Here is a 115,343-nt window from a genome sequence, read left to right on the forward strand (position 1 = left end):
TGGATGAAGAAGCTCGTCAAGCGAAGTTAGCCGCTGATGCTAAAGCCAAAGCAGACGCAGAGGCGCTTCAAGCGAAATTGGCAGCTGAAGCAAAAGCCAAAGCCGATATGGAAGCTGAACAAGCAAGACTTCTGGCAGAAGCAAAAGCCAAAGCAGACGCAGAAGCTACAGAGAAGTTGAAAGCTGAAGAAGAAACAAGACGCTTGAGAGAAGAAGAGGAACGCCAAGCAAGATTAGCTGCAGAGAGAGCCAAAGCTGATGCGGAGGCAGCAGCATTAGCAGCTAAAGCGAAGGATGATACTGGAAAAGCTATTGAAAACTTGACACAATCTGTTGAAGGAACAAGTAACATTCAAACAGATTTATTAAATCAGTTTAAGGCAACTGTTGCGAATAAGCAAAAAGACTTGAACGATTTAAAAGAAGAGAATGATTTAAGTGAAAAAGGTATTTATAGAGAGCCAAAGCCATTCAAAAGTGTAGCGGCAGAAAATAGCCAGATTGAGGCATTGAAAGTTCAGATTGCTGATGCAAATAACAGCATGAAGAATGAGATTGCAAAACTGACAAATCTTTATAACGAGAGGCTTAAAAAGTTCCCTAAAGATGATCCTTTGAATAAAGCATATCTTGAAAAAATAAACGAATTGAAGGCGGCTCAGTTGAAAATGGAAAGAGAAGGTGCTGCTTTAATTGCCGATTTAGAGCGTATTAAAACAGAGACTGAAATTGAGCGTAAACGTCGAATTAAACGTGCAGCTTATGAGAATGATGAAGGAAGATATGCTCAGGACGTTGCCTCTCTTAAACGTATAAAAGAGACAACTAAACTAAGCAGTACACCGTTAAAAGCAAGTGATTTTGATTTTGGTGAAGAGCAGTCAAATATGCAAATTATCAAGAATATTAAAAACTCTGATAATGGCTATTATTTAATTGTTGCAGTTCACAATAGTGTTGAGAAACGAGATGAGTTCTTAACAAAAGCAGTTGCTGCAGGACGTTCAGATATTAATTTCTTTTATAATGTAGCTACAAGTAAGTACTATATCTATTATGAGAAATACGACGGTTTACAAGAGGCAACAAAAGCACTAGATGCAAAAGGTAGTAAACCATACAATGGTAAAATGGCCATTGTAAAAGTGGAGAATTAGTAAAAGCACTAGTCTCTCTTAAAAAAGGGAAGAGAGACTTTAAAATAAATGTTATCAAATACAAATTTTTTTATTCACTAACGCCCCTTAGAGGATAAAATGTAAGTAAACAAAAAGAAGATTATGAGAAAGCCTACTAACGTAAGATTGATTTTATTGACTTTGTTTTTATTGCAAAGTTGTCTAATGCTTGCACAAAATCATGTACCTTTTACTCCAAGGTTTGATACGAGTATTAGAGGAGATATGATGCTTATTGGTAATAGTATTGTTAATAGAGATAACGGTAAAGCCAAAGAGTATGCAAACGATGCTTTTACGGGAACTACAGATAATAATTCAGAGAACATGCAATATATTGATATTGATAATGATCCTGATACCTTTAGTTCAAGTTCTGCAACTTTAAAGGTGCCGGATGCGAGTAGAGCTTGTTATAATATTGTGTATGCTGGATTGTATTGGTCCGGTGTTTATACACAAGCTTCTTTAGATAACAAATCAGTAATTCGTAGTGAATTAGGTAATATAAAGTTTAAGCTTGCTAACGAAACAACTTATAATAATATTACTGGAACGGTAATTTATGATTATTACACTGGTAATCCTAAGACAACAAATGGTGACCAAATACCATATGCTTATTACTATAACGTAACAGACTTATTAAAAGCTTCAAAAAATCCTGAAGGAGAATATACTGTAGCAAATATTAATTCTGCTCGCGGTAGACTAAGCAATGGAGGATATGCCGCAGGATGGTCCTTGTTTGTTATTTATGAAGATCCAAACTCAAGTGCAAAATATATTACGGCTTATGATGGGTTTAGTTGGATTAAAGCTAACGGTACTCCTTTGACTTATTCAGTTTCAGGCTTTAAAACCATTCCAACAGGTAATGTAAAAGTAAAATTAGCTTTTGCAGCTTTAGAAGGTGATGCAAATACGCCGAATGATACTTATTCTGTTAATGGTACACAGGTTTACACAACCGAGCGTAAAAAAGACAATTTCTTTTGTAGTGTTATTAATGATCTTAATGGGATTAATCTCCAAAGAAATCCAGCCAGTACAAATACACTTGGGTTTGATGCAGGTATTATCAATTTGAATAATGCCGATAATAAAATTATTGCAAATAACAGTACAAGTGCTAATTTAAGGCTAACCACCAGTGGAGATGGTTATGGTGTTTATTTTAATGCTTTTAACGTAGAAGTTATAGCTCCTCAAATTGCACTGACCAAAATTGTAAAAGATACAGACGGAAAGGATATCGGAGGAAAGAATGTGACTCTTGGTCAGGAATTGCGTTATGAAATTAGTATTCAAAACAAAGGTAATGACGATGCAACTTCTTTAATTATTACCGACCAGTTGCCAATAAACGTTATTTTTAATCAGAAAAATGACTTGCTTCCTTTACCAGATGGAATAATAGTTAAAACACCTTATGACCCAGTTACTAGAAAAATTGTTTTTGAGGTAACAGATCCTAAATTAATAACAAAGAATAATCCTACCGTAAGTACTATTGCTTTCAAGGTGCAGGTAGTTCCTGATTGTCATTCACTAAGTGAGGCTTGTTCTAACAGTATCGATAACCAGGCTTTTGCTACTTACAAAGGAAAAGAAAATACCAATTTTTCTATCGATGAGAGAGATCCTCAAGGAAGTGTTAATTCGACAGAAGGATGTGCTGTAACACCAAAAGCTACAAACTTTTTAGTAGGTGTAGACGGTTGCCAATATACAGAGAATGTCACTTTATGTACAGATAGTGTTGATCTTATTCCAGCGAAGGGATACGATAAATATACATGGTATAGTGATCCTCAAATGACAATTAAAATAGGCGAAGGAAATCCATTTAATGTGACCAAAGAAGGAACATATTATGTGTATAACTTGGCACAAGCACCATGTAGATCTATCTCTCAATCTTTTGTGGTAACTCGTTTCAAAAGTACAAGTACAAATCCTGTGATACCTTTTGCAAGTGAAGTCTTAACTTGTGCCGATACTGGTCAACCATTTCCAAACATTTATTTGTGCGGTGGTAATGATAAAAAAGAAATAAAAACTAGTATCACGGATGCTTCCAGCATAGTGTGGGAACGTTTTATTGAAGGTAGCTGTACTGTATCAACAGGGAAAAATTGTCCGAACGAAGCATTGGCAAGTACTGGAAATCCGAGTGAACTTTGTAAATGGGAAGAAGTAGGAAGAGGTGCTGATTATATAGCAAATGCAAAAGGAAGATACAGATTAACCGTTACTTATAAAGGCGGAGTTTGTTTCAATCGTTTTTATTTTGATGTTTATCAAAACCCATTAACTCCAAAAGAAAAACATACTGATATTATTTGTTCTACAAATGGTAGTATTACTGTTGAAGATGTTCCAGCTGGATATGAGTATGCAATAAGCAAAGATCCTAATGGACCTATCGGAGCATATCAGTCAAGTAATATATTTCCAATAAGTACTGAAGGTTCTTATACTATACATGTTAGACAAACTAATGTTACTACTTTTCCATGTGATTTTACAATTGAAAAGATTCTTATAAGAAAACTAGATGTTGATGTTCAGAAAGTAATAACACAACCTCTTTGTGCGGGTGATAAAGGTAGTTTAGAAGTTGCAGCAAATAATGCCAACCCAAATTATACTTTTGTTATCAAACAAGGCAGTACAACAGTTCAAAGTGTAGGACCTGCTTCTAAAAATAGTGCAAAATTTGATTTACTTCCAGGCGACTATGTACTTACCGTAACGACAGATGATGGTTGTACTAATGTAAGTGATGTAAAAATAACTGCACCAGATGAACTTACTGCGACTTATGATGTAAAATCACTAACAGCATGTTCAGATGGAGAAATTACAATAAATGCTAAAGGCGGTACTGCACCTTATTCTTACTCTATAAACGGGCAACCGTACGTTTCTGAGAATAAAATCACGGTTAAAGACCCAGGAGGTAACTACAGCATTATAGTTACTGACAGTAATGATTGTAGCTATACAATTCCGACATTTTCAGTAAATCCTATTGCTAAACCAACAGTTACTATAAATTCGAAAAATTTAAGCTGTTATAATGCTAAAGAAGGAGAAATTTCGATAACAGTTACTCCTGCAAATTCTGGTTATACTGTTTCTTATAGTATTGCTGGAGTTGCTGGCGGTGCATATACATCTTTGCCAACAACAGGTTTACCAGCTGGAAATTATAAAGTTACTGTAAAGTATACAATTAACGGAGTAGATTGTACTGACCCAGAAAAAAATATTACGATCACAGGACCATCAGCTACGCTAAGTGCTTCTGCAGGTGTTGCTGAATTATCAGGTTGTGGCCCGACAGGGAATACTAAACAGGGTATGGTGAGAATTACCAATCCTCAAGGTGGTGTGCCTTTTCCTGCACCAGATTTGTACCGATATAGTTTTGACGGTGGAATTACTTACATTAAAGAGAATTTTGCTTACATAAACCCAAGCACATCTCCTATCACATTATATATTAAAGATGCGGCTGGATGTATTTTCCCAATGTCAGGTATTATTTTAGAAGAAAAACCTGCTGATCCAATATTTAGTGAGCCTGTTTTAACTTATAATTGTAAAGGACAAGGTACAGCTACAGTAACGGTAAATGCCGATGCAAATCCAAACTATAGCTATTCTTACTATTTAGGTAAACCAGATCCGGCAAACCCTTCTAATTACATTTATACTTTAAATACAAATTCTCCGGCTAATATCTTTAAAGATATTCCGGTTGGAGATTATAAAATTAAAGTAGAGTACAATTTAGTATCTGCTCCAACTTTTAGTAATTTATTAAAAGAAGATTTTGGAAGCGGACCACCAACAACAGCACCCGGAATTGCAGCTGCTTATTGTTTTAATGACCAGAGAACAACGAAACCTTTTACTTGTTTGGATCCTTACGGAGTTCCTAGTCAATCTGTTGAAGATAATCAATATTCTGTAGCGAGTTTCTTCTGGAGAGGAGACGACCCAAATAGTAATAATTCTGGAGCTTGGTTCCACTATAAAGATCATACTACAAACCCAAATAATTTAGATAACACAGGAGATCCTGAGGGTAGATATTTATTAGTAAATGTTGGGAATGCTGCTGGAAAATATGGTATTTTATATAGTAAACCAATTGTAGATGTTATACCTAATCAGGATGTAATTGTAGATTTTTACGTAGGTAATTTGTTAATGCCAACCTACAACAGTGCTGCGCCAATTATTAGAATTGAATTAATTGATTCTAAAGGTAATGTAGTAGCGAGAGATGATACAGGTGAAATTGCGCCTGGTTTTAATCATCCTGATAGAAAAAAATGGGTTCCGATTAGCATTAAATTAAATCCTGGACCAAATACCAATTTAACTTTTGTGGTACGTTCAGGAAGTGAAGTATTTAATGGAAACGATTTAGTGATCGATGATATTTGGGTGCGTCAGTTGCCAAAATCATGTTTGCAGGATAAGATTTTAAATCTACAAGTTAAAAGCGGACAAGAATTTTCTGCAGAGGTAGTAGGTGTGAACGGAGTTAAATGTAAAGGAGATAAAAACGGTACTTTCAGTATTGTAGCTAAAAACTTCGATACTGTAAATGGTTTCTATTATACTTTAAATGGAAATGCCACTAATCCAACTTGGGTAAAATCTACGACTTCTCCAGTTACCTTTAATGATAAGGGTGAAGGAACATATAATATTAAAGTACGTTTTGCAAATAATGCATCTTCTTGTAGTTTCGATATTCCAACTACAATTACGTCGCCAGCAGCATTTGTAGTAAATGCAAGTGCATCGGCTGCTACGTGTAAAGGGGCAACTGTAACAGCAACTGTTGCAGGAGGAACTCCAGATTATGTGGTTACACTTAAAGATAAAAATTCGTCATATATAAAAACATTCCCAACTACGACTTGGAAAATAGATGATGTTCCTGCTGGAACTTACATCGTTTCGGGTACCGATGCAAATGGATGTAACGTTGCGATGAATAAAGACTTGGTTATTAGTGCACCAAGTAAACCAACGGCATCAATAGTTTCTAATGTAGGATTGTGTTTTGATGGTAGCAATGCTACTATTAGAGTTAGTGTATCTGGCGGTCTTAAGCCTTATACTTATCAAGTAAGTACTGATGGAGGTGTAACATACAGTAATCCAAGTGCAACTTTTAACGGGCCAACTTTTGATTATATCGCTAAAGGAACAGGTACATACCAATTTTTAATTTTAGATGATAATAAATGTGATGCGATTACAGCTAGCCAAACTATTAATAAAGCAATCACAGCAAAAGCTGATGTTACCGTTCCATTATCTTGTAAAACGGGCACAGCTGCAAATGCTATTATAGATGTTACTATAGATGGCGGAACAGCACCTTATACTTATACTGTTACAAATAAAGGAACAGGTGTGGTACTAGTAAATAATGGTACTACTGCTGGTCCAACATTTTCTTATTCTGCTACAACAGCTGCGACTTATGTATTTGCTATTAAAGACAAAAACGGTTGTCCTATTACTGTAGAAAAAGAAGTGCTTGCTAAAGTTGCAGTTACTGCTAGTCACTCTGTAAATCCAGTTACTTGTTTTGGCAAAGGAGATGGTTATGTTGATATTACGCCACAAAATGGTGTTGCACCATTTAAGATCCAATTTAATGGTACAGGAGCTTTTACAACAGTAACGACATCACCTGTTCGTTACGGTTCATTAGCAGGTTCTGTTGGTGCTGGTACTAAATATACTTATATTGTTGAAGATGCCTTAGGATGTCAACAGCAATATACATTCTATGTAATTCAACCAGCTGCTGTTACACTTACAGCTTCTATTACAACGCCTTACAATTGTACCACTAATGCGGCTACTATTACAGCAAGCGCAGGTAACGGAAACGGTGGCTTTACTTATGTATTAAAAAATACAACTACTGGCGCTACTATAGAAACTAATACTACTGGTATATTTAATAATTTAACTATTGCAGGAACTTATGAAGTAACAGCAACAGACAGTAAATCATGTCCAATAACAAAAGTTGCTGGAACTATTAATGCGTTGAATCCTCCAAAAGGAATGACACTTACACCAACGGCGGTTAAATGTCCAAGCAACACAACAGATGTAACGATTACAAATGTTGTTAATGCTTCTGGAGTTGTTTTACCTACGGCTGGTTTAGAATATAGAATAAAACTTCCTGTACCTCCAGGCACTTCTACTTACCAAACTAGTAATACTTTTACTGGATTGGCAGCAGGTAAAACATATACTTTTGAAGTTAGAGATGCTAATTTCTGTGTGTATGAACAAATACTTGATGTACCTTCATTACCGGTATTCACAGTATCTTCTACATCTAAGAATGATATTAGTTGTTCTACTTCAACTGATGGTTCTGCTATCTTTACAGTTACAGGATTAGGAAACAATGTTGCCTATAGTTATAAAGTAGATGCTTTAGCACCAGTTAATGGAATATCTCCTGCAGCGGGAAGTTCATTTGAAATTCCTGTATCAAATTTAAGTGCAGGGCTTCATACAATTGTAGTAACAAACACGGATACAACTTGTAAACAATCTCAAACAGTTACGATTGCGGCTCCATCTGCTGCATTGGTGTTAAATCCATCAACATTAGAACACGTAACTTGTGATAATAAAGGAAAAGCGACAATTAATGTAGTCGGAGGTTGGGGAACTTATGAATATACAGTTACACCTACTTCTCCAGCAGGGTCAGCAATTACGAAAACAATGAATGTATTTTCTAATTTAAATGCTGGTGCTTATTCTGTTTCTGTAAAAGATTTAAAAGGTTGTATTGTAACGGGAACTTTTACAATTAATGATAAAGTTAATCCAACTGCAAGCATTGATCTTACAAACTCAGATTTCTGTGTAACAGGTAATGGAGCAAAAATTGTAGTATCACCTAATAGTGCTCCTAATTATATGTACAAATTAGATAACGGTACAGCTCAAAACAATGGAACTTTTACAGGAGTAACTCCTGGAATTAGCCATACTATTAGAGTTATAGATACCTCTACAGGATGTTATACTGATTTAACTGTGCCAACAATTAATGCACCAATATCAGCGAAATTAAATCCTTTAGTAAAAGATTTAACTTGTGATGCTACAAACCCAAATGCAATTATTGAAGTTTCTATAAAAGATGGTTATCCAGATTATAGCTACAGAGTAAATACAAATGGAGGTGGATTTACCGGCCCTAATATTCCAGTAGGAGCTGGTGCGACTACATTTACGTACCAAACAACTACAGGTGCTGCGGCTGCAACTTATGAATTTGAAATTTTTGACAGTAAAGGATGTAGAACTACAGTAACGCAAAATATCGCGGCTAGAGTATCTCCAACAGCTACTGCTACACCAACAAATCCTACTTGTTATAATGGAAACAATGGTTCTATTACGGTAAATGCTAGTTTAGGTTTACCTCCATATACTTATGAAGTTTCGACAGTTTCTTCTACAGGACCATTTACTGCTATGACTAGCAAGACATATGCTAATGCTACGGCTGGAGATTACTGGTTTAGAGTTACTGATGCTAAAAAGTGTCAGTTTGTAACGGCAAAAACGACTGTTTCAAATCCGCCACAATTAACTGCTAAAGCCGAAGTTAGCGTACCATTAACTTGTGGACCAGCAAATGCTACACAAGCTGCTACTATTACAGTTACGGTAATATTGCCAGGAACACCATATAGTGGAACTGATAAATACAGATATAGTTTCAATGGTGTTTTACCAGCAGGAACATCAAATACCTACACGACTAGCACTTCTGGTCCAGTTACAGTTGATGTATTTGATGCAAATAATTGCCCTTATAGAATTCCGGTTTCACCAGTGGTTAATACGTTGAATCCGCCATCAAATATGGCTTTTTCGCAAGCTAATCTTATCTCTTGTAAGGCTACAGAACTAGATACAGATTTAACAGTATCTTATACAGGAGGTGTAGGACCATTCAAAGTTGAAATTACATCAACTGATGCAGTTCCTGCTCCAGCAGTTGCTGTTGCAACTGGTGTAACTGCTCAGTCTTATGTATTTAAAGATTTAGCTCCAGGTAACTACTCTTTTAAAGTTACAGATGCTAATAAATGTACAACGACTGGCGATTACAAAATTGAAAAAGTTGAATTACCGATTGCCAACGGTTCAGTGATTTCAAATGTAATTTGTAAAGGGGCGTCAGATGGTAAGCTTAGTTTTACAGTTTCTGGTAATGTAGGTGCAACGTATACTTACGAACTAAGAAACAGTTTAAATGCACTTGTACCAATTGCTCAATCTACAAAAACAGGAAATGTTATTGATTATGTTGGGCTATCTGCAGATACTTATACATTTAAAGTTACAAACTCAACAACTACTTGTTCTGCAACAAAAGTTCTTGAAGTTAAGGAGCCTGCACAGCCATTGGTTCTTTTAGCACCATCAATTACACCTATTACTTGTTCTCCAAATAATGGTAAAATAGTTATTAATACAACAGGAGGATGGGGTAACAATAGATATACGTTAACTCAGCCTGATGGAACTGTAGTTGGACCTCAAGCAAATTCAACTTTTGCCAATATTACTCAGTCAGGTACTTATGGTATTTCTGTTACAGATTTGAATGGAAACGGATGTACTGTTACAGATACATTTACTGTTAGTGCAAAAGTATTGCCAAGTGCGAGTATCGATTTAACAGCCTCAGATTTATGTTATGATTCAGTTGGTAAAGCGACAATTGTAGTTACACCTACAGTTGTGTCTCCAACCTACAGATACAATATTAATGATGGTACATATCAAGTTAGTGGTACATTCCCTAATTTGGAGCCAGGAAACTATATTGTTAAAGTAAAAGATATGGCAACGGGTTGTATTTTACCATTGTCAGCAGTATATATTGAATCTGAATTGAAATTCAATGCTACTTTAAGTAAATCAGCAAACTGTCTTACTCAGAATACCGAGATAAATGGTATTGTTTCAGGAGGAAAACTTAATTATTCTTATACTGTAACTAAAAATGGAGTATTAGATCCAACAGTTATACCAGTAACAGGTACAACGTTTACTTATATAGATCCTGTAGATCCTCCACAAGTTGGAAATACAACTTATGTATTTACTCTAACGGATTCATCAGATGCTAAATGTAGCCTGACCTCTACCGTTATTGTAGGGCCAAGAACAGATCCTGATTTTACATTAACTCCTAATTCAACTATTTTATGTAACGGAGATGCAACGGGTTCTATCACGGTAACAATTGACAAGACTAAAGGAGCAGCTCCTTATACGATCTCTGTTTACAATACGACTACTTCAACTTCTTATGGTACAAAAACTACTGGTCTTCCAGCTGGTGATTATACAGTAAGAGTGACTGACGATAAAGGTTGTTATATTGAGAAAACGACAACTATTAATCAGCCAAAGAAAATTGATTTCGATACAGATGTTAAGCCTATGACTTGTGATTCTAGCGGTAGTGGAATTTCTTACGGATCTATTACAGTTAAGAATTTTACAGGAGGTTCAAGTGATACAGCTCCATTAGGACCATTTACGTATACTTTGACAAATAATGTTGGAGATCCAACACAAGTTGCGCCGCATGCAATCTCAGATGTTAGAGGAGATTATACTTTTAATATTTTAAATTTTGGTATTTATCAATTAACGGTTTCTGATAAAAATGGTTGTTCTATTACCAAAACAATCTCAATGGCATCAAAACCAGAAGATTTAAAAATTGAGGTTAAAGCAGGAACAGAATCATGTACAACAGCAAGTCTTATTGTGACTGTAAATACAGCGATTGTTGGTGGGCCATATCATTTTGCCCTATATCCGATAAATTCAGCGTCTACGCCGCCATATAAATACGCGGATAATATGGGATCTTACCAAGATGCAGATTCAACTAATCCGGCAGATCCGAGATTTACACAGTCTACTTTCAATGGTTTACTTCCAGGCGTTACCTATTCATTTATCGTTTATGATGAAACGACAGAGTGTTATTTCTTTAAACAAGCGGAAGCTCCGACATTGACGTCATCTACTTTAAAAACTAATGTAACACCTGCTAATGTAACTTGTCAAGGGGCTAAAGATGGAAATGTGTCATTCACGTTTACTGGCACACAACCAACAACAACAGCAGTTAAATACGATGTTTACAATTCGCAAAGTAATACACTAGTGATTCCTTCAGTTGGTGGCATTGTGACATTACCAAGTAATTCGGCAACCAATGTAGGACCACTGGTTCCAGGGACATATTATATCTTATTTACAGAATTGGATAATACTTCAACTGTAGTTTGTATGAATACGTCTAAAACTTTTACAATCAGTGAATCAGTTGTTCCTTTAACATTAACGGTTAGTTCTCCTAAAAATGATAATTGTGGAAATGACCAAGGTATAGTTGAAGCTTTTGGAAAAGGAGGAACGGTTACAAGAGTAGTTGTTGATCCATCAGATCCTACAAAAACTATAACGGTACCAGCTCCTTATTTATATCAAATTTTCGCTGATACAGGTGTTGCTGGTGTAATCGATGGTTCAGATAAACCTGTGACCGATGCTGCGCTTTCTGCTTCTTTTGATCCAGCTCTTCATACAAGTAGTACTTTTAATAAAGAATGGGGTCACTATTTAGTTTATGTAAAAGACGCAAACGGTTGTATCCAGGTAGAGTTTGTTGAAGTGAAATTAGATCCAACTCCTGTAATTACAGCTGTGGTAAACAGTGCTTGTGCTGCCGAAGATTCTTTTGTAATCGATGTTAATATGACAACATTTGGTATTGCTCCATATACTTACAGTTTAGATGGTCTTGATTTTATGCCAATGCCTTCAACATCATTTTCTATACCTAATCTTCATTCAGGAAATCATACTGTAGAAGTTAGAGATTTTAATGGTTGCGGTAATAAAGTAACATTAAACCCTATTGTTGTACCTTTAAATATAACAGCTAAATTTACTACGGAGCCTACATGTAGGGATACTGACGGTACAATTACTGCTGTTGTAACTGGTGGATTTACACCAACTAATTTTGAATACACTTTAAAAAATAATACAGTAGTAGCTCCAGATGTAGTACAAAATAACAATCCAGTATTTGTAGGTCAAGCAGCGGGTAATTATACCGTGACGGTAAGAGATTTAAACACAAGCTGTACTAAATCAGTTGTTGTTGATTTACTTGTTCCAACTCTTGTAGATTTAGTTCCAGGTGATATCACGACAACTCCAGTAGATTGTAATGGTACACAAGGAACAAATGATAACGGAACTCTTACAGTTAATTTAAGAGCGGTTAATGACAACCCGGATTATAAATTTATCTTGACGCCTGTTTTACCTGCAGGGCCTGCTATTACACAGGTTAATAATAATTATTTTACAGGTTTAACGGCAGGAGATTATACGGTTAAAGTTATTTCTTCTAGAGGTTGCGAATTTGAGGTACCTGCTAATGTACCTGCTCCAAGTGCGGTTTATGCAACTGCTACTGCAACACCATTTAGTTGTGTAGTTGACCCTACTAAAACTACAGTTGTTGTCGCTGCGGCGGGTGGTACAGGAACTGGAACATTTACTTTCAGTAAAGATGGTACTAATTATTTTACAAGTAATAGCATACCTTCAGACGATAAATACACATTTGAATTGTCTGAAAACGGAAGTGTCCAAAATCCTAGCTATTGGGTAAAAGATGCTAATGGATGTGTTTACAAAACAAATGGTTTAGTTACGCCATTAGACCCACTACCAAAATTAATTTCAGCTACAGCTAAAAGATCTCCTTTAGCAGGATCTCAAATTGATTGTCAAAACGGTAGAGAAGTAATTCAAATCGATGTAGTTGGAGGATCAACTCCAGCTGATTTCAAATACGAAGTTTCGATTGATGGAACCGGTTATGTAGTTCTGACAAATTCATTTGGAACACCATTTACTTACAACGCTACAACAGCGGGTAGTAAATACCAGTTTAGAATTACTGATAATGTAACAAGTTGTCAGATTTTATCTAACATTTATGAGGTTCCCGTATTCGATCTTATTAGCGTAACAGCTACTACGGTTTCTGATGTAAAATGTATATCAGATAATAACGGAACTATCCAAATTAATATCGCTGGTTACTCAGGTGCATATGATTATCAAATTTTTGATGGTGCAACTGCGGTAGTTGGAGCAAGTGGTTCTCATGATACTGCTACTTCAAATCCATTTGTTATTCCTTTCGGATTACCTGCAGGAAATAATTACACCGTGCATATTCAAGAGACAGGCCATCCAAAATGTCCTTCGATTTCAAATGCAGTAATTATCAAAGAACCAGCGGCTGCATTAGCTTTAAATCCATTAGTTGTTACACCATTAGGTTGTACTACTTTGGGAGCTGTGGTAGTAAGTGCTAAAGATGGTTGGGGTGATTACACCTATTCGTTAACTCAGCCAGATTTAACAGTTGTAACAAATAAAGATGGTAAGTTTGATAATCTTAACCAAGTAGGGCCTGCAGGATCTTATAAAGTTTCTGTAAAAGACGCTAATGGTTGTGAGGTAACCGATTCATTTAATTTAAGTACACCGGTTCCTCCTACAGCTACTATTGACCCTGCAACAGATTATTGTTATACAGCTGCTGACAAAGCAACTATTGTTGTAATTGCTTCATCTACATCGCCTTTCGCATTGCCAACAGATACTTATGATTATAGTATTGATGGTGGTCAGACATGGCAAATTAATAACAATACATTTGTTAATTTAACTCCTGGAGATTATACATTTACAGTTAGAGATAAATTTGGATGTACGGGTACTACTGCAATTACTACAATTGAATCGCAGCTTTATGCTTCGACAGAAATTAAAAAAGAAATTTTCTGTGTGGCTCCTGTTGCAGGAACAATTAGAGTAAAAGCATCTGGTGGATATGCACCTTACAGCTACACTGTAGCCATAAATGGTGGTGCACCTTCTGCTCCAATTACATTTGTAAACGGAACATATTCTGATTATACAGTTGTTTCGCCTATTACAAGTACATACGATTTTGTAGTGTATGATGCTCATAGCTGTCCTATGCCAGCGGGATCTGTGATTATGAAAGCGCCTACTGCAGTTACGTTTACTGCAACACCAACGTCTCCTTACTGTTCAGGAACTCAAGGAAATGTTGATAATGGCTCTATCTTATTCACTTTACCGACAAGTAATGATAACCCACCATACACATACACTGTTCAACGTACGGCACCTACTCTTGGTTTAGTATTAACACAAGTAAACAATCCGTTGTTTACAGGATTAAGTGCTGGTACTTATGCAGTAAATGTTATATCTGACAGAATGTGTGATAATCCAACAAGCGTTGTGATTAATCCTCCAGTTGCAGTTGAAGCTGAAGCTAAGGCTACACCATTCACTTGTACAGGAACAAATATTAATGAAACAATTGTTACCGTTACAGGTAAATATGGCGCAGGGCCAAATTATACTTATAGTAATAACGGAACAAATTGGGGAACAGACAATACATTTGTCGTAATTGATAATGAATCTGCACAAACTCTAACATATTATGTTAAAGATGCAAACGGCTGTATTGATGACGTTCAGATTACAATAGATCCATTCCCTAAATTGCAAAAAGCTACTGTTACACAAGGAACAAAAGCAGCTTGTAACAATGCAGGTGAAGTTATTGATGTTGTAATCAATGGTGGAGCAAGTCCAGCTAACTTCCAATACGAAGTATATCAGGATGGCGTTTTATTAAGTGGTGGTCCATATGCTGTGACTGGAAATACATTTAGTTATACAGCTCCAACTGTTGGTCATTTCTATCAGTTTAAAATAACTGACTTGACAACATCATGTTTTATTACTACTGATCCTTATGAAGTACCGGTATTCAATACTGCTAAAGTTATTGCAAATGCTTCTTCGTCAGTTTCTTGTAATGGTTTAAGCGATGGTAAAATAACATTTAACATTGTTGATTATAGCGGTCCATATACATATCAGGTTTACAACAATGGAGTAGCGGTTACAGGTGCTTCTGGATCTGGAGCTACTGCAACGGCAAATCCGTTTACAATTCCTTTCGGACTTTCAGTGGGCGCTAAGTACACAGTTGTAATTACTGAAACTGGATATCCGTATTGTGATATTACATCTGCTGATGTAAACATCACTGAACCGCCAGTATTAGATTTAACAACTATGGCTGTTACAGTTAAAAACCAAAATTGTTGGACAGCCGGAGCAGTTATTACTGCTGATGCTTCTACAATTGTAGGTGGAACTCCTGGATCAGGATTTACATTTGCTTTCGTACCAGCAGGAACAGTTCCAACAGCTGGTCAATATTCATCTGCAAACACTATAACAATTGCAACTACTAAAGTAGCACCATTGTTTGATTCGTATGATGTTTATGTTAAAGACGGTAACGGTTGTCCTAAGTTTAAAACAGTAAATATTTCATTAGATCCAAAACCTGCAATTACAAATGTTACAGTTGCAAGCCAATGTTATAGTGCTTCAGGTTATAGAATCGATGTTACTGCAAATGGTGTTGGTACTCTAGAATATAGTTTGGATGGAGTACAATTCCAAGGAGATAATTTCTTTACAGTTACTGCTGCAGGAAATTATACTGTAACTGTAAGAGATGCTAATAAGTGTACAACAACAGCTTCGGCTCCAGTAATAATTTATGAGCCTCTTGCAGTACGTTCAGAGGTGACAAAAATATCAACTTGTAGAGCTGCCGATGGTACAATAACTTTATTCGCTTCTGGCGGTAAAGTACCAAATCCAAGTTATGTTTACACAAAAGATAACTGGGTAAATACAAGTACAAGTTCTGTATTTACAGGATTAGCTCCTGGAACTTACACCTTTAGAGTAAGAGATGTTAATACAAATTGTGAGATAGAGATTAAAGAAACAATAGATATTCCAACAGATGTTACAGGAATCGTTGCAACAGCAACTCCTACATCTTGTAATGGATATGCAGATGGAAGTATCTCGGTAACAATCGGAGCATCAAACAATAATCCTAAATACATGTACAGTCTTTCTGGACCTGTAATTAGACCAGCTCAAGAAAGCCCGATTTTCAATGACTTACCATTTGGTAGTTACGTTGTAACGGTAATTTCTGGAAGAGGATGTTCTGCAACTGCACCAGCTACAGTTGGTCAACCAGCGTTAATAGTTGTGGATCAGCCAGCGGTTACACAATATATTTGTTCTTCAGGAACAAATAATGCAGGAAACGCTACAATTGTTGTAGCTCCAGGTTCTGTAAGAGGTGGTTCAAATGATTATATCAGATATGAATTCATCAGAAATGGAGTTCAGGTGCAAAATGATGATAGAAACACTTATACTGAATCAGATTATTTAGGAGGTGATTATATCGTAAATGTATTTGATTCTAATGGATGTAAGGGTACATATGCTACGGTTACAATCGATCCTTATATCGGTATAGCTGATCTGAAAATTGATGTTACACCGATTGATTGTAAAAATGACGAAGCGATTCAGGTAACTGCAATTGCTACAACAGGAACATTGCCAACTTTAACTTATACTATTGTTGGAATAGATGGTAATACATACCCACTTACATCAAGTGTAAACGGATCATGGACTAATTTGAAAGTAGGTAATTATAAAATTGTAGTTACTAACCCAATAACAGGATGTAGTATCGAAAGATTCCATATTGTTAATGAGCCAAATACATTCAAATTTGTAGCTTCTGAAATTAAGAACCTTACTTGCTATAGTGATGAAGATGGAGCAATTACATTAACATTAGTTGATAATATTCCAACTCCAAAAGATGATGCAGGTAGATTTAGTTATGTGATTACACATGAATCAGGATCAGTTATAAATGGAGCAACTACAACAACAGAATTAAAACTTTCGAATCTGAAAAGAGGTAAGTATACTGTTGTTGCAACATTGCTAGGTTCTCCTTTCTGTGACGTTCAAACTGAATTTAGCATTGATGGTCCAGCTACAGAATTAGAAATTCTAGCGTCTAAAAAAGACATTACTTGTATTTCAACTAGTGATGATGGAGAAATCCGTATAAGCGCTCAAGGCGGATGGTCAGGTGATTATTTATATAAATTAGATGGTCCGGTTACGGTAGATTTTTCTGCTCAAAACATATTCACAGGATTAAAAGCAGGATTGTATACGGTTTCTGTTAAAGATGCTGGTGGTTGTGTTGATACTGATCAAGTTAGATTGACAGTTCCTACGCCAATAGTGGTTACAGCTTCATCAGACAAAACATTATTATTATGTAATGGAGATTTAAGCGCTACTATTACAGTAACTGCTGTTACAGGTGGCCAAGGAAGTAATTATTTATATACTTTAAATACTACTTCAGTTACTCCTGTAAGATCTTCAGGACCTCAGAATACACCTTCATTTGCTGGTTTAGGTGCAGGAACTTATACGATTACTGTAACTGACGGATTTAATTGCGTTGGGGAGTCAGCTCCTATAACAATTACTGAGCCTTCTGAAGTTAAACCAAGTTTGGCTGAAACTAGAAAAATGACTTGTCTTACACAGACTCAACTTACTTTAAGCGCTATGGGCGGTACACCTCCTTACACTTATAGTAGTGATGATGTAACGTATTCAACAGTTCCATTTACAAGTTCTGTTTCGTTTGATGTTACTCCAGGCGTATACAAGTACTATGTGAAGGATGCTAACGGATGTGTTGATTTTGTTTCTAATGAAATTACAATTAACCCTCTTGAACCGTTGTTAGCTAATTTAGATATAGAACACGCAGTAGTATTATGTCGTGACGAACCAACTGGAGTAATTGTAGCAAATGCTTCAGGCGGATTAGGAAACTACGAATACACATTGTTAGACGGTGCTGGTAACATACTGAAAGGACCACAGTCAGAAGGTAGATTTGATAAGCTTTTAGCTGGTGATTATCAAGTAGTGGTGAAAAGTGGTGATTGTCAAACTTTACCTGAGAATGTTACTATTAATCAGCCACAAGAAGCTTTCTCAGCTGAATTTATCCCAACTGCAGTAAAATGTTTTGGTGGTAATGATGGACAAATTGTAGTAAATGGTAAAGGCGGAACAGGAAGCTATAAATATTCTATTTCACCAAGAAATGATCAATTCTTTGACAGTAACATTTTTGAGAAATTAAAAGCTGGTTTCTATACAGTTATAGCAACAGACGAACATGGATGTTATGATAGTGAAGTAGTTGAGGTTAAACAGCCTTTGGCACCACTTTCAGTTGTTGAAACTCCTGGAATGACGAAGCCAGAAGAATGTGCTGGAGAACTTAATGGTGCATTTACAATTGACATTGCAGGCGGTACACCTCCTTATATGGTTAGTTTAAATGATATTAATGGTACGTATATACCGGTTAACGGAACACAACATACATTTGCAAATCTTGCAGGAGGTACTTATACAGTGTTTGTGAAAGATGGCGGAAACTGTCCTCAAGAAGTAGAAGTAGACGTACCATTGCCAGTAACGCTTAATCCTACTATTGCAGTAAATTATGATTGTGTGAACAATGCTCAATCAAACATGGTTGTGGTAACAATAGATCCGTCAAACACAGATCCAACACTAATAAAGTATGCTCTAGATAATGGAACTTTCCAACCTGGTAATATTTTTACAGACGTTGCTGCCGGGCCTCATTACGTTACAGTAAAACATGAAAACGGATGTGAGGTAACAACAGATTTATTTGAAGTAGATGCAGTTGCAGAGTTAAATGCAGTAGATTTAACAAACCAAAGCAAAGACATCAACACAATTGTTGTACAAGCTTCTGGAGGTGTTGCTCCTTATGAGTACAGCTTCAATGGTGAACCATTCTCATCATCTAATAGCTATAGAATCTACAAAACAGGAGATTATGTAGTTATCGTAAGAGATAAAAATGGTTGTGAGAAAACAATAACAGTTCATGGTACATTCTATGACTTCTGTATGCCAAACTACTTTACACCAAATGGTGACGGACAAAATGATACCATTGGTCCAGATTGTGGTGCGTTAGCATACAAAGAGTTAACATTCGATATTTATGACAGATATGGTAGAGTAGTAGCGAAATACCGTGTTAATGGAAAATGGGACGGAAGATATCATGGAGACGAATTACCAACAGGAGATTACTGGTATGTTCTTAAACTGAATGATCCAAAAGATCCAAGAGAATTTGTTGGACATTTCACATTATACAGATAACAAAATTATAGCCCCAATGATGTTATCTAAAAAAATTATTACAATGAAAAAGTTTATTTTATCCTTAGTACTCATGGCTGTAACAACAAGTTACAGCCAAGAGTTAAACCTACCAGTATTTACCCAGTATTTAGCTGATAACCCATTTATTATTTCTCCTGCTTATGCTGGTATTGGAGATAATCTACGTATAAGAGCCAATGGTTTAACACAGTGGGTCGGAATTAAAGATGCCCCAGACAACCAATCATTGTACGCTGATTTTCGTGTTCTGGATCGTTCGGGAGTTGGTATTTCATTGTATAATGATAGTAACGGTAATACAAGACAAACGGGGGCAAAAGTCTCTTTTGCGCACCACTTGATTTTAGATTATCGTTCTGAACAGTACTTGTCTTTTGGTTTATCGTACAACTTTAATAGTTTTCGTCTAGAAACAGGTAATTTTGTTGGAGACGTAAATGGTCCTGTAGGAGCCATAGATCCTTCGATAACGGATAATCGCCACACATCAAACAATAACTTTGATATTAGTGCCCTGTATCGTAATAGAGGTTTCTATTTCAGTTTTAATGCTAATAACGTTTTAAAGAAAAACTTGACGAAGGAAAGAACAGACGAGCCAGATTTGCTTTCTAACTTTCAGGTATACTCAGGATTCACTTTTAGAGATGGAGAAAACAGACGAATCGAATATGAACCGTCAGTTTTTTTACAGTACTATGCGAGTGACCAACGTTCTACAACCGATTTTAACTTCAAATACAGACGTTACAATCGCTACGAAGATTACTATTGGATCGGAGTTTCATACCGTTTCTTAAATGACCAGTTCCCAAAACCTTTGGCAATGGGACCAATGGCAGGTTTTATGAAATCTAAATTCTATTTTGCATACTCTTACCAGTTGATGTTTAATGGTCTTGGATCTTATAATTCAGGAACACACTCCATCACAATCGGATTTGACTTCTTGCAATCAATCAGTAACTGTCCTTGTACACAAAGTCCGGTTCACGATTAAACAAATATTTTTTATCATCTTTAAGAATTATTTTGTTTGTTTTCATAATTTACAACGTTTTCGTTTTTATTGTTCGATTATTTTTGCTTTTTTGAAATTTAGACTACTGTAAAAGTTCTATATTTGTTATTCTTTCAAAAAATTAAAAAAATTAGCAGATGAAAACTTTAAACGATTTCGATTTTAAAAATAAAAAAGCAATTATCCGTGTTGACTTCAACGTGCCGTTGGATGAGAATTTTAATGTAACTGATACAACACGTATTGAAGCAGCAAAACCAACAATTGATGCTATTTTAGCTCAAGGGGGAAGTGTGATTTTAATGTCGCACTTAGGAAGACCAAAAGGAGCAGAAGAGAAATACTCTCTAAAACATATTCTAAAAACAGCTTCTGAAATTTTAGGAGTTCAAGTAAAATTTGCTGAAAACTGTGTGGGTGAGCCAGCTCAAAAAGCAGCAAAAGATTTAAAACCAGGCGAAGTTCTTTTATTAGAAAATTTACGTTTTCATGCTGAAGAAGAAGCTGGAGATGTATCTTTCGCTAAAGAATTAGCTTCTCTTGGAGATATCTATGTAAACGATGCATTTGGTACAGCTCACAGAGCACACGCATCTACTACAATTATTGCACAATTTTTTCCAAACGATAAATGTTTCGGAACATTATTGGCAAAAGAAATTGACAGTTTAAATAAAGTTCTTAAAAACAGTGAAAAACCTGTAACTGCTGTTCTTGGAGGTTCTAAAGTTTCTTCTAAAATCACCGTAATCGAAAATATCTTAGATAAAGTAGATCACATGATTATTGGAGGAGGAATGACTTTTACTTTCATTAAAGCTCAAGGAGGAAAAATCGGTGAGTCTATCTGCGAAGATGACAAATTAGATTTGGCTCTTGAAATTTTAAGATTAGCTAAAGAAAAAGGCGTTCAGGTTCATATTCCTGTTGATGTTATTGCAGCAGACGATTTCTCAAACAATGCAAATACTCAGGTTGTAGATGTAACTGCAATTCCTGACGGATGGCAAGGTTTAGATGCAGGTCCAAAATCTTTAGAGAACTTCAAGAAAGTTATTTTAGAGTCAAAAACAATTCTTTGGAATGGTCCATTGGGAGTTTTTGAAATGGAAACTTTCTCTAAAGGTACAATTGCATTAGGAGATTATATCGCAGAAGCTACAGCAAATGGAGCATTTTCATTAGTTGGTGGTGGAGATTCTGTTGCAGCAGTAAAACAGTTCGGATTTGAAGACAAAATGAGCTATGTTTCTACTGGTGGTGGAGCAATGCTAGAAATGTTAGAAGGAAGAATTTTACCTGGAATCGCTGCGATTTTAGACTAAAAAATCACAATTAACATTTTTTTAAACAGTTTTCTTCAATAAAGGGCTTAGATTTGCAAAAATACAACTCTTGTAATTGTTTGAATTACAGAATTTTAAAATAATGTTATATGATTGTAAAAAAATTATCATTAGTGGTTTCGGCTTTCTTTTCGTTAGCTGTCTGTGCGCAAGAAACTGCAAAGGCAGATATAGAACTGAAACCAGAGGTTAAGCTTTCATATTTAGATTCTATTAAAAGTACATTCAAAAAAAACGATCTTGCTGCAAAAGTAGATAGTCTATGGATGAACGAATTAGTAAGTCTGGATATTTATGATGATCTAACCAAAGACATTCAAACCATTAACAAAGATGTTACTGTTGATGAAGAACTTCCAACCGAATTGCTAAAACAGCGTTTGGCAGCGATGAATCAGAAATCACCTTTTGAGATACAATACAATCAAGGTTTAGAAAATATAATAAAGTCATTTCTCAAGAACCGTAAAAAATCGTTTTCTCGATTAATGGCTTTATCAGAATATTATTTCCCAATCTTCGAGGATGCTTTTGCCAAACAAAACGTTCCTCTGGAAATAAAATATTTAGCCGTTGTAGAATCTGCTTTAAATCCTAAAGCAGTTTCTAAAATGGGCGCTACGGGACTTTGGCAGTTTATGTACGGAACCGGAAAACAATATGCTCTTAAAATCGATTCTTATATCGACGAAAGAAGCGACCCTCTTAAAGCTACAGCCGCAGCGTCTGAATACATGACCAAAATGTTTAATATTTTTGGCGACTGGGAACTGGTTTTAGCATCTTACAACTCGGGTCCAGGAAATGTTACCAAAGCTATTCGTCGCTCTGGCGGAAAAACAAAATACTGGGACATTCGCAATTATCTTCCAAAAGAAACTCAAGGTTACGTTCCTGCTTTCTTAGCAACAATGTACCTTTTTGAATACCACAAAGAACACGGAATTAACCCAGAAAGAGCTGTAGTTAAAAACTTTGAAACAGATACTGTTGCTGTCAAAAATCAAATGTCTTTCAAACAGATTGCCGATTTATTAGACATGCCACAATCTCAGATTCAACTTTTAAATCCGTCGTATAAAATGGGAGTTGTACCTTTTTACCAAGGAGAACAGCATTTTATTAGACTTCCAAAAGATAAAGTAGCAACATTTGTTTCCAATGAAGAGCAGATTTATGCTTATGTAAAACATGATACAGAGTTTAGAACCACTTCATCTCGATTGGCAGTTAAATATGCGCCAAAAGCAAAACCAGCAACTGTAAAACCAGCGCCGGTTGATAATGGAGATTTTGAATTTTATAAAGTTAGAAAAGGAGATAATTTAGGTGCAATCGCGGCAAAATATGATGTAAGTATTTCAGATATTAAAAAATGGAATAACTTAAAAACAAATGCTGTAGCAATTGGAAGAAGCCTGAAAATTAAAGCAGAAGAAGAGGCTCCTGTTAAAACTCTTCCTGCTGCTGTAGACAAAGAACAAGCAATTGCATCTGCAGAAAATAAAGAGAAAACAGCCGTAGATATGGACTATGTTGTAGTGGCTGGTGATAATTTAGGCAGCATTGCAAAGAAATTCGGTACGACTATTGCGGAGTTAAAAGAACTTAATAATTTAACTTCAAATAACATTGGTTTAGGAAAAACATTGATTATTTCTAAAGCAGCAATAGTTATAGAAGAGCCGACTTCAACAGCAATTGCATCAAACTCGGTTGATACATTCAAGAAAAAAGCACCTTCTAAAAACGTTAGCGAAGATTATTACGTTAAAAAAGGAGATTCTTTATACAGCATTTCTAAAAAATATCCTGGAGTAACAATTTCAGATATTAAAAAATGGAATGGTATTAAAGATGAAGATATTAAACCGGGAATGAAACTTAAAATAAACGGATAATAGAAAAATCTTATTAAATTTGGGTTTTATTTCATAAATTAAAAAAATGAATAAAACCCATTTTTTATTGCTACTAATTCCATTTTTCCTGACTTCTTGTTTCAAAAGTGAAAAGCAAAGCGAAACGGTTTCTGGAAAAACGAATACCATTTCGGTCATAATTGACGATCAATTGTGGTATGGAGAAGTAGGCGATAGCATTAGAAATAAATTTGCCTCTCCCGTTCTTGGACTTACCCAAGAAGAGCCGCTTTTTACCATAAATCAATATCCAGCCAGATTGCTTGAAGGTTTTGTTACGGACAGCCGAAGCATAATCGTGGTCAAAAAAGCCCCTACAGATAAATTCGAAATCATTCGAAGCAAAACATTACCGCACAATACTTTTCGCATTTACGGAAAATCTGTAGATGATATTATTTGTAGTATTGAATTGAACGCACCGCAAATAATTAAAATTATTCATGACGCTGAAATTGAGAAAATTCAGGACGACAACAGTACCTCACTGTTAAATAAAGCAATCATAAAAAACAAATTTCACATCAACATCCAGATTCCGACAGGATATGAATACATGTTGCATAAAAAGAAATTCATCTGGCTCAAAAAAGAAATTATAAGCGGTAATACCAGTTTATTAATTTACCAGATTCCGCTTTATAATTTCAAGAAGAAAAAAGATGTTGTCAATGCAATTGTCAAAATGCGGGATTCGATTGGGAAATATATACAAGGTCGTGAACCTAACACCCAAATGATTACCAGTGAAGCATACGCACCCTATTTTTCAAAAGTAACTTTAGACAATAAAAATGCATTCGAAACAAAAGGAACGTGGGAATTGAAAAATGATTTCATGACCGGGCCTTTTATCAACTATGCTATTATTGATGAAACCTTTAACCGTGTTTTGGTTATCGAAGGATTCTCATATTCACCCTCACATCAAGAACGAGATTTAATGCTAGAACTCGAAGCAATCATAAAAACCGTGAGAATCGACAAACGATAAGAGGTTTTTGTTTCAAGTTGGAGGTTTCAGGTTCTATGTTTCAAGTTTAAAGTTTCAAAATCTCACGATTATAGGTCTACATTTCTTAGAGAACTTCACCTTCTCAATATGACTTAGTGTCCTTTGCGTAAAACCTTTGCGAACTTTGCGGTTAAAAATCCAAAGTATATCAACTTGAAACATGAAACAAAATAAAACAAGCAAAATTTTTCGTACTTTTATTCATAACAAACATAAAAACAAATAGTTATGAAAAAATTAACCGCAACCTTAGCAATTATAACCCTGTGTTTTATTTCTTGTAAAAAAGAAGTGAAGGAAGAATCGACAACTCCAGCAGCGACAGATTCTGTTAAAACCGAAGAACCTGTTGCCGAAGCACCATTAGATTCTGCGGCGCAGATGAAAGCATGGCAGGAATATGCAACGCCAGGAAATCCGCATAAAATACTGGCTGATGAAGTTGGAACATGGAATTGCGATATGACATTCTGGTCTGATGCCAATGCAAAACCCGAAAAAGAAACTTCTGTAGCAGAGATCAAAATGGTCTTAGGCGGTCGCTTTCAAGAAGCAACGTATAAAGGAACGATGATGGGACAACCATTTGAAGGCAAAGGAACAGTAGGTTATAATAATGCTAGCAAAGAATATATCTCCACATTTATTGATAATATGGGAACTGGAATGATGACTAGCACAGGAAAGTATAACGAAAGTACTAAGAGCATAGAATATTTTGGAGAAATGGCTGATCCTGTAACCACTAAAAACATCAAGTATAGAGAAGTGTACACCATTGTAGATGCTAAAACCCGAAAAATGGAAATGTACGATACAAAAAACGGAACCGAATATAAAAGCATGGAAATTATTATGACCAAAAAGTAACTTCTTAGGTACAAAGTAACATAGGCACAAAGGCACAAAGTTTTATTTCTATGAGATACTACTTTGTGTCTTTTTGATTTTTATAAGAAACTTTAGCGAAGCTAAAAAAATACTATAACTTAGCGTCTTCGTGCCTTCGTGGCAAAAAAAAGCGGAAATGGAATTAAAATGGAAAATAAAGCCTTTTGAGGCATTAACTGTTCATGAGTTATATGATTTACTCAAACTAAGAAGTGAAATCTTTGTAGTAGAGCAAAATTGCGTTTATTTGGATCTTGATGGTAAGGACAAAAAGGCGTTGCACTTATTAGGAGAGTTCGAAGGCAAAATTGTAGCTTATTCGCGCTTATTTGATGCTGGAATTAGTTTTGATAATGCTTCAATCGGAAGAGTTACTGTAGATGCCAATTACAGAGATAGAAAATGGGGACATGAATTAATGCGTGAAGCAATAGCTGGAATTAAATCCAATTTTGGAAAAGATAAAATTACAATTGGCGCGCAATTGTATTTAAAGAAATTCTACGAAAGCCACGGTTTTGTGCAAACCAGCGAAATGTATTTAGAAGATGATATTCCGCACATAGAAATGGTGAGAGAATAATTAAAAAGGAAGTAAATCTGAAAGGATTTTTAGTGCGTTCCAATAGGTGAAATCTTAGAATCTTAGCAGCTTAGTATCTTAGAAAAACTAAATTTTCGTAATCACAAATTCTACCCGGCGATCATAATTATCACCTCTGCCTAAAGGATATCGATTGCCGCATCCAATATAGGTCATGCGGCTTTTGGATATTTTTTTTGAGATTAAATAATGGAAAACAGTTTTGGCGCGATTCCAGGAAAGTCTTCTTTCTTTGGTATCTTTATCAATTCCGTCGCTGTAAATTTCTGGAGTGCAGCAGACGTGCCCTCTGATTTCAAAATTCAGGCTTCTGTGATTTTGAAGAATGATTGCAATTTTATCCAATTCTTTTTTAGAATTGCTGGTTAGTTTCGCACTTCCAATTTCGAATAAAATGGACTCTAAATATACTTTATCGCCCACTTTTAAATTGTCTTTGAAAGAAGTATAAACGCCTTTGCCGAAACTATTTTTCTTAACAACAATTAAGTCAACCCGCCGATTTCGCAAACGTGTCTCGTATAGATTCTCTACCGTATCTGGTTTTACGACAACACGCCCTTTTCCCTCAAGAATGACAATTTTACTCTGATTGAATCCTTTATTAATCAAAAGATTCTGAATCGTATTGGCTCGATTATTTGACAATCTAAAGTTATACTCATCATTTCCGCGATCATCACAATAGCCATAAATCTGTATAGACTCAACTTTTGATGTGTCTATATTTTTTATAAAGTTTGAAACAACAGTAATTTGTTTATCTGTCAGATCATACCTGTCAAATTCAAAATAAATAGTTTCAACAGGTTTTTGTTGTGCCGTTACTGTATAAAATGAAAAAAGAGTCAGGGCTAGAGTTATCTTCATTCACTACATTTTTAAAATCGTCTTATATTCTGTTGGGTTATTTAATACACTAACTGCTCTTTTAATTTCTGAATTGTTTTTTAAATAATACTGATACAAACCTTCTTGATATTGATATCTTTTAATCAATTCTTCCAAAATCATGTTTTTGATTTCTTTTTGGTTTTTGTCCAGTAAGGTAGTTTCGCTTTTTTCTAAAGCATTCAACAATTGCTGATATTCGGCAGTAATGGTCTCATCTATTTTTTCTTTTTTAGCTGCAGCTAAAGTATTTTTCAAAGCCACTTCAGTATCTGTGTCAAAAGTGATTTTATTCGTTTTCAGATATTGTTTGAAAGCGGTGTAATCTGCATCTGTCAAAGTTGGAATCTTATCCCCCAAATTTGGATTTTTGTAATAATATGTTGTAGCATAATCAAATACACCATCGTTCTTAATTAAAGCTGTTGCAATGGCACTGGTTTTTGCTTCTTCCAATTCGATATCAGGCAAAACTCCTCCGCCATCATAAACCGTTCTTCCTTTTCTGGTTTTAAAAGCATTATAATTTTTGGCATCTGTTTTTTGAGCCACGCCATTTTTATCTTTATGCGAATAGTCCAAAGCTTGAATACATCTTCCAGAAGGCGTATAATATCTTGAAATGGTTACTTTCAGCTGAGTTCCGTAAGTTAAATCAACCGAACGCTGTACTAAACCTTTTCCGAAACTTCTGCTTCCTAAAATTACAGCACGATCTAAATCCTGCAAAGCTCCCGAAACAATTTCAGATGCTGAAGCACTTCTTCCGTTTACTAAAATTGCTAACGGAATTTCAGTATCAACCGGTTCTTTTTGCGTTTTATAAGTATTGTTATGTTTCTCAATTCGTGATTTAGTGGTTACAATTACTTCATTCTTTGGAACAAACAAATTGCAGATATCAATCGCTTCATTCAATAAACCACCTGGATTGCCTCTTAAATCCAAAACAATCTGTTTAGCTCCATCAGCTTTTAATTTTTCAAGAGCGTCTTTTACTTCTGCAGAAGCTTTTCTGCTAAAATGCGCTAAAACAATATATCCTGTTTTGTCATCAATTTTTCCATAAAAAGGAACCGATTTAATATCAACTTCATCCAAAACCAAAACCGTAGTATTTGGTTTTCCTTGACGAAGGTATTTGATATTGATTTTAGTGTTTTTTGTTCCCTTCAATAATTGCGAAGCATCATCCTTGAAATCGGCAATCAAAACATCACCAATTTGGATAATTTCGTCACCAGCTTTTAATCCCGCTTTATCTGCAGGATAATTTTTATAAGGTTCGCGTACAATGAGACGATCGTTTTTTCTAGAAATCAAAGCGCCAATTCCAGTATATTCTCCAGTATTATTGATTTTAAAGTTTACAACATCTTGCTCGTTAAAATAAACTGTGTATGGGTCTAAACTTCCCAACATGCTTTTAATGGCTTTGTCCATCAAATCTCCTGGATTGGTTTCGTCGACATAATTGGTATTTACAGCTTTAAACAAAGTCGTAAAAATCTCGATCTGTTTGGCAATTTCAAAAAAGTCTTCTCTAAAACTGGTTCCAACAAACAACATTCCCGCCGCAGCGACTGGTATAATAAATTTCTTTTTGAAATACGGATACATGATTATTCTTTTTTTCTTCTTTTTAATCTTTTTCTAATAAAATAGGCAAATACAACAAACAAAATTACAAAAGGCCAAGCACTTAATAGTGAAATCAATAAATCGGATAAAGTATAGAATCCAGATTCAATTGCGCTCCAAAGTTTTGAACCGTAAGATATTTTCACGCCCTCTTTTTCAGGGATTGTTTTATAAAATTCAATAGTAACTGTGCTTTCAGAAACTCGGCTTTCCAAATATTTCAGCTGACCTTCTTTGGCTTCTATTTCTTCGCGAATAGCTGAAATTTGTTCTTCTATTTCTAAAATTTCGCTGACTTTGTTCGCTTTCTTTAAAATTTCAAGATAACGCTCTTCAAGCTTTTTCTTGGTTTTTAATCTCGAAGTAAGATCAATATATTGTTCGGTAACATCTTGAGCAGAAATAGTTTTTACTTCAAAATAAGAAACACCTTTAGAAATATCACTTATAAAACGGTCAAAATTCTGACTTGGTACTTTTATAGTAAGATTTCTAAAAAGAGTTGCAAAATCTTTTCCTTCAGAATCGTTTATAATTCGTGCTTTACTAGTCGAAGCCGCTTTTTTAATTTGACTGAAAGAGTTTTCTAAATTATCAGTTTCAAATTTTAAAGTCGCTTCTTTTATGATTTTTTGCTCGATTTTTTCTTTGACTGGAGGCGGCGGTGGCGGTGGAGCATTGTTCGGATCTGGCTCTCTGTCATAAGCGACATTTTCTGCATTTGCAGGCATTTTTACAGATGAAATAACAATGTTTTCAGCTGAAGCATCAGCTTTATTGCAGCCTGAAAGAATTAAAAACAAAAAAGATAAAAAGAAAATATGTCGCATAAAATTTCGATTTAGATCTAAAACTACGATTTTTTTGTCTAATTTGATTATTAATCTTACGTTTTGAAATTTACGATTCGGTTTTCTGCTCAGAATCTGGAGTTGTGTTTATTTGAAGTGAAAATTTCTCAAACAACTGAATCATTTTCGTGTTGATTTCTTGGTAAGATAATCGGTCTTTTGTCTGATAAAAAAGCATTATCGAATAATTTTGATCGAGATTATCCAAAAGCAAATGTTTGTTTAAACGATAGGTTTCTCTTAAAACTCTTTTAAAGTAATTTCGATCAACGGCTTTCTTGAAATATTTCTTAGAAACCGAAACGCCAATCTTGGTTTGTTCTTCTGAATTTGCTTCCGCTTGACGGTAAACCAAACGAAGCGGATATTTGGACACCGATTTTCCTTCAGAAAACAGTAAACCAATTGTCGTTTTGCTTTTTAAACGCTCGTTTTTAGGGTAAGTAAAGTTCATTTAATTCAGAAAAGATTTGCAAATTCTGGTACAAAGGTACAATTAAACCATAAAAACAGTTATTGTTTTCAATTTTAATAAGTCTAAAAATATATTTACTACTTTTGCGCATTAATTTTTGAAGCATGGAAAAAATTATATCTTATCCAATATCGGTAATTTACTATTTATTATTTGGTTTGTGTTTGGCTGTTTTTCATCCAATTCAGTGGATTTGTTTAAATGTATTTGGTTACCAGGCTCACAAAAAAAGTGTTGATTATTTAAATTTCTGCCTTTTAAAATGTACAAATCTTGTGGGAACAAGATACACAATTGAAGGTGTAGACACGGTTCCGAAAGGTGCGCCAATTATTTTTGTGGCAAATCACCAAAGTATGTACGATATCGTGGCAATGATTTGGTACTTTAGACGTTTTCATTGTAAATTTGTAAGTAAGAAGGAGTTAGGAAGCGGAATTCCGAGTGTTTCTTATAATTTGAAATACGGAGGATCTGTCTTAATTGACCGAAAAGACCCTAAACAAGCGATACCAGTTATCAAAGGCTTGTCTGAATATATCGAAAAAAACACAAGATCTGCCGTTATTTTCCCAGAAGGGACAAGAAGTAAGACAGGAGTACCAAAAGAATTTGCGCAAAGCGGTTTAAAAATCTTATGCAAATATGCACCATCTGCGTATGTTGTGCCCGTTAGCATCAATAATTCTTGGAAAATGGTAAAATTTGGTTTTTTTCCTGTTGGTTTAGGAAATCACCTGAAGTTTACAGCTCACAAACCTTTAGCTGTTAAAGATTACAAATTTGAAGAGCTGATGGAGATTACTGAAAAAGCAGTTAAGGAAGGAATAAATGAGTATAAACAGGTTTAAGTTTTAGTCCGAGCTAAAATGTACAACCCAAATCTATAATAAGTAATGTCTATAAAAAACATTAGATTAGAAGTAATGCAGTTTTTGGAAAAAAACGTGGATAGCTTCGTCGAACAGTATTTAATTCCAGTGGAAAAAATTTGGCAGCCGTCTGATTTCTTACCAGATTCTCAAGGAGAAAATTTCTTTGAAGAGGTAAAAGAATTACGCGAGATTGCTAAAGAACTTCCGTACGATTTTTGGGTTACGCTTGTTGGTGATACCATCACTGAGGAAGCATTGCCTACATATGAATCATGGTTAATGGATGTAGAAGGAATTGATCAAACTGTAGAAGGTCAAGGAAATGGCTGGGCCAAGTGGGTAAGACAATGGACTGGAGAAGAAAACCGTCATGGAGATCTTTTAAATAAATACTTGTATTTATCTGGTCGTGTCAACATGCGTGAAATAGAAATGACTACACAGCATTTGATCAACGACGGTTTTGATATTGGAACTGGAACTGACCCATACAAAAACTTTGTATACACTAGTTTTCAGGAATTAGCAACTTATGTTTCGCACAATAGAGTAGCGCAAATGGCTAAAAAATTTGGCGATAACAAGTTGTCTAAAATGTGTAAAATGATTGCAGGTGATGAAATGCGTCATCACCACGCCTATAGCGAATTTGTAACTAGAATTTTCCAAGTAGATCCGAGCGAAATGATGCTTGCTTTTCAATACATGATGAAGCAGAAAATCGTTATGCCGGCTCACTTCTTGAGAGAATCTGGGCAAAAAATAAGCAGTGCTTTCGAACAGTTTTCCGATTCAGCTCAGCGTATTGGAGTTTACACTGCAAACGATTATGTTGAAATCATGCAGAAATTAATCAACAAATGGGAAATCGATAAAATTACCAATCTGTCTGATGAAGCAGAAAAAGCGCGTGATTTCTTAATGAAATTACCAGCTCGTATGGCGAAGATTTCAGAAAGAATAGTAATCCCTAAAGAATCACATATCTTTAAATGGGTTGAACCAGCTAGACTTTAAATTTTAGATTTTAGAATGTAGATTTTAGCTTGGAATTTGGAATTTGGAATTTTTAGATTGAAATTTAAAAAGCAACATTGTTGCTTTAAAACATATTTGTTGATTGTTGGAGATTTTAAATCTTTGGCAATCAACATTTTTTATAAAACGTAAAAACTTCTGTATGAGCGATTCAGCATTAATTATTAAAACCATTGCTTTTGTAAAAGAAAAACTAAATGATGCCGAAGGCGGTCATGATTGGTTTCATATTGAACGCGTTTATAAAAATGCGCTGCTGATTGCAAAAGAGACAGAATGCGATCTTACAATAGTACAGTTAGGTGCTTTATTACACGATATAGCCGATAGTAAATTTCATAACGGAGATGAAACTATTGGGCCAAAAACAGCAAGAGCGTTTTTAGAAGCCGAAAATGTTTCTGAGGATATAATTGATCATGTGGTAAAGATCATTGAAAATATCTCTTATAAAGGCGGAAATTTCGAAAAGAAATTCTCTTCTGTCGAATTAGATGTTGTTCAAGATGCCGATCGTCTCGATGCGATTGGTGCAATTGGTGTTGCGAGAGCGTTTAATTACGGCGGATTTAAGAATCGAGCTTTATACAATCCAGAAATTTCTCCAGTAACGAATATGACAAAAGAGGAGTATAAAAAGAACAGCGCGCCAACCATTAATCACTTCTACGAAAAACTTTTACTTTTAAAGGATAAAATGAACACAGCAAAAGGAAAAGAAATCGCTGCCGAAAGACATCGTTTCATGGAAACTTTTCTTTCTCAGTTTTATGCAGAATGGGAAGGATTGAAGTAAAGTTCATTTATTATAGATATAAAAAACGGCTCCGATAAAGAGCCGTTTTTATTTGGTAATGATTTTAATTTATTATGCTTTGGATTTTAAAAGGTACATCATTACAGAAGCACATAAAATCCAATTGAAAACTAAAGCAATCTTGTAATGGTTTTATTTCTAAACCTTTCTTTTTTTTCAAATTTTGTCATTTTGAATGTATTTTGAATGAGTTAAAGGTAATCTGACAGAAATAATGACTTTATCTGAATAGGCTTTTAAACCATTACAACAAGAAAATTTTTCTTTTAGTCTCAGTCGTTTTTCAGTCTAATTGCAAGTCTTTCTTCTAGCTTCTTTCATCTTTCCCTTATCTAACTTTCTGAACAAATTTTTGAATCGTATTCTTAAACTCTTTATTCTGCTCGTAATACAAAATATGCCCACCGTTAATAATCTTAACTTCTTGATTTGGGAATTTAAACAAACGATAATGTTCAGGGCCAATATTATTGTCTTTTGTTCCTGAAATTATAAGCGTTGGAACTTTGATAGAAGCCGTTTCTTTTGTAAAATCACTAAAATATAGAGGACCGCTCAAAGCATTTTGCGCAAATGAAGAGTTCCTTTTTTCGCTATTGTCAATACTGTCCAGTTTTTCAACAGTTGCTCTATTATCAGATAACATTTTATAATCTAAATCTGCTTTTTTAATTTGCTGTTTAGCTTCAAAAAATGTGTTTAGTATTGAGTTTTTGTCTTTTACAGGGAAATCTTTTCCAAGAGTTTTATCCATAAAAGCAATTTGATTGAGAAGCGAATCGTTGATATCAAGTGTAGCATTCAGTAGAATTAAACCTTTTACATGTTGAGGATATTTTTCAGCATATTTAGTGGCTAAAATTCCTCCGAAAGAATGCCCAATTACAAATACCTTATCCGTTTTAAGATGAGCTCGGATTTCTTCAATGTCATCAATCATTCTGTCCATGCTGTAATTATTATCTGCTGGTGATCCAGATCTACCGCATCCTCTTTGATCATAATAACACATGGTTAGTTTGTCTTCTAACACATTTCCGCCAAATTCTTCAAAAGATTTGCTCCATGCTCCAGGCCCGCCATGAACAAAAATACATAATTCGCCTTTTCCAGAGACTTTCAAAAATAACGGAACTCCATCAGAAGTTTGGAAAGTAGTATTTGAATCTTGTTTGGCATCTATTTTTGTTTGGGAAATTCCGCTTTGAGCAAAACATAAAAATAGAAAGAAAAGTAAAGGGGTTTTTAGATTCATTTGAAAGTTTTTTTTGCTGTTTTAATAGGATAAAAGTATAATTAAAACAGCAGAGAAAAAACTAATGATTGCTTTTCATTATAAAGTAAGTAATAATTGTGGCGCAGAAAAAACCTATCGTGAACCACAGTAATCGAGCAACTCTATTGTCTCGTATTATTTCCATTCTATCTTCTGGTGTCATATTTAAATAAAATTTAGAAGACAAAAGTAATTTTTGAAAATATACTAAAAGGTTGCTTTTGGTTTTTAAAATAACAGAATAAGACATTTTTTATCATGAAAAAAGCCGTTCTAAATGAACAGCTTTTTTTACTTTGTACCTATGAACCTTTGCACCTTTGTCCCTAAAAAAATTAAGAACACCCACAATCCGTTCCTCCTCCACAGTCTTTTTTCTTTTTCGATTTAAAGAAGAACTTTTTAATCAAAAAAGCGATTGCAAATCCTAATATGGCAAAGGCTATTATTTCTTGAAACATAACTTTTTATTTTAAAAGTTGATACGCAATTAATGCGGTAAAATAAGCGAGACCGCTCATGAAGACTAGCTGCATTGCTGGCCATTTCCATGAATTGGTTTCTTTTTTTGTAATCGCCAATGTGCTGGCGCATTGCATGGCAAAAGCATAAAACAGCAGTAAAGAGATTCCGGTTGCGAAGTCAAATACTTTTTCTCCCGTATCTGGACGAACTTCTGCCTGCATTTTGCTTTTTATGGTTGATTCGTTATCTGTATCTCCAACACTATAAATAGTTGCTAATGTTCCAACGAAAACCTCACGGGCAGCAAACGAACTGATTAAAGCGATTCCGATTTTCCAGTCGTAACCCAAAGGCTGAATTACCGGTTCAATTGCTCTTCCCATTAAACCGATATAAGAGTTCTCTAATTTTTGAGAATTAACTTCATTTTCAAATTGAGTTTCGTCTAAAGTTGTGCTGGCAAATCTTTCTTTAACGATAGTTTCAGCCTCATTAAATTCTTTTCCAGGGCCATAAGAAGCCAAGAACCATAAAATAACTGATATTGCTAAGATGATTTTACCCGCGCCAAGAACAAACGCTTTGGTTTTTTCTACCACATTGATTCCGACGTTTTTGAAAAGTGGCATTTTATAACTTGGCATTTCAACAACAAAATAGGTTTTTGATTCTAGTTTTAAAACCTTATTTAAAATGTAAGCCGATAAAATAGCCATAAAGAATCCTAAAATATATAACGACATAAGAGTTAGTCCTTGAAGATTTAATACTCCAAAAACTCTTTTACTCGGAATAACCAATGATATAATAATCGCATAAACAGGCAATCTCGCCGAACAAGTCGTAAAAGGCGTTACCAAAATAGTGATTAATCGTTCTTTCCAGTTTTCGATATTTCTTGTGGCCATAATTGCTGGAATCGCACAAGCAGTTCCTGAAATTAAAGGCACAACACTTTTTCCTGAAAGTCCAAATCGTCGCATGATTTTATCCATCAGGAATACAACACGGCTCATATAACCGCTTTCTTCTAAAATCGAAATAAAGAGGAATAAAAAGGCAATCTGCGGGATAAAAATAATAACTCCGCCAATACCCGGAATAATTCCCTGCGAAAGTAAATCGGTCAAAATACCGCTTGGCAGTTCTGCCGCAACCCAGCTGCTTAAAGAGGCAAAAGTACTGTCAATGAAATCCATCGGAATCGTTGACCAGCTGAAAATGGATTGGAATATCAAAAATAGAATGGCAAAGAAAATAACGTAACCAAAAACTTTATGAGTTAAGACACGATCCAATTTGGCACGAACATCTTTAGCCATCGAAGCGTCAATCTTTAAACCTTCTTTTAAAACATCATTGATAAACTGATATCTTTTTATGGTTTCTTTCTGTTGTAAGCGCTTTAATTCTGAATGCGATTTGGTAAAAGTGCTTCGAATTTCATTTCTTTCTAAATTCAAAAAATTGACGTCCTGAGTAATTACAAGCCATAATTTGTACAATAATTGATTTGGAAAAGCATGTTGCAGTTTTTTGAAATATTCTTCATCAATTACAGAAGCATTCAAACAAGGTTCGTGTGGGATAGTTTTATAAGAAACAATCAGTTCTTTTAATTCTTCAATTCCTAAACCTTTTCGTGAACTTACTAAAGCAATTTTTGTTTTCAATTTTTCTTCCAAATACGGAATATCCAAAGAAATACCTTTGCGCTCCATACGATCCGACATATTGATAACCAAAATCGTCGGAATTTCAAGATCTTTTATCTGAGTGTAAATCAGTAAATTTCTTTTTAAATTTTCAACGTCAGTTACAACAACAGCAACGTCTGGATATAGCTTGTCATTTTTATTTAGCAAAAGTTCAATAACAACGCTTTCGTCCATCGAACTGGCGTTCAAGCTGTACGTTCCCGGTAAATCTAGAATATTGGCTTTTATGTTATTAGGCAGCTTGCAAAAGCCCATTTTTTTCTCAACCGTAATTCCAGGATAATTTCCAACTTGTTGGTTAAGACCAGTTAATTGATTAAAAACAGAGGTTTTTCCGGTATTTGGATTTCCGATAAGGGCAACATTGATATTCTGAACACTCATTACAAATTGGTTTTGATAAGTTCAACTTCAATTTCACGAGCGGTTTCAATACGGATTGCAACATGAGAACCGTTAATATCTAAATATAAAGGATCGCCAAAAGGAGCCACCTGCAACAATTCAACTAAACTGCCAGGAAGACAACCCATTTCTAATAATTTAAGTGGAATAAGATCTATATCAAAATCTTTGATAATGGCTTTTTCGCCTTTTTTCAGAGTGTGTATTGTATTTTGCAAGCTTATTTAGATTGAATTTAGATTGCAAAAGTAGGCAATTATTCTTTATTTCAAGGTATTTAACACTTCTACAAATGCTAAATGTTTCTAAAAATAAGGGTTTTTTACTCTTGAGAGAGGAATTCGATGTCTTCTAAAAGACGTTTTATGTCTTCTTTATTCGTTCCGTCATAAAAACCTCTAACGCGGCGCTTTTGATCGACCAAAACAAAATTCTCTGTATGCACCATGTCATAAAGCTGATCTGGTCTTCCCATTTTTACAGCCAAATACGATTTTCTGGCCATTTTGTAGATTTCTTTTTTGTCGCCCGTAACCAAATTCCACTTGCTATCTATAACACCGTATTTTATAGCATAAGCTTTTAAGACAGAAACACTGTCAACTTCTGGAAAAACAGTATGCGAAAGCAACATTACTTTTGGATTGTTTAAAACTGCTTTTTGAACATCTACCAAATTGGTTGACATTTTCGGGCAGATTGATCCGCAGGTTGTAAAGAAGAAATCGGCAACATAAATCTTTCCTTCATAATTTTTCTGGGTAATAGTATCGCCATTTTGGTTGATGAAAGAAAAATCGGCAATTGTGTGGTATTTGCTTTTATACTGAATTGTACTGTCAACTAATTCAGGATTTACATCGGCTGGATTATAAATTGGAAGCGTTTTTTTAGGTTTCAACGCAGAGTAAAACAAAGATATCGTAACCACCGAAAATACTATTAAAACAAGAAAGAATTTGCGGTATTTGTATAAAAGCGATTTCATAAAAATAATTTGGCGCAAAAATACAAAAAGCAGATTCTAAAAACTTTACTGAATTATTTTTTTAACAGCCTTTTGTAACTTTTGACATTAAATAGCAGACTAATAAAATTCGTTTTAGATTCTGATTTGTGAAATTTATTTTTGTTAATGAATTTCCTGTTAGAATTTTAACACAATTTTAGAAATAATAACAATATGTTTGTATTTTCCATTAAACTATAAACTTTTATGAAAAAACAATTTGCTAAACCTGTGTTTGGTGTTATATCTGCAATGTTTTCGATAACTGCAGCACAAGCTCAAGCACCAAAAGAACCAGGTATCAATGTTTCGTATATGGATACGAAAATCAGCCCAAGTCAAGATTTTTTTAAATATGTAAACGGAGCTTGGCTTGAAAAAACAGAAATTCCAAGCGATCGTACCACTTGGGGAAGTTTTAACGAACTGATTAAAAGAACAGATAAGGATGTGATGGAGGTTTTAAAAGAAGCTTCAAAAAATCCAAAGTACAAGTCGAATACAGATCAGGGAAAAGCGGTTAATTTATTCAACACTTATTTAGATTCTATCGGAAGAAATAAAAAAGGAATCGAACCTTTAAAACCATATCTGAAAAAAATCGATGCAATTAAAAACATTGCTGATGTTCAGAAGTATTTGGTTGAAATGGAAAAAGAAAGCAATGCTGGATTTTTCGGAATTTATATCGGAGCTGATGATAAAGACAGTTCTAAAAACTCTGTAAATTTAGGGCCAAGCCAATTAGGACTTCCTGATAAAGATTATTACACTTCTGATGACAAAGATTCTAAAGAAAAACGTGCGAAATATGAATCGCATGTTGCAAGAATGCTTCAGTTTATTGGAGAGTCTCCAGAAAAAGCAAAACAAAGTGCTGTTGAGGTTTTGGCACTTGAAACAGAATTGTCAAAGCCAAGATTAAATAGAGTTGAAAGAAGAGACAGCCGTTTGCAATACAACCCAATGACAATTGCTGAACTTCAAAAATTAACTCCAGCCATTAAATGGAACGAATATTTTGCTGGTTTAGGAATTGCTAAGTTAGAGACTGTAATTGTAAACGAGCCTAAATATATGACGGCTTTAGAAACCGTTTTCAAAGAAAATAAAGTAGCACAATGGAAAGAATACCTAAAATGGGATTTGATTAACGGTGCTGCTGGCAAGCTTACAACAGAAATTGACAATGCTAATTTCGATTTTTACAGCAAAACATTAAGAGGAGCAATAAAACAGCTTCCGGCTGAAGAAAGAGCGCTTAATGTCGTGAACGGAAATGTTGGTGAAGCTCTTGGAAAGCTTTATGTAGAAAAAGTTTTTCCTGCTGAAGCTAAAACCAAAGCGATTGATATGATTCACAATGTTATTACGGCTTATCAAAATCGTATTAACAATTTAAGCTGGATGTCTAAAGATACTAAAGCAAAAGCAATCGAAAAGCTGAACAAAATAACGATTAAAGTTGGATATCCTGATAAATGGAAAGATTACTCGGCTTTAGAAATTAAAAGTGTTGCAGAAGGAGGAAGCTATTTTGAGAATTCTAAAAACTTAGCGTTATGGAGATTTAAGAAAAGTGTAGACAAACTGTCTAAACCAGTTGATAAAACAGAATGGCATATGTCTCCGCAAACAGTAAATGCTTATTATAACCCATCTTATAACGAAATTGTATTTCCAGCGGCAATCTTACAGCCGCCTTTCTACAATTACCAAGCTGATGAAGCGGTTAATTATGGTGGAATTGGAGCAGTAATCGGACACGAGATTTCTCACGGATTTGATGATTCTGGAGCGCGTTACAATGCTGAAGGAAATTTAGTTGACTGGTGGACAGAAGATGATTTGAAACAGTTTACAGCTTTAGGAAATGATTTAGCAAATCAATATAGTGCTCTTGAGCCATTGCCAGGTATTCATGTTGATGGTCATTTTACGTTAGGTGAAAATATTGGAGATTTAGGAGGAATCAATGCGGCTTATGATGGTTTGCAATTGTATTTAAAGCAACACGGAAACCCAGGTTTAATTGACGGATTTACTCCTGAACAAAGATTCTTTATTTCTTGGGCTACGGTTTGGAGAACAAAAACAAGAGATGAAGCAATCAAAAATCAAGTAAAAACAGATCCGCACTCTCCGGGAATGTATAGAGCGTATGTGCCAATTCAGAATGTGGATGCTTTCTATAAGGCTTTCGATATCAAGAAAGGTGATAAAATGTATGTTGAACCAGAAAAACGAGTTAAAATCTGGTAATATATTTTAATGATAAAAGAGGGGCGGTTCCGACTTTCGGAACCGCCCCTTTTGCGTTATTATTTTGAGAAAATCACAGATGTTCCGTAGGAACATTTCATCGGTAGAAAAAAAAATATTGACCACCGATTATTTACGTTCCGTAGGAACGTTTGATTTTGACATAAATTCTAACCATTCAGCATATCAGACGTTCCTACGGGACGTAAATGCTTACAACATCATTTTTCTACCTATGAAATGTTCCTACGGAACATCTTGTAATTACTTTAAATTACTGTAGATGTATGCTTCAATTGCTTTTAATTCTTCATCAGACATGGCCTTTGTTATGGCAAAATTGGTTTTCATAACCTCAAACTGACTTGGATCCACAATTGGTTCTGCATTTCCTTTCAGGAAAGTAACAATATCGCCTTTTTGATCTTTATAGATTTTGGCAATTTCCTTAATGCTCGGTCCAACTATTTTTTGATCTGGCTGATGACAAGCAAAACAATTTCCAGCTCCTTCAAAAAGCTGTTTTCCTAGTTCTTCTGGACTTTTGGCTTTCGCCGATTCTCCTTCAGAAACAGATTCGGTTGTTGCGTTTGTTGGCTCAGAAGTTTCTTTTTTACAAGATGTGAAAGCTAAAACAGCAGATAAAAATAAAATCTTTTTCATCTTATTTCTTTAAAAGTATTGCTGCTTCTTTTGCAAAGTATGTCGAAATAAGATTAGCCCCCGAACGTTTGATGCACATTAATTGTTCCATCATAATTTTGTCGTGATCTAGCCAGCCTCTTTCAGATGCCGCTTTAATCATAGCATATTCTCCAGAAACCTGATAAACGGTTACAGGAACATGAACGGTATTTTTTATTTCGCGAACAATATCCAAATAAGCAATTCCTGGTTTTACCATAACCATATCTGCGCCTTCTTCTACATCAGATAAAGCTTCTTTGATTGCTTCGATGCGGTTAGCATAATCCATTTGGTATGTTTTTTTGTCTTTTGGAACCACAACATCAGCTTCTTTTGGAGCAGAATCTAAAGCATCTCTAAAAGGACCGTAAAAAGCCGAAGCATATTTAGCAGAATAACTCATGATTCCAACATTCTGAAATCCGGCAGCATCCAAACCTTCGCGAAGGCGTAAAACACGTCCGTCCATCATATCGCTTGGTGCAACAAAATCGGCACCTGCTTCTGCGTGTGAAACAGCCATTTTTACTAAAGCATCAACTGTGCTGTCGTTTTCTACATCGCCATTTGTTATAATTCCGTCATGACCGTAAATTGAATATGGATCTAAAGCCACATCTGGCATAACAATCATTTCTGGACAAGCCGCTTTTATGGCACGAATAGCCTGTTGCATTAATCCGTTCGTATTCCAAGCTTCTTTACCTGTATTGTCTTTTAGGTCTTCGCTAACTTTTACATAAATATTTACGGCACGAATTCCTAAATCAAAAAGTTCTTTTACTTCTTCAACTGTTAAATCTATAGATCTTCTGAAAATTCCAGGCATTGACGGAATTTCGACTTTTACATTTTCTCCTTCAGCAATAAACATTGGAAACATAAAATCCGATGGACTTAAACTGGTTTCACGTACTAAAGAACGAATCGATTCATTTACTCTTAATCTTCTGCCTCTTTGTAATGGGAACATATAAATTTAGATTTTAGATTTTAGATTTCAGATTTTTAAGCTGAATTGGAAACAGATTGATAAACCCTTATTCTAAAATTGAAGTTGTTTTTTATTTTTTTGAAGTTTGTCTCACTTTTTAATGAGTGGCGCAAAGTTAAAGAAAAAGGAACAGAATAAGGCGTTTAGCATGTTGTAGAATCCGTTAATATTATCTAAAAATTTAGATTTTATTGTTTGGACTAAAGCATGGTTTTTCAGAATATTCCATCTAAATTTGTAAAATGAAGAAAATTCTCGCTTTATTTTGCTGTTTACTCTTAACAAGCTGTTTTGAGATTACAGAAAGAATCAAACATCACGACGATCAAAGTGGCGAATATACGCTGATGATCGACTTTTCTAAATCTTGGTTTAAAACTAAATCTGCCATTTGGCTAGAAGAAGTCGATGGCGTAAAAATTCCGAATGAACAAGAAATTACGCAGAAACTGGAAGATTTTAAATCGAAAGCTTTAAAAATTGATGGAATCTCAAATGTAACAACCAAAACAGATTTTCAGAATTACGTTTTCATTATCAAGCTCAATTATGCGAACCTAAAAGCATTAAACGCGGTTGTAAATACGATAAACAATCAGCGTGATCAGATTCACTTTAGCGGAAGCGGCAAAACTTTTGAAAGAATTGCTTCTTATCCCATTCCAGAAAAAGTGGTAAATGACCCAAAGAAAAAGAAAGATCTGGAGGAAGCGAGCATTATTTCTATCTATACTTTCGATAAAGATATTCTGGCTGTAGACAATGCAAATAGCAAAATTTCAAAAAATAAAAAAACGGTTTTTTTAAAGCAAAGTATGTACAGCGTATTTAAGAAATCGACCTTAATGAATAATACCATCCAATTAACGCCTTGATTTTATGAAGCATTTTTACACCCTAATTTTTCTATTTGCCACGTATTTTACTTTTGGACAAACGAGTCCAGACAAATACGACTATTTTGTACAGTTTAACGGAAATCAGCTTTCTAAAAAAGTGAGCATAAACGAAGTATTGAATCATCCGATATTGACTAAATACATTAGCAAAAAACCTGATTTTGATCTTCGCCAATATACTTCGATCATTCAATTAGACCAAAAGATTACGATTCATGGGAATTTCTTAGATAGTGTTCCGTTTTATCAGGTTACCATTCCGATAAAAAACAAAGAAGCAGTAAGACAATATCTGATTGAAAAACAAGGAGCAAATGATAAGAATGGCACAATTGAAGAATTCGGTAAATATGCAGTTTTTACACCAAGTGGCATTAAAAGATCATTTGTATGGAATGACAATTATTTGGTCGTATTCGAATTAACAAAAAGACTTCCGAATAAATTTTATGCTTCTCCAGATGGACCGCCTGTTTTAAATGATTCGATAGGGATTTCAGAGGCATATGAAGAAACGGTAATTGTAGATACACCGAAAGTATACGGAGTAGAAGAAGCACCAAATCCGCCAAAAATAGCAGAGCCTTCTGTGATGAGTGATGAACCAATGGTAGCCGATGTACCAGCCGGATCAGCAGAAACGGTCGAACAAGATTATTTGTATGATGGAAATCCGTATGAAGAATATACGGCAGAACAAGCAGATTTTGATAAAAAACTAGCCGAGCAGCAAAGAGAAATTATAAAAGGCTTATTTGAAAATGGTTTTACTGCGCCAAGTTTTTCAAAAATAAATGCTTCGGCAGATATTTCGACTTGGGTAAATTACAGCGGATTGATGTCGAGTTTTTATTCGTTGTATAATTATCCATTGTCACTATTTGGAGGTTATGATAAATACCTGCCAATGCAGAAGAACTTTGGAAATTTTATAAAAGGTATCAACTTGGATTTTTATTTTGATAATGATAATGCCCGAATTGAAGAAGTAGTTGAATATGCTGCAGATATTGCAGCTGTTGTAAGCAAAATTAGCGATAGAAAAATCAACAAAAACATCTTTAATTATTTTCCAGCAGAAAAACCTTTAGGTTACATTTCATATCATGCCAATACAAAAGCGGCACTTGAGAACTTTCCTTCATTAATGACCGAATTATTCCAGAATCCGAAATTTGCAAAAGAAGATATTACACTCATCACAGATCTGATTTCTACAATTGTTGATGAAGAAGCAACAGCAAAGCTTTTTGATGGCGATTTAAGCGCTTTTTTATACGATACGAAAGAAGTTGAGGTAATGACTAAAAAGTATGATTATGATGAGAATTATGAAGAAAAAATAACGGAGGAAAAAGTGAAAAAGGATATTCCGTTGTTTTCTGTGATTTTTACTTCTACGCATCCAACTTTTGGAGATAAATTATTGCAATTGGGTGTTCGCAAAAAAGTGCTGATTCCAAATGGAAATTCGTACACTGTAGTTGGCACTCAAGAATATGGCGATATTTTTATCATGAAAGAAAAAGATGTAGTAGTTGTTGCCAATACAAGAGATTATTTTGGTTCAGGAAAAGGGGCTTTTGCAAAAGACACAAAGAAAGATTTGAGTAAAAATTATATTTCTGGAAAATTGGATATTGCGCAAACGGTGAAAACATTCGGCAAAAAAGCAAAAGATTCTGAATTGGATCGAATGACTAAAATTTCATCTCAATTTTCGGATGTATCGATAGAATCTCCCAAAAAACTAATTGACAATAAATTGAAATTCGTTTTTAAACTAAACTCTTTTAAGTCTGATAAAAACATCATTTTGCAGACATTAGATTTAGCAGATGAAATGACTTCTAAATAATTGAAAAAAAAAATCCCTGATGCAATATTGTTTCAGGGATTTTTTATATAATAATTCATTCCGTAGGAATGTTTCATCGGTAGAAAAAAAAATTGACGGTACCATTTATTTACGTTCCGTAGTAACGTTTGGTTATTTCAGTTTGCTAAGTAATGGAAGCTTGATAAATGCCTTTGATAGTTTCTTGTAATTCAGCATTAAAATCCTCATCTGACTGACCAGCAGTAAGTCCTTCAGATAATGCTCTTGAAAAACTGGCAATTAGTCCATGGTTTTGAGAAAGTTTTTGATTTGCTTCTTCGCGAGAATAGCCGCCAGAAAGCGCTACAACACGAACCACATGCGGATCTGAAATAAGATCTTTGTAAAAATCGTTAACAGTCGGAATCGAAAGTTTCAGCATTACTTTTACATCTTTATCCAATAGATTCAGCTGTTTTTGAATTTCTTCTTTCAGAATCTGCTCCGATTTTTCTTTATCAGGACTGTAAATGTCAACTTCAGGTTCTATAATTGGAATTAAACCTTTGTTGAAAATTTGTTTTCCTACTTCAAATTGCTGTGCAACAATATCTCGGATTCCCTCAGGATTGGCTTCTTTAATGACAGAACGCATTTTCGTTCCAAAAATGTTTCGTTCTACAGCGCGATCCAGTAATTCGTCTAAACCAGAAATGGGTTTCATTAATTGTACGCCATTTGCAAGATCTGCAAGCCCTTTATCTACTTTCAAAAAAGGAATAATATGTTTTTTCTCCCATAAATAATCGGCTGTCCATTGTCCATCGATTTTACGATCCATTGTATTTTCAAACAAAATAGCACCGAGAATATATTGGCTGTCAAAAGCTGGACTTTTAATAATTCTAGTTCTCATTTCGTGTACAAGAGTGTACATTTCTTCGTCATTTGTATATTGATTTTCTTCAACGCCATATTGCGATAATGCTTTTGGCGTGCTGCCACCGCTTTGGTCAAGTGCTGCAATAAATCCTTTTCCAGAATGCATGAGATTTAATTGTTCCTGGTTCACATTTGCCATAATACTGAATTTTAGTTTTTTATAAATCCATGTAATTTAAGCAATTTTTGGAACTTATTGATTATGAGATTAAAGAATTCTCAAAGACCTATCTTTTCATTAACCTTATCATAAACTTCCTTTACTTTTTTTGGAGGATCAAATCGGTAACCGAGAGAGAGCTTTACAGTAGCGATATTATCATTCAACCTTGGATCAACTTTTTCATCTTGCGCAAAACTAACTGTATTAAGACTGGCAAAACCAAAGAAACGATCATTATTATAGGCCAGTTTTAAATTGAAATCGGCTTGATACAATGCTGAACTATCTCCGTCAATATCATTGATTCCAGCACCCAAAGCAAGTCCTGCGCCAATTAAAACTCGATTGCTAATTACAAAATTGTAAAAATAGGCGGGAGCCAAAGTAAAAACATAAATATCTCCAGGAGATGAATCTGGAGTGTTTAAATCGATATTGGTGTAATAGAAAGAGAATGACGGAATAAAACTTCCAGAGCTTTTGGTTTGCCATTCGTTTTGGCTTACCAATGTTTTAAAAGAGAATTTATCATTGAAAACATAAGAAGTCGATCCGCCAATTTTTGTGGTACGCATATTAGGCAACTGAGCCGTAATGTTATCATCGCTAATATAAAATCCTTTTTGGTTGATAAAAGTAAACGACTGCATCCATTTTTTTAAATAAAAACGGGTATTGAAATTAAAGTGCTTAGAATGAGAATCGCCTTTATTCTGACTTAGGAATTTGGGAGCAAAACCAAAACCAACGTCAATAATTTTATAGTTTAGGTTAAAACCAATCTGTTCTCTACGATTCGGAATTAGATTCACATACATTTTTGAATCCTGACCTGTAGCAATTTGAAAACTATTTGAAGTGTCTAGATAATAAACGCTGGCAGTAATTTTATCATTGTATGATTTAAAATAATGATTTTGCAGGGAATCGTTTTGGGCGAAACACCCAAAAATGCTGATAAAGAATGTGGCATAAATCAGTTTCAAGATCATGTGGTATTTAAAAATGCTTCGGAGAAGCAAAATATTTATAGCAATTATAATAATCGAATACGATTTGAAGCTCCATAGGAGCGACATAAATTAAACATCATCAAACAGATATTCATTTTTAAAATCAATATTGAATAATTTTAGAAATGCGATATATTCTTCTTTGAACGTTTTGGTTTTATGGTGCTCTTCTTGGTTTTCAATATACTTTATTACAGGTGTTAATTGTGAATGACCATACGAAAAAGCACCAAAACCAGTCTGCCATTCGAATTTCCCGTTTATCCATTTTTGTTCATTTATGAATTTGGATGAACTTGATTTAATGTCTCGTACCAAATCCGATATTGAAACATTTGGTTTTATTCCAACTAAGATATGAATATGATCTGGCATTCCGTTTATTGCAATCAGTTTTTGTTTCTGATTGGTAATAATTCCTGTAATGTATTTATAAATTTCATTTTTCCAATTTTTGGAAATTAAGTTCTGCCTTCCTTTTACAGCAAAAACAATTTGAATATATAATTGAGAGTAAGTGTCTGCCATTTTTTTAATTAAAATTATAATGAGTAAAGCTAATTAATAATTTTAATTTGTAGGATAAGTATTGTTTTTTTTTGTGATATGGAAAATATGTCGCCCCTCTGGGGCTTTATGCTAGGGGATGTAAATTGTTCTATAAATATTTTGCTTCTCCGAAGCATCTTTAATAATAGTCTAAAATTTTAGAAGAACTAGTCGTATATAAAAATGCTCCAGCGGAGCAAAATATTTATAGTGATTGAATCAACAACGAAAGATAAAGCGCCAGCAGAGAAGGAAATATTTGTTTTATAATTACATCAGCTCCATAAATAGTAAATGTAAAAAATGCTCCAGCGGAGCAAAATATTTATAGTAATTGAATTGACAACAAAAAGAAAGAAGCCCCAGAGGGGCGACATATAATTATCAAACTAAATAAATTTTTAAGCTACGAAACCCACTCGCGCGGATTTGCCAACACATTAATCAATTTTTCTTCTTCGCTTCCTGTTTCTGGATGATGATCGTAAACCCATTGCACATGCGGAGGCAAACTCATCAAAATACTTTCAATTCTGCCGTTTGTTTTTAAACCGAACAAAGTGCCTTTGTCGTGAACCAAATTAAATTCAACATAACGGCCACGACGGATTTCTTGCCAAGTTCTTTGTTCTGGAGTATAAGAAAGGTTCTTTCTTTTTTCTACAATTGGCACATAAGCTTCAACGAAACTATTTCCAACTTCGGTTACGAAATTGTACCAGTTTTCCATTGACATCGATTCATTTGCTTTGCAATAATCAAAGAACAAACCGCCAAGTCCACGGGCTTCATTTCTGTGTGCATTCCAGAAATATGAATCACATTGTTTTTTATATTTTGGATAAAACTCTGGATTATGTTTATCGCAAGCTGTTTTGCATGTTTGATGAAAGTGAATTGCATCTTCTTCAAACAAATAATAAGGCGTTAAATCCTGTCCGCCACCAAACCATTGTTCGATTACATTTCCAGATTCGTCGTACATTTCAAAATATCGCCAATTGGCGTGCACGGTAGGAACCATTGGGTTTTTCGGGTGAATAACCAAACTTAATCCGCAGGCAAAGAAATCAGCTTCACCAACGCCAAACATTTTTTGCATCGTTTCAGGAAGTTTTCCGTGAACAGCAGAAATGTTTACACCGCCTTTTTCAAAAACAGTTCCGTTTTCAATAACACGTGTTCTTCCGCCTCCGCCTTCAGGACGTTGCCATAAGTCTTCACGGAATTTTGTCGTTCCGTCAACAGCTTCTAATCCAGCGCAGATCTGGTCTTGTAAATTTTGTATGTATGCGTAAAATTTGTCTTTCATGATTTTATGTATTCTGATTTAAGAAGTCCGAAGTAAACAGAGTTTTGCAAAGTGCCGTCTCCATTTCTAAATTCGTCTCTTAAAATTCCTTCTTGTTTAAAATTATGTTTTAATGCAATTCGCTGGCTTGCAAGATTGATTTCTGAAGTACAAATAAAAACTTTATTAAGGTTCAATTCGTTGAAACAAAAGTCAAGCGCATCAGAAACCATTTTTGAGGTAATTCCTTTTCCTTGATAATCTTCATCAATAAAATAGCCTAGTTCACATTTTGAAATGTGGCAATCTATAGTTTTTACACATAAATAACCAATTAAATCTTGGGTGTTTGAGTCTCGCGCAAAGAAGAAATATCCTTCTTTCTTCTTCTCTTTGTCTAGATTGAAAGCAATAAATTTTTTTGTCTTTTCTGAATCTTTGCAATAAGATAATGTAAGTGGAAAAGTTTTTTTAATATGATTTTTATTCTTTTCTATTAATTTGTAAAACTCCTCAGGAAGAATATTTTCAATTCGGTCTGTTTTCCAATCTGTAAAACTCATAAATGATTGTTTTTTAGAGATGCAATTTTAGTATTTATTCCAAAAGAAAAAACCTTGCTTTCTTGCTGAATATATTGATAAACTGCTAATGCTTTTTCTGTAAAATTATAACTTTCTATTTTAGAAAACTCAATTAAAATATCAGCAAATTGTTCTAATTGTTCCCAGTCAAAATGAAGGCGCATTAGCAATGTAATTAAATCCTCATTTGAATAATCAGCTAAAGTTTCAATGTTTAAACCAAATTCTTTCAGTTGATTTTCAATTTCTGTTTTTTGTAAATTATTTAAGGGATAAGGTACAAATACAAGAGTGCGTAACGTTTTGAGAACGTTATCAATTCTTATTTTTTCTTCGTCTCTTAAACCTTTATTCAACATAAATTAGAATTTATTCGATTTGACAGTTGTTCGGCTAAAAACTAGTTTTTCATTTTGAAAAGAATCTTTTCTACCGAAGTTTTTTAGTATTCGATAAACAAAATATAAAACAGGCAAAGTATAATAAATAAATCCCATACAGATAGGCACATATGGCTTTTCTATAAACAGTCCGCTTGATTTAACAGTTTGGAAATAATGTGATTTTTCTAAAAACTCGTTTGTCAATCCGAATGGAGGAACTATAGAATTTCCAATGCAAACCGCTAGGATTAAGAAAAAGTAGAAAACCGCTTTTGCCGCCGATTTTCCCATTTGATACACTCTGACTTCTGGCGCTACATTCGAAAAGGCAAAACGCATTCTGTTTAAAACCGTCAGAAGATAAATATACAGAATGTTAGTATTTACTACTGATTCATTAAAAGAATAAGCAAATAATCCGTAGAGCGGAAAAAACACAAAAAGTGACCATTTTCTAGGCATAACCGCCATGAAAACTCCTGAATGAACCATTATAAACTCAAAAGCCATCAAAACAGCCAAGTCATTTATAAGACTAACTGGATGTAATTCTGGATGCGTCCAAACCATGAGAAACACGTAGGCGTAATAAGCCTGAAATCCGTATTCGATAAATGAAAACGGTGAGTTTCTGTTGAGGTTTAGGTTTGCGAGCATATTTTTGAGTTTAAAGTTTTCAGTCGCAGTAAACTGAATACTGCGACTGAAAACTGAATACTATTGTCCGTATTCCTTCACAGCGTCAATAAACGCTTTGGCGTGATCTACAGGAATATTTGGTAAAATTCCGTGACCTAAATTTACTATATATTTATCTTTTCCGAATTCGTCGATCATTTCGTGAACCATTTTCTTGATAGTCGGAATTGGAGAAAGCAATCTTGACGGATCGAAGTTTCCTTGTAAAGTAATGTTTCCGCCAGATAAATAACGAGCGTTTCTTGCCGAACAAGTCCAGTCAACTCCTAGCGCAGAAGCTTTACTTTTACCCATTTCGCCAAGAGCAAACCAACATCCTTTTCCGAAAACAATAACTGGAGTTATCTCTGCTAAAGCGTCAACAATCTGGTTGATGTATTTCCATGAAAATTCTTGATAGTCAACAGGAGAAAGCATTCCTCCCCAAGAATCGAAAATTTGAACGGCATTTACTCCCGATTTTACTTTTTCTTTTAAGTATAAAATAGTTGTATCAGTGATTTTTTGCAATAAAGTATGCGCTGCAACTGGGTTTGAAAAACAGAAACCTTTTGCTGTATCAAAACTTTTAGAACCTTTTCCTTCAACAGCATAGCAGAAAATTGTCCAAGGCGAACCTGCGAAACCAATTAAAGGCACTTCATCGTTCAACATTTCTTTAGTCAATTTCACAGCGTCAAAAACGTAACCTAAAGTTTCATTTACATCTGGAACAAAAACTTGATTTACTTGTTCCATCGTACGAATTGGATCTGGAATAATCGGACCCAAATTATCTTTCAATTCAACATGAATTCCCATTGCGCGAGGTACAACTAAAATATCTGAGAATAAAATCGCAGCATCTGGAGCAATTCGGCGAATTGGCTGTACTGTAATTTCAGCGGCTAATTCTGGAGTTTCGCAACGTGTAAAGAAATCATATTTATCACGCAGTTCTCTAAATTCTGGTAAATATCTTCCTGCTTGACGCATCATCCATACTGGTGGGCGTTGAACTGTTTCTCCTTTTAATGCTCTTAAAAATAGGTCGTTTTTTAACATGTTTTTTATTTTAGGTGCAAAGTCGCAAAGTGACAAAGTTGCAAAGGTTTTTATTTGTATTCGTGAATTACATCCTCTATTACGTCTTCAATTGTGGGTTGATCAGCAATGATGATGTTTTTAGTGATTTTTGATAAAGCTTCTGCGGTCGTATCACCAATGCAGAAACAGATTTGTTTATTGATGGTATTCTGTTTCAGATAACTTTTTACTCCAGACGGACTAAAAAACAAAATCGCTTCTGGATTTGCTTTTATTTTCTGAGGTTGAAGCGTTGTTTCGTAAACCTGAATTTCATTGAATTTAATTCCGTTTTCCTTTAAAGCTTCAGGCAAAGTGTCTCTTCTTAAATTGCCACTGAAAAAAGTATAGCTTTCATTACCATAAATCAAAGTGATAATTTCTGCTAAATCGGAAGCATAACCTGTGTAGGCAATAACATTGAAGCCGTTTTCTTCTAAAAGATTTTTGGTTTTAAGTCCAACGCAGTACACGTTTTTTTTCTTTAATTCTTCTGATTTTGGATTTGATAAAACACTGTGAACAGCATTTTGACTTGTAAAAATTAGACTTTCGTTGAGGTCTTTTAATTCGAAAGGCTTATTTTCAGTTTTAATAAAATCGGCTTCGATCAACTCAACGCCATATTTTATTAGTTCCTGTTTATGAAGAGGAGATAATATTTTAGTAGATAATATCTGAACTGGATTTGCCATTATTTCTTTAGAGATTCTTTGATTTTCTGCATTAATTCCGTTCCTCCATTATTCAAAATCTCCTGGGCTGAATTGAAACCTAGTTTTTTCCATTCTGAAATATCAACCGTTTTGTGGATTTCAATTTTCTGTTTTCCATCAATAGAAAGTAAAACTCCCTGAAAATGTAGTGTGTCCTCGTCTTCGTTATATGTAACCAAAGCTCCAATTGGCGCAGTACATCCGCCTTCAAGCGTTCTTAAAAACTGGCGTTCGATGTAGGTACAGATTTCAGTTTCGATATCATTTAACTGAGAAAGTGCATCCAATGTATAATTGTCATTTTCCATTCCAACAACCAACATTGCTCCTTGAGCCGGCGCAGGAATCATCCAATCTAAATTGATGTAATTTTCAGGTTTTAAGTTAATGCGCTCCAAACCTGCAGCGGCAAAAACAGCTCCGTCCCAATTATTATCTTGTAGTTTTTGCATACGAGTATTCACGTTTCCACGTAAATCAACTACAGTATGATTTGGATATTTATTGAACCATTGCGCCTGACGACGTAAACTTCCTGTTGCAATGGTGCTTGGATTTGCAAAATCAGGATTTCCTTTATGAACTAAAATATCCAAAACATTGGCTCTTGGCAAAACTGCACCTTGAACTATACCTTTTGGTAAAGCCGTTGGAACATCTTTCATAGAATGCACGGCGATATCAATATCACCATTAATCATAGCAATGTCTAAGGTTTTAGTGAAAATTCCAGTGATTCCTAATTCGTAAAGTGGCTTATCAAGAATAATGTCACCCTGAGATTTAACTGCAATAATCGAGGTTTTATAACCCAAATCGTTTAGTTTTTTCTCTACAGTGTGTGCTTGCCAAAGTGCTAATTCGCTGTCACGCGTTCCTATCCTGATTGTTTTTTCAGCCATGTTTTGTTTTTTGAACCATATAAGTTATATAAGTAAATTTAAGCAGTTTGGGTAAAACACAGTTTTTAAATGAACTTATATAACTTATATGGTTTAAATTGTATTTAAGATGCTTTTATTTTGAAGACTTTTTCGATCCATTCGATGCTTTCGTCTACCATGGTATCGTCGTCTTTTAAATGATTTGCAAAATGAGTAGTGATTTTCTGAATGATTCTGTTACTGATGATTTCAGCTTGCTCTTCATTAAAATCAGCGATTTTTTTACTTTGAAAATCTAGTTCCGAAGCTTTAATAGCGTTTAATTTTTCTTTTAAAGCATTAATTGTCGGAGCAAACTTTCTGCCTTTCATCCAAGTAACAAATTCTTCTTTGATTTCTTCGATGATTGCTTCAGCAGCCGGAATGTGTAATTTTCTGTTTTCTAGAGTTTCATCTGTCAGTTGAGACAAATAATCCATGTGAATTAAAGTTACACCTTCTAATTCCTCAACATTTTCATGAACGTTTTTCGGAATTGATAAATCTAGAATCAATAAAGGTTTTTTAAGATTCAGAATCGCTTTGTCTACCGTTGGGTTTTGTGCGCCAGTTGCTACAACGACAACATCGGCTTTTTGAAGTTCTAAATGTAATTCAGAATAATCTTTAACAATCAGATTTAATTTTCCTGCTAATTTCTCTGCTTTATCTTTAGTACGGTTGATTAAAGTGATATGCTCATTTTTAGTATGTTTTACTAAATTCTCGCAAGTATTTCTTCCGATTTTACCAGTTCCAAAAAGTAAAATGTTTTTGTTGCTGATATCTTCGACATTTTTAAGAATGTATTGTACTGAAGCAAAAGAAACCGAAGTAGCTCCAGAGCTAATTTCCGTTTCGTTTTTAATTCTTTTACTCGCCTGAATAACTGCATTTACCAATCTTTCCATAAAAGCATTGGCCAATCCCATTGATTTTGAATGTATAAAAGAAGTTTTGATTTGAGAGATAATTTCAAAATCACCTAAGATTTGGCTGTCTAAACCAGTCCCAACACGAAAGATATGATTGATTGCTTCTTGATTTTTGTAAACGAAACCCACTTTTTGAAAAGCGTCTACAGATCCGTTACTATTATCGCAGATAAGTTTTATTAATTGAAATGGATGTTCTGCAAAACCGTAAATCTCGGTTCTGTTGCAAGTAGAAGTAACTAGTAAACTTTCTATTCCATCGTTTTTAGCTTGTTCCAGCAATCGCGTCTTTGCAACTGCATCCAAACTAAATTGACCTCTGACCTCAGCATCAGCTTTTTTATAACTCAGACCAACTGAGTAAAAATAGAGGTGTTTCGGTACGTTATTGTTTTCCATAAATTCACTTTCATAAAAGTGCAACAAAATTATTACTATACCATCGATAAAAATAACGCTAAAAGTACTTTTTATGTCGCTATATGTTTTTTTGAACCTAAATGGGTGTTTTTGAGTAAAAAGGACTACTTTTGTAGCAAAATCAACTCGTTTGAAGTGATTAGTTTAGAGTCGTTCTAAATAACATTTAAACTTTATTTTGATTTTCGTTTCAAAAAAATATCGCTATGGGTTCTCAAGAAATTATAAAAATTGAAGACGACTTTACGCTGATCCGTTTTCAAAATGACAGTCTCGAGCCATTTTATGCACAGCATGAAATAGGTACTGGTCTGATACAGTTTCACTTCGGGATAAAAGGAAATGCAAAATTCTTATTCAATCAAGGCAATTATGCATTAGAATTAAAAGAAGAAAAATCGCTTCTTTTGTACAATCCGCAGAAAGAATTACCGCTTAATTTAGAACTTGCGCCAAACTCTTGGGTGATTTCTGTAATTGTTTCAATCAAAAAATTTCACGCGTTATTTTCTGCCGAAGCTGATTATATTACATTTTTAAGTCCTGACAATAAGGATAAAAAATATTATAACGAAGGAAATATCAGTCCGTCAATGGCAATTGTTTTGAGTCAGTTGTTTCATTACAATCTTCATCCGTCCATAAAAAACCTTTATTATAAAGGAAAAGGATACGAATTGTTAAGTTTGTATTTCAACAGAACTGAAGACCCAAATGCTGAACAATGTCCGTTTTTAATTGATGAAGACAATGTTTTGAAAATCAGAAAAGCAAAAGAAATTGTAATCGCCAATATGGCCGAACCGCCAGGGTTGCAAGAACTGGCAGATGAAATTGGTTTAAATTTGAAAAAACTTAAAATGGGTTTCAAACAGATTTATGGCGATACAGTTTACGGTTTCCTTTTTGATTACAAAATGGATTTCGCTAGAAAACTATTAGACAGCGGTTCTTATAATGTAAACGAAGTTGGATTGAAAATTGGCTATAGCACGGGAAGCCATTTTATAGCGGCATTCAAAAAGAAATTTGGAACAACACCAAAAAAATATTTGATGTCTATTAATGTGAATGTTTAAATTTTTTTTCGCCACGAATTCACGAATTAATCTGTGTAAATCTGCATGAAAAAATTTCTCGAATTAGTCAAATAAATTTTGAATATTCTACAATAATTAAAAAGTAATAAATATCATATTTCGAATAAAGTACAGCGTGTACTTTTGCCGAAATTTTTAAAACAAATAAAAGCTTAAAAGCAAAAAAAACATAATGAAAGGCGTATTATTAGTAAACTTAGGTTCTCCAGACAGTCCAACTCCAAAAGATGTAAAACCTTATTTAGATGAATTTTTAATGGATAAATATGTGATCGACGTTCCGTATTTATTGAGAGCATTATTAGTTCGTGGGATTATTTTAAGAAAAAGACCAGAAGAATCGGCACATGCTTATTCAAAAATTTGGTGGGAAGAAGGTTCTCCATTAGTGGTTCTTTCAGAAAGAATGCAGCAAAAAGTACAGCCTTTAGTAAATGTTCCAGTTTCGCTGGCAATGCGTTACGGAAGCATGACAATCGAAAAAGGACTTCAGGAATTGAGCGATAAAGGAGTTACAGATGTTCTTCTTTTTCCTTTATATCCGCAATATGCAATGGCTTCGACTTTGACTATTTTAGTGAAAGCAGAAGAAATTCGTAAGAAAAAATTCCCTCACATGAAATTTACAGATGTTCCGGCATTTTACAACAAACCGGATTACATCAAAAACTTAGCAGATTCTATTCAGAAACACTTAATTGGGTTTGAATACGATCATTTATTGTTTTCATATCACGGAATTCCAGAGCGTCATATTCGAAAAACCGATGTGACGAAATCACATTGTAAAATTGACGGTTCATGCTGTAACACGCCATCGCCGGCACATGAATTCTGTTATCGTCACCAATGTTATGAAACTACAAGACAAGTCGTTAAGTTATTAGGCCTTCCAGAAGATAAATACAGTTTAACTTTCCAATCTCGTTTAGCTGGCGATAAATGGTTAGAACCTTACACAGATGTTGAAATCGATAACATGCCAGCAAAAGGAATCAAGAAATTAGCAGTTGTAACACCAGCTTTCGTTTCAGATTGTTTAGAAACTTTAGAGGAAATCGCCATGCGTGCCAAAGAAGATTTTGAAGCAAATGGAGGAGAGGAATTCTTGGCAATTCCATGTTTGAATGATGATGATGAATGGTGTGAAACAGTTGCTTCTTGGATTAATGATTGGGCTAAATAAAAATAAATGAATAGATTAAAATATAGTGCGATATTATTTTTTGTTTTGGTAACCCTTTCAGGTTGCAAAAAAAACAATTCTCTTGTAGATAATAAATTTTACGATAAAACATTCAAGTGGCAGATTTTTGTGCCAGATGATTATGAAAAGGTAGATTTAAAACAGAAGTTAGATGTTAAAGGAGATACAACTTTAGCAAAAAAGAAACATTCAATTGTTGTTTTTAAGAAAGATGAAGCCAATTACTTTTCAGTGAATTACGAAGATTTTTTTGGAAGTGATATTCGAGCGCTTGATCTAAATATGAAATTAAAAGATTTTCTTCTTTTAAAAGATATTGGCAAAATTTATCCAAAGGGTAAAATGGGAGATTATTCAGTTAGTACTGAATATATTTCGGGTTTGCCATTTAGAAGAGCTAAAATAGAAATAACTGAGTACGAGAAAAAAGTAGTAACGTTAGTTCTTTTTTCTCGAGGTTTTAATGGTAGAATCTTTATCAATTCTATAGTCTACGAAAATGAAGATGATGGTAAAGAAATGATCGACCTTTTTAAAAAATCTACATTTAAGAAGTAATGGAATACTACAACTATCTAAAATCACTGCATCTTATATTTGTAATTACCTGGTTTGCGGGTTTGTTTTATATTGTGCGTTTGTTTGTTTATCAAATTGAAGCAAGTGAGAAACCTTCGCCAGAGAAAGAAATTTTGCAAGCGCAATACAAAATAATGGCCTATCGTTTGTGGTACATTATTACGTGGCCGTCGGCAGTTTTGGCGAGTATTTTTGCTTTTTGGATGCTTTTTTTTACAGATGCAGGACACGTTTGGCTTACACAATCTTGGATGCATGTAAAATTATGTTTCGTTTTCCTTTTATATTTATATCACGGAAAATGCCATCAGATTTTTAAGCAACTGCAAAGAGATGAAGTAAAATATTCAAATAATTTTATGCGTTTGTGGAATGAAGGCGCTACGATTATTTTGTTTGCCGTTGTATTTTTAGTAGTTTTAAAAAGTGCCATCAACTGGATTTTCGGCGTAATCGGAATTATTTTATTCTCGGTTTTAATTATGCTTGGATTCCGTTTTTATAAAAGAATTAGAGAGAGAAAATAGTTATGAGTTATGAATTATGAGTTGTTTATGACACTTAACTTATAATTCATAATTCATAACTCATAACTTAAAAAAAACATGCTAAACTTCAAAATGTCAATGCTTTCCCTTCGTACCAGGATATTCCTGTCGATGATTGTATTGATTGTTGTGGCATCTTTTTTATTGGCTTCGATTTCGATTATTCAGTTTAAGACTGAGGCCAAAGAATACCACCAAGAACGTTTAGAACGAAAAGAAAATGCCGTAAAAGAACACATCAATTATGTTCTGGCGACTACAACTTATCCGCTAAAAACCCAGAATTTAGATTTAATTTTTAAAGATAAAATTCATGAGCTGGCGCAGATTCACAAAATTGAAATCAATATCTACAGTTTGGATGGAAAACTGCTCAAATCTTCTAAAGAGTCTTTTGCTGTTGATAAAGCTCCACCTCCAATTCCGGAATATATTCTAAAACTGGTTCGTTCTTCCATCGAAAAACGTTTTGTAGATATTAAAACGATAGATGGAGTTAAGAACCGATCTTCATACAGCTTAATTAAAGACGAAAAATTCAAACCACTCGGAATCCTGAATCTTCCGTATTTAGAAGATGACGGTTATTACGATAACGAGTTGAATACTTTCCTGATTCGTCTGAGTCAGGTTTATTCTTTTATGCTGATTGTGGCTTTTGCATTGGCGTATTTCCTTTCAACGTACATCACGAAATCATTAAAAACGATCTCTGAGAGATTAGAAGAAACCAATCTGGATCAGAAAAATGAGAAAATTGTTCTGGAAGCGAATAGTAAAGAAGTCAATTTCTTGATTACAGCTTATAACGGAATGGTGGACAAATTGGAAAAAAGTGCTATCAAACTCGCCCAAAGCGAACGTGAAGAAGCTTGGCGCGAAATGGCGAAACAAGTTGCACACGAAATCAAGAATCCGCTTACGCCAATGCGTTTGACGGTTCAGAGTTTCCAGCGAAAATTTGATCCTTCTGCCCCTGATGTGAAACAGAAAATGAATGATTACTCTGAGACTTTAATTCAGCAAATTGATACCATGACGGCTGTTGCTTCGGCATTTTCGAATTTTGCATCGATGCCAGCTCAGCAAAATGAAACTTTAAATGTGGTTGAGGTTGTCGAATTGGCTTTAGATATTTTCAATGAAGATTATATTGTTTTCGAAAAAGAAGAAGAAGAAATCATTTCCAAAATGGATCGTACGCAATTGATTCGTGTCATTACCAATTTGGTTAAAAATGCGACTCAGGCCATTCCTGAAAGTCAGTTTCAGAAATCGATTGTGGTTACTGTAAAAAGACAGGATAATAATGTTGAAATTGCCGTAAAAGACAACGGAATTGGAATCCAGAAACAAGATATAGGAAGAATTTTCGAACCAAAATTTACGACTAAAACCAGCGGTATGGGTCTTGGACTCGGAATTATCAAAAACATTATCGAAAATTACAAAGGAACAATTACCTTTGAATCAACTTACGGAAAAGGAACTACGTTTACAGTTTCTCTCCCTATCACCAACTCATAAAATATAGCGTCATGAATTACGAAAATATCTTAATTTCTATTGAAGAAAAAGTTGCTACAATTACCATTAACAGACCAACCAAATTGAATGCCTTAAACAAAGCAACGATTAGCGATCTGAGTAATGCCATTCAAGCATTAGCTAAAAATGATGATGTTCGTGTTGTTGTTTTAACCGGAAGCGGAGAAAAAGCTTTTGTAGCTGGAGCAGATATTTCGGAATTTGCTAATTATACAACTGTCGAAGGCGCACAATTAGCTGCTGAAGGACAAGAATCTTTATTTGATTTTATAGAAAATCTTAAAAAACCAGTTATTGCAGCCGTTAACGGTTTCGCTCTTGGCGGTGGATTAGAATTGGCAATGGCTTGTCATTTTAGAATTGCTTCTGATAATGCAAAAATGGGACTTCCAGAAGTAACTCTTGGTCTGATTCCAGGTTACGGAGGGACACAGCGTTTGCCGCAATTAATCGGAAAAGGCCGTGCAATGGAATTGATTATGACCGCCGCAATGATCACTGCTGAACAAGCAAAAGAGTACGGTTTGGTAAATCATGTTGTGCCTCAAGAAGAGCTTTTGTCTTTTACAAACGTAATTGCTCAGAAAATCATTAAAAATGCTCCGTTTGCGATTGGAAAAGCTATAAAATCAATCAATGCCAATTTTAAAGATGGTAAAAATGGTTTTGATACTGAAATAAAATCATTCGGTGAATGTTTCGGAACGCAAGATTTTAAAGAAGGAACAACAGCTTTCTTAGAAAAACGTAAAGCAGAATTTACAGGAAAATAATTTTCTTAACCGCAAAGTTCGCAAGAAAATCTAAAAACTTAGCGAACCTTGCGTAAATCTTTGCGAACTTTGCGATTAAATAATAGACAAAGATTTTAAAAACTTAGAATCTTAGCATCTCAGAACTTTAGAAACTTAAAAAAAATGTACGAACCAATATTTGCCCTTTTTTGTGAACGAGTTAAAGAAAGCATCCAAAACGGAACTTTCGCAAAACTGACTTTGGCTAAAACGATGGGCGATACGGAACTTAAGAATGTATATTTCAGATTGGTTCTAAATGAAGATAATACATTCTCAATTTCACTAACTTTTCGATACAAAACAGAAGAAATCGAAAGCATTCATACGTTAAATGAAGCTTTACTGATTTTGGGTTCACACATCAAAAAACCTTTCTTGACTGCACTTTTGTTTACGACAGATGACGATGTGACTTTCAAAGTAAACAAAAAGAACGCAGGAAGTATTATAGAACAACCGCCAACATTTAAGAATGCTTCGCCAGTAATGTTGGAAATGATAGAGAAAGGAATTGTTTAGTTTTTAGGAGCTAATCCCGCTATCCGTTCCAATCTTTTGTGGCGAACCCCGCCACAAAAGGATTTCTACTGCTATCGGGGCTAGGAATCCCGTTTTCAAAAGAATGTTTATCGGCTAATTGTCATTTCGACGAAGGAGAAATCTTCACAAGTAACTCCGTAAAGAGAATCCAATCTTTGCCGAGCTTCTCACGAAGATTTCTCCTTCGTCGAAATGACAATATTGTATATTATTGGAAGTATTTTAAAACTATAAAAGCGTAATATATCTCTGCGAAATAACCTCTAAACCAGCTTCACAAACAAATTAGAAGCAATTTTATTCGAAATAGACAATTCTCTATCATTCACTTTAATTTTAACCGATAAATCGAAAGATTCTTTAGAAAGGAATTCAATTTTAGAACCCAAAGCAATTCCTTGTTTGTCTAGATATTTCAAAAACTCCGATGAAGTATCTTTTACACCAACACAAACGCCAGTCTGATTTTCTTCCAATTCAGATAAAAGCTGTTTTTCAATTTTAATGATTCTTCCATTCGCATCTGGAATTGGGTCGCCATGCGGATCTTCAGTCGGATTTCCAAGAAAATCATCCAAACGGTTAATCAATTGCTCCGATTTGATGTGCTCTAATTGTTCTGCAATATCATGAACTTCATCCCAGCTGAAGTTTAGTTTTTCAACTAAAAAAACCTCCCACAAACGGTGCTTTCTCACAATCATTTTGGCTGCCAGTTTTCCGTTTTCAGTCAAAGAAACACCTTGATATTTTTTATAATTTACTAAATCTTTCTCTGCCAGCTTTTTAAGCATATCGGTTACAGAGGAAGCTTTCGTTTCCATAATTTCAGCAATAGCATTGGTGCTGACTTCAGTTTCTGATGCAGCAGTCAGATGATAGATCGATTTAAGGTAATTTTCTTCTGAAAAGGTCATTTTTTTAAAGATTCTAAGGTTCTGAGATGCTAAGATGCTAAGTTTCTGTTGAAGCTTTTATAAAAAACTTAGAATCTTAGAGCCTTAGTATCTTAGCAACTCTATTTAACAATCAACAAAGGTATTGAAATTTTATGTCTCAATTTATCTACCGTTGTGCCGAAAAGAATATCTTTTAGTCCAGTGTGGCCGTGGGTTCCCATAACGAGAATATCAAAATTGCCTTCGTTTATGATTTTCGGAATTATTTTGTTTGGTTTTCCAAAACCAAGTTCTGTTTTGATCTTAAATCCTTTTTCTGAAAGCATGTCTTTATATTTCAGCAATAATTTCTCATCAATGGTTGTTTCATAGTCTTGTATATGAACTCCATACATTAAGGCACCGACCGTTTCTACGATGTGAATGAGTGTATATTCCGTGTCAATGCCACCCAATTCGAAGGCTTTGTTTAAAGCCGCTTCATCTGCATGTGAGAAATCTACAGAGACAGCAATGTTTTTAATGCTCTTGCTTTCTCTTGGCGAAAACTTCAATTTTAGGTTATGAGGCGAATGATTTATAGCTTTTGATTTGAATTTGGCAATAAATGGTTTAAAAACGATGTATAACAATAGAGCTGAGAATCCGAAAGCTAGCGGAACAACCGTCAACCAAAGAACCATCGGATGATCTGAATTTGCTAACCATGAAGTGATTTCATCATAAACCAATTTGGCATTCAAAGAAACAATTATAGAGGCAATAATCCAAGAAACCACTTGCGTAGTTCTAGAAATATGAAACCCTTTCATTTTAGATTTGTCACTCACAAAATGAATTAGCGGAATAATAGCGAATCCGAGCTGTAAACTTAAAATAACCTGACTTAGAATTAGCAATTTGCCTGTTACGCTTTCGCCATAAATCAAAATTACAATTACAGCAGGAATAATTGCAATCAAACGCGTTATAATTCTACGAACCCAAGGCTGAATTCTGAAATGAAGATAACCTTCCATTACAATTTGTCCGGCAAGTGTTCCTGTTACTGTTGAGCTTTGTCCCGCAGCAATTAAGGCTACGGCAAATAAAATAGGCGCCCATTTGGTTCCTAAAAGCGGTTCAAGAAATTGGTGTGCATCTTGAATTTCGGCAACTTCAAACATTCCGTTTTTATGGAAAGTCGCGGCGGCAAGAATTAGAATAGCTGCGTTTACGAAGAAAGCGAGATTTAAAGCAATCGTAGAATCGATCAAATTGTATTTTAATGCTTGTTTGATTCCCGCTGGAGTTCTATCAAATTTTCGTGTTTGCACTAAAGACGAATGCAAATACAAGTTGTGCGGCATTACAGTTGCTCCGATAATTCCAATTGCAATATATAAAGCTGCAGAGTTTGGAATCGAAGGAATAAGCCCAGCTAAAACTTTGTGCACTTCTGGTTCTGCAAAAATCATTTCAAAAATGAAAGAGAACCCAATAATAGCCACTAAAGCAATAATGAAGGCTTCCATCTTACGAATTCCTTTATTGATCAGGAAAAGCAATAAAAAAGTGTCTAAAACGGTAATTAGAACAGCTTCGAGTAACGGAATTCCGAAAAGAAGATTAATTCCGATTGCCATTCCGAGAACTTCTGCCAAATCGCAGGCCGCAATGGCAATTTCGGCTAAGAAATATAAAATGTAGTTGATGTATTTGGAGTACGTTTCTCGAGAGGCTTGCGCAAGATCGCGCTGTGTTACGATTCCGAGACGAGCGCTTAAGCTCTGCAAAAGCAAAGCCATTAAGTTACTCATCAATAAAACCCAGACTAAAGTGTATCCGAATTGGCTTCCGCCGGCAATATCGGTTGCCCAGTTTCCTGGATCCATGTAGCCAACGCTTACCAAATAAGCTGGGCCTAGAAAGGCTAAAATTTTTCTAAAACCCTTTTTTTTATTTTGTGTAGAAACTGATTCGTGGACTTCTTCTAAAGATTTGGTCATTGTAAAAGTATTGTTTTCACAAATATAGAGAAAAATTATATTCGCGAAACAATATTTTTAGACGAGTCTAAAAGCTAAATGTTAGAATTTAAACAATTCGGACACAATCCTGATAGCGTAAAGTTGATTTCGTTCACTTTGTAATTGTGCGGCATAATATAACTCGGCTTAACATTTTCAAGGCAAGTAATCTCGTGACAATTCTCGCAGCTAAAATGTGCATGGTTGTGAATATGCACACGTTGATGCGAATGATTGCATTTGGCATATTTTACTGTTCCATCTAGATTAGAAATCTTATGGATAACATCTTCATTAATCAAACGATCCAAAATTCTGTAAATGGTAACGCGATCGCACAAATCATTTAATTGTTTGTGAATTTCGGTGTGCGAAAGAGCCGTTTTAGATTTCTCAAAAACCTCTAAAACAGCCGTTTTTGCTGCGGTATTACGTGTGGTTTTCATTTTTTATGAAGTTAAAAATTAAACGCAACAATGTTGCAATTGATAAAATTGTATATATTTGCAACAAAATTGCATTAAGCAAATGTACACGAAATGAAGAAAATAAGCACATCCTTTTACGATATTTTAGGAATTTCTAGCGCAACCATCTGTCTGGTTCATTGTTTGATTTTTCCTCTTTTAACGATCCTGCCTTTAGGACTGAGTCACAATCCTTTTATAGATTTACTATTTGCTTCGATAGGTTTATTTGCAATTCTCAAAATTATAAAAAAATCATCTCTTTTGGTATCGTCCATTTTAGTTGTTTCAATGGCACTCATTTGGATTAGTGTTTTGACAGAACTTCTTTTAGATATTCATCTAGATTTGATTTATTTCGGAGGGATTGGAATGATCATTGGACATTTAATCAATTACAAATTACATAGAAATCAAAATCATTAAAATAACTCATTGGGTGAAAGTAAAATTTAAACACATAGAAACATAGATTTATTGTTTCTTTTTAAGGGTACAGAAAAAGCAAGCTTTAACACATAGTTCTATGATTAATTATTCTAGTGAAACGCCTTTTTACAAATCCTAAAAGCTATGTTTCTATGTGTTAAACTAATTTCACTCAACAGATTAAAATAGAAATAATATGGAACAGAAGCATTTTGAAGTGATTATCATTGGCGGCAGCTACAGCGGATTGTCTGCCGCAATGAGTTTAGGACGTTCTTTGCGTCAGGTTTTAGTCATTGACAGCGGTCTGCCTTGTAACAGACAAACACCGCATTCTCATAATTTTATTACGCAAGATGGTGAAAAGCCAGCGGTTATTTCGGCGAAAGCCAAATTGCAAGTGGACATTTATAAAACAGTTCAATTTTATAACGGACTTGCGGTAAAAGTATTTAAAACAGAAAATGGTTTCGAAATTGAAACAGAATCAGGTGCTATTTTTTCTTCTCGAAAAGTTTTATTTGCAACTGGAGTTAAAGATTTACTGCCAGAAATTGAAGGTTTTACATCTTGTTGGGGAATTTCGGTTTTACATTGTCCGTATTGTCATGGCTATGAAGTTAAAAATGAAAAAACCGCAATTATTGCCAATGGAGAAATGGGTTTTGAATATGCAAAACTGATTTCTAATTGGACAAAGGATTTGAGATTATGCACCAATGGAAAATCAGAATTGACCTCAGAACAAACACAAACGCTTAAAAGTCATGGCGTTTTAATTTTAGAAGAAGAAATAGAATCTTTTGAGCATCATGAAGGATATATTAAAAACATCATTTTTAAGAACGGAGAAAGAGTGGAAGTGAAAGCGATTTACGCAAGACCGCCTTTTGAACAGCATTGCCCAATCCCTGAAATTTTAGGATGTGATAGTAACGAACAAGGATTGCTGAAAGTAGATGCGATGCAGAAAACAAACATTCCAGGTGTTTTTGCAAGTGGAGATTGCACAACTCCAATGCGATCTGTGGCAATTGCTGTTTCTACAGGCTCTTTCGCTGGAGCGGTGATCAATAAAGAACTTATCGACGAAGACTTTTAGTCAATAGAAAAGAGTAGTTAAACAATATAAGTTATATAAGTTCATTTTAGCACAAACTTAAATTATCTTATATAACTTATATGGTTTTAAAAAAAATATAACATCTTGATTTCAATCAGTCTGAAAATTTTGTTTTAAGAATAATTATTTGTCAAATTTAATTTTTAGATTTGTCTAAATTTAATTTTAAAAGAATGAAATATTTATTTTTGACAATATTAATACTTTCAGCTAAAAGCCTATACTCGCAAAATATCTCAGGAAAAGTCGAATTATCAATTCCTGTAGGTCAGGAAATTAATGTTAGCTTATTAAATACAAACTTTAAAGCACAAACCGATTCTCTAGGATTTTATAAACTCGAAAATATTCCGAAAGGGAATTATAAAATAAATGTGACCTCGACGGGATTCAAACCTATAACCCAAAGAATTTCTGTTTTAGAAAATGAAAATTTGAATCTTGATTTTGAATTACAAGAAGATCAAAACGAATTGAACGAAGTGGTAGTTTCTGGAACTTTAAAACCTGTAAAACGATTAGAAAGTGCCGTTCCTGTTGAGGTTTATTCGCCAGTTTTCTTCAAGAAAAACCCAACACCAAGCATTTATGATGCATTACAAAACATAAATGGAGTTCGTCCGCAGCTCAATTGTGGAGTTTGTAATACTGGAGATATTCACATAAACGGTTTGGAAGGTCCGTACACTTTGGTTATGATTGACGGAATGCCAATTGTAAGCAGTCTTTCTACGGTTTATGGCTTGTCTGGAATTCCGAATTCTCTGGTAGAAAGAATCGAAATTGTAAAAGGTCCAGCTTCGTCTCTTTACGGAAGTGAAGCGGTTGGAGGTTTAATCAATATCATTACTAAAAACCCGACTAATGCACCCGTTTTTTCTGCCGATTATTTTACGACTTCTTATTTTGAAAGCAATCTTGATTTAGGAATGAAGTTTAATGCCGGAAAAAAAGCAATTTCGCTTATTGGGGTTAATTACTTCAACTATGATCAAGTAATAGATAAAGACAAAGATAATTTTACCGATGTAACGCTTTCTGAACGTATTTCTGTTTTTAATAAATGGAGTTTTCAAAGAAATAATAATCGCCTTTTTTCGATCGCTGCGCGCGGAATGTATGAAGATCGTTGGGGTGGAGACATTCGTTGGGAGAAAAAATATCGTGGCGGAGATGAAATTTATGGGGAAAGCATTTATACCAAAAGAGCTGAATTAATTGGAAGTTATCAATTGCCTTTTGAAGAAAAACTGATGCTCTCCTTTTCTGGAAATGTGCATTATCAAGATAGTCGTTACGGAACAACTTCGTATATCGCCAATCAGAAAATTGGATTTTTGCAACTGACTTGGGATAAAAAAATAGGAAGAAACGATTTGCTGGCAGGAATTGTAAGTCGATATACTTATTATGATGACAATACACCTGCAACAAAAGAAGCTGAAAATACTTGGCTTCCAGGAATTTTTGTTCAAGACGAAATTACCTTTTCTCCAAAAAGCCAAGTTTTGTTAGGAATGCGTTATGATTACAATTCTATTCACGGATCTATTTTTACACCGCGATTTGCTTACAGATTTAAAGCAAACGAAAACACCATTTTTAGATTAAATGCAGGAACTGGATTTAGAGTTGTGAATTTATTTACGGAAGATCACGCAGCTTTAACGGGTTCTAGAGATGTCATTATTAAAAACGACTTAAAACCCGAGCAGTCAGTAAATGTGAATTTGAACTATATTCAGAAAATCAATTTCGGAAACGGAACCTTTATGGGAATCGAAACAACGGCTTTTTATACCAGATTCAGCAATAAAATCATTTCAGATTATGAGACCAATCCAAACGAAATTATTTACGACAATATTGATGGTTATGCTTTGAGTCAAGGAATCAGCACGAATATCGATCTTAATTTTCCGTCGGGATTAAAATTTATTGTCGGAGCAACGGTTTTGGATAATAAAAATGTCGAAAATGGAATTTCTGAAAGACCTTATCTAACTGAGAATTTCACAGGAACATGGAGCATTTCGTATAAAATTCAGCCTTGGAATTTATCAATAGATTATACAGGAAATGTTTACAGTCCAATGAAATTGCCTTTGTTGAGCGAAACTGATCCAAGAAGTCCAGATTCGCCGTGGTACAGTATTCAGAATATTCAGTTTACGTATTCGGGATGGAAAGATTTTGAAGTTTATGGCGGAATCAAAAATCTGCTGAACTTTACTCCAAAACAGAATAATCCGTTTTTGATTTCTAGAACCAACGATCCTTTCGACAAAAATGTGCAATACGATTCGGCAGGAAAAGTATTGGTAACACCAGATAATCCATACGGTTTAACATTTGACACGACTTACGTTTATGGACAGAACCAAACTATTCGAGGATTTTTGGGATTGCGATATACTTTTAGGTGATTAATTTTTAACACATAGAAACATAGTTTAACTTTGTGTAGAAGAGGCGTTTCACTTGCATCAATTCACATAGGTGTGTAGAAGCTAGCTTCTTTTGTAATCTTTAGAAAAGAAAAAATCTATGTTTTTATGTATTTAAAATTTTTGAGACAGATTGTTTTCGTCTGTCAGGCTGAGCGGAATCGAAGTCTATATCCTATTGGTGCGCCCTTCGACTTCGCTCAGGGTGACAAAAAAGTAAAATCTGTTTAATCCTTTTATCTCGATAAATATCGGGAGCTGTAAACAAAAAAAATGAAAAAGCTAGTTCTACTTATTTTCTTCTTCGGAATAACTTCAACAGGATTCTGCCAATTAAAAAGCAGGACTTTTGAAGAAGTAGATAGTTTGCAGCAAATTCAAAAACGGAAAACCATTGTTTTCATCCATACCAATTGGTGTCAGTTTTGCCAGCGAATGAAAGCCACAACTTTTAAAGATCAAGAAATTATAGAAAAACTAAACTCCGATTTTTATTTTATTAATTTTAATGCAGAGGAAAAAAGCGATATCAAATTCGCAAATCACACTTTCAAATACCTGCCTTCTGGAAATAATGTCGGAGTTCACGAACTGGCATTGCAATTGGGAACAATTAATAATCAAATTGCATATCCGACCTTATGTGTTTTGAATGATAAAAACGAAATCATTTTTCAGTACAATATCTATTTGGGTACAAAAGAGTTTAAAGTTCTTTTGGAAAAATTGAAAGAGTAGCATTTTTATGATACTAGCATAGTAGATTATTGCTAATGAGGTAAATAATGTGTTTTTTGATACGCCCTTAAAATTTATTTGCAAATCGTTGTAAAGCTTTGCAAATCAAAAACTTTCTGATAATCAATTAGAGATGCTTTTGCCGTATATATCTGTTGTAACACCTACAGATCGACTTTAGCATTTCTGTTTCTAAAATATTTTAGGAGCTTTAAAGCTCTTTGATTTTTCCTTGTGTTTTGAATAACGGATTCTCTGGATAGAAATATAAAATTCATATAGGAAGAATGATAACTTTTTGTGAAATAATAATTTGATGATTAGGTGTTTTTCAGAAAATGTTTATCCATTTGTTCAAAATAGGACTCGATACTAAATTTTTTCATTGCAAATTCATGAATTTCTTCGGGCGTGAATTTTCTAGAATCTTCAATGCAATAATCAAAAAACTGAAAAATATTCTCATCGATTTGTTTTGGAAGCAAATAAGCACCAGGTTGTTCATCTTTGGCTAATTTAGGCAGAACACCAACAGGATTTCCTGCAATTGGTCTTCCGCAGGCAAGCGCTTCAATAGTGACCATTCCAAAACTTTCTGAATAGGAAGGATAAAAAACAATGTCTGCGCGAGAATAAGTCAGTTCGTTGATGTTGTCAATTGTTAATCCGACTAAAATTTCAGTGTTATGCAAATTTTGAAAAAGCTCAGTATTTGATGGATTGTTTGAGGCAATAAGAAGCCTCCAATCGTTTTGCTTTTCAACAAGTTTTGATAGTTCTTGCAATTCGGCTATCCCTTTTCCGTGTTCTAGTCTGCCGATATATACAATTGTTTTAAAGTCAGTGGATGGCTTTTTTATTGGATAAAAATTCGTTTTATCAATACAGTTTGGTACTACACTTATTTTATCTTGATTAATTCCATAGTACTGCATTAGGTCTTTTTTGACATTGTCTTCAACAGCGATTATTTTCTTGGCATTTTTGCAGGCTTTCATTTGAAGTCTTGCAATTCTGCTTAATTTTGGATTTCTTCGGCCGTAGTCCAATTCCATTTTATGAAAACAGCCGTGAGATATTACACAATCTGTCGGATAATATGCCGTGGGTTCACCATTACTTATGACTTTTTTGTTCGAACGATAATGTAGCCAAAGAAACACTGTAATATATCTTGCGATATATTTTGCTCTTCTTTTTTCGAAGTGTCTTATATTGAATAACTTCCAATATAATTTTCCTATGAAACTATTTTTTAAACGATCTTCATCAATTATTTCAGTCAGAATCTTTCGGCTTTTGAGATACTCATCCAAATAATGAACCATGCGTTCAGCACCGCCCGCATTAGATTTTCCGTTTAGAAATACCAAATAAATTTTTCTTGCTTTTATCATCTGAAGTCTTTTATCGAATAGTTTAGTTTCTGAAAAAACAACAGGAATGTTTTTTTTTTAAACTCATAGATAGAATCTGAAAGGTTATAAACTGCTTTAAAATCAGGTTCATAAGTTTTAATGGAAGGGGATGATTTATGCATCTGGCAGAAATTTTGTTTTTTTAATACTAAAGAATAAAATAAATCATTTTGTAAATAACGGCAAAATGAAAGGAAAGAATAAATTTTCTTATTTTTGAAAATGAACTCTTCGCAAATTCAACATTTCGACTATATTTTTACAGGAACAGGCCTTGCATCTCTGATGACGGTTTATAAAATGATTTTGTCTGGAAAATTTTCCGGCAAATCAATTTTACTATTAGATCAAGATGTGAAAAAAACCAACGACAGAACTTGGTGTTTTTGGGAAAAAGAAGAAAGCGTTTGGAATTCTGTGATTTCGAAAAAATGGGATTCGGCTTTTTTTGCCAACGAGGATTTTAGACGTGATCTGGATCTAAAACCATATTCATATAATAAAATCAACGGTTTAGACTTTTATAATTTCGTTTTCGAAGCTATTTCAAATCAGTCCGACATTACTTTTTTAAACGAAAAAGTGACTGATATCAACGAACTTGAAACTCATGTTTTTGTTGGAACGGAGCAAAATCGATACACTTGCCAATATCTTTTCAATAGCATTTATACTAAGGCTTTCGTCGAAAGGCAAAATAAATATCCTGTTTTGCAACAGCATTTTGTGGGTTGGTTTGTGAAAACGCAAGAAGAAGTTTTCAATCCTGATGAAGTCACGTTTATGGATTTTTCGGTTGAGCAAAAAGGAAATACAAGATTTATTTATGTTCTGCCGACTTCAAAAACGGAAGCTTTGGTTGAATATACTTTGTTTTCGGAAAAACTGCTTTCGAAAGAAGAGTACGAAAATGAAATTCAAATTTATCTGAAGAAACTCGGTGCAAGCCAATATGAAATTCTCGAAAAAGAGGAGGGAAGTATTCCCATGACTTGTTATCCTTTCTGGGAGAAAAATACCAAAAGGGTCCTGAATATTGGTACAGCTGGCGGTTGGACAAAAGCTAGCACAGGTTATACATTCAAAAATTCAGATAAAAAATCTTCGAAATTGATTGAATTCCTTGAAGAGAAAAATGCTTCGACTTCGTTCAGCATGACATCGTTTTATAAAAAAAGTAGGTTTTGGTTTTACGATTCATTGCTTTTAGATATTCTCTATCGAAATAATGAATTGGGAAGTTCTATTTTCTCTTCTTTATTTAAAAAAGGAAATCCTGAATTGATTTTCAAATTTTTAGATGAAGAAACGAGTTTTTTTGAAGATTTTGAAGTAATCATAAAATGCCCGAAAGGGCCATTTATAAAGGCTCTAGTTCGCAGAATGTTCCAAGAAAAAGGATAAAGTTGACACTTTCAACTTGATGACTTTCAGACTTTCGACTTTCTCAATCGAACTATAGCAAAACTTTATACTTCAAAGTAACTAGTTGCGACTAAACTTTGTAACTTTGCAGTTCAAAAAGTACAATTTAAAAAACAAGAATATGTATCCACTAGAAATGGTAAAACCAATGGAAGCTGAATTGACAGCTGCTGGTTTTCAAGATTTACATAGTGCTGAAGCTGTTGAGAATGCTATCAAAGCTGAAGGTACCACTTTAGTTGTTGTAAACTCTGTTTGCGGGTGCGCTGCAAGAAATGCACGTCCAGGAGCAAAAATGAGTTTGGAAGGAGCTAAAAAACCAGATCATTTAATTACTGTTTTTGCAGGTGTTGACAAAGAAGCTGTTGACGCTGCAAGACAACATATGTTCCCATTTCCTCCATCTTCGCCATCTATGGCTTTGTTTAAAAACGGAGAATTGGTTCACATGTTAGAGCGCCACCACATCGAAGGACGCCCAGCTGAATTAATTGCTGAGAATTTACAGGATGCGTTTAACGAATTCTGCTAATTTTAAAGATACGAAGTTGATAAGATTCTGAGATACTAAGTTTAGAATTGAAGTGACAAAGATTTAAAAAACCAAAGAGGCTGTCCTTTTGAGACAGCCTCTTTTTGTTTTTATATGTTTAGTTTAAAAAACTTAGAACCTTAGCAACTTAGAATCTCAGAACCTTATAAATTCCATCCCCCGCCAAGTGCTTTGTACAATTCAACCATTGAACTTAATTGTCTTTCAGATAATTGTGCTAAACTTAATTGAGCATTAAAAAGATTAGTTTCTACATCTAAAACTTCTAAGTAAGAAACGTAGCCGCTGTCATATCTTTCATGAGATAATTTAAAGTTTATTAGAGCCGCTTGCACTTGTCTGTTGCGGGCTTTCCATTCTTCTTGATAAGTTCGAACGTTTTGTATCGATTGTTCTACTTCAGAAACGGCATCAATATATTTTTGTTGATAAAGAAATTTGAATTGTTCTGCCTGATGTCTGTTTATTTCAACTCTTCTTTTGTTTTTTCCGAAAGCGAATATTGGTCCTGCAATTCCGCCAGAAGCATTTTGCATATATGAGCTTCCTAAAAATAGATTACTCAAATCGGCACTGGCAAATCCGGCAATTGCAGCAAGATTAATAGATGGAAAGCGCATTGCTTGAGCTACGCCAATTCTTTCATTGGCAGCCACATATCTTAATTCGGCTGCTTTTACGTCGGGTCTGTTTTCTAATAATGCAGACGGAATTGACAATGGAATTTTGCTAACGATCTGCAATTCGGTATTACTTTTTCCTCTCGGAATTTCAGTAGGAAGCTGGCCTGTAAGCAGTGCAATGGCATTTTCTTGATAGGTTATTTGTCTTTCAATATTAGGAATTGCTGCTTCAGCAATGGCAACTTGTTGTTCAATCTGTACTTTGTCAACTTCAGAGATATACCCTTTTTCAAATCTCTCGCTTATGATTTGATAGTACTTTTCTCTGGTTTCAAGAGTGTGTTTGGTTATTTCCAACTGATCATCAAAATTTCGCATCTGAAAATACGCTATGGCAATATTGGCGACGATATCAGACAATATTACTTTACGAGCTTCTTCTGTCGCTAGAAGTTCATTTTTAACAGCATTATTTTCATGACGATATTTCCCCCAGAAATCAAGTTCCCAAGACATAGTTGCGCCAGCGGTCGATGGCGTAATGTATTTCTTGTTGCTGTTTATAGTAGCTCCATACTGAAAAGACGGAAATAAATCGGCTTTGGTATAACCTAATTGAGCGCGAAATTGCTCAATTCTCGAAACTGCAATTTTTAGATCATAGTTATTCTCAAGACCTTTTTGAATAAGACCTTTTAAAACATCATCATTAAACAGATCAAACCATTTTAAATTGGTTACTGAAGCGAGACTGTCTAAATTTCTTTCGTTTCTATAAGAATCTGATTTTAACTGCTCAGGTTTTTTATATTTTGGACCAACCATACATCCCACCGGAAATAAGGAAAGAACCAGTACAATAACGATTATTTTATATTTCTTACTCATGGTCTGTAGTATTTGATTCTACATTGTTTCCTCCTGTTGTGATTGTTTCTTCTTTCTTGTGTCCAATTTTTTCAATCATAACAAATAACCCCGGTACAATTAATACACCTAAAACGGTGGCAATCAACATTCCGCTAAATACGGCCATTCCCATTACAATACGAGCTTGAGAACCTGCACCTGTAGCAGTCAATAACGGAACAACCCCGAGAATGAAAGCAAAAGCAGTCATCAGAATCGGTCGAAAACGAAGTCTGGCAGCGTACATTGCCGATTCGTAAAGAGGTTTTCCTCTTTCATATTCTTCTTTGGCAAACTCAACGATCAGAATGGCATTTTTCGCTACCAATCCAATAAGCAAAACGAGTCCGATTTGTGCAAAAACGTTATTGACATAAGCATCACTTCCAAATCTTGCTAGAAGAAGTCCTAAAAATGCTCCGAATACCGCAAAAGGAGCTCCAAGCAATACACTAAATGGCAGTTTCCAGCTTTCGTATTGTGCGGCTAGGATTAAGAATACAAAAACCAATGCCATAATAAATACGGATGATCCTCCAGGTGAATGTTTTTCCTGATATGATAAGTTGATGTAATCGTAGCTCATGTCCGCTGGCAGAGTTTCTTTGGCTACTTCTTCCAATGCAGTTAAAGCCTGCGCACTACTATAGCCATCATTCGGGCTTCCCCCAATTTCTGCAGATCGGAATAAGTTTAAACGATTCGTAAAATCGGGACCCGAAACTTTGGTTGCTGTAACAAGCGTGGAAACCGGAAGCATGTCGCCTTTATTGTTTTTCACGTAAATCATATTTAGATCTTCTGGTTTAACACGATTGACAGCTTCTCCTTGTACATAAACTTTATATTGACGTCCGAAACGGTTAAAGTCATTTACATAACTTCCTCCCAAAAATGCTCCAAGCGCTTCGGTAACTTTAGAAACGGGTATTCCTAATTTCATAGCCTTGTCGTTGTCGATATCCAGTTTAATTTGTGGAGTACCAGCATTAAAAGTGGTGTAAATTCGTTTTATCTCTGGACGCTGCTGTGCTGAAGCAATAAATTTTTGTGTCTGTTCTGCTAAATATTGAGGCGTATTACCTCCGCGGTCTTGCAGCATTAAACTAAATCCAGCGGAAGCACCCAAACCTTGAATTGCGGGCGGACCAAATGAAAAACAGGTTGCTGTCGTAATTTGAGTGGCCAGTTTTTTATTGAATCGATCTACAAACTGTTTAGCCGTTTCAGCTCTTTCTTCCCAAGGTTTTAACGAAATAAAGATGAAAGCATTATTAGGTTGATAGGAGTTTGTAAGCATACTAAATCCGTTTATGGTTGTATAAGACAGAATAGATTTTTCTTCTTTAAGAAAACTGTCTACTTTTCTTGATATTTCATCGGTACGCTGTAATGATGATGCAGGTGGTAAAGCAATATTTACTAAAACATAACCTTGATCTTCCTCAGGAATAAATCCTAACGGAATCTTTTTGCCTAAAAGTACAATTGAAGCGAGGATCACAGCGAGTAAAACAACAATACGCATTGCTTTTTTGGCAAAAAATGTTGCCCCGCCAATATATTTTCCTGTAACATTTTCGAAAACTCTATTAAACCAAGAAAAAAATTTAGCAAGCCATCCTTTTTGCTGGTCAAGAGGTTTTGTTGGTTTTAAAAGCATGGCACAGAGTGCAGGACTTAAAGATAAAGCACTAAATGCTGAAAAGGCGACCGAGACGGCAATGGTTATGGCAAATTGCTGATAAAAGCGCCCCGTAATTCCAGGTGTCATCGCTACTGGGATAAAAACGGCACACAAAATCAATGCAATCGCAATTACTGGTCCAGAAACTTCTTTCATAGCTTGAATAGTAGCTTCCCGCGGATTTTTTCCATGTTCGATGTGATGTATTACGGCTTCTACAACCACAATCGCATCATCGACCACGATACCAATTGCCAATACTAATCCTAAAAGAGAAAGCGTATTGATCGAAAATCCTAACATTGGGAAAACCGCAATAGTACCTATCAGCGAAACTGGAACCGTAATTAACGGAATTAAAGTAGCGCGCCAATTTTGTAGAAATATGAATACCACCAAGATAACCAATATAATGGCCTCAAAAAGTGTGTGGACGATATCATCAACTCCTGCGGTAATAGCAAGTGTAGTATCTAATGATTCTTGGTATACAACGTCTTGCGGAAATCTTTCAGACAATTGTTTCATAGTAGTTTTGGCAATTTCAGCTACATCAAGGGCATTACTTCCGGGCATTTGGTATACCGCAACAACGGCGCTAGGAGAACTATTTCTTCTGGCTGTTGAGCTGTAATTTTCAGTCCCTAATTCGATTCGGGCAATATCACCCAATAAAACTTGTGCTCCATCTTCTTTGCTTCGAACTACGATATTTCCAAATTCTTTTTCAGTAACTAATCGGTCTTGAAGTGTTACACCGTATGTAAATTCAGTATTAGGAGGTGCTGGTTCAGCCCCAAATTTTCCTCCTGGACTAATCATGTTTTGTGCATTCAGTGCATTTTTGACATCTTCAACAGTCACGCCGAGCTTACTCATCATATCTGCCTTTAACCAAATACGCATGGAGTAATCGCTTCCTCCAAAGAGAGCAACTTCTCCAACTCCTTTTATACGAGCCAGCTGGTCAACGACATTTATACTGGCGTAGTTATTTAAAAACTTGGCGTCATATTTTGGATTGTTAGACGTAATGGTAAACAACATCATCGGGAATGATAGGGACTTTTTTACTACGACTCCCTGTTGTTTAACACTAGAAGGCATAAATGGAGCGGACTGGTTTTGCCTGTTTTGCGTAAGCATATTGGCATTATCCAGATTAGTTCCCACATCGAAAGTAACTTCAATAGTACAAGCACCATCAGAAGTGTTGATCGATTTCATGTATAGCATATTTTCGACACCATTTACTTTTTGCTCAATAGGAGTTGCCACTGCCTGTTCAACATTCAGCGCATTTGCTCCAGTAAAAGAAGTGGTAATTTTTACAACAGGCGGATTAATATCCGGATATTGCGAAATAGGTGTTTTTTGTAATGCCAGTAATCCAAGTATCACAATAATAATACTAATTACAATGGCAACAATCGGTCTTCGAACGAAAAATTCTCCCATAATAGTATGTGATTTAGATTACTTTGCAGCTACAGTTTCTGGATCGCCCAATTGCCATTGAACGATTTTTGGAGTAATAACACTTCCATTCTTTAATAAAGAAGTACCTCCCATGGCTATCTTATCGCCTGGTTTTAACCCTTCTTCAATAATGTATCCATTTTTAACGGCTGGACCAGGTTTAACAATCTGCATCTGAACTTTATTATCATTACCGACTACATAAACTTGGTAGATTCCTTGGACTTCGATAACAGCACGCTGTGGAATTACGATTGCTTCCTTACGAATGTCTGTAAGCAGTGCTACTTTTACATATTGGCCAGGTCGGAGCAATTTATCAGGATTAGGAAATGTAGCTTCAAATGTGATTGCTCCCGTAGAAGGATCAATCTGTCTGTCGGCAAAACTAACTTTTCCTGTTTCTGGATAGATGGAACCGTCAGATAATTTTATAGTTACAGTTGCACCAGAGCCTTTTAAGGCAGAATTTGGTTTGCTGAACTCTCTAAAAAGACGCAGAAATTCTTGTTCGCTAATGGTAAATCGCACTCTCACATCTCCTAAGTCTGAAATGGTATTTAGAATAGACATGGCGCCAGGTCTCACATAATCGCCGACACGAACTTTAGAAATGCCTATTAATCCTGAAATTGGAGCTAGTATTTTGCAATAGCCCAATTCGATTTTAGCATTATCTACTGAAGCATCAGAAGCTTTTATTTGGGCTAAAGAAGCATTGTATGCCGCTTTTGCCGAAACCAGTTCTCTCTGGCTGACGGCATTCATCTTAGCCAAAGGTGTAATCATGTCCAAATCTGATTTGGTTTTAGACAATCGCGCCTGCGATTCTGCAGCCACTCCTTGAGCTTCGTTCAATTTAGCTTTGTATGGTAAAGGGTCAATAGTGTACAGTACTTGTCCTTTTTTGACAAAACTTCCTTCCTTGAAGTTCATGCTTTCAATAATACCATCAACTCGCGGGTTAATTTGTATATCTGATTGACCAAAAGTCTGCCCCGTATATTCAGATTCTAATTTTACATCTTGCTGTAAAACAGAAGTGACTGAAATTTCTAGTGGTTTTGGACTTGGTGGGGTCTCTTTTTTACAAGAAAAAAAAATAAGACTTAGTAAAATTGCTGAGGAGTAGATTTTGTTCATTGTTAAATTCTTTTAGATAAAATTAATTTAAATACAACTAATTAAAAACCAGTAAAGTGCATTAGCTAAGTTAGTGTTTTTTTGGTTAAATGAATAAATATTGTTTGAATTTTGTTAATTTTAGTTAAAATTTTATTTATCTGATTTTCAGTTAATAATATTCAAACGGATAAAACGCAACATTATATCGATAAACTGCATTTTTGTAGGAATAATTTATTCTGGATTACTAGTATAATAACTTAAAAAACTTTTGTGGTCATGTCAAAAAATAACAAGAAAAATAACAAGAAAACAGAAAGTGACGATTTTAAAAAATTAACCAAAAAGGAATTATTGCATAGAGCTAAAAAATTCTCCGAACAATACTGTGTGGGTGATGATAAAGATTTTACGTTAAAAGACAAACCAACATCTTATTTTGGGAATGAAGACAAAGCATTGATTCAAAAAACATTAAAAATGGGGATTAAAGCTCTCGCGGCCATGCAGGATATTTTGTATGCTCAAGATAAATGGTCAGTTCTTATCATATTTCAGGCTATGGATGCGGCAGGAAAAGATGGTGCAATAAAACACGTTATGTCTGGTATAAATCCGCAAGGCTGTCAAGTATCTTCCTTTAAAGGGCCAAGCTCAGAAGAATTAGATCACGATTATTTATGGCGCTGCCAAAAACATCTTCCAGAAAGAGGCCGAATCGGGATTTTTAATCGTTCTTACTATGAAGAAGTTCTTGTAGTTCGTGTTCATGAACAAATATTGCGAGGACAGAAAATACCAGAGAAATTAATTACTAAGGATATTTGGGAAAATCGTTTTGAAGACATTCGGAATTTTGAAAGATATTTGACTAGAAATGGAACCATTGTCATTAAATTTTTTCTAAATGTTTCTAAAGAAGAACAAAAAAGAAGATTTATAGAAAGAGTTGACAATCCTGATAAAAATTGGAAATTTAGTGCAGCCGATGCCAAAGAGCGCGGATATTGGGACGATTATATGCATGCTTATGAAGAATTAATCAAGAACACTTCAACTAAAAAGTCGCCTTGGTATGTTATTCCCGCCGACAATAAAGCGTATGCTCGAATCGCAATTGCTTCTGCAATAATTCATGCTTTAGACGAAATGGATTTGGAATATCCTAAAGTTAGTGCTGAAAAAATCTCAGAATTGAATGAGGTCAAAAAAGCATTATTAGAAGAAAAAGAATAGTCTTCCATAATTATAATCAGTTTTGTTCCATTTTGGTATAATTTTCCGCAAAAAATCATATATGTAATTAATGTGTGATGTAAATTAATCTATAGAGAGCCTAAAGATGTTAAAAAAATCAGATAATTAAGGTAAGGCCATTTTTAATCTCAAAATAAACTCTAAATTTGCCGCAGATTTTAAGGAAAATCTAAAAAAAATATATTCTTAACTTAAAACTGTTTATAGCATGCAACTGTATAACACTTTAAGCGCAGAAGAAAGAGCCATCATGATCGATGATGCAGGTAAACAACGACTTACGTTGTCTTTCTATGCGTATGCCAAAATTCAAGATCCACAAAAATTTCGTAACGATTTATTCATTGCCTGGAATGCACTCGATGCACTGGGAAGAATTTATGTCGCCCATGAGGGAATTAATGCTCAGATGAGTGTTCCTGCCGAAAATTTTGAAGCTTTTAGAGAAACTCTTGAAGCTTATGATTTCATGAAAGGCATCCGATTGAATGTTGCCGTAGAACAAGACGATCATTCCTTTTTAAAATTGACAATCAAAGTGCGTCACAAAATTGTTGCTGACGGTTTAAACGACGATACTTTTGATGTTACCAATATAGGCGTTCACTTGAAAGCTAAAGAATTTAACGAAATCCTTGATGATCCAAACACAATTGTAGTAGATTTTAGAAATCACTACGAAAGTGAAGTTGGACACTTTAAAGGAGCGATCACTCCAGATGTTGAAACTTTCAGAGAGAGTTTGCCAATTATCAACGAACAGCTTAAAGACCACAAAGACGATAAAAACCTAGTAATGTATTGTACTGGAGGTATTCGTTGCGAAAAAGCGAGTGCTTACTTTAAACACCAAGGTTTCAAAAACGTTTATCAATTAGAGGGCGGAATTATCAATTACGCTAAACAATTGAAAGAAGAAGGTTTAGAAAGCAAATTCATTGGTAAAAACTTCGTATTTGATAATCGTCTGGGTGAAAGAATCACAGATGATATTATTTCGCAATGCCACCAATGCGGAAAACCTTGCGATAATCACACCAACTGTGAAAACGATGGTTGCCATTTATTGTTTATTCAATGCGACGATTGTAAAGCTGCAATGGAAAACTGCTGTTCTACAGAATGTTTAGAGATTATCCACATGCCATTGGTTGATCAAGTTCGTTTAAGAACTGGAAAACAAGTTGGAAATAAAGTGTTCAGAAAAGGAAAATCTGAAAATCTGAAATTCAAACATTCAGGAGAATTGCCAGAAACAGCTTTGGCTACAGCTCAAAAGCCAGCTGATATTCGTCAGAAAATAAAAGTAAAAAAAGTACTTCTTGGAAAAGCAGAGCATTACTATGTAAAAGCACAAGTTGGACAGTTTACAATCGAAAACCAAGAGTTAAATAGCGGTGATAAAATCTTAATTTCTGGCCCAACTACTGGAGATCAGGAAATGGTTTTGAATAGAATCATTGTTAATGGAACAGAAACTCAATCTGCTAAAATTGGTGATAAGGTGACTTTTGAGGTTCCATTTCGTATTCGTTTGTCAGATAAATTGTATAAAATTGTAAATTAGCATTTTTTAACGCTACTTTACAATGTCACATTCTTTTGCCAAATTATGGATTCACGCCATTTGGTCAACCAAAAACCGTAAGGAATTAATTGACTTTTCAATTGAAAAAAAGGTACACGATTATATTCACAATGAGTTAATTGAATTGGGTTGTCCTGTTAGAATCATAAACGGAATGCCTGATCATATACATGTTTTGTTTTTATTGAATCCCCAAAAATCTATTTCGGATGTAATTCGTCAAGCGAAAGGAGTTTCATCTCATTGTATAAATGGAGAAAATCTAATTCTTGAAAAATTCGCATGGCAAAAGGGTTATGCGGCTTTTGCTGTAAGCGAGTCTCAACTTAATCTTGTTTTTAATTACATTAAAAAACAAAAGCAGCATCATCTCAAAAAGGATGGACAGCAGGAATTTGATGAATTTGTAAAACTGCATGGGTTTGAAAATTAAATCGATCTCATGACAAAAAAATCACAATATAAAACATAGCCCACGGTTTCAACCGTGGGAAACGTATTGTTGCGTAACGTTAAGGATGCCTATTGTGTTCCCACGGTTGAAACCGTGGGCTATATTTGATAAAGATTGCGTTACAATTATGGACATAGCAAATGATTTATAATAGGGCTACTGCAAATAATTTTTAAAATATAGACTATGATATAAATCATAGGAATCTAATCTATACCCACATTATTTTTGTCATTTGAATAATAAACCGAAAATGACAATTAACAATACAATTGAACTCATGTCTCCAGCTGGAGATTTTGAGTCACTTCAAGCTGCCTTAGATAATGGCTGTGATTCCGTATATTTTGGAGTTGAACAGCTTAATATGCGTGCAAGATCGACAGTCAATTTTACGATTGATGATTTAAAAGAAATTGCCAATCGATGTAAAGCAAAAAGCGTTAGAAGCTATCTTACTTTAAACACGATTATTTACGATCACGATTTATCAGTCGTAAAAACATTATTGACCAAAGCTAAAGAGGCAAATATTACAGCTGTAATTGCTTCAGATCAAGCCGTAATTACTATGGCAAGGTCAATTGGAATGGAAGTTCATATTTCAACCCAATTGAATGTAACGAATATTGAAACCATTAAATTCTATAGCTTATTTGCAGATACAATGGTTCTAAGTCGTGAACTGAGTTTACGTCAAGTAAAAAATATCACCGACCAAATTGAGAAAGAACAGATAAAAGGGCCGAACGGAAATTTAGTTGAAATCGAAATTTTTGGTCACGGTGCTTTGTGTATGGCCGTTTCAGGAAAATGTTATTTGAGTCTGCATTCGCATAATTCATCAGCGAATCGTGGTGCTTGCAAACAAAACTGTCGAAAAAAATATACCGTTATCGATCAGGAAACAGGTTTTGAAATCGAATTGGATAACGAATACATGATGTCGCCAAAAGATTTGTGTACACTGGATTTCTTAGATCAGGTTATCGATTCGGGAATTAAGGTTTTAAAAATCGAAGGTCGAGGCCGTGCGCCTGAATACGTTGCAACAGTAACTAAAACTTATCGCAAAGCGATTGATGCGTATTATGATGGCACATTTTCAAAAGAAAAAACCGCAGTTTGGATGAAAGCTTTAGAAACAGTTTACAATCGGGGATTCTGGTCAGGATATTATCTAGGTCAGGAATTAGGCGAGTGGAGCGATATTCCAGGATCAGCTGCAACGCAAAAAAAGGTTTATGTTGGAAAAGGAACGCATTATTTCCCAAAAGCAGAAGTTGGACAGTTTAAAATTGAAGCTTATGATATAAAAATTGGAGATAAAATTTTGGTGACTGGACCAAGTACAGGAGCTCAGGAAATGATTATCGATGAAATGTTTGTGAATGATATTACGGTAGAAAAAGCAACAAAAGGAGATGATTGTACTTTCAAACTTCCGTTTAGAATCAGAATGTCGGACAAATTATATAAAATTGTTGAGGCATAATGGTTATTATAACATTACAACGAGATAAATGTATTGGCTGTAATTACTGTGTCGAAATGGATCCAGTTCATTTTCAGATGTCTAAAAAAGATGGAAAATCGGTTCTCATTCATTCGCAGAATGCAAAAGGATTTTTTACATTAAAATCTCCCAATCATGCAATTGTTGAAAGCTGTGAATTGGCAGCAAAAGCTTGTCCAGTGAAAATTATTACGGTTAAAGAGACTTAAAATCTATAAATTAAAACAACAAACCCTATTTTGTAACATTACAAAATAGGGTTTGTTGTTTATAATAAGAGAAATTTAAGTTCCAATTTTAGCATTGATATTATGCTTATCCACATAAGTTTGTGCCACATTCATCAATTTGGTAAACTTCGCATCTATATCCTTTTGAGTTGAAGCGTCGAAATCTTCAATTGCTTTTTCAATTTGCTCTTGCGAAGCTTTTTCGTCTTTTAGTTTAGCAATTGACAAATAACCTTCTTTTTGTTTCGCAATTGCATAAGTAAATAAGTCTTTCGATGCCTGAAGAAGCTCTTTGTTGTCTTCATCTTCCGGTATGTCCTGAATAGTTTTTAATCGGGTTTCTAAATTAGTTATATCATATTTAAAAGAATCTTGATAAGTAGACGGAATCATCTTTTTTTGAGTTTCATCATAAACTTGTGCTTCAGATTGCAGCTTTTCGTTGATTTCTTTACTTCCAAAACGAGATAATAAATTCGAATTTAAAGCGGCAATTTCAAAGGTTTTTTCTGGTGAAAGGTTGGTGCATGATGTAGAAACTAAGCTTCCGGCAATTAATACTAAAAATAGAGTTGTGGCATTTAAGATTTTTTTCATTTTTGAATTTATTTATTATTTATCCTTTTAAAATTTTACTTTTCTCGGCATCAAATTCCTCCGAAGTTAAGATTCCAGCATCTAGAAGTTCCTTTAAATCTAATAATGCCTTTTTCTTCGCTTCCATCGAATTTGAAGCTTCGGCTTTTGGCGTTTCGGCTTGTTGCGGAGTGTTTATTGGATTTACAACAGTTCCTGATGGAGCGTATTTCAGAATCAATTCTGTAATTTCATTAAAGCCTTTTACATTCGAATAATCTATCGCTTTTTGTTCTTTTACGTTTACGATTGACGCATCGGCTTTATTGTCCAATAAATATTTTACAACATCTTTCTTTCCGTTTGCGGCGCTGTAATGTAATGGCGTATTTCCAGATTCGTCTTGAATATTGATGTTTGCTCCAGCTTCGATAAGCAATTTAACCATGCTTAAGTTCCCTTTTTTGGTTGCGACATGCAGCAGACTTTCTCCGCCATAATTGTATGAACTGTTCAAAGTAAAACTCGATTCGTTTGAAATATTTGTGGCGCTAACAATCCAATCCAAATAATCATTCATTGAAGAAGTGTCGCCAGCTAAAGGTTTGCTGTAATTCACATCAACTCCGTTTTCTAGAAACAAAGCCACGATTTCCTTTTGATTATTCGCGCAAGCGTACCAAATAGGAGAATATCCAGTATTGCTTGAAGTAAATACATCTGCACCTCTTTCAATCAGTAATTTAGCTAACATTCTATTGGTTTCGTAACAAGCAATTAAAAGTGCATTTTCTCCAGAATGATTCGCGTGGTTTATATCGGCACCGTTATCTAAAAGCAATGTCACCATTGGAATAGATTTGGTATAACAAGCGTAAATAAGTGGTGTATTTCCCTGTTTATCCGTAACGTTAATATCTGCTCCATTGTCTAAAAGCAATTGGATAATTTCTCTATTTAATTTTGCCGAAGCCAACAATAGCGGAGTTTCTCCATTGTTATTCAGTAAATTAACATCTACTCCGGCTTGAAGCAACTTTGTTGCAATTTCAATTTGAGCCGTCTGAACGACTAAATGCAGTAGACTATTTCCGTATTTATCATTCTTCGTGATTTCTGCTCCGTTTTCTAAAAGATAAAGTGCAGTTTGTTTTTGTTTTTGAAGACAGGCAAAATACAAAGGCGTTTCTCCCTGATGATCTTCGTAGTTAATATCGGCACCTTCCTCGATTAGAATTTTCACAATATCGAGATAACCGCGGTGTGCGGCGTAATGAAGAGCTGTTCTACCTTGTTCGTCGGTATATTTTACATCTACTTCTTTATTTTGAAGCAACAATTCGGCTATTTTTCGGTTCCCGTTTTCGCAGGCAACTATAAATGACATTGACATGTTTGGGTAATTTTAAGTAAAATGATCGTTTTATTGTTTCATTAAAAGTTCAACTGTTTTAATCTTCAGGTTGTCTTCAGAAGCAAGCATTAAGGCAGTTTCGTCTTTATCGTTTGTAATCGAAATGTCAGCTCCTTGATCTAATAGCAGTTTTACTTTTCTATAAGTTTCTTTTGCCATTTCTGCATCGTAATTAACATTAAAGGCGCAAACTTTATGCAAGATGGTGTTTCCTTGATTGTCTTGTTCGTTGACATCAATAGATCCACTGTCAAGTACCGATTTTAAAATACCCGATTTTTTCTCAACAATGTAATCTATACCCGATTTTGGATTTCCGTAATATTGAGCGCTGTGATTTAAATCGGCTCCATCTGACAATAATCTTTGAAGTGAATTCAGATCGTATTCAGAATCAGACATCATTCGGATAAACTCTGTGAGTAAAGTTTTTCCATTTTTATTGATATTATTAAAATTAGCAGATGATGATTCTGCCAAAAGTTCGTACATCGGAAAAGAAAACTGTTCGGCTGCAGCGTAATAAAAAGCACTGTTTTCCTGATTATCAGTTTCATTAGGATCAGCTCCATTTTCTAATAAAAATGGAAGAAGTTCTTTTCTGTTTCTTTTAACGGCACAGATTAATGGCGTTGTACCCACAATATTTTTTTCGTTTATGTCAACGCCATTTTCTAAAAGTATAGTGATATATTCTTTTACTTTTTCAGGATCTAGACCATAAGTATTCAAAATCGTGTAGATGAAATTTTCTCCTGCATTGTTCTTATACTGAGTGTTAGCACTAAAATCATCAACTAAAACTTTAACTGTTTTTGGCGAAGCTCCTTTCTCAAGAAAATAACCGAGAAGAGTTTTATCACTTATTTCGTCGTTGATATTATCCATTTTCGACATCAATTCCTTGAAGAAAGCAATCGAATCTTCGTCATCTTTTAAATATAAAGTCAATGGTTTGAAAATAGATTGATCAAAACTGTCCAATTCGTAAATGTCAGTCTCAATAAATCCGGCTTTTATTAGTTTTTCAATGAAATCAATTTCTTTGGCTTCTATAATTTTGGCAGATATTTGAGAAAAATTGTTTTTAAGATATTGATCGTTAAAGTTTTCTCCGTTATTTAGGCATTCTCTCGCCTCGTCAAATTTTCCCTGAAAAAGGAAACTTTCAATCTGGTTTTGTGTTTGCATTTGAAATATATTTAAAAATGATGATAAGTTTTAATTGCAATTTGGCTTGTAATTGTTGGCTTCGCAAACCGTACTGTAAGATAAAACATAAAAATCGTAAATATATTTTAGGATTAAAATTAAAAAGGGGTTTTTGTGTTAAGAAATAGAGAGAGAATGAGTATTTTATATTTAGATTTAAGTGTTGAACAAAAGCTTACCAAAGGCCTTCTTTAATAATTTGCTCCAATTCTTCGTGAGATATTACACTACCAGTCATATAACCCCAATTTTTATCTTTGGCATAAGAAAATAATCCTGTGTTTATTGGAATTGACAGTACTTCGAATGTATCTACATCGGCTTGTTTTAGTAAGTTTTTAGTAAAATAAATTCTATTTAGGTCTTGGGAGTAATAGGTGTTTTCATGCAATCTTTTCCACGTTAAGGGATTTGCTTTTGGTAGGCGTGTGCCACCGAAATAAATATGTTTATCATCTTTAGAAAAACATTCATCTATTCGTTTGAAGGTACTTTTGTTTGTACCTTTTATTAAAACCGGTTTGTATGAATAATAATCCATCCACCAGATACCAGATTTATCGCTGCTAAATGATAATTTTGAATTCCTTATTTCGTCACTGCTCGATATATATTCGCAATCTAATATTTCAAAGGTTTGATAATCTAGGTTCTTCACGATACCGCCTAGTGAATAAATATTGTTTTTATCTTTAGCAAAGTGATAATTTAATACTATAAAAGTTTTTGGATCCGCGTCTTTGTATATAGAATCAGCTCTGTAACATTTGTTTTTATCTTTTGCAAAACTAAAGCAATATTCAAAGGTTTCGAAGTCTGCATCTTTTATGATATATCCATTATATAAAATAGTTTTTCCATCTAGTGAATAGTATGTTTCGTCTTTTTCTATGGTGCCGACATTTCCAGGTTTTGGTAATGTTACAGTTCTTACTTTTTTCCAGATATTATTCATAATTTGTTTCGTTAAAAAGTTTTTCCCGATTGCGCAGATTTATCTCAGCAAGGATAGCGCGGATTTGCAATCCGTGCCCTCAAAGATTGGTTTATTCTCTTTGTAAATTTAAAAGTACATTAATTTGTGTAACTTTTATTTTAATGATTTGTTTTGCGTCTTACTGTTGCGGGCACGGATTGCAAATCCGCGCTATCGGGTTTCTATAATTTTGGCAGATATTTGAGAAAAATTGTTTTTTAAGATATTGATCATTAAAGGTTTCTCCGTTATTTAGGCATTCTCTGGCCTTGTCAAATTTTCTCTGAAAAAGGAAATTTTCAATCTGGTTTTGTGTTTGCATTCGAAATATATTTAAAAATGATTATAAGTTTTAATTCCAAGTTTGGTTTGTAATTGTTGACTTAACAAACCACGTTGTAAGATAAAACATAAAAATGAGAAATATATTTCAGGATAAAAATTTAAAATAGCTTTTTAGAGTATAAAATAGACAGAAAGTATATTTTAGGTTCTATTTCCGTCTGATTTTTTGAAAAAAAATAGATGAAAATTATATTTAAAGAAAAAAACCTATTTTGCTTTGAAGGAAAAATAGGGTTTTTACTATGGGGGTTTTATCAATCAATATATCCTAACTTTTTGCAAGCAGATAAAAAATCCTGTCGAAATGCAGTTGCATTAAATCCATCAAGTTTTTTTTGCTTATTGACTAAAACTTGAGTCGATTCATATAATAACTCAAATATATATGAGCAAATTGATGTTTCAGATGAAAGCTTTCTTAACTTTTCAAAATCTGGTTTAACACTATAATGACCTACGTTGTAGGAGTATAATTCGGTATGAGATTCTGGATTATCAACTCTTTTTTGAAAACGAAAATGCCAAGAATCCCTACTTTTTAAATGACTTTCAACTAATTCTAAATCAATCCAAAGATGTTCCAAAATGCCGCCATAATCTCTGTGTAATTCCTCTTCAAGATTAGAGAAATGATCTTCAATGGCATCCGCAACTTTCTCGGTGCTTGAATCCAAAATGTTTGCGTGAAATACTACCTTTAGAGGTGTTCCAACAGTTCTTAAACGGCTTTTAGGAAAATCTCTAATTATTCCACTACTAAAGACTCCGTAGGTAGTAAAATGGATAATTTTTGTGCATGATTTATTCATTACACCAATTTCTTTTTTATGCAACATTTTGCCGATTTCTTCGACAACAATTGATTTTGAAACCAATGAACTTTTATTTGATGAAATAAAGAGATAAACTTCATCTTCTTCAAAAGTTTTATTAATTGTTTCGTTAACTATTTCGGAATTAAAATCTTGATTAATTCCACAATAAAACCATTTTACTTCACCATCGTTTTGAGCCAATTTGCCATTTTCATCCAACCAATTTGCCTTAAAAAACTTGCTGTTAAATAATCTAAATAATTGTTTTGAATCCATTTAAAATTAAAGTTTATGTTTTTGATTATCTCCTGCTAGCGCGAGCATTTTGCTCATGAACGGCTTCTAAATCAATAATCTCAATTTTATAAAACTTGTGTTCTCATGCTCGCTTGAGTAGAGAAACCGAATTATCCTTTACAATCATTTTTCAAATCAGAAATAAATAAATCAAAAGATCGAGACACAAATACAAGTTCTTTTTCATCCATTAACCAAAGAAATATTGAATTATAATCTTCTTTTTTTAAAGATAATAGAAAACAATTCCCTCCATAATCATATGCAAATGGAATCATTTGACTTAATTTATTGAAATCTTCAATTAAATCTGTATAAAGCTTTTCAATAGGAAGATCTCCATATTTTATTGAATTAAATCCACCTAAGATAAAACGGTTTTGATTTTCTTCTGTATAATGACCTCCATTATTTAAAAGATAAAATTCTTTAAATGAATTGGGTAAGGAACAATTAAAAAGTTTTTCAAATTCACTAATTTCTTTTATAGTTAGTTTTTGTTCAGATTCTTCAAGAATTAATTTCATGATTTTTTTGATAGGGTTCTAATTTTTTCTTTTCAAAAGAAATGCAAAATTAATTTCGAAAAAAATTAAAAACGACCTCAATAAGTCATAAAACAAACAGAATAAGATTTTTATTTAGAGAAGAATAGAATGTTTTTTGCAGAGAATTTTGGATTTGTTTTCTTTCATTAATTGCTTTAAATCATTTTTCAAAAGACATTCTTTTTTTACTTTAACTATTAATTTACCTTTTTTTGAGATTGCATTTGATAATAATATTTTGATTTGGTACGTTGCTCTTAGTTCATCGCAACATTTTATTAAATACCATTTGTTATTAGAAAAAGCATCAGCCTTGGCAGTTCTGGCAACTTGATATTTGGTGTATTTGTATTTAATTGTCATATTTTCAATTTTATTCTCCTGCTGGTGCGTATCTTGCTCGTAAAAGTCTTCTAAATCAATTAAAATCAGTTTTATAATTATCCATACTGGACATTGTGTTTCAATAATAAAGCACGAAACTCTTCATCGTTTTTTTTTCCGCCAAATGCTCCTGAAAAATATTTAATTTTCGGCAACATCATTACAAATTCTAAATCTTTTGGTTTTTGTGGCGTTTCAACGATGGAAAAGGTTTCAAGATTTGGAATTGTTTCGACATTATTTATTGCTTCAAGTTTTTTGCAATTGAAAATACTTACCTTTTTTAACTTTAAACAATCTGTCAATTTTGGAAATGATTCAAATTGAGTTGCGTATCCAATTCCTAACTCTTCTAAATTAGATAGTTCATTTAAAAAAGAAAAGTTATTAGTATCATTTGCTACAGCATTAATAAAAAGTTTTTTTAGATTTTTTAATTGAGATAAAGCGCTAAAATCTTTGACTGTACAACCATAAAGTCTTAAATCTTCTAGCTCTTTTAATGCTAAAAGAAATTCTAAGTTATCCAGCTTTAATCTTCTTAATGATAGAACTTTTGTACGCTTATGGTTTAAGAGCTGTTGGATATCTTCATCTTTTAGCCTCTCTTCTATTAAAACTTGTGCGTTAAGTTTGTTAAATCCAATGTTCATGGTTTTAAAATTTTATTCGCAAAAGTAATTTTAGAAAAAATTAAAAATGACCTTAAGAAGCCATAAAACAAACACAATAAGTCTTTTATTTACAGAAGAATAAATTATTTTCACTAAACAATTTTAAAACGATCATTTTTTAAAATAGCAACATTTTTTATTTAACAACCCTTTACAACTAATCTATAAATAGCCAAATAAAAAAAATACTATCTTTACCGATCAAACGTTTATGAACTTAAGCTGCATTCTGGCAGCACTACATATATAATTATGGCATGTACAAGTTGTTCAACCTCAGACGGTGGCGCACCAAAAGGTTGTAAAAATAATGGGACTTGCGGCACCGATAGCTGCAATAAATTGACGGTTTTTGACTGGCTTTCTAACATGAGTCCGTCTAATGGAGAGGCGATTTTTGATTGTGTTGAGGTTCGTTTTAAGAACGGACGTAAGGAATTTTTTAGAAATTCAGAGAAATTAACTTTAAGTATTGGTGATATTGTAGCAACTGTTGCTTCGCCAGGACATGATATTGGAATTGTGACTCTTACAGGAGAATTGGTAAAGATTCAAATGAAGAAAAAAGGAGTTAATTACGAAAGTAATGACGTTCCGAAAATTTACAGAAAAGCATCTCAAAAAGATATCGATATCTGGTCTGTTGCTCGCGATCGTGAAGAACCAATGAAAGTTCGTGCACGTGAATTGGCGATTCAGCACAAATTGGAAATGAAAATTTCGGATATCGAATTTCAAGGAGACGGATCAAAAGCGACTTTTTACTACACAGCAAATGATCGTGTCGATTTTAGAATGCTGATTAAAGATTTTGCTAAAGAATTCAGCACTAGAGTAGAAATGAAACAAGTGGGTTTCCGTCAGGAAGCGGCTCGTTTGGGTGGAGTTGGTTCTTGCGGACGTGAACTTTGCTGTTCGACTTGGTTAACAGATTTCAGAAGTGTAAATACTTCTGCAGCACGCTATCAGCAATTATCATTAAATCCGCAGAAATTAGCAGGGCAATGTGGAAAATTAAAATGCTGTCTAAACTATGAATTAGACACTTACATGGACGCATTAAAAGATTTTCCTGATTATGACACAAAATTAATCACTGAAAAAGGAGATGCTGTTTGCCAAAAACAAGATATTTTTAAAGGATTAATGTGGTTTGCTTACACAAATAATTTCGCAAACTGGCACGTTTTAAAAATTGATCAGGTAAAAGAAATTATTGCAGAAAACAAACTGAAAAACAAAGTCTCTTCTTTAGAAGATTTTGCTGTTGAGGTTACCTCAGAACCAGAAAAAGACTTCAATAATGCAATGGGGCAAGAGAGCTTGACTCGTTTTGACCAGCCAAAAAGAAAGAAAAAACCAAATCGCAAGCGTAAACAAAACGCTGAACCAGCTGGCGTTGCAACTCCAGTAAAACCACAGCAGGAAAAAAATGCCAATAACGCTAAACCAGCAGGAAATAATAATCCGAATAATGGAAACGCGAACAATGGCAATGGAAATAAGCCAAACAATCCGAATAAGAATAAGAAGAAGCATAATTCGAATAAAAATAATCCGAATAAGCAGAATTCTAACGAAAATAAACCTGCTGAACCTAGAAAACCAATAACGAATACTAAAAATGAGAATAAAAAATAGCGGAATTCTTCTGTTGGCAGCGATACTTCTTTTTTCGTGCGACAAAAAAAGAGTATTCGATGAGTATAAATCTGTCGGAAGTGCTTGGCACAAAGACAGTATTATAACCTTTGATTTGCCGGTTTTAGATTCTACAAAAAGATACAATGCTTTTGTAAACATACGAGATAACAACAATTATCCGTTTAATAATTTGTTTTTGATTGTTTCAATTGAAATGCCAAACGGGTTTACAAAAGTGGATACCTTAGAATACCAAATGGCTGAGCCTGACGGAACATTACTTGGAAACGGATTTTCAGATATAAAAGAAAGTAAACTGTATTATAAAGAAGATGTAAAGTTTAGAGGAAAATACAAAGTTCACATCAAACAAGCTGTTAGACAATCGGGTAAAATTCCTGGTGTTGAAGCTTTACAAGGAATTACAGACGTTGGTTTTAGAATAGAACAAAAAGATTAGATAAATAGTTATGGCTGCTAAAAAAAACAATCAATCAAATAAGGATATTAATTACTATAAAAAGAAATTCTGGAGAGTTTTTGCATACTCTCTTTTAGGAGTTTTGGCCTTCTTTTTATTTGCCTCTTGGGGTTTATTTGGCTCTATGCCTTCGTTTGAAGATTTAGAAAATCCAGATTCTAATCTTGCAACAGAGATTATTTCTTCTGACGGAGTGGTGTTAGGTAAATATTTCAAAACCAACAGATCTCAGCTTAAATATTCAGATTTGCCAAAAAATCTGGTTGAAGCGCTTGTTGCCACTGAAGATGCACGTTTCTACGAACATTCGGGAATTGACGGACGTGGAACTTTAAGAGCTGTTTTTAGTTTAGGAACAAATGGAGGTGCGAGTACCTTAACACAACAGCTTGCAAAACAGTTGTTTCATGGTGAAGGATCTAAGTTTTTGCCTTTTAGAATTGTACAAAAAATAAAGGAATGGATTATCGCCATTCGTTTGGAAAGACAATATACAAAGAATGAAATCTTAGCGATGTACTGCAACGTTTATGATTTCGGAAATTATTCTGTTGGAGTTAGTTCTGCAGCGCAAACTTATTTTTCTAAAGATCCAAAAGATTTGACCATAGACGAATCGGCTATTTTGGTTGGAATGTTCAAAAACTCAGGACTGTACAATCCTGTTCGTAATCCACAAGGAGTAAAAAACCGTCGTAATGTGGTTTTATCTCAAATGGCAAAAGCAAAAATGATTTCAGAAGCTGAAAAAGAAAGACTTCAAGCATTGCCAATTACGTTGAAATTTAAACTGGAAAGCCACCGTGAGGGTATAGCGACTTATTTTAGAGAGTATCTTCGTGATTACATGAAGAAATGGGTTGCAGAAAATAAAAAACCAGACGGATCGGATTACGATATTTACAAAGACGGACTTAAAATCTACACAACGATAGATTCTAGAATGCAAACTTATGCTGAAGAAGCGGTTGCAGCTCACATGCAAAACCTTCAACAGCAGTTTTTCATTGATCAAAAAAACAATAAAAACGCTCCTTTCGTAAATATCACGCAAGCTGAGACAGACAGAATTATGATGCAGGCGATGAAGAATTCTGTTCGATGGGCACAAATGAAAGAAATGGACAAAAGCGAAGATGATATCATTGCTTCATTCAAAGTAAAAACAAAAATGCGTGTTTTTACTTGGAAAGGAGAAAGAGATACAGTAATGACGCCATTAGATTCTATTCGTTATTACAAGCACTTTTTGCAATCTGGTTTAATGTCAATGGAACCTCAGACAGGAGCAATTAAAGCTTGGGTTGGAGGAATCAATTACAAATATTTCCAATACGATCACGTAGGGCAAGGAGCAAGACAAGTTGGTTCTACTTTCAAGCCTTTCGTTTATGCAACTGCAATCGAGGAACTGAATATGTCTCCTTGCGATTCTATTTTGGACGGACCGTTTATGATTCACAAAGGTCGTCACCACGTTACAGAAGATTGGGAGCCAAGAAACTCTGATTATAGATACAGAGGAATGGTGACTTTAAAACAAGCTTTGGCGGCTTCTATCAATACAGTTTCTGCTAAATTAATTGACAGAACAAGTCCAGAAGCGGTTGTAGAATTAACTAAAAAATTAGGAGTTAAAACAGAAATTCCGGTTCAGCCTTCAATCGCATTAGGTGCAGTTGATATTACGGTTGAAGATATGGTTGCGGCATATAGCACATTTGCAAACCAAGGAGTTTATGTAAAACCACAGTTTTTAAGCAGAATTGAGAACAAAAGTGGTGAGGTTATTTACGAACCAATTCCGGAGTCTCATGACGTTTTAAATAAAGATATTGCTTTTGCAGTAATTAAATTGCTTCAAGGGGTAACAGAAAGTGGCTCAGGTGTACGTTTACGTACGCAAGGCGGAGGAAGTGGAGACAACCGTTGGACAGGTTACCCATATATGTTTACAAACCCAATTGCAGGTAAAACAGGAACAACGCAAAATCAATCTGATGGTTGGTTTATGGGAATGGTTCCAAACTTAGTAACTGGAGTTTGGGTTGGATGTGAAGATCGTTCAGCACGTTTCAAAAGTTTGACTTACGGACAAGGAGCTACTGCAGCTTTACCAGTTTGGGGTTATTATATGAAAAAGTGTTACGCCGATAAAGATCTTCAGATTTCAAAATCTGAATTTGAACGCCCAGCAAACCTTTCTATCAAAGTAGATTGCTATCAAAGACCTGCTGTTGTAAAAGACACTACGCAGACCGAACAAAATACCGATGAATTTGAATTGTAACAAAGTTGCAATAAAGCTTATCTAATTATATTTCAATCCCTTTACAACTCTTTCAAGAAGATTAGTAAAGGGATTTTTATTTCGGTTTTATTTTTACGAAATCGTTATAATTCAATCTAAAAATCTTATTTTTATCAAAAATATTCAGCAATAAAGATAGTTTGTTATGATAACAAAAAAAGTAAATAGCGTTCAGGAAGCTATTGAAGGAATTGAAAATGGCATGACCATCATGTTTGGCGGTTTCGGATTATGCGGTATTCCTGAAAATACAATTGCAGCATTGGTAAACACATCGATTTCAGATTTAACTTGTATTTCTAATAATGCAGGAGTTGATGATTTTGGTTTGGGATTATTGCTTCAGAAAAAGCAGATCAAAAAAATGATTTCTTCTTATGTGGGAGAAAATGCAGAATTTGAGCGTCAGATGCTTTCTGGGGAATTAGAGGTTGAATTAACCCCACAAGGAACTCTTGCAGAACGTTGTCGTGCGGCTCAAGCCGGGATTCCGGCATTCTTTACACCCGCAGGCTACGGAACTGAAGTGGCAGAAGGAAAAGAGGCTCGCGAATTCAACGGAAAAATGCACATTATGGAAGAAGCTTTTAAAGCCGATTTTGCAATCGTAAAAGCTTGGAAAGGCGACGAGGCTGGAAACCTGATTTTTAAAGGAACAGCAAGAAACTTTAACGCTTGTATGGCTGGCGCAGGGAAAATCACAATTGCAGAAGTCGAAGAATTGGTTCCTGTTGGTTCTTTAGATCCAAATCAAATTCATATTCCGGGAATTATGGTACAGCGTATCTTTCAGGGAGAAAAATTTGAGAAGAGAATTGAACAACGAACTGTAAGAGCTAGAAATTAGATAATTGAGATAATTTGTCAATTAGAAAATTCAAGCAAATTATCTAATGATCAAATTGACTAATTAACACATTAGAGATATGTTAACAAAAGAAGATATAGCAAAACGAATTGCTAAAGAAGTAAAAGACCGATACTTCGTTAATTTAGGAATTGGAATTCCGACCTTAGTAGCAAATTATGTTCGAGAAGATATTGCGGTAGAATTTCAAAGTGAAAATGGGGTTCTTGGAATGGGACCTTTTCCGTTTGAAGGAGAAGAAGATGCAGATATTATCAATGCAGGAAAACAAACCATCACAACGCTTCCGGGTGCAAGTTTTTTTGATTCGGCTTTCAGTTTCGGAATGATTCGTAGTCAGAAAGTGGATTTGACGATTCTTGGAGCAATGGAAGTTTCTGAAAACGGAGATATTGCCAATTGGAAAATTCCTGGCAAAATGGTAAAAGGAATGGGAGGCGCAATGGATTTGGTGGCTTCCGCCGAAAATATCATCGTTGCCATGATGCATGTAAACAAAGCTGGTGAGTCAAAAATCTTAAAAAGATGCACTTTGCCATTAACGGGTGTAGGATGCGTTAAAAAGGTTGTAACTGAGCTTGCGGTTCTCGAAGTAACAGAAAAAGGTTTTAAGCTCTTAGAACGAGCGCCAGGTGTCTCAGTTGAGCACATCATCGCCTCAACTGAAGCTGATTTGATCATTGAAGGCGAAATTCCTGAGATGTCTATTTAGGAGAAATTGCCACAAAGGCACAAAGACTCAAAGTAAATTTTTTAAAGCAAAAAAAGAAAACCGCCCAATAAGGCGGTTTTATCTTTTAAAAAACTTTGTGACTTAGTGCCTTTGTGGCAAAAAAAAACTATAAGTTGAAAGAAGCTCCTAAACTAAAAGTAGCTTGATTATTCAAATGATAAAAAGGATCATTGTTTGAACCGTATTTTGCAATTGGGAATCCGATTTCTGTGAAAACACCAAATCCGTCAGTAAAGAAATAACGACCACCAACATGTCCGCCGAAATTATGTAAACCTAAGCTTAATCCAGGGTAAACGTCCAATTCTTTTACACCAATTACACTAGATAAGTTAGCATTGATTCTTGCTTTTGCATCAAAACGATCAGAGAAATCTGGTTCAGCATCGTGATAAGGATTTGTGCTGCCATGGTAGAAACCATTAAAATTATCAAATCCTAGGATATAATTAGCGACAAAACCAAAAGAGAAATTTTCTCCTAAACCAAAATCAACAGAACCTTGAATTCCAGAACCACCATCTTGTAAATTAGCTCCTACGTTTACTTTAATATCTCCCTTTCCTTTGAAAGCTTCTTGAGCATTAACAAATCCGAATGTCACTAAAAACAAAAGTGTAATAACCTTTTTCATAAAAATTTAATATTAATTATTGTGGCGCAAATGTAATTTTTAAATAAATTAATTCCTACCTTTTTCGTTAAAATAGAGTTCGTTTAATGGTTCACTTTGCCAATATTCCTTTGTGTCGACATCTAAAATCGTAAGCGGACCTCTAAATGCAGCGCCTGTATCTACGTTCCAAACACAAGCTTTATTTACAGGAACTGTTTCGCCGATTCGGGTAACAGGTGTGTGGCCAATATAAACTTCCTTGTAAACGGTAAATCTTTTAGGATAGTGTAAGTCGTCTTCTTTTAATTTTGGGTCTAATGAAAGAGCTGTTTCCCAAAGTGTTCTGTCCCAATAAAATAGTTTTGAAAAATATTCCCATTTTACACCATTCAAATTGGTAAAACCAGCATGAACAAACAAACGGTTCTGATCATCAAGATAATAATCCTGAAGATTTTCTAGAAATTCGATATGAGCTCTTTTTTTCTCCGCAGAAATTTTAGCGTAGCCTTCAACTGTAGCTTTTCCGCCATGCTTGTACCACATTTCCTCATCAAAATCATCGTGTCTTTCTTCCAACCAGTCCAAAGCAAGCTGGTCATGGTTTCCTCTTATGCAGATGATGTTTTGTTTGCTTTTTAAATCAATCAAATAGTCAATTACTTCAACAGACTGACTCCAGCCGTCAACATAATCGCCCAAAAAAATGAGGGTATCTTCAGTAGTAACTTTGGCTCTTGACAAAACTTGTTCAAGTGCAAGTAATCCGCCATGAATGTCACCTATAACAAATGTTCGCATTATTTAATTTTTCGAGTAGAAGAACAAAAATAGAAAGAATAATTGGTTTGGACTCATCGAATTCGCATTCTTTAAAAATTGATATGATTTATAACTATTTACAGCGTTTTTTTATTGTTTTTCCTTTTTAAATTTGCAATATGTCTGAAACACCAACATATCGTAAAATTATTCACATTGATATGGATGCCTTTTATGCATCGGTAGAGCAGATGGACAATCCAGAGTTAAGAGGAAAGCCAGTTGCAGTTGGCGGTTCAGAGAATCGAGGCGTGGTTTCGGCGGCAAGTTATGAAGCTAGAAAGTTTGGTGTTCGAAGTGCCATCAGTGGAGTTTTAGCCAAAAAATACTGTCCGGAAATTATCTTCGTCAGACCAAGATTTGACCGCTATAAAGAGATTTCATCCAAAATTCATAAAATCTTTCATGAATACACCGATTTAGTTGAGCCACTTTCGCTTGACGAAGCTTATTTGGATGTGACCAAAAACAAAAAAGGAAACCCTAGCGCAAGTCTTCTCGCACAGGAAATCAGAACAAGAATTTTTAATGAAGTTGGGTTGACGGCATCAGCAGGTATTTCAGTCAATAAATTTGTTGCCAAAATTGCCAGTGATTACAATAAGCCAAACGGGCAAAAAACCGTAAATCCGGATGAAGTCGAAGCTTTTCTGGAAGATCTTCCAATCCGTAAATTTTATGGAGTCGGAAAAGTCACGACAGAAAAAATGTATCAACTAGGAATTTTTACAGGAACAGATTTGAAAAGCAAGTCTTTGGATTTTTTAGAGAAACATTTCGGTAAATCGGGGGCTTTTTATTACCATGTTGTTCGAGGTATTCATAATAGCGAAGTTAAATCTTCTCGAATCGCTAAATCTGTCGCGGCAGAACATACTTTTGATGTGAATTTGTCTTCTGAGATTTTTATGATGGAACAATTGGAACGAATTGCAGGTTCATTAGAAAAACGTCTCAAGCGATATAATGTTTCAGGAAAAACAATTACGCTCAAGATTAAATACAGCGATTTTTCGCAGCAGACAAGAAGCAAAACACTACCTTATTTTATTTCTGATAAAAGTCTGATTATGGAAAATGTTGAAGAATTACTGTATCAGGAGAAAATGAAAGATTCGGTCAGGCTGCTTGGAATTTCGTTAAGTAACTTGAATACAGAGGTTAAGAAGGCAGTTGTTGTGCAGTTGAAATTTACATTTTGACGATATTTTTTAATCGTATATTAAGATTCAGCACTTCTCATAACAAAATTTTTCTGCTATCTTTGAGGGAAAAGATCCATTCATCTTCTGAATTGTTTTAGTATGAAAAATAAAAATTCTGATGATCTAGTGCAGCGAAATTCAGTTCCAATCTTATCTTGGGATTTTCATTATGAATATCTAAATGAGCTAAAAGCCTTAAGCAGTGACTTGGAGAGAGTCAGTAAGATTTCAGATGAATTTGTCTGGGATGAGAAAAAGCTCAATATTCGAGAAAGAATTAAACAAGAAGTGGTTTTGGTGACTGATTTAAATCTGAGAATAGTTTTCGCTTCAAGCGGAATAAAAAGAATGACGGGTTACAAAGAGGAAGAAGTTTTGGGCAGGACGCCAAAGATGTTTCAAGGTCCGGCAACTTCCCAAAAAGATTTAAAAGAAATAAGGGAAGCGGTAAAAAAACAGATTCCTTTCGCAAAAACCCTAGAAAACTATAGAAAAAACGGACAGACTTATAAATGCAAAATAGAGGCTTCGCCAGTGTATAACTTAAAAGGCGAAATATCACATTTTATAGCTTTTGAAAAACAAGATTTAAGCGCTTAATTGGCCACGAAGGCTCAAAGACGCAAAGATGTTTTGAAAAAGAAGAAAAAATAAAGCCACCAATAGGTGGCTTTTATTATAAAAAAACTTTGTGTCTTAGTGTCTTTGTGGCAGAACACTTTTACAAGTTTGCAAAGAAATCATTTCCTTTATCATCCGTAATAATGAATGCAGGGAAATCTTTAACCGTGATTTTACGAACAGCCTCCATTCCTAACTCTTCAAAATCAACAACTTCAACTTTTAAGATGTTGTCTTGCGCCAGAATAGCAGCAGGACCTCCGATAGAACCTAAGTAGAATCCGCCGTATTTGTTGCAGGCATCGGTTACTTGTTTAGTTCGGTTTCCTTTTGCAAGCATAATCATACTTCCGCCATTTTTTTGGAATTCATCCACATAAACGTCCATACGGCCAGCAGTTGTCGGCCCGAAACTTCCTGAAGCCATTCCCTCTGGGGTTTTTGCGGGACCAGCATAATATACTGGGTGATTTTTGAAATAATCAGGCATTGGTTTTCCAGCGTCTAGCAATTCTTTGATTTTTGCGTGAGCAATATCTCTAGCAACAATTACAGTTCCGTTTAATTTTAGACGAGTTTTAACTGGATATTGAGACAATTTAGCCAAAATATCTGCCATTGGCTGATCTAAATCAATTTCTACAGGCGCTTCTAAATGCGGAGCTGTTTCTGGTAAAAATTGTTTTGGATTTGTTTCCAATTGCTCAACAAAGATTCCATCTTTAGTGATTTTTCCTTTAATATTTCTATCAGCAGAACAAGAAACCCCTAATCCAACCGGACAAGAAGCCGCGTGACGAGGCAAACGGATTACACGTACGTCGTGAGTGAAATATTTTCCGCCAAACTGCGCTCCAATCGCACTTTCTTGACAGATTTTCTGTACTCTTTCTTCCCATTCAAGATCACGGAAAGCTTGGCCAGCCATGTTTCCAGATGTTGGAAGATTGTCATAATATCCTGCAGAAGCCTTTTTAACAGCGCTTAAGTTAGCTTCAGCAGAAGTTCCGCCAATTACCAAAGCCAAGTGGTATGGAGGACAAGCCGAAGTTCCTAAATCTTTGATTTTTGTGCGAATGAATTCGTCCATCGATTTTTCATTCAACAAAGATTTTGTCTGTTGGTATAAATACGTTTTGTTTGCAGATCCTCCACCTTTTGCCATAAACAAAAAGTCGTAAGAAGTTCCCTTTTTAGCATAAATATCAATTTGAGCCGGAAGATTTGATCCTGAATTTTTTTCTTCAAACATCGAAATCGGAACGATCTGCGAATAACGTAAATTTCTTTTTTGATAGGTATTGAAAATACCGCGGCTTAACCATTCTGCATCATCAACACCAGTAAAAATGCTTTCGCCTTTTTTGGCCATTACAATCGCAGTTCCCGTATCCTGGCAGCTTGGCAACTTACCTTCAGCAGCTACAGATGCATTTTGCAATAAATTGTAAGCCACAAATCGGTCATTGTCTGTAGCTTCTGGATCGTCTAGAATTTTTCTTAATTTTTGCAAATGAGATGTTCTCAGCATAAACGAAACATCAGTCAAAGCTTCTTCTGCCAATAACTCTAAACCTTTTGGGTCAACAGTTAAAACTTCACGTTCTCCAAATTTTTCAACTTTTACAAAATCAGAAGTGATTTTGCGGTACTGCGTATCATCTTTTAAGATCGGATAAGGATCTTGGTATATAAAATCAATCATTGTTTTGTTTTTTTACAAATTTAGAAATTATTTACCTAAGAAAGAATTTGAATAAGAACTCTTGAGCAGTTTTATGATTTTTATTCTACGCTATTAAATTGATCAAACGTCATCTTTTTTTCGAAGTAAGGTTTGTCTTTCGCAGACAGTAACATCTTTTTCCATTTGTTGTCTGTTAATTCAAAAGATATTGAATCTGAGTGAGAAAGGATTCCCATGTCAAGGTTCTCATCTTCATCCGCAGGCACAAATGCAACGGTTTTGCAATAAAATGATTTCGGGTCAGAATTGGTGGAAGGGTTCACTATTTCAACCCAGCTTCCCCAACCGCTGTCAGACATTGTGCTCCATTGGTGAACCAACTGTAAGTCTTTACTTTTTAGGTAGTATAAATAGTTTTCATGCGAATAGCCACAGGCAGGATAACCCACAGAAATTTGTATAAATGGAGAATTTTTAGAAGTTTCAGAGGTAAGTCCATAAGACGCTATCCATTCAGAACCTTTTTCAAAGCCTTTTATTGCGATTTTTGAAGACGCGGTTTTGGTTTTATTCTGATAAAAATCTAATCGATATTTTACGGTAACAATACTGTCTTTGTCTGCCTGCTGGTCTACCAAATGCGCCAGAATGTAATCTGTAGACGATTCTGTTCCGTCGGTATAAATGGCTACAGTATCGGTCTTAATGATTTTTTCATCATTTGTAACCTCCAATATTTCTTGCGGTTCTATGATTTCTGCAATTTGAGTTGCTTCTGTAGTTTTTGTTTTTTGGCATCCGACTAAAACAAGCAGGAAGAAAAGAGTGTGGATTTTCATAATTATAATTCAAAAGTGATTTTATTCAACAGATAGAACTAAAAGTTTCTTTTTTTGATAAAGTTCTGCCAATGAGATTTTTTCGCCATTAAGATAAAAAAGCTGATCTTCATACTTAACTTCGTTAGGATCTATTAAAAAGCAATAATTATCTCTGTCATTTAGAACGCTAAGGTTGTCCTGATTCAATTCCACAATTTCAACATAATTGATAATATTGAGTTTATGTGCTTCTTCAATAGTTACCGGAGTGCTTTCGTCATATCTAAAAAAGAATTTTTCGCCACCTCCAGGCATTCCAAACCAAGGCATGGCCTTTCCTGAAACCAGCGAGATGTAATCTGGCACCTCGTTAATCACAAATAATTTTTGTTCCATAGTTTCAAAAAAACCTGGAAGTGATTTGTTTTCAAAAGCTTCCTTTTCTTTCCAAAAGTAGAGTCCTTGATTTTGCCACGACGGATCCTGAAGATCTTTTACAGTAGTAGAATCAGAGTAGTGCATAAATAATTCGCGAGGCATAAAGGCAAGAAGCGAATCATTAATAAGCCAGTCAATTTTATTAGAATCGACTTTGCTTTGCGCAGATTCAGCTTTTTCTGTAGGTTGTGCTTCTGCTACGCATTCGATTTTTTCGGGACTTTTAGAGCCCTTCTTTTTACTTAAAAACCATTTAAACATATTTGGGGGAATATTTAATTGTTTTATTCTTAGAAGGCTCTAAAATATAAAATTCTAAGAGGTTTTTACAAAAAAAGAAAAAATAATGTAAGATAATGCGTCTAATTCATGTCGGTATCTTGTATTAAAACTTTAATAAAAAAGCCTTTATCTATTGTTATAAAGGCTTTTGTAAAAATAATTTTATATTTTTTTGACGCTTATTAGAAAAACCAAGTGGCTACAAAAATTGCTGTAATAACACAGATTAAATCTACTAGAAGCATTGTGCCTAATGCGTAACGAGTGTTTTTGATATTTACAGAACCAAAATAAACCGCAATAACATAAAATGTACTTTCGGCACTACATTGGAAAATACTGCTCAATCTAGCCGTTAACGAATCGGCTCCAAAAGTATTCATAGAATCAATTAAGAAACCTCTTGAACCTGCAGAACTAAACGGACGAAGCATTGCAACTGGCAGTGCATTTGTAATTTCTTTGCTTACACCAAGATTCGAAAAGATAAATCCGATTGCGTCACTGATGATTTCAAATAAACCGCTGTTTCTAAAAAGTGAAATCGCAACTAACATTCCTAAAACGTATGGAAAAATCGTAACTCCCGTTTTAACTCCATTATTGGCGCCAACAACAAAAGTATCGAACACGGTAGTGTCTGCTTCTCTGAATTTTTTCTCATGTTTGAAAGAAAAAATTAGTGTAAACACTATGATCGCCAATAAAATTAATCCAGAAAGGTTAGAAGTGAAATAGTTTTTTCCAATTAAATCTAAATGATTCACATACATCAATAAACCAACAATTGCAGCAATTAATCCCATTAAGCCAATTAAAAGCGAAGCACTTTTGAAATTGATTTTCTGTTTTACTCCGACAATTAAGAAAGCGGCAATGGTTCCGATAAACGATGTAATGATACATGGCAACATTACATCAGCAGGATTGCTGGCATTTGCAGCGGCACGATAACCGATAATTGAAGTTGCGATTAAGGTTAAACCAGACGCATGAAGACACATAAACATGATTTGTGCATCGCTGGCTTTATCTTTTTCAGGGTTTATTTCCTGTAAACTTTCCATTGCTTTTAATCCAAAAGGTGTTGCGGCCGAATCCAATCCCAAGAAATTGGCGGCAAAGTTTAAGGTCATGTAAGATATCGAAGGATGATTTTTAGGAATGCTTGGAAAAACTTTTACAAATACAGGACTCAAGGCTTTTGCCAAGTTTCCAGAAGCTCCAGAAACGATTAAAAGTTCCATTAATCCGCAGAAAAAGGCTAAATAGGCAATAAGAGGCAAAATTAAATCGACTAAAGTGCTTTTGCAAGTTGGTAGCAATCCGTCAGATTTTTGAAGACCGCTGTAAATTTTTACGGTTTTGTTTTTGTAAACATAAGTCGTGTCAGCATTTAGCGTATCACGATTGACGATCATGGTTTGATCTGGAGCTTTTTGAATACTGTCTTTTAGGAAAGCCGGAAGTTCTTCAATGTATTTTTCAGAAACTAAAACAGGATCGTCTTTTTTTCCATTCAGAACAGAATCAATGGTATAAGTATTGGCCGTAAATAAACTGACAACAATAAAAAGAATCGAAGAAATAAAAATAACTAACCAAAATCTGCTTAATACCATAACTGTAATTTTTTGTAAATTTAAATAAATCAATCGCAATGACAATTACAAAAGTAAATTTGATTTTTCAAGATAGACTCAAGCGGGTTCGAATTTGTTTTTTGATTGTATGATGTAAAACAAAAGTAATATTTGATGAAGAGCCATTAAATAATATCCAAAAAGCAAATCATTTCTTGAGCTAACGAAAGAGATTGTCATTAAGAACAATGTTATGAAAATAAGAAAAATAGAAATTTTGATTTTATTAAATAAAAATAGTATTGAAGAAAAAATAAGTGAAAAATAAATAATAAGAATGAGGAAAGCTTCAGTTATATCACTAATATTCGGTGTTTTATTAGAGGATTCTGTGATGAAATTTATAAAGCTATTATGATAATACTCTTTTGAACTGAAGTCTTTGCCACAAGCAATTATAGTATCCTGATTATATGGAAGAAATAATGAAATGATTCCTAAGAATGAGAAAATAAGGGCGATAGTTTTTTTATTCATTTAATAATTTTCGATTTTTTTTTAAACTTTAAAAATTAATTACTCAATCACAACTTTGGTTTCCAAATAGGTTTCAAAAGCTTTAATTCCTTCAAAAAGAATTTCCTTTTTTGAATTTTCAGTTTCATTAAAAAACTCGGTTTCAATTTTTACATGATCTTTTTTAATCGTTCGTTTCCAGATTCCAATTACTTTTCCATTTTCTAAAATGATGGGTTTAAAAATGCCATTATTGGTAAAAGTTTTGGACTGATGATCTCCAGAAAACGAAGCTTCGCGCGTTTTGTATGAAATTAAAATCTCGTCAAAAGCTGGCAGAAAATGTACGCTTTCACGAAAGCTATCTTTCATAGAACGGTTTTTAGAAAGCCAAAAAGTCTGATTTTCAATGGGAATAGAATTTAATTGCAACTCAATTGCGTTAATTGCTTTTTGGCAAATTGTTGGCGCGAAACCAGACCACCATGAGAAATCAAGTAAAGTTGCTGGGCCGTGACTTTCAAAGTAGCGCAGAGCGAGTTTTGCTAATCCTTCTTCTTTAGTCAGTTTTGTTTTTGGTTTAGAAACTCTTTCTTCAAGCAAAGCATACGTAATTTGTTTGCCTTTCATTCTTCCATTACAAACCAAACCTTCCAATTCTGCATTCATCATAATGGCAGCACCTAGAAAATCTTCTTTCGATGTTTTTTTGATATTAAGCTCCTGCATAATTTCATCGCGAGTCAAATGATTGTTTCCTGATAGTAGCTTTTCAATAGTAGTATTAATCTGAATCAACTTTTTTTCATCCACTCCAAATTTTTTAGCGCCAGAAATAGCAAGTTTTTTTATTTGCGGGGCAGAGAGATCAAGCATCCAATAAATATCATCAGCCGAAACAAAATGCCAAGTTGGACGAAGAATATGGGTTCTAATAATTTTTCCAGAATTAACTGCTTCTTCGATTTCTTTTTCAGAGGCATTGCAACGAGAACCAATCGCCCATTTTGCCATGGCATAATCCTGAGCCTGCATAGCGCCAAAATGATGTACAATTTCCTGAGGAGAACATTGATTTTCCTGGTAAAGCTTCTGAGAAGCCATGCGATGATGTGAAATTTCGGAATGAATCATTTTTTTAAACCATATAAGTTATTTGAGTTCATTTAAACAGCGTAGCTAAAAAAACCAGCATCTCAGAACCTTAGAATCTTAGCAACTTTAAAGTTACACATGAATAATTTCATCATCAATCAGTAAATCTTCTCGGCGTAAACGTAAGAAAATCTGAGCTACAGCAATCGTATCTTTTTCGCAATAGGTAATAATTCGGTCAATGTCCTTTTCGGCATAATAAACGTGAGCAACTTGACTTCCGTCGATATCGCCTTTTGGCGATGGCACACCAAGAATCTTCGTCAATAGTTTTAAAGATGTATAATGCTTATAATCTCCAAACTTCCATAATTCTAACGTGTCTAAATGCGGAACTTCCCAAGGTTTTTTGCCAAATAAATTCAATTTATCAGGAATAGGCATTTGATTGATAATCATTCTTCGGGCAATAAACGGAATATCAAATTCTTTCGAATTATGTCCGCAAAGCAGATGCTGAGGCTGATTAAAATGATTGTTGATCAGATTCGAAAAGTCTTTTAGGATTTTCTTTTCTTCGCCAAAGAATGAAGTTACTCTAAAATTGCGAACATCTCCTTTAATTGTAAAAAAACCAACTGAAATGCAGATTATCTTTCCGAATTCGGCCCAGATTCCGGCACGTTCGTAAAATTCTTCTGGAGTAAACTCATCTTTTCGCTGATATTGCGTTTTCAAATCCCAAAGTGATTGCATTTCCGCGTCAAGCGAATTGAAGTTTTCTTCTTCAGGAACAGTTTCTATATCAAGAAAGAGAATGTTATTAAGGTTTATCTTTTCAATCATATTTTTATTGCGGTTTTTGCCACTAATTTCACGAATTGCACTAATTCTTTGCCGATATAAATGTACACAAATTTGGTTTTTTATGGATCATGAAATATGCAATCGGGTGAATTTTCTTATTTAAACATCGAAATGTAAAAACAAAGAAAATTAAAGGGGAAAAAAATTAGTGAGAATTCGTGAAATTAGTGGCAAATACTAAAACAAGCTTTGCTGTGCAGACGGGCTTTCGTGTTCCAAAAGCCATTTTTTGCGTGACAATCCGCCAGCGTAGCCGGTCAAAGATCCGTTTGTTCCGATAACGCGATGGCAAGGCACAACAATCCAAAGTGGATTTTTGCCATTTGCTGAGGCTACGGCACGAATTGCTTTTACATCGCCCAGTTTTTTGGTCTGATCCATGTAACTTACCGTTTTTCCGTATGGAATTTCAAGAAGAGATTTCCAGACTTTCTGCTGAAATTCGGTTCCTTGCGGATTCAGTTTTAAGTCAAAATCGGTTCTTTTGCCTTCAAAATATTCATTTAACTGCAAAACGGCTTCTTTTAAAACTTCTGGAATTTCCTTAGAAACTTCATTTGTTCCAACATCAGACACCGAAATTACCGCAATACCGTTTTCATCTCCAATAATTTTGGTGATTCCTAGAGGCGAATTGATGAAAACTGTTTCCATAGTTTTTTAACCGCAAAGGCGCAAAGATTTATCGCGAAGTTCGCAAAGTTTTTTTAATAATTCTCCAGCTTGAATTGATAGTTTAGACTGTTTTCAATCTTTTTACTTGAAATTTCCTTTTTAATATTTGATTTTTTAGTGCTGAATTTGGGTAAAGGTAAGTTTCGATCTTTAGCCTCTTGGGTATAATATTCTTGTCTTGTTGGATGAAAAGGCGCAACAGCATTAAAAACCTCGTTCCATTTGGATTGATTTATGATGGCTTCAATAATGCCGATGCAATCATTCTGATGAATTAAATTTATTGGAGCATCTGGATTTTCTAGGTTTTCTTTTCCGGCTAAAAACTTAACAGGATGGCGATCTTCACCAATTAATCCAGCAAAACGAAGAATGGTAGTTTCAAAATTTTGATTTTCTTGAAGCAATTTTTCAGCTAAAACCAATTGTTTGCCACTTTCTGTGTCTGGATTCGGAATTGTTTCTTCTGTTACAAGACCATTATCATCGCCGTAAACAGAAGTTGAACTTACAAAAAGCACTTTCTGAATCTTTGATTTTTCTATAAACGGAATTAGGTTTTTGATTTTTTCGACAAAAGCTTTCTTCTCAGAACTTGGATCTACTGTTCTCAGTTTTGGCGGAATATCTATGATTAAGATTTCGCTTTCGGCTAAAAAAGAATTAATGTTCTCGGAAATTCCACCGCTTTCAAAGTTTCCTTCGACTTCGCTCAGGATGACAAGAAACGGATTTATTCCTGCATCTTTTAAGATTGGAAGTTTGTTCTCCGAAGTTGTTGATCCGTTTAGCGAATTTCCTTTTGCAATTAATGCTTTCGCTAAAGGAAGTCCTAACCAACCACAGCCAAGTATACTAATTTTTGTCATTTTTTCTTTTTAAGATGCAAAGTTACAAAGTTGCAGAGTTGCAAAGTTTTTTTCACGCAGATTTAAAATGATTTAAGAAGATCTTGCAGATAATCATTTCAAATTGAATCTGCTCAATCTGCCAAATCTGCGTGAAACAAAAAAAGATTTACAAAGTTAATGTAAATCGGACTTTGTCTTTTCCTTTTGCGCCCATTCTGTTATAGAATTTAATAGCTCTTGTATTAAATTCAGGTGTTTGCCATTGTATATTGACACAATTGTTTTGGGTTCCGATTTCTTTTAGTTTTTCGATTAAAATTTCACCAATCCCAAAACCTCTTGTTTCTTCTTCCAAAAACAAACAGTCCATGTATAGAAATGTTTGTGCGTTCCAAGTAGAAAAATCAAAAGTGTAGGATGCATAACCAACAATAGTTTCTTCTGTGGCAACAACCAAACAGAATAATTTAGGATTCTCGCCAAATAAAGCATTCTTTAAACCTTCTTCTTTTCCTTCGGGAGAGAATTCAGCTTTTTCAAATTCAGCGTGTTTTTGAAGCAAAGCAAGCAATTTGGGTAAATCTGTTATTTCGCAGTTTCTTATTGAATATTCCATTGTAAGTTGATTTCGTTTTGTAAAAAGCTGATAAAATGATGAAAATAATCGGGATAATTTTCATTGGCACGAGTAGCAATGAAGTGTTTTCGTTTCAAGCCACTCTTTCCAATTTTTACTGCTTTAATCGGATTGTTTTTTAAATGTGGCTGCAGTGCCCATTTTGCCATAGACATAACGCCCATGTCGGCTTTTACCATTTCCAGAGAAGCTTCTGTTAAAGGCATCGGAGTTATTTTCTTCGGACTTACTTTGGCTGGAGCCAAAAGAAACTGATGGATAGTAACGGTTTCGAGCGGAAGGGAATGAATAATCAAATGTTCGCTGATGAAATCTTCTGCAACTACATATTTTTTGTCTGCCCAAGAATGATTTTCGGAAACGACCATTACCATTTCGTCCTGAAAAAGTTCGGTGTATTTTATATGATTGTCTTTAATGGTATCGCTAACTATTGCAATATCAATAGTATTTTCTAATAATTTCTGCAGCGGAATGTGCGTTGCTTCGGCTACAATTTTTAATTCTACATTGGGATATAAAAGATGAAACTGTTTTAAAACGGACGGAAGCCAGTGATAACTCGAAAAACATTCGGTACTAATCCTGATTTCGCCAGATTCGCCAAAAACCATTTGTTTGATCTGAGTTTCAGTTTCAGCAAGTTTATTTAGGATTTCGTTGGCTACATCATAAACTTTTTCGCCTGCTTTTGTGAGAACCAGTTTTTTATTGACTCTCAAAAAAATAGCAGTACCCAATTGATATTCTGCTTCTTTGAGTTGATGGCTCAAAGCAGATTGTGTCAAATGAAGTTTATCGATTGCTTTCGTAATACTTCCTTCTTCTACGATTGCTTTTATCAATTTTAAGTGTCGTATTTCCATTTTTGACGAATTAATACACAAAGTAACAAAATTTTAGACTGGCTTTTGTATGAAAAAAAGTAATGCTATTGATGAAATCTTTTCGTTTTTATGGCATGAAATCATCTTCTACTTTTGAAAAATAAAATCATTAAAAAGACAATTAAAATGGAAGCACAAATTAAACATTACGAAAACAAGTTAGCTTATGAAATGGATCCTTCAGATTTATTCGAAGCATTAAACGATGGCGAAAAAATTATTGTTATTGATGCCAGAAGAGCTTTTGGTTACGATGAAGAACATATTCCGAATGCGATTAATATTCCGCATCGCGAAATGAATGCAGAAACCACACAACATTTAGACAAAGAAGTATTGTACGTGACATATTGTACAGGAATTGGTTGTAATGCCTCTACAAAAGGCGCTTTGAACATGACAAAACTTGGATTTAAAGTTAAAGAATTAATCGGAGCTTTAGAATGGTGGAAGATTGATGGATATGCAACCGAAGGCACAAAAGGCGAAAAGCAAGGTTTGAAGATTGAATGCGCTTGTTAAAAAAGTAAAAAAGGCAGACTTTAGAATTAGGTCTGCCTTTTATTTAAGGTTTATTACAGCTTCAAAATATTGTACAAACATTTGTTGCCATAGCATTAATTTTTTTAAGGTTGCGGCTGTGTAACGGCTTTGATACTGTCTTTTGGAACAGCTAAACTATCTGCTGGAACGACGGGCTCAATCGGTTTTACTGGTGGTGTGTATCTTTTGATTTTCTGCTGAATCATAACTGCATCATTCAATACAAATGGAGTTGGCATCATCCAATTTTCCCTTGGCTTAACATTTAATAACGGATTGCTCATTAAATCGAAAGAACTTTCAATTAAATCCATATCAAAAACAGCCGATTTGTTGATGTAGAACTCCATTTCAAGCGGTTCGTTGCCTACAACATAATAACATAATATTTTTGAACCTTCACGTTCAAGACGATTGGTTTTTTCTCCTGAAGTAGCAACTCCATTTGCCTTAAAGTTGTAAAAAGTCATTTTTGGATTGGCAAAAATGTCATAACGATTTACTTTTCTGTTTGGAGTAATCTTAATTTTCAAGTATCTATTATTTCCAATGACGCTGTCTCTTAAAAATTGAATTGTAGGTTTTGGAACGTCAACTACAGGTGCAATTGCGCTGTAAGTAAATGTTGTATTGTACTTGCTTGTTAGCGGAAGCGTATTTAAACCAACTGCTTTTTGGCTTTTCTCGCCTAAATATGATTTCGTCCATTCATCCAAATTGGTATCATAAGTTGTCCAAACCGCAGAATTGTTGTCGGCATTATAAACATACAATAAACTGTTTGACTTGGCTTTTCCAGGTTCATATCCTGAATGATATCCGGCGTAAGCGAAAAATGCGATAGAAGTAAGGAAGAAAACCACAATCCAAGCTCCTTTTTTAGCAAAAGCTCCAAATATTGGCAGTAACAATCCGAATAGCAAAACGGTTAAGATTGCGCTTCCAAATAAAATTTTTAGACCTAAACCAATTGGAAACATTACAATAAAAGGAGCAACTATAGCCAGAGCTGGAATAGAGAATATTAAATTCATTCCTAAACTGTAATGTTGTGTAAAAACAAATATTCCGAATAGCAATATTCCGAAATAAACTGGAATAATTAAAAAGCCAGCTCCCGTTAGGCTGTTCGCTAAAAATGCATTAATGATAATCCAAAGCAGTAAAGGAGCCACAAAATGGTTCATTGTGGTTTTGGCTTCGGAGAAATGGTGGTAGAATGCAAAACAAATGGCAATGCTTAATGTAACAAAAGCGCCTATATAAGCATGTCCGTTATATGTAAATCCGTTTAGAAGATCAGAATACTGCGGATAAATCTCGAGAATTAGTTTCCATCCTAAAAATGTGACCAATCCAGCAATTATAATCGACCCTAAAAGCGGAACAAAACCTTTGAATATTTCTGTGAAAGTGATGATTCTTTTTACTTTTCCAACAAAAATGAATAAGACCAATAATCCAAAAGCAATCAGTGTCATTGGCATTACCCATGTAAACGGATAGCTAATGAAGGTAAAAGGAGCACTGAAATAAACATTATCTTCAGTAGATTCTGTCTGGTTTAAGTCAATGTTTGTTAAGTATTTCAACAAAGGCATGATGTAAGTGCCTTGATGTGCTAACGTAGTTTTATTTAAATGCTGAATATCATCTTGCTGCGTGTGATAGTTGAAATGCCCATCGATAAAAGCAAAATTGAATCCCTGAATATTTCCTTGTTCTCTAAAAACGGTTAGATCAGTATCATTTGGAAGCATTTTGTAAATGCTGTACATCAGAGAATTTGAAACAGGATGAGAAGGTTTTGCTTTAGTAAATTCCTCAACCAAGGTTTGATTTCCTTTGTTGGTTTCCATCAGCATGTAGCTCGGTCCAGAAGTTCCTCTTGCTTCAAAGTTTAAAACCAAACCAACGTCTTTTGCCCAAGGATGTTTGTTTACGAATAAAGCTGCACCGTTTAATCCTAATTCTTCTGCATCAGAAAATAATATGATAATATCGTTTTTTTGAGGATGTTTGGAGTATAAAAAGGCGCGAACACCTTCTAAAATTGTTGCGACACCAGAAGCATCGTCGCTTGCGCCTTTTGAGAAAGAATGTGGCGCACTGTCATAATGAGAAAGAAGTAAAAGCGCTTTTGTATTGTTTGTTCCTTTAATGCGGGCCAAAATATTTTTTGACTTTACCAAAAGGCCTTTATCATTTAGAGTAAAACCTTCCTGAACACTGGTTTCTAATCCGATTCTGTTTAATTCTAGTTTAAGATAATTAGCAACAAGTTGGTGATTGGTCGATCCTACATAGTGTGGTTTTTGTGCTATAATTTCGACTTGATTTAAGGCTCTTTCAGTCGAAAATTCAGCAAGAGCTTCGTCGTCTTTAGAGATTCCTTGCGGCATCATCGTGGCGTATATAATGCCAAGTAAAGCTAAAACGCAGACTATGGCTAGAATTGAGGTGGGGTTTTTTCTCATGGTAAATTAAACTAACTATATTTCTTTTTTAACAAGCATAAAATAATCATTGTCCAAGGAACGATAACCTTGGTCATACAAGAAATAATATGTATTTCCTGTCTTGGTCTGCAGAATGTTTGTAAAGAACTCAAAATCAAACCCTTTTGTTAGTAATTTGTCTCGAGAAGCTTTAGATTTTCCATCTACATTTAACTCTGCCAAAATACGGTAATTTTTGCGTAACTTGTTGTTTATATTTCGCATGAAATTCGTGCTATCTTTATTTATTTTGTTATTGTAGGCATTGCGACAGCTGTCAGAGCAGAATTTTTTGTCTTCTCGGCCGAAAATTTTAGCTGAGCATTCGAGGCATGTTTTCATGAAACAGTTTTTAATTTATTGAAAATCAGATTTTATTAATTATTTGGTTAATCTCATAGATTAAAGTTTCAACCTGGTTTATATCACAGTCAGTTAGAATAATATCTTTAAAACCATTTTCCATATTTATTCTTAGTTCGCAAGATTTTGCTGGAAAATTTAGACCAAATGTCACTTCGATAATTTTATTTAAGAAAGATAAATTTCTTATAAGCTCTAAACTTTGAATGTTTTCTATGTCAATTGCCCTATTATCTTTTTTGTAATCAGCATTATTTATTATTAAATGGCCATCTTCAAAATAAATTTCGAATAAGGGATTTTTTCTGATTATGGCCATTTTTTACTGTAATTTTTATGAATTCAATTTTTTAATTTCGTACAAATCAGATCTACGATCCTTTAACGTTTTAACGCTACCATGTTCGTGAAGTTCTTTCAATAAGTTCAAATCGACATCGACAATTAAAGTCATTTCTGTGTTTGGAGTCGCTTCTGCTTTGATTCCGTTACTTGGAAAAGCAAAGTCGGATGGCGTAAATACAGAAGATTGCGCATATTGAATATCCATATTGTTTACTTTCGGAAGATTTCCAACGCAACCTGCTATGGCTACATAACACTCATTTTCGATGGCGCGAGCTTGCGAACAATGTTTTACACGAGTATAACCATTTTGAGTATCGGTCAAAAATGGCACAAACAAAATATCCATTCCTTCGTCTGCCAAAAGTCTAGAAAGTTCTGGGAACTCAACATCATAACAGATTAAAATTCCAATTTTACCACAATCGGTATCAAAGGTTTTAAATTGAGATCCGCCTTTCATCCCCCAATGTATAACTTCGTTTGGCGTGATATGGATTTTGGTATACATTTCTGAAGTTCCGTCTCTTTTACATAAGAAACCAACATTGTAAAGATTTCCGCCTTCGACATAAGGCATACTTCCAGTAATAATGTTGATGTTGTATGAAATGGCAAATTCTTGGAAGCGCTTACGAATTGGATCGGTGTGGCGTGCCAATTCGCGAATAGCTTCGGCTTCAGATAAATGATTATAATCGGCCATTAAAGGCGCAGTAAACAATTCTGGAAATAAGGCAAAATCAGAACCATAACCCGAAACTGCATCAATAAAAAATTCAGCTTGCTCAAAAAGTGCTTCGACATTATTCAACGGGCGCATCTGCCACTGAATCAATCCTAAACGAATAATTTCTTTCTTAACATTAATTAGTTTTGGACTGTCGTCATAGTAAATATTGTTCCATTCCAGCAAAACCGCAAACTCTTTCGATTCTTCGTCTCCTTCCAAATAATTTTTAAGGATTCGTAAAACGTGGAAATCATTGCTCAGCTGAAAAGAAAGAACCGGATCGTACAGTTCTTTGGTGCGTACTTTTTCTATATACGCTTTTGGAGACAGTTTTTTAGCGTGTTCTCTATAGTTCGGAATTCTTCCTGCAAAAACAATTGCTTTTAAATTCAGCTGTTCGCAAAGTTCTTTTCTGGCATCATATAATCGGCGCCCCAAACGCAAGCCTCTATAATTTGGGTGAATAAAAACATCTATTCCGTATAAAATTTCCGCATTCGGATTGTGAGTAGAGAAGGTATAGTTTCCACTAATTTGCTGATAGTTATGTCTTTTTTCTACCAACTTTTCATCAACAATGAGAGATAGAGCAGAGCCTACTACTTTTCCGTCAACCAAAATCACCAGCTGTCCTTCCGGAAAAATAGAAAGAAGTCTTTCTATGTCGTCAGATCCCCAATACGAATCGGCCATTTCTGGATACGATTCAATCATTGATTTCTTTAATTGTCTATAGTCCTCAATTTCAAGGTTTCTTAGCTCTACTTTTTTAATTTTTGCCTGCATATCGTAAGATTTATCTCAAATATACAAAAAACAAATTCCATTTACAAACGCTTACAAATAGTTACAGTCGATAGTAAATAGTTAATAACCGACTGTCAGCGCTGGGGTTTCTCATCTTTGCAGTGTTGAATTTGATAAACGATTCAACTTATTCATAATTTAAAAAACAATATACGCCATGAAAAACAGAGTACAATTAATTGGGAATGTAGGAAACGATCCAGAAGTTAAAACATTAGAAAACGGAAGAAAGCTTGCACACATTACAATCGCAACAAAGGATTATTA

At 34.5% G+C, this 115,343-nt stretch carries 93 protein-coding genes and 1 pseudogene (1 of these 94 running past the window's edge); 41 read left to right on the plus strand and 53 right to left on the minus strand.

The window, feature by feature from the left end; all coding sequences use genetic code 11:
- The 8 genes and pseudogenes from NU08_RS13765 to NU08_RS13800 form a co-directional block, all read left to right on the plus strand.
- Positions 1–1,157 (plus strand): annotated as a pseudogene (locus NU08_RS13765) (hypothetical protein); the annotation flags it as partial.
- A 123-nt stretch (positions 1,158–1,280) separates the two neighbouring features.
- Positions 1,281–19,583 carry a T9SS type B sorting domain-containing protein gene (locus NU08_RS13770; RefSeq protein WP_129747767.1) on the plus strand — a complete coding sequence of 6,101 codons (18,303 nt, stop codon included), beginning with the start codon at positions 1,281–1,283 and terminating at the stop codon, positions 19,581–19,583.
- Between the two features lie 43 nt (positions 19,584–19,626).
- The gene (locus NU08_RS13775; protein WP_242502560.1) at positions 19,627–20,607 is read left to right on the plus strand and encodes a type IX secretion system membrane protein PorP/SprF; all 981 of its coding nucleotides are present in this window, start codon (positions 19,627–19,629) and stop codon (positions 20,605–20,607) included.
- A 158-nt stretch (positions 20,608–20,765) separates the two neighbouring features.
- A complete protein-coding gene (locus tag NU08_RS13780; RefSeq protein WP_129747769.1) occupies positions 20,766–21,953 on the plus strand; it encodes a phosphoglycerate kinase in 1,188 nt (395 codons plus the stop codon).
- Between the two features lie 110 nt (positions 21,954–22,063).
- Positions 22,064–23,875 (plus strand): LysM peptidoglycan-binding domain-containing protein, encoded by a 1,812-nt coding sequence (locus NU08_RS13785; RefSeq protein ID WP_129747770.1) that lies wholly within the window; start codon positions 22,064–22,066, stop codon positions 23,873–23,875.
- A gap of 46 nt (positions 23,876–23,921) precedes the next feature.
- Positions 23,922–24,890 (plus strand): DUF4837 family protein, encoded by a 969-nt coding sequence (locus NU08_RS13790; RefSeq protein ID WP_129747771.1) that lies wholly within the window; start codon positions 23,922–23,924, stop codon positions 24,888–24,890.
- 249 nt (positions 24,891–25,139) lie between these two features.
- A complete protein-coding gene (locus tag NU08_RS13795) occupies positions 25,140–25,781 on the plus strand; it encodes a DUF1579 domain-containing protein (protein ID WP_129747772.1) in 642 nt (213 codons plus the stop codon).
- A 157-nt stretch (positions 25,782–25,938) separates the two neighbouring features.
- Positions 25,939–26,385, plus strand: coding sequence for a GNAT family N-acetyltransferase (locus tag NU08_RS13800; protein ID WP_129747773.1), 447 nt, complete (start codon positions 25,939–25,941; stop codon positions 26,383–26,385).
- 87 nt (positions 26,386–26,472) lie between these two features.
- On the opposite strand, the gene NU08_RS13805 is transcribed toward NU08_RS13800, so the two are convergent.
- The 4 genes from NU08_RS13805 to rnpA all read right to left on the minus strand — a co-directional run bounded on the left by NU08_RS13805 (position 26,473) and on the right by rnpA (position 30,243).
- Positions 26,473–27,276 (minus strand): OmpA family protein, encoded by an 804-nt coding sequence (locus tag NU08_RS13805; RefSeq protein ID WP_129747774.1) that lies wholly within the window; start codon positions 27,274–27,276, stop codon positions 26,473–26,475.
- A gap of 3 nt (positions 27,277–27,279) precedes the next feature.
- Positions 27,280–28,917: a S41 family peptidase gene (locus tag NU08_RS13810; RefSeq protein WP_129747775.1), complete on the minus strand. Its 1,638-nt coding sequence runs from the start codon at positions 28,915–28,917 to the stop codon at positions 27,280–27,282.
- A 2-nt stretch (positions 28,918–28,919) separates the two neighbouring features.
- A complete protein-coding gene (locus NU08_RS13815) occupies positions 28,920–29,768 on the minus strand; it encodes a DUF4349 domain-containing protein (RefSeq protein ID WP_129747776.1) in 849 nt (282 codons plus the stop codon).
- A 70-nt stretch (positions 29,769–29,838) separates the two neighbouring features.
- Positions 29,839–30,243: a ribonuclease P protein component gene (gene rnpA, locus NU08_RS13820; RefSeq protein WP_129747777.1), complete on the minus strand. Its 405-nt coding sequence runs from the start codon at positions 30,241–30,243 to the stop codon at positions 29,839–29,841.
- Positions 30,244–30,368: 125 nt separating this feature from the next.
- Here rnpA and NU08_RS13825 point away from each other — a divergent pair, with 125 nt between their 5' ends.
- The 3 genes from NU08_RS13825 (at position 30,369) to NU08_RS13835 (ending at position 32,973) form a co-directional block, all read left to right on the plus strand.
- A complete protein-coding gene (locus NU08_RS13825) occupies positions 30,369–31,115 on the plus strand; it encodes a lysophospholipid acyltransferase family protein (RefSeq protein ID WP_129747778.1) in 747 nt (248 codons plus the stop codon).
- A gap of 45 nt (positions 31,116–31,160) precedes the next feature.
- Positions 31,161–32,156, plus strand: a complete 996-nt coding sequence (locus NU08_RS13830; RefSeq protein WP_129747779.1) for an acyl-ACP desaturase — start codon at positions 31,161–31,163, stop codon at positions 32,154–32,156.
- Between the two features lie 163 nt (positions 32,157–32,319).
- Positions 32,320–32,973: an HD domain-containing protein gene (locus tag NU08_RS13835; RefSeq protein ID WP_129747780.1), complete on the plus strand. Its 654-nt coding sequence runs from the start codon at positions 32,320–32,322 to the stop codon at positions 32,971–32,973.
- A 349-nt stretch (positions 32,974–33,322) separates the two neighbouring features.
- Here NU08_RS13835 and NU08_RS13840 read toward each other — a convergent pair whose 3' ends face one another.
- From NU08_RS13840 to NU08_RS13860, 5 genes are all read right to left on the minus strand, one after another.
- Positions 33,323–34,249, minus strand: a complete 927-nt coding sequence (locus tag NU08_RS13840) for an alpha/beta fold hydrolase (RefSeq protein ID WP_129747781.1) — start codon at positions 34,247–34,249, stop codon at positions 33,323–33,325.
- A gap of 356 nt (positions 34,250–34,605) precedes the next feature.
- Positions 34,606–34,731, minus strand: coding sequence for a FeoB-associated Cys-rich membrane protein (locus NU08_RS13845; RefSeq protein WP_129747782.1), 126 nt, complete (start codon positions 34,729–34,731; stop codon positions 34,606–34,608).
- A gap of 6 nt (positions 34,732–34,737) precedes the next feature.
- Positions 34,738–36,837 (minus strand): ferrous iron transport protein B, encoded by a 2,100-nt coding sequence (gene feoB / locus NU08_RS13850; RefSeq protein WP_129747783.1) that lies wholly within the window; start codon positions 36,835–36,837, stop codon positions 34,738–34,740.
- The gene (locus NU08_RS13855; RefSeq protein WP_008465698.1) at positions 36,837–37,076 is read right to left on the minus strand and encodes a ferrous iron transport protein A; all 240 of its coding nucleotides are present in this window, start codon (positions 37,074–37,076) and stop codon (positions 36,837–36,839) included. Before NU08_RS13855 ends, feoB begins: the two co-directional genes overlap by 1 nt.
- A 104-nt stretch (positions 37,077–37,180) precedes the next feature.
- Entirely contained in the window at positions 37,181–37,846 is a 666-nt protein-coding gene (locus NU08_RS13860; protein WP_129747784.1) for an SCO family protein, read from the minus strand.
- A gap of 228 nt (positions 37,847–38,074) precedes the next feature.
- Between NU08_RS13860 and NU08_RS13865 the strand changes: the two genes are divergently transcribed.
- Positions 38,075–40,129 (plus strand): M13 family metallopeptidase, encoded by a 2,055-nt coding sequence (locus tag NU08_RS13865; protein ID WP_129747785.1) that lies wholly within the window; start codon positions 38,075–38,077, stop codon positions 40,127–40,129.
- Between the two features lie 264 nt (positions 40,130–40,393).
- On the opposite strand, the gene NU08_RS13870 is transcribed toward NU08_RS13865, so the two are convergent.
- A complete protein-coding gene (locus NU08_RS13870; RefSeq protein WP_129747786.1) occupies positions 40,394–40,792 on the minus strand; it encodes a c-type cytochrome in 399 nt (132 codons plus the stop codon).
- Position 40,793: 1 nt separating this feature from the next.
- A complete protein-coding gene (hemB, locus tag NU08_RS13875) occupies positions 40,794–41,789 on the minus strand; it encodes a porphobilinogen synthase (protein ID WP_129747787.1) in 996 nt (331 codons plus the stop codon).
- Positions 41,790–42,052: 263 nt separating this feature from the next.
- Here hemB and NU08_RS13880 point away from each other — a divergent pair, with 263 nt between their 5' ends.
- Together NU08_RS13880 and NU08_RS13885 are read left to right on the plus strand one after the other, a co-directional pair.
- Positions 42,053–42,685, plus strand: a complete 633-nt coding sequence (locus NU08_RS13880) for a hypothetical protein (protein WP_129747788.1) — start codon at positions 42,053–42,055, stop codon at positions 42,683–42,685.
- Between the two features lie 4 nt (positions 42,686–42,689).
- Complete coding sequence (locus NU08_RS13885) at positions 42,690–44,567, plus strand: hypothetical protein (protein WP_129747789.1); 1,878 nt, start codon at positions 42,690–42,692, stop codon at positions 44,565–44,567.
- A 145-nt stretch (positions 44,568–44,712) separates the two neighbouring features.
- On the opposite strand, the gene NU08_RS13890 is transcribed toward NU08_RS13885, so the two are convergent.
- The 11 genes from NU08_RS13890 to hemA all read right to left on the minus strand — a co-directional run bounded on the left by NU08_RS13890 (position 44,713) and on the right by hemA (position 54,190).
- The gene (locus tag NU08_RS13890; RefSeq protein WP_129747883.1) at positions 44,713–45,600 is read right to left on the minus strand and encodes a fructose bisphosphate aldolase; all 888 of its coding nucleotides are present in this window, start codon (positions 45,598–45,600) and stop codon (positions 44,713–44,715) included.
- 89 nt (positions 45,601–45,689) lie between these two features.
- Positions 45,690–46,712 carry a DUF4421 family protein gene (locus NU08_RS13895; RefSeq protein WP_242502561.1) on the minus strand — a complete coding sequence of 341 codons (1,023 nt, stop codon included), beginning with the start codon at positions 46,710–46,712 and terminating at the stop codon, positions 45,690–45,692.
- A gap of 3 nt (positions 46,713–46,715) precedes the next feature.
- Positions 46,716–47,174, minus strand: a complete 459-nt coding sequence (gene tnpA / locus NU08_RS13900; RefSeq protein ID WP_129747790.1) for an IS200/IS605 family transposase — start codon at positions 47,172–47,174, stop codon at positions 46,716–46,718.
- A 427-nt stretch (positions 47,175–47,601) separates the two neighbouring features.
- Complete coding sequence (gene hemF / locus NU08_RS13905; RefSeq protein WP_129747791.1) at positions 47,602–48,507, minus strand: oxygen-dependent coproporphyrinogen oxidase; 906 nt, start codon at positions 48,505–48,507, stop codon at positions 47,602–47,604.
- Complete coding sequence (locus tag NU08_RS13910; RefSeq protein WP_129747792.1) at positions 48,504–49,049, minus strand: GNAT family N-acetyltransferase; 546 nt, start codon at positions 49,047–49,049, stop codon at positions 48,504–48,506. Before NU08_RS13910 ends, hemF begins: the two co-directional genes overlap by 4 nt.
- On the minus strand, positions 49,046–49,429 hold the full coding sequence (locus tag NU08_RS13915) for a hypothetical protein (protein ID WP_129747793.1): 384 nt from the start codon (positions 49,427–49,429) through the stop codon (positions 49,046–49,048). The genes NU08_RS13910 and NU08_RS13915 overlap by 4 nt, the downstream gene beginning before the upstream one ends.
- 3 nt (positions 49,430–49,432) lie before the next feature.
- Positions 49,433–50,110, minus strand: coding sequence for a hypothetical protein (locus NU08_RS13920; protein WP_129747794.1), 678 nt, complete (start codon positions 50,108–50,110; stop codon positions 49,433–49,435).
- A 60-nt stretch (positions 50,111–50,170) separates the two neighbouring features.
- A complete protein-coding gene (hemE, locus tag NU08_RS13925; RefSeq protein ID WP_129747795.1) occupies positions 50,171–51,196 on the minus strand; it encodes a uroporphyrinogen decarboxylase in 1,026 nt (341 codons plus the stop codon).
- A 50-nt stretch (positions 51,197–51,246) separates the two neighbouring features.
- Positions 51,247–51,912: a uroporphyrinogen-III synthase gene (locus NU08_RS13930; protein ID WP_129747796.1), complete on the minus strand. Its 666-nt coding sequence runs from the start codon at positions 51,910–51,912 to the stop codon at positions 51,247–51,249.
- On the minus strand, positions 51,912–52,835 hold the full coding sequence (gene hemC, locus NU08_RS13935; RefSeq protein ID WP_129747797.1) for a hydroxymethylbilane synthase: 924 nt from the start codon (positions 52,833–52,835) through the stop codon (positions 51,912–51,914). Before hemC ends, NU08_RS13930 begins: the two co-directional genes overlap by 1 nt.
- A 104-nt stretch (positions 52,836–52,939) precedes the next feature.
- Positions 52,940–54,190: a glutamyl-tRNA reductase gene (hemA, locus tag NU08_RS13940; RefSeq protein ID WP_129747798.1), complete on the minus strand. Its 1,251-nt coding sequence runs from the start codon at positions 54,188–54,190 to the stop codon at positions 52,940–52,942.
- Between the two features lie 227 nt (positions 54,191–54,417).
- Here hemA and NU08_RS13945 point away from each other — a divergent pair, with 227 nt between their 5' ends.
- The 7 genes from NU08_RS13945 (at position 54,418) to NU08_RS13975 (ending at position 60,509) form a co-directional block, all read left to right on the plus strand.
- The gene (locus tag NU08_RS13945) at positions 54,418–55,290 is read left to right on the plus strand and encodes an AraC family transcriptional regulator (RefSeq protein WP_129747799.1); all 873 of its coding nucleotides are present in this window, start codon (positions 54,418–54,420) and stop codon (positions 55,288–55,290) included.
- A 193-nt stretch (positions 55,291–55,483) separates the two neighbouring features.
- A complete protein-coding gene (gene hemH, locus NU08_RS13950; RefSeq protein ID WP_129747800.1) occupies positions 55,484–56,497 on the plus strand; it encodes a ferrochelatase in 1,014 nt (337 codons plus the stop codon).
- A gap of 6 nt (positions 56,498–56,503) precedes the next feature.
- A complete protein-coding gene (locus NU08_RS13955) occupies positions 56,504–57,076 on the plus strand; it encodes a hypothetical protein (protein WP_129747801.1) in 573 nt (190 codons plus the stop codon).
- Entirely contained in the window at positions 57,076–57,624 is a 549-nt protein-coding gene (locus NU08_RS13960; protein ID WP_129747802.1) for a CopD family protein, read from the plus strand. The genes NU08_RS13955 and NU08_RS13960 overlap by 1 nt, the downstream gene beginning before the upstream one ends.
- 132 nt (positions 57,625–57,756) lie before the next feature.
- Positions 57,757–59,172 carry a sensor histidine kinase gene (locus tag NU08_RS13965; protein WP_129747803.1) on the plus strand — a complete coding sequence of 472 codons (1,416 nt, stop codon included), beginning with the start codon at positions 57,757–57,759 and terminating at the stop codon, positions 59,170–59,172.
- Between the two features lie 11 nt (positions 59,173–59,183).
- Positions 59,184–59,966, plus strand: coding sequence for an enoyl-CoA hydratase/isomerase family protein (locus NU08_RS13970; RefSeq protein WP_129747804.1), 783 nt, complete (start codon positions 59,184–59,186; stop codon positions 59,964–59,966).
- A gap of 144 nt (positions 59,967–60,110) precedes the next feature.
- The gene (locus NU08_RS13975; RefSeq protein WP_129747805.1) at positions 60,111–60,509 is read left to right on the plus strand and encodes a hypothetical protein; all 399 of its coding nucleotides are present in this window, start codon (positions 60,111–60,113) and stop codon (positions 60,507–60,509) included.
- A 284-nt stretch (positions 60,510–60,793) separates the two neighbouring features.
- Here NU08_RS13975 and NU08_RS13980 read toward each other — a convergent pair whose 3' ends face one another.
- The 3 genes from NU08_RS13980 to NU08_RS13990 all read right to left on the minus strand — a co-directional run bounded on the left by NU08_RS13980 (position 60,794) and on the right by NU08_RS13990 (position 63,884).
- A complete protein-coding gene (locus tag NU08_RS13980) occupies positions 60,794–61,447 on the minus strand; it encodes a metal-dependent transcriptional regulator (RefSeq protein WP_111368214.1) in 654 nt (217 codons plus the stop codon).
- A gap of 101 nt (positions 61,448–61,548) precedes the next feature.
- Positions 61,549–63,417 carry an Nramp family divalent metal transporter gene (locus NU08_RS13985; RefSeq protein WP_129747806.1) on the minus strand — a complete coding sequence of 623 codons (1,869 nt, stop codon included), beginning with the start codon at positions 63,415–63,417 and terminating at the stop codon, positions 61,549–61,551.
- Positions 63,418–63,491: 74 nt separating this feature from the next.
- Positions 63,492–63,884, minus strand: coding sequence for a Fur family transcriptional regulator (locus NU08_RS13990; protein ID WP_008465649.1), 393 nt, complete (start codon positions 63,882–63,884; stop codon positions 63,492–63,494).
- A 93-nt stretch (positions 63,885–63,977) separates the two neighbouring features.
- On the opposite strand from NU08_RS13990, the gene NU08_RS13995 reads away from it, so the two are divergent.
- The 4 genes from NU08_RS13995 (at position 63,978) to NU08_RS14010 (ending at position 68,642) form a co-directional block, all read left to right on the plus strand.
- Complete coding sequence (locus NU08_RS13995; RefSeq protein WP_008465648.1) at positions 63,978–64,331, plus strand: MerC domain-containing protein; 354 nt, start codon at positions 63,978–63,980, stop codon at positions 64,329–64,331.
- Positions 64,332–64,530: 199 nt separating this feature from the next.
- Complete coding sequence (locus NU08_RS14000) at positions 64,531–65,436, plus strand: NAD(P)/FAD-dependent oxidoreductase (protein ID WP_129747807.1); 906 nt, start codon at positions 64,531–64,533, stop codon at positions 65,434–65,436.
- Positions 65,437–65,630: 194 nt separating this feature from the next.
- Positions 65,631–67,883: a TonB-dependent receptor gene (locus NU08_RS14005; RefSeq protein WP_129747808.1), complete on the plus strand. Its 2,253-nt coding sequence runs from the start codon at positions 65,631–65,633 to the stop codon at positions 67,881–67,883.
- A gap of 294 nt (positions 67,884–68,177) precedes the next feature.
- Positions 68,178–68,642: a thioredoxin family protein gene (locus tag NU08_RS14010; RefSeq protein WP_129747809.1), complete on the plus strand. Its 465-nt coding sequence runs from the start codon at positions 68,178–68,180 to the stop codon at positions 68,640–68,642.
- A 320-nt stretch (positions 68,643–68,962) separates the two neighbouring features.
- Here the strand turns inward: NU08_RS14010 and NU08_RS14015 are convergent, their stop codons facing one another.
- A complete protein-coding gene (locus NU08_RS14015) occupies positions 68,963–70,039 on the minus strand; it encodes a glycosyltransferase family 4 protein (RefSeq protein WP_129747810.1) in 1,077 nt (358 codons plus the stop codon).
- A gap of 243 nt (positions 70,040–70,282) precedes the next feature.
- On the opposite strand from NU08_RS14015, the gene NU08_RS14020 reads away from it, so the two are divergent.
- Positions 70,283–71,464 (plus strand): lycopene cyclase family protein, encoded by a 1,182-nt coding sequence (locus tag NU08_RS14020; RefSeq protein WP_129747811.1) that lies wholly within the window; start codon positions 70,283–70,285, stop codon positions 71,462–71,464.
- Between the two features lie 142 nt (positions 71,465–71,606).
- Positions 71,607–72,017: a BrxA/BrxB family bacilliredoxin gene (locus NU08_RS14025; protein ID WP_008465639.1), complete on the plus strand. Its 411-nt coding sequence runs from the start codon at positions 71,607–71,609 to the stop codon at positions 72,015–72,017.
- 164 nt (positions 72,018–72,181) lie between these two features.
- On the opposite strand, the gene NU08_RS14030 is transcribed toward NU08_RS14025, so the two are convergent.
- Genes NU08_RS14030 through NU08_RS14040 form a run of 3 tightly spaced genes read right to left on the minus strand, consistent with a single transcriptional unit; the run spans position 72,182 to position 77,879 of the window.
- Entirely contained in the window at positions 72,182–73,549 is a 1,368-nt protein-coding gene (locus NU08_RS14030; RefSeq protein WP_129747812.1) for an efflux transporter outer membrane subunit, read from the minus strand.
- The gene (locus NU08_RS14035; RefSeq protein WP_129747813.1) at positions 73,542–76,715 is read right to left on the minus strand and encodes an efflux RND transporter permease subunit; all 3,174 of its coding nucleotides are present in this window, start codon (positions 76,713–76,715) and stop codon (positions 73,542–73,544) included. The genes NU08_RS14030 and NU08_RS14035 overlap by 8 nt, the downstream gene beginning before the upstream one ends.
- Before the next feature lie 18 nt (positions 76,716–76,733).
- Positions 76,734–77,879: an efflux RND transporter periplasmic adaptor subunit gene (locus NU08_RS14040; RefSeq protein WP_129747814.1), complete on the minus strand. Its 1,146-nt coding sequence runs from the start codon at positions 77,877–77,879 to the stop codon at positions 76,734–76,736.
- A gap of 261 nt (positions 77,880–78,140) precedes the next feature.
- Between NU08_RS14040 and NU08_RS14045 the strand changes: the two genes are divergently transcribed.
- From NU08_RS14045 to NU08_RS14065, 5 genes are all read left to right on the plus strand, one after another.
- Complete coding sequence (locus tag NU08_RS14045) at positions 78,141–79,097, plus strand: polyphosphate kinase 2 family protein (RefSeq protein ID WP_207214077.1); 957 nt, start codon at positions 78,141–78,143, stop codon at positions 79,095–79,097.
- Between the two features lie 229 nt (positions 79,098–79,326).
- Positions 79,327–80,685, plus strand: a complete 1,359-nt coding sequence (locus tag NU08_RS14050; RefSeq protein WP_129747815.1) for a rhodanese-related sulfurtransferase — start codon at positions 79,327–79,329, stop codon at positions 80,683–80,685.
- A gap of 22 nt (positions 80,686–80,707) precedes the next feature.
- A complete protein-coding gene (gene tnpA, locus NU08_RS14055; RefSeq protein ID WP_129747816.1) occupies positions 80,708–81,139 on the plus strand; it encodes an IS200/IS605 family transposase in 432 nt (143 codons plus the stop codon).
- A gap of 274 nt (positions 81,140–81,413) precedes the next feature.
- Positions 81,414–82,655, plus strand: a complete 1,242-nt coding sequence (locus NU08_RS14060) for a peptidase U32 family protein (RefSeq protein WP_129747817.1) — start codon at positions 81,414–81,416, stop codon at positions 82,653–82,655.
- On the plus strand, positions 82,655–82,885 hold the full coding sequence (locus NU08_RS14065) for a ferredoxin (RefSeq protein ID WP_111377683.1): 231 nt from the start codon (positions 82,655–82,657) through the stop codon (positions 82,883–82,885). Before NU08_RS14060 ends, NU08_RS14065 begins: the two co-directional genes overlap by 1 nt.
- A 75-nt stretch (positions 82,886–82,960) precedes the next feature.
- On the opposite strand, the gene NU08_RS14070 is transcribed toward NU08_RS14065, so the two are convergent.
- The 8 genes from NU08_RS14070 to NU08_RS14105 form a co-directional block, all read right to left on the minus strand.
- Positions 82,961–83,503, minus strand: coding sequence for a hypothetical protein (locus tag NU08_RS14070; RefSeq protein WP_129747818.1), 543 nt, complete (start codon positions 83,501–83,503; stop codon positions 82,961–82,963).
- Between the two features lie 19 nt (positions 83,504–83,522).
- Complete coding sequence (locus NU08_RS14075; RefSeq protein ID WP_242502562.1) at positions 83,523–84,869, minus strand: ankyrin repeat domain-containing protein; 1,347 nt, start codon at positions 84,867–84,869, stop codon at positions 83,523–83,525.
- A 36-nt stretch (positions 84,870–84,905) separates the two neighbouring features.
- Positions 84,906–86,087, minus strand: a complete 1,182-nt coding sequence (locus NU08_RS14080) for an ankyrin repeat domain-containing protein (protein ID WP_129747820.1) — start codon at positions 86,085–86,087, stop codon at positions 84,906–84,908.
- Positions 86,088–86,283: 196 nt separating this feature from the next.
- Positions 86,284–87,063 (minus strand): DKNYY domain-containing protein, encoded by a 780-nt coding sequence (locus tag NU08_RS14085; protein ID WP_129747821.1) that lies wholly within the window; start codon positions 87,061–87,063, stop codon positions 86,284–86,286.
- 620 nt (positions 87,064–87,683) lie between these two features.
- Positions 87,684–88,520 (minus strand): hypothetical protein, encoded by an 837-nt coding sequence (locus NU08_RS14090; protein WP_129747822.1) that lies wholly within the window; start codon positions 88,518–88,520, stop codon positions 87,684–87,686.
- Between the two features lie 131 nt (positions 88,521–88,651).
- The gene (locus NU08_RS14095) at positions 88,652–89,068 is read right to left on the minus strand and encodes an SMI1/KNR4 family protein (protein WP_129747823.1); all 417 of its coding nucleotides are present in this window, start codon (positions 89,066–89,068) and stop codon (positions 88,652–88,654) included.
- Between the two features lie 114 nt (positions 89,069–89,182).
- Positions 89,183–89,452, minus strand: coding sequence for a hypothetical protein (locus NU08_RS14100; RefSeq protein ID WP_129747824.1), 270 nt, complete (start codon positions 89,450–89,452; stop codon positions 89,183–89,185).
- 77 nt (positions 89,453–89,529) lie between these two features.
- Complete coding sequence (locus tag NU08_RS14105; protein ID WP_129747825.1) at positions 89,530–90,126, minus strand: leucine-rich repeat domain-containing protein; 597 nt, start codon at positions 90,124–90,126, stop codon at positions 89,530–89,532.
- Positions 90,127–90,399: 273 nt separating this feature from the next.
- On the opposite strand from NU08_RS14105, the gene NU08_RS14110 reads away from it, so the two are divergent.
- From NU08_RS14110 to NU08_RS14130, 5 genes are all read left to right on the plus strand, one after another.
- Positions 90,400–91,788, plus strand: a complete 1,389-nt coding sequence (locus NU08_RS14110) for a stage 0 sporulation family protein (protein WP_129747826.1) — start codon at positions 90,400–90,402, stop codon at positions 91,786–91,788.
- Positions 91,772–92,251 carry a gliding motility lipoprotein GldH gene (locus NU08_RS14115; RefSeq protein ID WP_111368181.1) on the plus strand — a complete coding sequence of 160 codons (480 nt, stop codon included), beginning with the start codon at positions 91,772–91,774 and terminating at the stop codon, positions 92,249–92,251. Before NU08_RS14110 ends, NU08_RS14115 begins: the two co-directional genes overlap by 17 nt.
- Before the next feature lie 10 nt (positions 92,252–92,261).
- On the plus strand, positions 92,262–94,562 hold the full coding sequence (locus tag NU08_RS14120) for a penicillin-binding protein 1A (RefSeq protein ID WP_129747827.1): 2,301 nt from the start codon (positions 92,262–92,264) through the stop codon (positions 94,560–94,562).
- Between the two features lie 166 nt (positions 94,563–94,728).
- Complete coding sequence (locus NU08_RS14125; protein ID WP_129747828.1) at positions 94,729–95,430, plus strand: CoA transferase subunit A; 702 nt, start codon at positions 94,729–94,731, stop codon at positions 95,428–95,430.
- 79 nt (positions 95,431–95,509) lie between these two features.
- Positions 95,510–96,163, plus strand: coding sequence for a CoA transferase subunit B (locus NU08_RS14130; protein WP_129747829.1), 654 nt, complete (start codon positions 95,510–95,512; stop codon positions 96,161–96,163).
- A gap of 127 nt (positions 96,164–96,290) precedes the next feature.
- On the opposite strand, the gene NU08_RS14135 is transcribed toward NU08_RS14130, so the two are convergent.
- Together NU08_RS14135 and NU08_RS14140 are read right to left on the minus strand one after the other, a co-directional pair.
- A complete protein-coding gene (locus NU08_RS14135; RefSeq protein WP_129747830.1) occupies positions 96,291–96,818 on the minus strand; it encodes a DUF6646 family protein in 528 nt (175 codons plus the stop codon).
- Positions 96,819–96,866: 48 nt separating this feature from the next.
- Entirely contained in the window at positions 96,867–97,601 is a 735-nt protein-coding gene (locus NU08_RS14140) for a metallophosphoesterase family protein (protein WP_129747831.1), read from the minus strand.
- 140 nt (positions 97,602–97,741) lie between these two features.
- Here NU08_RS14140 and dinB point away from each other — a divergent pair, with 140 nt between their 5' ends.
- Positions 97,742–98,824 carry a DNA polymerase IV gene (gene dinB, locus NU08_RS14145; RefSeq protein WP_129747832.1) on the plus strand — a complete coding sequence of 361 codons (1,083 nt, stop codon included), beginning with the start codon at positions 97,742–97,744 and terminating at the stop codon, positions 98,822–98,824.
- A 102-nt stretch (positions 98,825–98,926) separates the two neighbouring features.
- Positions 98,927–99,427 (plus strand): PAS domain-containing protein, encoded by a 501-nt coding sequence (locus NU08_RS14150; protein ID WP_129747833.1) that lies wholly within the window; start codon positions 98,927–98,929, stop codon positions 99,425–99,427.
- Positions 99,428–99,548: 121 nt separating this feature from the next.
- On the opposite strand, the gene NU08_RS14155 is transcribed toward NU08_RS14150, so the two are convergent.
- The 10 genes from NU08_RS14155 to NU08_RS14200 all read right to left on the minus strand — a co-directional run bounded on the left by NU08_RS14155 (position 99,549) and on the right by NU08_RS14200 (position 109,766).
- The gene (locus tag NU08_RS14155) at positions 99,549–101,153 is read right to left on the minus strand and encodes a fumarate hydratase (RefSeq protein ID WP_129747834.1); all 1,605 of its coding nucleotides are present in this window, start codon (positions 101,151–101,153) and stop codon (positions 99,549–99,551) included.
- Between the two features lie 80 nt (positions 101,154–101,233).
- A complete protein-coding gene (locus tag NU08_RS14160) occupies positions 101,234–101,974 on the minus strand; it encodes a hypothetical protein (RefSeq protein ID WP_129747835.1) in 741 nt (246 codons plus the stop codon).
- A 21-nt stretch (positions 101,975–101,995) separates the two neighbouring features.
- Entirely contained in the window at positions 101,996–102,655 is a 660-nt protein-coding gene (locus NU08_RS14165; protein ID WP_129747836.1) for a hypothetical protein, read from the minus strand.
- A gap of 203 nt (positions 102,656–102,858) precedes the next feature.
- Positions 102,859–104,298 carry a nucleoside recognition domain-containing protein gene (locus NU08_RS14170; protein WP_129747837.1) on the minus strand — a complete coding sequence of 480 codons (1,440 nt, stop codon included), beginning with the start codon at positions 104,296–104,298 and terminating at the stop codon, positions 102,859–102,861.
- 537 nt (positions 104,299–104,835) lie between these two features.
- Complete coding sequence (locus NU08_RS14175; RefSeq protein ID WP_129747838.1) at positions 104,836–105,909, minus strand: winged helix DNA-binding domain-containing protein; 1,074 nt, start codon at positions 105,907–105,909, stop codon at positions 104,836–104,838.
- A 93-nt stretch (positions 105,910–106,002) separates the two neighbouring features.
- A complete protein-coding gene (locus NU08_RS14180; protein WP_129747839.1) occupies positions 106,003–106,716 on the minus strand; it encodes a 3'-5' exonuclease in 714 nt (237 codons plus the stop codon).
- Between the two features lie 198 nt (positions 106,717–106,914).
- Positions 106,915–107,391 carry a methylated-DNA--[protein]-cysteine S-methyltransferase gene (locus NU08_RS14185; protein ID WP_129747840.1) on the minus strand — a complete coding sequence of 159 codons (477 nt, stop codon included), beginning with the start codon at positions 107,389–107,391 and terminating at the stop codon, positions 106,915–106,917.
- Between the two features lie 53 nt (positions 107,392–107,444).
- Entirely contained in the window at positions 107,445–108,281 is an 837-nt protein-coding gene (locus tag NU08_RS14190) for an SDR family oxidoreductase (protein ID WP_129747841.1), read from the minus strand.
- Positions 108,282–108,429: 148 nt separating this feature from the next.
- Positions 108,430–108,879, minus strand: coding sequence for a GNAT family N-acetyltransferase (locus NU08_RS14195; protein WP_129747842.1), 450 nt, complete (start codon positions 108,877–108,879; stop codon positions 108,430–108,432).
- Positions 108,864–109,766, minus strand: coding sequence for a LysR family transcriptional regulator (locus NU08_RS14200; RefSeq protein WP_129747843.1), 903 nt, complete (start codon positions 109,764–109,766; stop codon positions 108,864–108,866). Before NU08_RS14200 ends, NU08_RS14195 begins: the two co-directional genes overlap by 16 nt.
- Before the next feature lie 147 nt (positions 109,767–109,913).
- Between NU08_RS14200 and NU08_RS14205 the strand changes: the two genes are divergently transcribed.
- A complete protein-coding gene (locus tag NU08_RS14205) occupies positions 109,914–110,309 on the plus strand; it encodes a rhodanese-like domain-containing protein (protein ID WP_129747844.1) in 396 nt (131 codons plus the stop codon).
- Positions 110,310–110,413: 104 nt separating this feature from the next.
- Here the strand turns inward: NU08_RS14205 and NU08_RS14210 are convergent, their stop codons facing one another.
- From NU08_RS14210 to NU08_RS14225, 4 genes are read right to left on the minus strand one after another with little or no spacing between them, the layout of a single operon-like run.
- On the minus strand, positions 110,414–112,807 hold the full coding sequence (locus NU08_RS14210) for a M28 family peptidase (protein ID WP_165352457.1): 2,394 nt from the start codon (positions 112,805–112,807) through the stop codon (positions 110,414–110,416).
- A 15-nt stretch (positions 112,808–112,822) separates the two neighbouring features.
- Positions 112,823–113,170: a hypothetical protein gene (locus NU08_RS14215; RefSeq protein ID WP_008465546.1), complete on the minus strand. Its 348-nt coding sequence runs from the start codon at positions 113,168–113,170 to the stop codon at positions 112,823–112,825.
- A 25-nt stretch (positions 113,171–113,195) separates the two neighbouring features.
- Positions 113,196–113,510: a hypothetical protein gene (locus NU08_RS14220; protein WP_129747845.1), complete on the minus strand. Its 315-nt coding sequence runs from the start codon at positions 113,508–113,510 to the stop codon at positions 113,196–113,198.
- A 15-nt stretch (positions 113,511–113,525) separates the two neighbouring features.
- Complete coding sequence (locus NU08_RS14225) at positions 113,526–115,055, minus strand: bifunctional GNAT family N-acetyltransferase/carbon-nitrogen hydrolase family protein (protein ID WP_129747846.1); 1,530 nt, start codon at positions 115,053–115,055, stop codon at positions 113,526–113,528.
- A gap of 178 nt (positions 115,056–115,233) precedes the next feature.
- On the opposite strand from NU08_RS14225, the gene NU08_RS14230 reads away from it, so the two are divergent.
- A protein-coding gene (locus NU08_RS14230; protein WP_410501067.1) for a single-stranded DNA-binding protein crosses the window boundary here: on the plus strand, positions 115,234–115,343 show its 5' portion. The gene runs 214 nt beyond the window's last position; the window shows 110 of its 324 coding nt (coding positions 1–110); the start codon lies at positions 115,234–115,236; its stop codon lies off the right edge, out of view.

Source organism: Flavobacterium anhuiense (genome assembly GCF_004151235.1).
In the GTDB taxonomy this organism is placed as follows: Bacteria; Bacteroidota; Bacteroidia; order Flavobacteriales; family Flavobacteriaceae; genus Flavobacterium; species Flavobacterium anhuiense_A.

Excerpts from the sequence above, each read along its gene's own strand:
- NU08_RS13770 (WP_129747767.1), top strand. The coding sequence starts at position 1,281 with ATGAGAAAGCCTACTAACGTAAGATTGATTTTATTGACTTTGTTTTTA.
- NU08_RS13775 (WP_242502560.1), top strand. The coding sequence starts at position 19,627 with ATGAAAAAGTTTATTTTATCCTTAGTACTCATGGCTGTAACAACAAGT.
- NU08_RS13780 (WP_129747769.1), top strand. The coding sequence starts at position 20,766 with ATGAAAACTTTAAACGATTTCGATTTTAAAAATAAAAAAGCAATTATC.
- NU08_RS13785 (WP_129747770.1), top strand. The coding sequence starts at position 22,064 with ATGATTGTAAAAAAATTATCATTAGTGGTTTCGGCTTTCTTTTCGTTA.
- NU08_RS13790 (WP_129747771.1), top strand. The coding sequence starts at position 23,922 with ATGAATAAAACCCATTTTTTATTGCTACTAATTCCATTTTTCCTGACT.
- NU08_RS13795 (WP_129747772.1), top strand. The coding sequence starts at position 25,140 with ATGAAAAAATTAACCGCAACCTTAGCAATTATAACCCTGTGTTTTATT.
- NU08_RS13800 (WP_129747773.1), top strand. The coding sequence starts at position 25,939 with ATGGAATTAAAATGGAAAATAAAGCCTTTTGAGGCATTAACTGTTCAT.
- NU08_RS13805 (WP_129747774.1), bottom strand. The coding sequence starts at position 27,276 with ATGAAGATAACTCTAGCCCTGACTCTTTTTTCATTTTATACAGTAACG.
- NU08_RS13810 (WP_129747775.1), bottom strand. The coding sequence starts at position 28,917 with ATGTATCCGTATTTCAAAAAGAAATTTATTATACCAGTCGCTGCGGCG.
- NU08_RS13815 (WP_129747776.1), bottom strand. The coding sequence starts at position 29,768 with ATGCGACATATTTTCTTTTTATCTTTTTTGTTTTTAATTCTTTCAGGC.
- rnpA (WP_129747777.1), bottom strand. The coding sequence starts at position 30,243 with ATGAACTTTACTTACCCTAAAAACGAGCGTTTAAAAAGCAAAACGACA.
- NU08_RS13825 (WP_129747778.1), top strand. The coding sequence starts at position 30,369 with ATGGAAAAAATTATATCTTATCCAATATCGGTAATTTACTATTTATTA.
- NU08_RS13830 (WP_129747779.1), top strand. The coding sequence starts at position 31,161 with ATGTCTATAAAAAACATTAGATTAGAAGTAATGCAGTTTTTGGAAAAA.
- NU08_RS13835 (WP_129747780.1), top strand. The coding sequence starts at position 32,320 with ATGAGCGATTCAGCATTAATTATTAAAACCATTGCTTTTGTAAAAGAA.
- NU08_RS13840 (WP_129747781.1), bottom strand. The coding sequence starts at position 34,249 with ATGAATCTAAAAACCCCTTTACTTTTCTTTCTATTTTTATGTTTTGCT.
- NU08_RS13845 (WP_129747782.1), bottom strand. The coding sequence starts at position 34,731 with ATGTTTCAAGAAATAATAGCCTTTGCCATATTAGGATTTGCAATCGCT.
- feoB (WP_129747783.1), bottom strand. The coding sequence starts at position 36,837 with ATGAGTGTTCAGAATATCAATGTTGCCCTTATCGGAAATCCAAATACC.
- NU08_RS13860 (WP_129747784.1), bottom strand. The coding sequence starts at position 37,846 with ATGAAATCGCTTTTATACAAATACCGCAAATTCTTTCTTGTTTTAATA.
- NU08_RS13865 (WP_129747785.1), top strand. The coding sequence starts at position 38,075 with ATGAAAAAACAATTTGCTAAACCTGTGTTTGGTGTTATATCTGCAATG.
- NU08_RS13870 (WP_129747786.1), bottom strand. The coding sequence starts at position 40,792 with ATGAAAAAGATTTTATTTTTATCTGCTGTTTTAGCTTTCACATCTTGT.
- hemB (WP_129747787.1), bottom strand. The coding sequence starts at position 41,789 with ATGTTCCCATTACAAAGAGGCAGAAGATTAAGAGTAAATGAATCGATT.
- NU08_RS13880 (WP_129747788.1), top strand. The coding sequence starts at position 42,053 with ATGAAGAAAATTCTCGCTTTATTTTGCTGTTTACTCTTAACAAGCTGT.
- NU08_RS13885 (WP_129747789.1), top strand. The coding sequence starts at position 42,690 with ATGAAGCATTTTTACACCCTAATTTTTCTATTTGCCACGTATTTTACT.
- NU08_RS13895 (WP_242502561.1), bottom strand. The coding sequence starts at position 46,712 with ATGTCGCTCCTATGGAGCTTCAAATCGTATTCGATTATTATAATTGCT.
- tnpA (WP_129747790.1), bottom strand. The coding sequence starts at position 47,174 with ATGGCAGACACTTACTCTCAATTATATATTCAAATTGTTTTTGCTGTA.
- hemF (WP_129747791.1), bottom strand. The coding sequence starts at position 48,507 with ATGAAAGACAAATTTTACGCATACATACAAAATTTACAAGACCAGATC.
- NU08_RS13910 (WP_129747792.1), bottom strand. The coding sequence starts at position 49,049 with ATGAGTTTTACAGATTGGAAAACAGACCGAATTGAAAATATTCTTCCT.
- NU08_RS13915 (WP_129747793.1), bottom strand. The coding sequence starts at position 49,429 with ATGTTGAATAAAGGTTTAAGAGACGAAGAAAAAATAAGAATTGATAAC.
- NU08_RS13920 (WP_129747794.1), bottom strand. The coding sequence starts at position 50,110 with ATGCTCGCAAACCTAAACCTCAACAGAAACTCACCGTTTTCATTTATC.
- hemE (WP_129747795.1), bottom strand. The coding sequence starts at position 51,196 with ATGTTAAAAAACGACCTATTTTTAAGAGCATTAAAAGGAGAAACAGTT.
- NU08_RS13930 (WP_129747796.1), bottom strand. The coding sequence starts at position 51,912 with ATGGCAAATCCAGTTCAGATATTATCTACTAAAATATTATCTCCTCTT.
- hemC (WP_129747797.1), bottom strand. The coding sequence starts at position 52,835 with ATGGCTGAAAAAACAATCAGGATAGGAACGCGTGACAGCGAATTAGCA.
- hemA (WP_129747798.1), bottom strand. The coding sequence starts at position 54,190 with ATGGAAAACAATAACGTACCGAAACACCTCTATTTTTACTCAGTTGGT.
- NU08_RS13945 (WP_129747799.1), top strand. The coding sequence starts at position 54,418 with ATGGGTTCTCAAGAAATTATAAAAATTGAAGACGACTTTACGCTGATC.
- hemH (WP_129747800.1), top strand. The coding sequence starts at position 55,484 with ATGAAAGGCGTATTATTAGTAAACTTAGGTTCTCCAGACAGTCCAACT.
- NU08_RS13955 (WP_129747801.1), top strand. The coding sequence starts at position 56,504 with ATGAATAGATTAAAATATAGTGCGATATTATTTTTTGTTTTGGTAACC.
- NU08_RS13960 (WP_129747802.1), top strand. The coding sequence starts at position 57,076 with ATGGAATACTACAACTATCTAAAATCACTGCATCTTATATTTGTAATT.
- NU08_RS13965 (WP_129747803.1), top strand. The coding sequence starts at position 57,757 with ATGATTGTATTGATTGTTGTGGCATCTTTTTTATTGGCTTCGATTTCG.
- NU08_RS13970 (WP_129747804.1), top strand. The coding sequence starts at position 59,184 with ATGAATTACGAAAATATCTTAATTTCTATTGAAGAAAAAGTTGCTACA.
- NU08_RS13975 (WP_129747805.1), top strand. The coding sequence starts at position 60,111 with ATGTACGAACCAATATTTGCCCTTTTTTGTGAACGAGTTAAAGAAAGC.
- NU08_RS13980 (WP_111368214.1), bottom strand. The coding sequence starts at position 61,447 with ATGACCTTTTCAGAAGAAAATTACCTTAAATCGATCTATCATCTGACT.
- NU08_RS13985 (WP_129747806.1), bottom strand. The coding sequence starts at position 63,417 with ATGACCAAATCTTTAGAAGAAGTCCACGAATCAGTTTCTACACAAAAT.
- NU08_RS13990 (WP_008465649.1), bottom strand. The coding sequence starts at position 63,884 with ATGAAAACCACACGTAATACCGCAGCAAAAACGGCTGTTTTAGAGGTT.
- NU08_RS13995 (WP_008465648.1), top strand. The coding sequence starts at position 63,978 with ATGAAGAAAATAAGCACATCCTTTTACGATATTTTAGGAATTTCTAGC.
- NU08_RS14000 (WP_129747807.1), top strand. The coding sequence starts at position 64,531 with ATGGAACAGAAGCATTTTGAAGTGATTATCATTGGCGGCAGCTACAGC.
- NU08_RS14005 (WP_129747808.1), top strand. The coding sequence starts at position 65,631 with ATGAAATATTTATTTTTGACAATATTAATACTTTCAGCTAAAAGCCTA.
- NU08_RS14010 (WP_129747809.1), top strand. The coding sequence starts at position 68,178 with ATGAAAAAGCTAGTTCTACTTATTTTCTTCTTCGGAATAACTTCAACA.
- NU08_RS14015 (WP_129747810.1), bottom strand. The coding sequence starts at position 70,039 with ATGATAAAAGCAAGAAAAATTTATTTGGTATTTCTAAACGGAAAATCT.
- NU08_RS14020 (WP_129747811.1), top strand. The coding sequence starts at position 70,283 with ATGAACTCTTCGCAAATTCAACATTTCGACTATATTTTTACAGGAACA.
- NU08_RS14025 (WP_008465639.1), top strand. The coding sequence starts at position 71,607 with ATGTATCCACTAGAAATGGTAAAACCAATGGAAGCTGAATTGACAGCT.
- NU08_RS14030 (WP_129747812.1), bottom strand. The coding sequence starts at position 73,549 with ATGAGTAAGAAATATAAAATAATCGTTATTGTACTGGTTCTTTCCTTA.
- NU08_RS14035 (WP_129747813.1), bottom strand. The coding sequence starts at position 76,715 with ATGGGAGAATTTTTCGTTCGAAGACCGATTGTTGCCATTGTAATTAGT.
- NU08_RS14040 (WP_129747814.1), bottom strand. The coding sequence starts at position 77,879 with ATGAACAAAATCTACTCCTCAGCAATTTTACTAAGTCTTATTTTTTTT.
- NU08_RS14045 (WP_207214077.1), top strand. The coding sequence starts at position 78,141 with ATGTCAAAAAATAACAAGAAAAATAACAAGAAAACAGAAAGTGACGAT.
- NU08_RS14050 (WP_129747815.1), top strand. The coding sequence starts at position 79,327 with ATGCAACTGTATAACACTTTAAGCGCAGAAGAAAGAGCCATCATGATC.
- tnpA (WP_129747816.1), top strand. The coding sequence starts at position 80,708 with ATGTCACATTCTTTTGCCAAATTATGGATTCACGCCATTTGGTCAACC.
- NU08_RS14060 (WP_129747817.1), top strand. The coding sequence starts at position 81,414 with ATGACAATTAACAATACAATTGAACTCATGTCTCCAGCTGGAGATTTT.
- NU08_RS14065 (WP_111377683.1), top strand. The coding sequence starts at position 82,655 with ATGGTTATTATAACATTACAACGAGATAAATGTATTGGCTGTAATTAC.
- NU08_RS14070 (WP_129747818.1), bottom strand. The coding sequence starts at position 83,503 with ATGAAAAAAATCTTAAATGCCACAACTCTATTTTTAGTATTAATTGCC.
- NU08_RS14075 (WP_242502562.1), bottom strand. The coding sequence starts at position 84,869 with ATGTCATTTATAGTTGCCTGCGAAAACGGGAACCGAAAAATAGCCGAA.
- NU08_RS14080 (WP_129747820.1), bottom strand. The coding sequence starts at position 86,087 with ATGCAAACACAAAACCAGATTGAAAGTTTCCTTTTTCAGGGAAAATTT.
- NU08_RS14085 (WP_129747821.1), bottom strand. The coding sequence starts at position 87,063 with ATGAATAATATCTGGAAAAAAGTAAGAACTGTAACATTACCAAAACCT.
- NU08_RS14090 (WP_129747822.1), bottom strand. The coding sequence starts at position 88,520 with ATGGATTCAAAACAATTATTTAGATTATTTAACAGCAAGTTTTTTAAG.
- NU08_RS14095 (WP_129747823.1), bottom strand. The coding sequence starts at position 89,068 with ATGAAATTAATTCTTGAAGAATCTGAACAAAAACTAACTATAAAAGAA.
- NU08_RS14100 (WP_129747824.1), bottom strand. The coding sequence starts at position 89,452 with ATGACAATTAAATACAAATACACCAAATATCAAGTTGCCAGAACTGCC.
- NU08_RS14105 (WP_129747825.1), bottom strand. The coding sequence starts at position 90,126 with ATGAACATTGGATTTAACAAACTTAACGCACAAGTTTTAATAGAAGAG.
- NU08_RS14110 (WP_129747826.1), top strand. The coding sequence starts at position 90,400 with ATGGCATGTACAAGTTGTTCAACCTCAGACGGTGGCGCACCAAAAGGT.
- NU08_RS14115 (WP_111368181.1), top strand. The coding sequence starts at position 91,772 with ATGAGAATAAAAAATAGCGGAATTCTTCTGTTGGCAGCGATACTTCTT.
- NU08_RS14120 (WP_129747827.1), top strand. The coding sequence starts at position 92,262 with ATGGCTGCTAAAAAAAACAATCAATCAAATAAGGATATTAATTACTAT.
- NU08_RS14125 (WP_129747828.1), top strand. The coding sequence starts at position 94,729 with ATGATAACAAAAAAAGTAAATAGCGTTCAGGAAGCTATTGAAGGAATT.
- NU08_RS14130 (WP_129747829.1), top strand. The coding sequence starts at position 95,510 with ATGTTAACAAAAGAAGATATAGCAAAACGAATTGCTAAAGAAGTAAAA.
- NU08_RS14135 (WP_129747830.1), bottom strand. The coding sequence starts at position 96,818 with ATGAAAAAGGTTATTACACTTTTGTTTTTAGTGACATTCGGATTTGTT.
- NU08_RS14140 (WP_129747831.1), bottom strand. The coding sequence starts at position 97,601 with ATGCGAACATTTGTTATAGGTGACATTCATGGCGGATTACTTGCACTT.
- dinB (WP_129747832.1), top strand. The coding sequence starts at position 97,742 with ATGTCTGAAACACCAACATATCGTAAAATTATTCACATTGATATGGAT.
- NU08_RS14150 (WP_129747833.1), top strand. The coding sequence starts at position 98,927 with ATGAAAAATAAAAATTCTGATGATCTAGTGCAGCGAAATTCAGTTCCA.
- NU08_RS14155 (WP_129747834.1), bottom strand. The coding sequence starts at position 101,153 with ATGATTGATTTTATATACCAAGATCCTTATCCGATCTTAAAAGATGAT.
- NU08_RS14160 (WP_129747835.1), bottom strand. The coding sequence starts at position 101,974 with ATGAAAATCCACACTCTTTTCTTCCTGCTTGTTTTAGTCGGATGCCAA.
- NU08_RS14165 (WP_129747836.1), bottom strand. The coding sequence starts at position 102,655 with ATGTTTAAATGGTTTTTAAGTAAAAAGAAGGGCTCTAAAAGTCCCGAA.
- NU08_RS14170 (WP_129747837.1), bottom strand. The coding sequence starts at position 104,298 with ATGGTATTAAGCAGATTTTGGTTAGTTATTTTTATTTCTTCGATTCTT.
- NU08_RS14175 (WP_129747838.1), bottom strand. The coding sequence starts at position 105,909 with ATGATTCATTCCGAAATTTCACATCATCGCATGGCTTCTCAGAAGCTT.
- NU08_RS14180 (WP_129747839.1), bottom strand. The coding sequence starts at position 106,716 with ATGATTGAAAAGATAAACCTTAATAACATTCTCTTTCTTGATATAGAA.
- NU08_RS14185 (WP_129747840.1), bottom strand. The coding sequence starts at position 107,391 with ATGGAAACAGTTTTCATCAATTCGCCTCTAGGAATCACCAAAATTATT.
- NU08_RS14190 (WP_129747841.1), bottom strand. The coding sequence starts at position 108,281 with ATGACAAAAATTAGTATACTTGGCTGTGGTTGGTTAGGACTTCCTTTA.
- NU08_RS14195 (WP_129747842.1), bottom strand. The coding sequence starts at position 108,879 with ATGGAATATTCAATAAGAAACTGCGAAATAACAGATTTACCCAAATTG.
- NU08_RS14200 (WP_129747843.1), bottom strand. The coding sequence starts at position 109,766 with ATGGAAATACGACACTTAAAATTGATAAAAGCAATCGTAGAAGAAGGA.
- NU08_RS14205 (WP_129747844.1), top strand. The coding sequence starts at position 109,914 with ATGGAAGCACAAATTAAACATTACGAAAACAAGTTAGCTTATGAAATG.
- NU08_RS14210 (WP_165352457.1), bottom strand. The coding sequence starts at position 112,807 with ATGAGAAAAAACCCCACCTCAATTCTAGCCATAGTCTGCGTTTTAGCT.
- NU08_RS14215 (WP_008465546.1), bottom strand. The coding sequence starts at position 113,170 with ATGAAAACATGCCTCGAATGCTCAGCTAAAATTTTCGGCCGAGAAGAC.
- NU08_RS14220 (WP_129747845.1), bottom strand. The coding sequence starts at position 113,510 with ATGGCCATAATCAGAAAAAATCCCTTATTCGAAATTTATTTTGAAGAT.
- NU08_RS14225 (WP_129747846.1), bottom strand. The coding sequence starts at position 115,055 with ATGCAGGCAAAAATTAAAAAAGTAGAGCTAAGAAACCTTGAAATTGAG.